Genomic DNA, 110,164 nt, shown 5'->3' with positions numbered 1-110,164 from the left:
ACCGAGCGCCCTTTCACAGGTCCCTACTGGAACTCGACCGAGAAAGGCCTCTACCGCTGCGCCGCCTGTGACGAGCCGCTGTTTCTCTCCGACACCAAGTTCGATGCCGGCTGTGGCTGGCCGAGCTATTTCGAGCCGATCAAACCGGATGCGGTGACGGAACTGCGCGATGTCAGCCACGGCATGGTGCGCACCGAAATCCGCTGCGCCAATTGCGGCGGCCATCTCGGCCACGTCTTCCCCGACGGCCCGCCACCCACCGGCCTGCGTTATTGCATCAACGGCCATTCGATGGTGTTCGAGCCGGTTTGATTGGGTCATGGGCAATGCAGATTCGGCAAGCGACGTCGGGTAGCCGACGTCCATCCCAAACGCTCACCGTCATCCTCGGGCTTGTCCCGAGGATCTGCAACCGATTGATTTAATTCGACGTGGTTAGATCCTTGGGACAAGCCCAAGGATGACGGAGGAGAGGTTGTCCGTCCTGCACCAGAGGCACATTCCCTCGTCAACCCGCCCGGGGCACTAGCCCAATTTCAGTTCCATACACGTCAAATCCAGCCAGCGGCCGAACTTGGTGCCGACTTCCGAAAACCGGCCGGCGACCGTAAAACCGAGGCTTTCATGCAGGCGGATGGAGGCGGTGTTTTCCGCTTCGATGGCGGCGATCAGCACATGCACGTCGTTGCCGGAGGCATGATCGATCAGCGCCTGCATCAGCTTTTTGCCGATGCCGTGGCCACGGGCATCCTTATGCACATAGACCGAATGTTCGCGGGTGTGGCGATAGCCGTCAAAGGCGCGCCAGTCGCCATAGGAGGCGTAGCCGGCGACCTTGCCCTCGAGAATGGCGACGATGACGGGAAAGCCGCGTGATTTGCGGACGGCGAACCATTCCTTGCGGTTCTCCAGATCGACCACAACCTCGTTCCAGATCGCCGTCGTGTTCACCACCGCATCGTTATAAATCTCCATGATGCCGGAGAGATCGTTCACGGTCGCGTCGCGCAGTTCCACGGTCATTATTGCTTCGCCCTCATATTTCCGAACGAGCAGCTGCGGAAAGGCGGCGGCTCCTGCCACGAGCCTTAAGCGATGATGCGGAGCAATGTCCAGTGCGCCGATGTTACGACGCCAGCGGAACGACGCTGAAGGCGGTGACCACGGCAAAATAATGGACGGCGGCGGCAGCAACCACAAAAGCGTGCCAGATGGCATTCTGGAAGCGCAGCTTTTCCCACACATGGAAGATAACGCCAAGCGAGTAGATCACGCCGCCGGCGACGATGAGCCACAGCGTGACGGGCGCAAGGTGCGTCGACAGGGGCTCGACCACCATGACGCCGCTCCATCCCATGGCAAGATAAAGGCCGATGGCGACCCGGTCGTAACGGCCGGGAAAAAGGCATTTGAGGAGAATGCCGCAAATGGCCGCAAGCCAGATCAGGCCCAACATGACAGCAATCAGCGGATCGTGAATGCCGCGCATCAGAAACGGCGTATAGGTGGCGGCGATGAGGATGAAGATGGCCGAATGATCGAGCCGGCGCAGGAACCATTTTACGTTGGAGTGCGGCCAGATATTATAGGTGAAAGACACGGAAAGACAGGCGACAAGGCCCAGACCGTAAATCCAGGCGGCGGCGATCGCGCTGAGGCTGCCCCACACCATCGCGTAAAAGATCAGCGCCGTCGCGCCGATAAGCGCAAACACGATGCCGACCCCATGGACGATGCCATCGGCGACGATCTCGTGAAAATCATACTGGCGTCCGAACCGCCACAAATCACTCATAGTCCAATCCTGTCTGCGTGCTTTCACCAAAGCATGAAGACAATATTAGACAGGAACAAGACAGCGGCCGGTTAACGGCGATCAAATTGCGTTCGATGCTGTTGCGAAAGGAGAGGTCCACTGTTTCCCTCATTCCTGTGCTTGTCACAGGAATCCAGCCGACGCGCGTCTGCGCGGCGAAAGAACTCTTCTCAGCCCAAGGACTTGGGCCTGCTGGATCCCTGTGACAAGCACAGGGATGAGGGCGGAAAAGGGCGAGCGCAACGCGTCACCACGAGATTATTTCACAACGCCGCAGCGCATTCCTGGCAAAACGGGGTATAGGGCACAGCCTTCAGCCGATCCTCCGAAATCTCGTTTCCGCATTTGACGCAGATGCCGAAAGTGCCCTTCGCGATGCGGTCGAGTGCGGCGTCGATGGCGCGCAGCTCGTCCTGACCCACCTGCCCCAGTTCGTCCAGCACCTCGTCATTGCTGCGTTCACTGGCGCGATCCTCACCATCGGGATTGCGCGGCTCCTCGAAATCGGCCTCGATTTTGTGCAGGCGGCGATAAAGCTCGCGCTGGCGGTCACGCAGGATTTTTTCGTAACTTCCGACATTCATGGTCTCTTCCTCCAGCCCATCTTCTTGTTTTGGCGCATTTCCCGACGGAAAATCGGATTTTACTTTTCCTGGAAATGCTTGTGGGCGGGAAGCCCGTCCGCAACGCTAAAACGTCAAACCCCTATCGATCCACCAGTACCGAGCATTTGGCGTGGCGCACCACGCGATCGGCAGTGGCGCCAATGAAATAATTGCTGAAGTCAGGCGTGTGCGAGGCGATGATGATGAGGTCCGCCTTGTGCTCTTCGGCGGCAGCGATGATTTCACGCGCGGGTGCGCCGCTTCTGATTTCGTGGCTGCCTTTGAAACCGGCCCTGGTCTTGAGGTCAGAAAGCTTGGCCTTGGCGTCCTTGATGGCGTTTTCGATAAGGTCGACAGGCAGGTCGATCACCATATATCCCGGCAGCTCCTCGACCACGTTGATGAGAACGATCTCGCCGTCGGGGTCCAGCAGCGCCTTGGCCTTTTCGAGGATCTTTTCCCCCTTGTCGGTGGCGCTGAGGTCTACCGGTACGATGATCTTCTTGTACATGGCTGTCTCCTTTGGCTTATTCGCGTGTCGGGTTAGGCATATTCCCCCGGTGGCGCCGCGTTTACCTTGATCGAAGTCAAAGCCGGAGGGGCGCCAGCGGACGGCATTGTCAACGAATAGTGGACAGTCAATCGCCGCAACGCGATCTTTGCTGAACGACGAAACCAGCCCATATTCGTCTTCGAGACACGCCGCAAAGCGGCGTCGCCGATATCATCGGCGACCGATCCGCCCCTTGGCGCTTCGGATTCAATATGGAGATGATGATGAGTGAAATCAAACAATTCGCCCTGACGCGGCCGGCCTATGTCGGCCAGGCGCATCTCGTCGTTCACGATCTGCCGCGCGTTTCGGATTTCTATCAGAAGATCATCGGTCTTTCAGTTCTGGAAAAGAACCCGAGCGGCGAAGTGCTTGGCGTAGGCGGCCCGCCGCTGCTGACGCTCTCCACCTCCGATACGGCGGAACGTGCGCCGAGCAACGCTGCGGGTTTGTTCCACACCGCCTTTCTGATGCCGAGCCGCAATGATCTCGCCCATTGGCTGGCACATGCCGCCCATAACAATATCCAGCTTCAGGGCGCATCCGACCATCTGGTCAGTGAGGCGATCTATCTCGCCGATCCGGAAGGCAATGGCATCGAGGTTTATCGCGACCGGACGCCTGACGAATGGAATTACCAGCCTGACGGAACGGTGGAGATGGCGACGATCCGCCTCGACCTGCAGGCGCTTTACGACAGCGCGCCGAAGACCGCCTTCACTGGTGCTGCGGATGGAACCGCCATCGGCCATATCCATCTGCAGGTCGGCAATATTCCGCAGGCGGATGAATTTTATCAGGATGTCCTGGGGCTGAAGATCATGGCGCGTTATCCGGGCGCAAGCTTCTTCGGCTCGGGGGCCTATCACCACCATGTGGCCGCCAATATCTGGAACAGCCGTGGAGCCATGGCCCGCAAGGACAACATGACTGGCCTTGCCGGATATTCGCTGAAGTTCAACGAACCGGCGGCGCTCGACAGGGCGGTTGCCGCGCTCGACCGGCTGGAAATCGGCACCGAAAGGCAAAGCGACGGCATCGTCCTCAGAGACCCCTGGGGAATCGGGCTTAAGCTTTCCGCATGATGCCAGGAAGGGGCAGCGGAAATTTGCGCAGCCCCGGAACCGCCGGATTTGTCGGACGTTAACCACCTTATTGGGGGATAGTCCGATGAATGAGAATGCCAAGCCGGATCTCGCCGGCACCTCGGCCTTGCCGGTAGACAAGGCCGATCCACTTGCAACACCGGCCTCGCTGTCCCAGCGGGATGACGCCCGCAGCCAGCAGCCACTCGGGCGGGAGGCACTTGATGTCTTCGTTGCCTGGTCGGTCATCGGCATTTTCCTGATCATGTCCATGGCGGTCATTCATGAACTGTCGATGATCCTGATGCCCGTCGTCATGGCGGTCGTTGTCGGCATGATCCTCGGCATCTCAGCCGAGAAGCTCGCCTCCTATGGCATTCCGGGTGCGGGCGTCGCCATTATCCTGTCAACGCTGGTTGCTGCCGTCATTTTCTTCGTGGTCAATTCTCTGGTCGATCCCGTCTCCCAGCTGGCAACGGAGGGCCCGGCCCTGATCGAGCGAAGCATCGACCGCTTCCTCCCCTACCTCGAAAATATGCGGTGGCTGAATATTTCCGCCGCAACGTTCAGCATGGGCTCCATGTCCATGGAATCGCTGCTGTCGCGAAGCGGCGAAATCATTTCCCTGCTTGGGGCGAATGTGACGCCTGCCATCGTTCAGGGGCTGATCTTCCTCGCGGCGCTGCTTATGTTTCTCTACAGCCGCCTGCGCCTGCGCAAGGCCATCATCATGGCCTTTCCCGCACGCCATCAACGGCTCAGAACCATTCGCATCATCGGCTCGGTGGAAAAGGTGCTGGGTACTTATTTCGCCACCGCAAGCCTTATCTACGCGGCGCTTGGCGTCACCATGATTGTGATCGCCTATCTCGGCGGGCTCGCCATGCCGCTGCTTTGGGGGCTCTTTGCCTTTCTTTCGAGCTTCATTCCCTTTCTCGGCATCACATTGATGACCATATCGCTCACCGTCGCGGGCATCATCACCCATGACAACATGATCCTTGCACTGCTGCCGGCCGGCGCCTTTTTCACCATTCACCTGTTGATGGAAAATCTCGCCTTCCCGGCTGTCGTCGGCCGCAACATGGAAATCAATCCCTTCCTCGTCTTCGTCATGATCATCTTCTGGACGTGGATGTGGGGAGCAGCCGGCGCCATGCTCGCCCTGCCGCTGTCTCTTATCGCCATGACGGTGACGCGGGAGCTTTTCCCGTCGCGCCGGGTGGTGCCGAACCTGCCGGATTAAGCAGTGGATACAGCGGCAGGCGAAGGGCGCGTGGGCTTACCCCCTCTGCCCTGCCGGGCATCTCCCCCTCAAGGGGGGAGATCAGCTAGACGCCGACTCTTCGCTTAATATTCTACGTCTAATGTGGCCGGACGAGCGCCGCGGTTCGATCTCCCCCCTTGAGGGGGAGATGCCCGGCAGGGCAGAGGGGGGTAAGCCCCAGGCGTCGGGCTATCAATCAGCAGCCCATGGCCCACAACCAGACCGCTCAGGAAGCAAGCGGCATTCCCAACGCGCTCGCCATGCGGCGCTCATGCTCGATCAGCCATTTCTTCCGCCACAGCCCGCCACCATATCCGGTCAGGCTGCCATCAGCCCCCAGTACCCGGTGGCAGGGAACGACGATCGCAATCTGGTTGGCGCCGTTGGCGCGGGCCACCGCGCGCACGGCGGAGGCTCTCTCCATGGTGGTTGCGAGAGATGAATAGCTGACGATCTCACCCACCGGGATGTCCCGCAGGTTCCGCCAGACATCGCGTTCGAAGGGTGTGCCGTGGCCGGCAAGCCGGGTTTGGAAACTGGCCGAACGGCCGGCGAAATAGGCTGCGAGTTCCGCGGCGATCTGACCGGTCACTGCGGTGCGACCCAGCACCATATCCGCGCCGGTGCGCGCCTTAAGCCGCTTCAGCTCCGCGGCAAGGGCCGGCCGGTCGGCGAATTCGAGAAGATGCAGGGCGTGGTCATCGGCGACGGCCAGCATCGGGCCGATCGGCGTATCGATCCAGTCGCCCCTCAGGAATCCCTTGCCCTTCATGGCGGCGGGCGAGGAGCCGAAGAACTGGTTGATGGCCGAGCGAAAACCGCTGCCGGAGTCGTAACCGGCATCGATCTGCGCGCCGATCACCGCCTCGCCGGAAGCAAGGCTTTCCGCGGCGTCTCCCACCCGTCGCAGCCGGGCGATTTCCAGAAAGCTCATGCCGAAACGGCGCTTGAAGCTGCGCCGCACGGTGGAGGCATCATGGCCGAGCGCCACCACATCCTCCTCACGCCATCGCCGCGCCGGCTCGTTTTCCAGCGCCGTCAGCAGCTGCGTTACCGTTTCATCGGCCGTGCCATAGGAGAGCATCGGTTTGCAGCGCTTGCAGGGACGGAAACCCGTTTCCAGACATTCGGCGATGGTTTCACGGAAACGGCAATTCTCGATCTTCGGCTTTCGCGCCGTGCAGGTGAAGCGGCAGAAAATCTTGGTGGAGGTCACGCAGACATAGGCCACGCCTTCATAGGCGGGATCCTTGTTCACAAGGGCGGAATATAGGGTTTCGGTGTCGGGGCGTTTGAACAGCATCATGGGAGGATGCTAGCGCAATTTCGAAGGGCACGCCGCCGAAAAACGGGCGTGGATGTGAGGGATGTTGTCAGCTCGTTTCGTCCGCGCCGTTTGAAGGCCAAGCCTGTGGCATATTTCTTCTCCCCGCCGGGGAGAAGGTGGCGCGCAGCGCCGGATGAGGGGGCAAGGGCAGAGATATTCGGAGAGCTGGCCCCCTCATCTGCCCTTCGGGCATCTTTTCCCCTGCGAGGAGAAGAAATAGGCGGCAAGCTTGTGGATCAGTTCCCCGGCGGCGCGAAGGATGGGTCGTCCAGCCGGGCGAAGATCACACCGCGGGCCTTAAGCGCCAGAAGGCCCTTCACCACGCCCTCGCCCGCCTCATGGGTGGGCTGGTTGATGTGGGAGATGATGACATCGCCATTCTTTGCCGCGGCGATGTGTTTTGCGGTCATGGCCGCGCCCAGCAGCGAGCCGCCATCGCCATTGATGGAATAACCGGCCACCCGCATGCCGAGGCGGTTGATGGTGGCCATGGAGGAATTCGTGTATTTGGCCGTCGCGCCACGGAACCATTGCGGCTGGAGGCCGGTGGCGGCGACGATCGCCTGACGACCGCCTTCCACTTCCTGCACGACCGCAGCTTCCGATCCCGCAGCAGCGATGCCGTAAATCGAAACGGGCTTATCCACCGCCGGCACATGGTTTTCGCCGTGGTTTTCGATCTCGAAAAGATCAGGATGCGCCATGAGCACGGCGAGCGCCTCGCCATTGTGCTTCAGCCAACGAGCGGTGACGAAGATCGTTGCGGGGATACGCTCGCGCACCAGCATATCGAGAATGCGGTGGTCGGTCTTGCCCATGCAGGCGTCCAGCGTCATCGCCACCCGCACCTTGCCGTCATGCTGCGGCGTCATTTTCAGCGACGGCTCGACAAGGCCGTTCGCCGCAAAGGCGGCGGAGGCGGCAGTGGCAAACAGGGCAGCAATAATGAGGCGACGCAGCATTTTCGTTTTCCGCAATGTGGCAGAGTGTATTTCCGTGGCAATCCGCCCGCAAAGCGCCCGAATTATGGCGCGGTTTCCAGCGCGGAGAGCGCCTCCAGCGCCTCTTCCACCCGCTGGCGTTCCGCGCTTGTAAGCGGCAGGATCGGCCGGGGCGGTTCGCTTACCGTCAGCGACAGGATATTGGCGGCGGCATAAACAACCCGGATGCTGCCAAATTCCTTGAACAGCGCCCAGAGCGGCTGGAAGGCCGCATCGAGCCTTTTTGCCTCCTCCGCATTGCCGGTCTGTGCCGCCCGCATCAATTGCAGCGCCGGAACCGGCAGCAGGCCGGCTATAACACTGTACCAGGTGTCACCGCCGGCGAGCGTGGCGTCAGTGCAGCCCCAGTCACCGCTATAGCCGATGGCGAAATCTTGCCCCAGCTTCGGGCGCAGCCGCGCAAGCTCGCCAGCATAATCGGAATCGGCGGGCAGCGGCATCTTGATGGCGCGGATATTCGGGATATAGGCGAGCCGCACCAGAAGCTCATCGCTGAAGGCAAAGCGGGTGGTCGTCGGGTTATTATAGATGGCGAGCGGCAGAGCCGTTGCACCGGCCATGGCGGCGAAATGGTGATAGGCCTCTTCCTGCGTCAGCGGCGTGTAGGAGACCGGCGCGAGCAGCAGCGCATCGGCGCCGGCGGCCTCCGCATCCTTTGCCAGCGCCACGGCTTCATCGGTGCGCAACGCCCCGACGCCGGCCATCAGTGTGCGCCTGCCCTTGAGGATGGCGGCGGCCGCTTCGATGGCACGGCGCCTCTCCTCACGCGTGAGATACATATAGATGCCGGTGCTGCCTAGAATGCCGACGGAATCGACCGCCGCCGCATCCAGCCGCGAAATGAGGGCGGAGAAAGCCTCAACATCGACCCGCCCGGCCTCGTCAGCCGGCGTGATCGGAAAAGCCGAAAGCCCCTTGAATCGTGTCGCCATGTCCGTCTCCCTCACTTTGATCGGCAAGCAGGGTTACAGAGCCGCTGGCGGAGCGGCAAGAAAAGCGGGGCTAAACTTCCTGCGGACTCGCAAGATTTCGGCGGTCAGTCATAAAGATACAACTTCTTCCACTGCTCTTCGGGGATTTTGTCGCCCACACGGTAGTCGAAAGACTGAATGGAGAGGCTGTCGCTCTTGAGCTGACACTTGTATTTGAGCCTGTACCATTCGCCCGCACTTCTGAAGGCCGCGCCCGGTGCCTTGATGGAGTTCTTGCCGACCTCGGGATCGCCATAGGTGTAGGCGATGACCTTGTCGGGTTTCATGCCCTTCTGCTCCGTCGCGATACGCTCCATCGCCTCGATATCGCAACGCTGTTCCAGACGCTCTTCGGGGGCGAGCGCGTTCAGCTGGCGCATGACGCTCGCGTCGATCGCAAAAGCGGGGGTGAAGGCCTGCAAGCCAAGGAAAAAGGCAGAAAGGGCAGCGGGAAGAAGCTTTCGCATGGGGTCCTGTCAGTTTTTTCGTTTGTTCTTGACGATCAATTGCGTGCCGGAGGGCGGCGCGTATCATCGCTGATTTGCCGGATATTGCCAAAATGTGATCGAAAGCCGACGAAATTGTGCCGAGGCCTCATTTCCTCTGTGGAGATTTTGAAACTTGATCGGCCGCAGGCCGCACTCTACATCTTGGTGCCGCCCAGGAATTTTTTAAGGAAAGCGAGTTTCCATTGCCGATTTTCAAGAATCTGCCCGCCGCTCCCACCGCCGAAAAACGGCCCGTTCAGGATACGCATCACGGCATTACCCGCACCGACGATTACGCCTGGTTCCGGGCCGATAACTGGCAGGCCATGTTCAAGGACACCTCCATTCTCGACCCCGCCATCCGCGCCCATCTGGAGGCGGAAAACGCCTATATGGAAGCCGCCATGGGCGACACCAAGGCGCTTCAGGAGAAGCTTTTCGAGGAGATGAAGGGCCGCATCAAGCAGGACGATTCCTCCGTGCCCGTCAATGACGGGCCTTATGCCTATGGAACCCTGTTCGTGACCGGCGGCGAGCAGCCGCATTATTTCCGCACGCCGCGCGGCGGCGGTGAGAAACATGTGCTGTTGAATGGCGATAAAGAGGCCGAGGGCAAGGATTATTTCCGTCTGTCCGGCCTCGACCAGTCTTCCGATCACAGCCACGGCATCTGGGGTTACGACGACAAGGGGTCTGAATATTTTACCCTGCGCATCCGCAATCTCGAAAGCGGCGAAGATCTTGCCGATATCGTCGAAAACACCGGCGGCGGCGGCGCATGGGCGCCCGATGGCAAGAGCTTCTTCTATACGCTGCAGGACGAGAACCACCGCCCCTCGAAAGTCTTTCACCATATTATCGGCGAGCCGCAATCGGCCGACCGGCTGGTCTATGAAGAAAAGGACCCCGGTTTCTTCATGGGCGTCGGCGCGTCGGTCCTCGACGATTTCATCTTCATCGACATTCACGACCATGAGACCAGCGAATATCGCATTCTCTCCACGAAAGACCTGACCGCCGAACCGGCTATCGTGGCGGAACGCGAAGAGGGCATCGAATATTCGATGTGCGAAGGCGGCGACGTCTTTTTCATCCTCACGAATGACGGCGATGCCAAGGATTTCCGCATCGTCGAAGCGCCGGTCACAGCACCGGGCAAGGAAAACTGGAAAGAGGTGGTGCCGCACGAGCCGGGCCGCCTGATCCTCTCCGTCGATGCCTATGCCCGCCATCTGATCTGGCTGGAGCGCCGTGACGGCCTGCCGCGCATCGTCATCCGTGACCGCCGCACGGGCGAGGAACATTCCATCGCCTTTGCCGAAGAGGCCTATTCGCTCGGCCTGCATGGCGCGGCGGAATATGACACCGACGTCATCCGTTTCTCCTATTCCTCGATGACGACGCCAAGCCAGCTGTTCGATTACGACATGGTGACACGCGAGCGCACGCTTCTGAAGACGCAGGAAGTGCCCTCCGGCCACAACCCCGATGATTACATCACTCGCCGCATCATGGCCCCTGCGCATGATGGTGAGCTGGTTCCGGTCTCCTTGCTCTACCGCAAGGACGTGGCACTGGATGGTTCCGCCCCCTGCCTGCTTTATGGCTATGGCGCTTACGGCATTACCATTCCCGCTTCCTTCTCCACTACGACGCTATCTCTGGCGGACCGCGGCTTCATCTATGCCATCGCCCATATTCGCGGCGGCAAGGACAAGGGTTTCGAATGGTACGAAACCGGCAAGATGGAGCATAAGCAGAACACCTTCAAAGACTTCATCGCCGCTGCCGATCATCTGGTGCAGGAAGGCTTTACCGCCTATGACCGCATCATCGCCGAAGGCGGCTCGGCCGGCGGCATGCTGATGGGGGCTGTCGCCAACATGGCGCCGGAGAAATTCGCCGGCATCATCGCCGCCGTTCCCTTTGTGGATGTGCTGACCACGATGCTGGACGACACGCTGCCGCTCACACCGCCGGAATGGCCGGAATGGGGCAACCCGCTGGAATCGGCAGAGGAATATGGCTGGATCGCTGCCTACAGCCCCTATGACAATGTCAGCGAAAAACCCTATCCCCCGCTGCTGGCGCTTTCCGGCCTCACCGATCCGCGCGTGACTTATTGGGAACCAACCAAATGGGTGGCGAAGCTGCGCGAAAAGACCACGGGGGAAGCGCCGATCCTGCTGAAAACCAACATGGCGGCGGGCCATGGCGGCAAATCCGGCCGTTTCCAGCGGTTGGAAGAGGTCGCCTTCGAATATGCCTTCGCGCTGAAGGTGGCGGGCAAGGACGTCGTCTAACAGGCTGATTTCAAAAATGGGCGGCGATCCAATCGCCGCCCAATCTTATTTGGACGAAAATACCTATAAAAATCTCGTATCTGAATATTTTTTCCACATTTTTCCACCCGCACATTTTATTTAAATGTAAACTTGGCATTCATTGAATTTGTGTTCTTTTTTTCTATATTTTCAAATATATTTTATATATTAACTTTAATTTTGATGTATTACGCAAAACCTGCAAATGTTCCGCAAATTTAATGCACGGCTGATCCGCGCCATTTCGCGTTGCAATATCACTTTTTAGCCGTATTATCCCAGTCGTTGACATATTCATGCGCCTTCCCGCCGCAGTTTCCGCGGCAACTTCGCGGCTTGTTCTGCGAATATTCTCTCGCCGGATTTTCGGCATTTCCACGCGCCATGTCAGTTCGCCCTTGGCAATCCGGGCTTTGCAGTGCCCCGCTTTGCCAATTGAAAACACTGCATCAGACTTGGAGGTCTCCTCATGAAGAAACTCCTGGCCTCGACCATTCTCGTAACGGGCTTTACCATCGCTGCCGGTGCAGCATCTTCCGCCAATGCCGCAGACAGCTGTGGTAGCATCACCATCGCCGAAATGAACTGGGCATCAGCCGGTGTCGCGGCTTACGTCGACAAGTTCATCATGGAAAACGGCTATGACTGCACGGCCAATGTCGTCAGCGGTGACACCACCCCCACTTTCACCTCCATGAACGAAAAGGGCCAGCCAGATATGGCGCCGGAAATGTGGGTGAACACACTCGGCACCCCCTATGAGGAAGCCGTCAAGAGCGGCAATCTCATTCAGGAAGTCAAAATCCTGAGCGAAGGCGGCGTTGAAGGCTGGTGGATCCCGAAATATCTTGCCGACGAACATCCAGACATCAAGACCGTCGAGGATGCGCTAAAACATCCCGAACTGTTTCCCGCACCTGAAGACGCCAGCAAGGGCGCCGTGTTCGGCTGCCCGCCGGGCTGGGGCTGCCAGCCAACCACCGCCAACCTGTTCAAGGCCCGCAAGGCTGACGAAAAGGGCTTTGCACTTGTTGATACCGGCTCCGCGGCCGGGCTGGATGGCTCTATTTCCAATGCCTACGAAAAGAAGCAGGGCTGGCTCGGCTATTATTGGGCTCCGACGGCCATTCTCGGCAAATACGATATGGTGAAGCTGGACGATGGCGTTCCGCTTGACCGCGCAGCTTACGACAATTGCATCGCCAAGCCCGATTGCGCTGACCCTAAGCCCAATGCCTATCCGGTGGCGGAGGTCTTCACCGTCGTGACCAAGGACTTCGCCGAAAAGGCCGGCCCTTCCATCGACTACATCCGCAAGCGGCAGTGGGACAACGACACCGTTGCCAAGGTTCTGGCCTGGATGGATGAGAACCAGGGCACCAACGAAGATGGGGCCGAGTATTTCCTCGAGAACCATGAGGAACTCTGGACGAAGTGGGTTTCGCCCGAGGTGGCGGAGAAGATCAAGGCGTCGATGTGATGGGATAATGGAGCGGGAAAGTTTCGGTTTGTAACCGTGGCTCACCCCCCTCTGCCCTGCCGGGCATCTCCCCCACAAGGAGGGAGATCGGCTGGGCGCGCTATCACCGCTTCATCCTCAACCATCGAGATGGGCGATGCCGTGCCGCAGGTCGATCTCCCCCCTTGTGGGGGAGATGTCCGGCAGGACAGAGGGGGGTGCCCGCACGCACCAACCTCCGCCCATCCCAATTTCATAAAAGGGAAAACAACAATAATGGCCCTCTGCACCTACCTGCCGGACCTGCTCTGCAAGTTCCCGGCAATCGACAATTCAACCATGCGCGTGGCACGCAAAACCATCGATGACGGCTTTCGCGATATCGTGCGCAATTACGGCGATGCGATCGACGTTGTCGTGCATCCGCTGCAACTCTTCCTCAATTCCTCGGAGCGTCTGTTCATTCAGACGCCGTGGATCATCACCATGCTGGTCATTCTCGCCATCGTGCATCTCGCCGGGCGCAGCTTCAAGATAACAGGCGGCACCGCCATCTCGCTGCTGATGATCGGCGCCGTCGGCCTCTGGCGTGACGCCATGACGACGCTCTCCATCGTCGCCATCGCTACCCTGATCGCCATCGTCATCGGCCTGCCGCTCGGCGTTCTGATGGGTCGTTCCGAACGCCTGCAACGCCTCATCAATCCCGTGCTCGACGTGATGCAGACCCTGCCAAGCTTCGTTTATCTCATCCCCGTGGTGGTGATTTTCGGCATCGGCAAGGTTCCGGGCCTGATCGCGGTGGTGATCTATGCCATTCCGCCCGTCATTCGCCTGACCAGCCTCGGCATCCGTTTGGTCGATCGCGAAGTGCTTGAGGCGGCAGACGCCTTCGGCTCCTCCAACGGTCAAAAGTTGTTCAATGTGCAGCTACCACTGGCGTTGCCGACCATCATGACCGGCATCAACCAGACCATCATGATGGCGCTCGCCATGGTCGTCGTCGCCTCCATGGTCGGTGTCGGCGGGCTTGGCAAGAATGTGCTGCAGGCCATCAACAACCAGTTCTTCACGGTGGGCTTCCTGAACGGTTTCGCTCTGGTCGCCATCGCCATCATGTTCGACAGGGCAAGCCAGGCTTTTGGCAAGCGCCTGCAGAAATACCGCGAGGTCTCCCATGGCTAAAAGCATCGAAATCAGGAATCTTTACAAGATCTTCGGCAGGCATCCCGAGAAATACCTCGAAGCGGTGCGTAAAGGCATGGACAAGGTCGAGCTTAACGACAGGCACAACCACGTTCTCGGCCTCAACAACATCAACATCACCATGCCGGGCGGCAAGATCACTGTCGTCATGGGGCTGTCAGGCTCCGGCAAATCGACGCTGATCCGCCACATCAACCGGCTGATAGACCCCACAGCCGGCGAGGTTCTCTATGACGGCCAGGACATTTGCGGCATGAGCGCTTCGGCGCTCAGGCAATTCCGCCGCCACAAGACCGCGATGGTGTTCCAGAAATTCGGCCTTCTGCCACATCGCACCGTGCTGGAAAACAGCGTCTACGGCCTCGATATCCAGGGCGTGCCGCGCAAGCAAAGCGAAGAGAAGGGCCGCTACTGGCTGGAGCGTGTCGGCCTTGCCGGTTACGAGGATTATTATCCGAACCAGCTTTCCGGCGGCATGCAGCAGCGTGTCGGCCTTGCGCGGGCGCTCGCCAATGACGCCGATATTCTCCTGATGGACGAGGCCTATTCGGCGCTCGATCCGCTGATCCGCGTCGACATGCAGACCATGCTGCTCGATCTGCAACAGGAGCTGAAGAAGACCGTTGTGTTCATCACCCATGATCTCGACGAGGCTTTGCGGCTGGGCGACCATATCGCCATTCTGAAAGACGGCGAAGTGGTGCAGCAGGGCGACGGCCAGAGCATCATCCTGTCTCCGGCCGATGGTTACGTCACCGACTTTGTGCGCGACGTCAATCGTGGCCGCGTGTTGCAGGCAAACACTGTCATGGAGCCGCTAGAAAGTCGCCCGGAAGGCATGCCCGTGCCGGAAACCGCAACGCTGGAAACGATTGCCCGCGACATGTCGGAAGCCAACGAGACGCAGGCCCATGTGGTGGACGAGGATGGCAAGCCTGTCGGCAGCATCGGGCTTGATACGCTGGTGGCTGCGATGGTGACGCCCGCGCCGCAGGAAGCGGCGGCGACGGTCGATGTTGAGGAAAGGGAGCCGGAGGCCGTGCGGCAAGCGGCGGCACCTGCGGAGAAGGAGACGGCGTGATCTGCCTGGTTACCCTCTAGCACCTCTGTCCGTCATCCTCGGGCTTGTCCCGAGGATCCAAACACGTCGAGACGACCAAGACGTCGCAGATCCTCGGGACAGGCCCGAGGATGACGTCGGCACATCTGGTGTGGTCCACCTTAAATCTGACCGCGCAGGGTTCACTCGTGTCCTGGGGCGCTCATTCGCCAATCCACGGCCCGCCTCCGCCCCAAATGCACAAACGAAGCACCACTTCGCCTGATGTCAACCCTTCCCCCTCGCTGCAGCGCAGCAAGCGCAAGTTTCGGACAAGTCAGCGCCGTTAACCATTTGTTAACTTTTGAACGCGGAATCACCGACATGCAGATCGAAAGCAATATTGGCGGATATAACTATCAGGGTCGCATCCGCGACATCGAAAAAGCTGGCAGTGCGCAAAGCGCGCCGGAAGAGCAGGCCGTGAAGCGCGGCCCCGGCAACCCCACCGTTTCCAGCACCATTCTTTCCCAGTCGCTGGCCAATGTGCTGTGGGCTGTCGGAAATGGCAGCGCACCCGCCCGTCAGGATACGCCTGCGGCTTCCGCCGAAGACACGGCGGAAGCGCAGGCTGAATGGGTGCGCAGCGCCTATTCGGAATATACCGAATAGGCGATTCCCATCAGGCACTTGCCGGGCTGACCTCCACCGTCACATGCGACAGTTCATGTATGGCGGCAAGTTTCTGCTTATAAAAGGCCGGCGCTTTCGGCGCCTGCGAATGGATCGCCACGATGGCCGCATGGTGGCCGGGACCTACCTGCCATACATGCAGGTCGGTGATGCGGTCTTCTTCCGTTTCCACGGTTTCACGGATTTCCTGCGGCAGGTCGTCCGCCAGCGGCACCGCATCGACAAGCGTCGTTGCCGTGGAGCGAATGAGCCCCCATGACCAGCGGGCGATGACGAGACCGCCGACGATTCCCATCAACGGGTCGAGAAAGTTCCAGCCGTTCCACTTTCCGAGCAGCAGCGCGACGATGGCAAGGACCGAGGTCAGCGCATCCGCCAGCACATGCAGATAGGCGGCGCGCAGATTATTGTCCCGCCCGCCCTTTGCACCATGCTCCGCATGCGAACCGTGATCGTGATGGGCATGTGAACCGTGGGCGTGGCCATGCCCGTGTCCGTGTCCATGATCGTGGTGATGGTCATCCTTCAACAGCAGGGCGCTGACGAGATTGACCGCCAGACCGATGACGGCGACGAGAATCGCCTGGTTGAAATCGATTTCGACAGGGCTGATGAGGCGCATGCCGCTTTCGACGGCAATCAGCAGCGCCACGACCGCAAGCACGACAGCGCTGGCAAAACCGGCGAGATCGCCGAACTTGCCGGTACCGAAGCTGAAGCGCGGATTGCGCGCCTCGCGCCTTGCATAGAGATAAGCGAGCGCCGAAATCAGCATCGCGCCCGCATGGGTGGACATATGCCATCCGTCCGCCGTCAGCGCCATGGAGCCGAACCAGTGTCCGGCGACGATCTCCGCCACCATCATGACGGTGGTCAATGCGATGACCATCCAGACGCGCCTTTCATTGCGCTCATGATTCTGGCCGAGATAAATATGGTGGTGCTCCGCCGTGGCGAAAGGTTCGGAAGTCGTCGTCATGTCGCTAATCCTCTCAACTCAACCGGTCCTTGAACTCTGCCGGCCTTTCTTCATTCCGCCGGCATGCGCTGATTCACCGGATGTACGTCTTCAGCACCTGGGCCAGCTCTTCCGCCGCCCGCGCCCGCTCATCTTCATTTTCAGCATGCACGACATGTTCGTGCAGATGCTCCTGCATCACCTCTCCCGTCAGGCCTGAAAGCGCGCCGCGCACCGAAGCGAGCAATTGCAGGACCTCGCCGCAGGGCTTGGCATCATCAAGCGCACGCTCCACCGCCTCCATCTGCCCTTTCAGGCGGCGGATGCGGGCAAGCAGCTTGTCCTTGTTGCGGATCGTATGGGACATGAGCACCTCATATACTATAGGGGGGTATAGTATATTGCTGTTATTTTTTGCGCAAGGCGTGCATGACGCAATCTTCGGGAATGTTTCGGACCTTAAAAATGCTCCATCAGAACTAGGGGACTCACGGTCATGACGACTATCGCAGCAACCAGCAGCATCAATTTCGCCTCTCCCGTCCGCGGCATCGCGCCTGCGCATAACCGGGAAAGCCAGTCTACCACCGAGGCTCTGCAGGAGCTCACGCGGGCGGCCCATCGCGCCATTTCGGTGGCAGGCAATGTCGCCACCACCGTCGCTCCGCTGGCCGGGGCCTCCGCGAGCCTGGCTGCTGCTCTCTGGAACATGGACAGCGGCGCTTCCGCCCCCACTGGCGCCAATGCTGAGGTGGCCGCTTCCGCCCCGCCGGATATGGCAAGCCTCGAATCGCAGATTCTGAAGGCATTAGCCCAGGCGCTTGGCGTCAACGACGCCGCTTAAGGCCATTGAACCGGGGACGGAAAAGCCATATCTCTAGAGACTGGAGATATGGAGAAAGCCATGCTGTCCATCGGTGAACTGTCGAAACGCACCGGCGTCAAGGTACCGACGATCCGCTATTACGAGCAGATGGGCCTCATCCGCGAGGCGGATCGTTCGGATGGCAACCAGCGCCGTTACGAAAAATCCGACCTCGAAAGGCTGGCCTTCATCCGCCATGCGCGCGATCTCGGCCTGAACATCGAGGCCATCCGTGAGCTGCTCGCGCTCAGCCAGCACCGGCAGATGCCCTGCGAGGGTGCTGATCGCATCGCCGCCGAGCATCTTGCCCATGTGCGCGAGAAGATTGCCAGCCTGAAAAAGCTGGAACACGAGCTGGAACGCATCGTCTCCCATTGCCACGGCCATTCGATCGAGGATTGTTATGTCATCCGCGCGCTTTCCAACCATGGCATGTGCGAAGGCGAGCATTGAGCCGAAAACCGAGCTTGACAGATGACGGATTCGGGCGCATTGCATCTCTCATGATCAACGAACGCGCACCCATCTCCTGCTCGTACTTTTGGGCCTTCCTTTAAGGGCGGCTCGACAGATCATATTGTCAACAAGCCGCCGTCAGGCGGCTTTGTTGTTTTCAAACGTCCTGACGGCACCGATAAGACCAAAGGACCGAAGAAATGACCGAAGATAGCTCCCTCACATTGGAAAGACCGCCCGTCGTCATCATTCGCGGCGCGCGCAAGACGGATTTGCCCGAGCTCAACGAGATGATCACGCTGCTTGCCTCCTACCATGGCGATGCGGCGGCGATCACGCCGGCGAAGCTTGAGCGCGACCTGTTCGGCGCCCTGCCCTGGGTGCATGGTCTCGTCGCCGAAGCCGATGGCGCGCTGATCGGTTACGCCCTGCTTCTGCCGCTCTACAGGGCGCAGGAAGGCCGGCGCGGGCTTGAGCTGCATCATCTCTTCGTGCGTGACGGTCATCGCGGCCATGGCACCGGCCAGCATCTGGTATCCCGCGCCCGCGATATCGCCAAGCGCCTCGGCTGCGACTATCTTTCCGTCAGCGCCACGACCGGTAATGTCGCGGCGCATCGTTTCTACGAAAACATGGATTTCGCGCCGCGTCCGGTTACCGGTATGCGCTACATGCAGTCCATCGCCTGATTAAAAACCACGGAGACGGCCATGACACGGATCGCCATTGCGCTCGCACAGGATTTTGCGGACTGGGAACCGGCGCTGCTCGCTGCGGCGGCACGCAGCTATCTCGGCGTCGAGATCGTTTATGCGACCCCGGACGGGCGGCCGGTAACGTCGATGGGCGGGCTGAAGGTGACGCCGGATACACCCTATGATGCGCTCGATCCCGTTGACTTCGATGCGCTCGTCATTCCCGGCGGTCTCAGCTGGGAAAAGGGAACGGCTGTCGAACTTGGCGGGCTGGTGCAGCGCTTTCGCGAAAAGGACCGGCTGGTGGCCGGTATCTGTGCAGCCGCTAGCGCGCTGGCGGGCACGGGTGCTCTGAACGATGTTGCCCATACCGGCAATTCGCTCGCCTCACACAAGGGCTATCCGGCCTATCGTGGCGATGGTCTTTATCGCGACCAGCCGAAAGCGGTCAGCGATGGCGGCATCATCACCGCACCCGGCAGCGCGCCGGTGAGTTTTGCTGTGGAAATTCTGAAAAGCCTTGGCCTCTTTGGTCCGGAAGCCGAGGCGGAACTTCAGGTTTTTGCGGCGGAGCATCGGTAAGGCGGACGCTGATATTACAGGTCGCCTAAGCCCCCACCTCATTCCTGTGCTTGTCACAGGAATGAGGTGGTGCAAAATACGAACGTCCTGGCACCCTCACCCATCACCCCGATCAAGCACCCGGCACACGCGCGCCACGGGCTCCTCGTCCTCCCCGGCAATCGCACGGCGAATATCGCGGCTGTTCAAATGCAGACTGCGGCCGGCGGGTAAATTTGCACGTTTTATCTTGGCAAATGCCGCCAGCAAAAAGGCTGCTTTATTGTCGTGGAAAAAGGCAAGAGCCGCCTGCCCCGCGGGACTCGGCCCCAGCACGGCCTTGAAGGCAAGCCGGTGTACGGCGCAAGGCGCGCCGTGGCCGGGAACGGCAAAACGCAGCGCATCGAGTTCGTCACTCCATTCCGCTGCGTCTTGCATGGTTTTCAGGCCTGCTGGAAGCGCTTCAGGAAAAACGCGCTCAGCGTGCCGAGAAGCGCCCAGAAAACGAAGCTGGTGACTGTGGCGGCAACGATGAACTGGCGTTCCAGCGGCAGCGGCGCCAGCGCATGTTCGCCTTCCGGCGGTAGGGGCGCGCCCACCACATGCGGCGCGACGATCAGCACCAGCGCCAGAACGATGGCCCATGGCTCGCGGCGGAATGCGATCAGCGCAATGCCGCCCGCGGTTGCGGCAACCGTCGAGAGCCACCAGATCTGCCGTGCCTCAAGCGCGGCGGCCGGGCTGCCCGGCAGTTCCGGCGGCAGGCCGATCATGGGGGCGAGCATCACGGCGGCAAAACCGGCAACACCCCACAGAAGACCCTCGCGCCAGCCAGCATTGGTGCCGCGCAGCGAAATGAGGCCGGTCAGCACCAGCGCGTACCCGATGGCGGTCAGCACATTGGCGGCGACGGTGTAGGCGGTACGCTCGAAACCATCGGCCGGCGCCCAGGCCTCTTCATTGTGCTCGTGGGCGGAAGCCGCAGCGCCCGGCGCAGGCGCATCATGGCTGTGGGGTGCTTCGCCGGCGCTTTCAAAAGTTTCCGCCTGAAGGATGAGCGGCGTGGTGCCGACAGCCTGCATGGCCGAGACAGCGAAACCGCCGACAATGCCGACGAGCACGGCGGTAAAAACGATATTTCGGAAAGACGACATGCTACTTCCCCTCAATGGCAGGGGAAGGCATTGGCATGGCGCGTGTCGTGCGCGGCATTGTGAACGGCTTCCACATGGGAAAAGCCGACAAAACCGACGACGAACAGGCCGAGCACGATCGCGGTGAGCGATTGCGCGAAGCTCGCTGTTTTTGCAGACGCGGCGGCATTGGCCGTATTCTGATTAATGGACATGGTGACCCCTCTCCGGCGCGACCCCGCGCCTTTGGACGCGGCCGGGCGGCAGAAGCCGCGAGACCGCATGCGATATACTTCACCACGGGGATACGAGACTGACACAGGGCGGCATTGATCCCGCCACCCTGAAATTCCGCTCTTCCGGACACCCCGCCGGCATGGATATTTCCGTGATGGCAGGTCTCCTGGCTTACGGGTCAAAACCTGAAACACCTTCCCGGCATCGCCCTCGCCTTGAATGGGGCGAGATGGCTTGCCAGTGGCATTTCGTTTCAGGCTCTCCGCTCACAGTTGCGGGGGCAGCCACGAATGAGGATGTTTCCCTATCGTGTTCCCTTTTCACCTTCCGGAACGCCCGGAAGGAACCATCACAAGGTTGTTATCCGCCGGGCGAGAGCGGGAGTCAATGGTGGCCGCGTTTGCTTTGAACGCACAGGGCTTTACGGCCCTCTTCCGTGATTCTCGGGCTTGTCGCGAGAATCCAGCCACGTAGCGTCAAATCCATCAGTTGTGGATGCTCGGGACAGGCCCGAGCACGACGTGAGGTGCATGGCGGGCGCCAGCAAGCCTTTTTACCGCGCCGGTATCGCCTTCAGATAGGCGGCAATCGCATCTCGGTCTTCGGCGGTCAGATGCGCCATGTTCTGCTGGACCTTGACCATGGAGCCGCCGGCGCTGTCGAAGTCAGGGGTGAAGCCGGTTTCGAGGTAGCCGGCAATATCGGCCTTCGTCCAGCTTCCAATGCTCTGCGAGCCGGGGGTGATATCAGGAATGCGGCCCTCGCCTTCCGGATTGGGACCACCGGCCAGCCACTGACTAGCAAGGAAGCCGCCCAGCGCATCGCGCGGCGTGTGGCATTCGCCGCAATGGCCCGGCCCTTCCACCAGATATTGGCCGCGCAGCAATTCAGCATTGGCGTTGGCAAGTTCGACGCGCGGCGGTGCGGAGGGATCGAAATAGAGGAACTTCCAGCCGCCCAGCGCCATGCGCAGGTTGAAGGGGAACGGCAGATCATGGTCCGGCGCGTCGTTCTGGCTGGCCGGCAGGGTTCTCAGATAACCGAAGAGGTCGTTGATGTCCTTCTGCGTCATGCGCGCATAGGAGGCATAGGGAAAGGACGGGTAGAGATGTTCGCCGTTCTTGCCCACACCCCGCGTCATCGCATCGCCGAATTCAGCCAGGGTCCAGCCGCCTATGCCATGTTGCGGATCGGAGGAAATATTGGGAACATGAAAGGTGCCGAAGGGGCTTTTCAGCGCCTGTCCGCCGGAAAGCGTCAGCATCCCCTCGCCCTTGGCATCGGGTGCGGCATGGCAGCTTGCGCAGCCGCCCGCCCAGAACAGCGTTTCGCCATTGGCCAGATCCGGTTCGCCGAGGCTTACCCAATGGCTTGGCGCCTGCCGCTGAGGGGCGGTAACCCAGGTGAATATGCCGTAGCCCGCAATGGCCGCGACAACGGCCCCGCCCACGAGTTTCGTCCAGATGGAGGACATGCCCTCTCCCCATTCTCACCTGACCCGGTCAGATGTCTTTCGGTCGGAAAAACGCCGCCGGGAAGCGGCGTTTCCAAAGTGCTTCGATTACTTCTTCAGACGATAGGTCTGATGACAGGTGCCGCAATCGGCGCCGAGGGTCTTCATGGCGGTGGCGACGCCAGCCTGATCGGTTGGGAGATTGGCGAGAACCGTGTCCGCATCCGCGCCGAGCTTCTCGGCCTTGGCCTTGAAGTCCGCGAAGTTTTCCCAGATGGCGGGCGCAGCGGCGCTACCGGTTTCCGAGCCGGCGGGGAACTGGTCCGGGAAAGCCTTGGCATTGGTGCTGATGGTCGTCACGGCTGCCTTGACGGCGGCAGCGTCAAAGGGTTTTTCGCCCTTGGAGATGGCGGCGAGCGCCCCCATGGAGCCGCCGATCTGCTTCATCATGCCTTCGCGTTTTTCGACTTCGCCGGCAGCGTAGACCGCTCCGGCGCAAAGACAGCCGAACAGCATGGCCGCCGTGATGGTTTTGAGTTTCATGCACACTCTCCTTGATTCCGGCGGGAACACCGGGCGCTAGATAGAACGGGGCGAGGATGCCCTTTCCGGATGGCGAAAAGAAGTCACATTGCGGTGAATTTCACCACAAAAACAGAAGTCTAGACGCGGCCTGGATGCAGGGTCACGGTTGGCTCTACGGTGCGGATCTGACGGCTGGCTGAAATTGAGGGGCATCCCTCAATCATTCGCCCACGCTCCAGGAAAATGCCTCCCAAAAGGTCATGAGCGCAGCGGCAATCAGCAGAAAGCCTGCGGCGCGGCCGATGAAAATGGTGGCAGCGGGCGACGAGATGAGCCAGGCCCGGCTTCTGTCGGCCGTCAGGGCCACGGTTCCATAAACGGCGAACTGCGTCACGGCCACCATGGCACCCATCACCAGCCCCTGCATCCAAATCGGCCCGAAGCCGGGTTTGATGAATTGCGGATAGACCGCCATCATGAAGAGATAGGCTTTGGGGTTGGAAAGGCAGGTTATCACCGCCCTCCAGAATGCCTTTCTGGAAGAGGCGGTAGCCTGCGCCTCATCGCCATTGACGGTGATGGCGCTGCGCATCAGGCCGATGCCGATCCAGACCATATAGGCAGCCCCACCGATGAGAAGCGGCAGGAACAGCGATGGCAGCCAGGTGGCAAGCAGGCCGACGCCGGCTGCGCCGTAAAGCGAATGCACGATGCCGCCGGCGCTCATGCCGCTTGCCGCGGAAAGCCCCGTTTTCCTGCCGCCAGTCAGCGCGCTTGCCAGTACAAACATCATGTCCATACCCGGTAAGATGATGATGCCAAACAGGAGCAGGAAGAAAAGCCAGAGATTTTCAGCATAATTCATGTCAGTATCCCTCAAAGCAGATGATGGTACATTCGGGAAAGCGTTTGTTTCTCAATGTGTTTTTCCGCTTATAAAAAGTGCCAACTGACAGCGTTGTGTCAGTTGTGTCGACCATCACATGGAAATGTGGATTATGCGCAAGGCGTCGAGACTGTTCGAGATCATCCAGATCATGAGGATTGCGCGCAGGCCGGTTACTGCGCAGTCCATTGCCGAGGCGCTGGAGGTGACCGTGCGCTCGGTCTATCGCGATATCGCCGCGCTCCAGACGATGCGGGTGCCGATCGAAGGCGAGCGCGGCGTCGGTTACATTATGCGCCCCGGCTTCAATCTGCCGCCGCTGATGTTCTCCATCGAGGAGACGGAGGCAATCGTGCTTGCGCTCGCCATGGTCGCCCGCACCGGCGATACCGAATTGCGGCAGGCAGCGAAAAAGGCAAGCGACAAGATCGCCGCATCCCTGCCCGAACCCCTGTCGAAGACCCTGTCGGCCAATGCCTTGCACGCCTGGGGCAGCGTCGCGCCCTCTCCCGCTGGCGTCGATCTTGCAATGGTGCGGCGGGCGGTACGCGACGAGGAGCGGCTGGGCATTACCTATCGCGACGAAAGCGGCGTGGAAACGCAGCGGCTAATCCGGCCGATTGCGGTGATCTACTATTCCGAGACGGTGAATATCGTCGCCTGGTGTGAATTGCGGCAGGCCATCCGCAATTTCCGTTCGGACCGGGTGCTGGACTGCGCGGCGACCGGCAGCTTCTTCAAGATGGAAGGTGAGCGGTTGCGGCAATTGTGGATAAGCGGCTGGCAGAACAGCCAGCCGACCATCCCCCACTCACAGCCGTAAAAGGCGATCCTCCTCGCGTCCGAAACCGCGGATGACGATGCGGTCGGCGAAGACATCTGATATGGCGAAGGTGTTCTGGTCGGGCGTATCGACCATGCCCTTGAAATTGACGAAGTGGGTGGTGCCCCGCACGCCATAATTCCCCTCATGATTGTGGCCGTTGAACCAGGCGACGACCGAGGGGTGCGAGCCGAGCAGTTCGAGAATGCGCGGCGCGTCCCACATGTTGTGAGCGTTTTCCGGATAGACGGGATAGTGGCACAGCACGATCACTTTTTCGCCCGCCGCATCCGCCTTTTGCAGAACGGACTGAAGCCATGCGAACTGTTCGTCGCCGAGCGAGGCGTTCCAGTCCTGCGCATTGAGCGCGTCGGCATCCGCAAGACGCTGCAGACGGTCTGCCGCAAGCGCGCGGCGCGGATCGCCGGGCGGCGGGGCGAAGAGGCTGACCTCGTTGCCGTCAAGAACCACGAAGCGAACGTCGCCGATGGCAAAATCATGCCAAGGAGCTTGCATGCCAAGGCGAGCGTGGATGGTCGAAAGATGCTCGGGGGAAACGGCGAAATCGTGATTGCCCGGCAGCAAGATCGAGCGGTGACGGAGCTTATCGTAGACGCTGAGGATCGCATCGAAATTTTCAAAGCCGCGGTCGATGATATCGCCCAGCGTCACCACAAAGGCCAAGTCCTCGCGGTTGAAGGCGTCGATCGCGTCCGCAAGCTTTTTCGGGCTCTCGCGATAATAACGGCCCATCTCGGGCCGCGGATCGGCATCGGCATATTGGGGATCGGCGACAATGCCGAAGGAGAAGAGAGGTGTGGTTTTTTCAGTCATGATGCGCCGCGATAAACCCGGCGGATGACAGGCTTGTGACAAGCTGAAAACCAAGGCCACAAAAGCAAAACACCCGGCATCACGGCCGGGTGTTAAATCAAGGGTAGCGTTAACCTGTGGTCGTCATGCTCGGGCTTGTCCCGGGCATTTGCTGACGTCGCGTTTCAGGAAACATCCGCGGATCCTCGGCACAAGGCCGAGGATGACGTTGCGAGAAAGGAGGCTGCTTTGATCAGCAAACACGCTTTCCCAAAACCTTACTTGGAAGCGGCTTCGTAACGCTCCAGGACGTAGTCCCAGTTGATGAGGTTATCAACGAAGGCTTCGAGGTACTTCGGACGCAGGTTGCGATAGTCGATGTAGTAGGAATGCTCCCACACGTCGACGCCTAGGATCGGCTCTGCGCCGTGAACCAGCGGGTTTTCACCGTTGGGGGTCTTGGAGATTTCGAGCTTACCGTCCTTGACGGAAACCCAGGCCCAGCCGGAGCCGAACTGCGTGGTGCCGGCAGCGATGAAATCAGCCTTGAACTTGTCGTAACCGCCGAGATCAGAGGCGAATGCCTGTTCCAGCTTGCCGGGCAGCTTGTTGCCGCCGCCGTCCTTCTTCAGCCACTTCCAGAAATGAACGTGGTTGTAGTGCTGGGCAGCGTTGTTGAAGAGACCGGCATTGGTGCCAAAGGACTTCTTCACGACTTCTTCGAGCGACAGGTCGGAAAGACCGGCTTCGGCAGCCAGCTTGTTGCCGTTGTCGACGTAAGCCTTGTGGTGCTTGTCGTGGTGGAACTCGAGCGTCTCGCGCGACATGTAAGGTGCAAGCGCGTCGTAGTCGTAGGGGAGTTCAGGAAGTTCGAAGGCCATGGTTTTTACTCCTTTTTGCAGCGGGTTACCGCTCCTCGAAACCGTGTGAGCGGACCATAGGAGCGAAGCTCTGTTTGGGCAACCTGTGAAATATCAAAATGTTCCGACAAAAGAGAAAATTCGTCTAGAGCCGGTCGCCACCACATTTGTTTCACAACCCTGGCGTACCGTTTTCCACCTTATCGGTTCGATTTCGATGATATTGCAGGAAGGAAATTCCATGACCCGCCCTCTGATCCGCTCCTCTATCCTTACCGCAGCTCTCTCCTTAATGGCCCTGCCGGCCGCCGCATCGTCGGACGATGCCTGGAAGGAATTCTTGGCGGATGTGCAGACGGCCTGCCTTGCCGGAGCGAAAGATATGATCGAGGATGCCAAGGCGGTGGTCGATCCTGTCGGCAGCGAAAATTACGGTCTCGCTATTCTGACGGGCAAGGCAAAGGGCGCGGACGCGACGGTTAGCCATATCTGCGTCTACGACAAGAAGACCAAGGCCGTGGAACTGGGCAGCGAGCTAGCAGGGGATACGCTGAAGGTGGAAATCCCCGGCTCCACCAAGCCCTGATTTTATAGGGAGAGCGGGACAAGTTGCATGTTTCGTCGTCCCGCTCTGACGTGTCAGAAACGCGGCGTGGTGTCGCCCTCGCCCAGCGCGCGCTGCATCAGTACCGTATCCAGCCATTGACCGTGTTTCCAGCCGATGGATTTGAAGGTGCCCACATGCTCGAACCCGGCTGCGCGATGCACGCCGACTGAAGCCGCATTGGCGCTGTCGCCGATGACGGCGATCATCTGCCGGAAGCCGCGCGCGGTTGCCTCCTTGAGGAGCGCGTCAAGCAGCTTGCGGCCAATACCCATGCCTTTCATCGAAGGATCGATGTAAACGGAATTCTCAACCGTCGCGCCATAGGCCGGGCGGGCGCGATAGGCGCCGGCATAGGCATATCCGGCTACCTTGCCGTGACGCTCAGCGACGAGATAGGGGAAATTGCCCTCCACCAGAAGACGGCGGCGCTCGGCCATCGTTTCCGCCGTTGGCGGATCGATCTCAAAGCTGGCGCGGCCATGTAAAACGGCGTCCCGGTAAATCTCGGTAATGGCTGGTATATCCGCCTCCTCGCAGGGGCGGATCAAAAGGCTGGAAATAGTGGAAAGGGTCATTCTCTTGTCCTGCGGATCATTCATGCCGTCATTGTGCATTGCGGCGTAGCCAAAATAAAGATTATCTATCTTATACAAACGATAAGGCTTTCTTTGATGATGGACCTCGATCTGCGGCAGATGCGCAGTTTCATGGATGTGGCCGATCTCGGCAGTTTTTCCGCCGCCGCCGATAAAGCAGGACTGACGCAACCGGCTGTGAGCCTGCATATAAGGCTTCTGGAAAAGCAGCTGGGTGTACGGCTGATCGAACGGGTCGGCAGGCGCGCGCAGCCAACGGCGGCGGGGCGGGATTTTCTCATCCATGCAAGGCGCATCTGCGAAGAGGTCGCGCATGCGATCGAGACGGTCGCGCCGCACCGCAGCGGGTCAACCGGAAGCCTGCGCATCGGAACGGGAGCCACCGCCTGCACCTATCTGCTGCCGCCGGTCCTCGGCCGCATCCGAAAGGCGATGCCGGGCATCGATATCGTCGTGCAGACCGGCAATACCCACGATATCCTCCGGCTTCTGGAGGCCAACACAATCGACGCGGCGGTGGTGGCCCTGCCCGCCACCGGCCGAAGCCTCGAAATCAGCGAAATCCATCTCGACGAGATGGTCGCGGTTTTCCCACAGGGCTTCGTCACTGACACACCGGTACTGAACGCTGAAACGCTTTCGATGCTGCCACTGCTGCTTTACGAGGGCGGCAATACGCGCCGGCTGGTGGATCAGTGGTTCTCAGTGAGCGGCCGCAGCGTGCAGCCCGCCATGGAACTGGGCAGCGTCGAGGCTATCAAGAAGCTCGCCGGCGCAGGCCTTGGCCTTGCCATCGTGCCGCGCATGGCCATGGAGCAGGAAAGCGCGGCGTCAGGGCTTGAATGGCGCTCGCTTGAACCGCCACTCGAACGCCGGATCGCGCTGGCGATGCGGCGCGACAAACATATGTCTGCACCGCTGCGGGCGCTTGCCGCAGCACTGCCGGATGTGAAGGAAAGATGAAGCCCGCGCCGGTTTCCGGCGCGGGCTTCAAGATACTTTTCTTCCGTCATGACGGAGCTGAGACAGCCCCGCTCTCAGAACTCAGTCCAGTCTTCACCCTTCACGGCCAGCGCCGCATTGCCACGGGCGGCAACCGGGCGGGCTTTGGGGGAGGAAGTAACCGGTGCGGCGGGCGCGTGGACCGGATTTGCAGCGCGCTGCATCTGCCGCGCCGTCTCCCGCAAGGCGGAGGCCTGCTGACCCAGCTGGAACTGCGCCAGCAGTGCCTGGAGATTGGCGCATTCCTGCGCGAGGCCGGCGCCGGCCGCATTCATTTCCTCGACCATGGCGGCATTCTGCTGCGTGGCCTGATCCATGTGGTTGACGGCGGTGTTGACCTCGGAAAGGCCCGCCGACTGCTCCTGTGCTGCGGTCGCGATGGCGTCCATATGGCTGTTAACGGAAAGCACCAGCTGCTCGATCTCGGAAAGCCCGACGCCGGTATCGGCCACCAGCTTCACACCCTCGCCCACTGCCACGGCTGACGTATTGATGAGCTGCTTGATTTCCTTGGCGGCATTGGCGGAGCGCTGCGCCAGTTCACGCACTTCCTGCGCGACGACGGCAAAGCCCTTGCCGGCATCGCCCGCACGGGCCGCCTCGACGCCTGCATTCAGCGCCAAGAGGTTGGTCTGGAAGGCGATTTCATCGATGACGCCGATGATCTGGCCGATCTGGCGCGAGGAGTGTTCGATGCGTTCCATGGCGGAGACGGCATCGCGCACCACCTTGCCGGAAAGATCGGCTTTTGTCCTTGCTTCCCGCACCGTGTCGCGTGCCTCGCTGGCCCGCTTGGAGGTGGCGGAGACGTTGGCGGTGATCTCTTCCAGCGCGGCGGCGGTCTCTTCCAGGGAAGCGGCCTGCTGCTCGGTGCGGCGGGAAAGATCGTCGGATGCGGACGACACCTCGTGAGCGCCGCCATTCACCGTCTGTACGGACTGGCCGACGCTGGTCAGCGCTTCGCGCAGCTGATGCACTGAGCTGTTGAAATCGTGCCGCAGCGCCTCGAATTGCGGCGCAAAGGGCGTGGCGATCTCACAGAGCATATCGCCTGAGGCAAGGCGGCGAAGACCGCCCGCCAGCGAACCCGTGGCCTGGTTGAGCCGTTCTTCGGCCTCGGCCTCGGCGCGCTGCTGCATTTCGATGCGGTCCCGCTCGGCCTGCTCCCGGTTTGCGACCGCGTCCGCCTCCAGCTGCCGGTTGCGGATGGCGGCCTCACGGAAGACTTCCACGGCGCGGGCCATTTCACCGATCTCGTCGCCGCGTTTTGCGCCGGCGACATCGATTGCGAGATTGCCACCCGAAAGCTCCATCATCGCGTTGGTCAGGCGGGTAATCGGTCGGGTGACGCGGCCGACGATGACGGCGAGCGAGACAATGCAGAGCGCGAGTGTGGCGACGAAGACGGCCAGATAGATCACCGCATCGATAAAGGCACCCTGCTTTGCCTTTGCGGCATTGGCATCGAGGACGTCCATGGCGGCGGAGGCGATCTTGGCGATCGTGCCGAGATTTTCGGTGACGGTGGTGCGCCAGCTGTCCATGGTGAAGGCCGGTGTGCGACCATTGTTCAGGTCATCGATGAGCTTGGCGCGCTGGGTGTTGAAATCGCCCTTGAAGTAGCTCTTGTCGGCAGCCGCATAAATGTCCCTGAGCGATTGCGGCGTCGATTCATGCGCAACGAGATCACCCGTTGCCTTCCACGCGAAAGCCGCGCCGGCATCAAATGCGCCGAGCTGCTGCATTTCCGGCGCGGTCAATGGCCGGTTCTGCGCCATGGCACCATTGAGAATGACGGTGGCGCTGCCACCAAGCGCGCGGGCGGACCAGCTGTAGGAACGCAGCTGGATGAGGCCCGTCTGGCCCTGATCGAGAGAACGGACCGCGCCTTCCAGCGCCGTAGAGCCGGCTTCCAGCGAGGCGAGGAAATCGCCGCCAAGCGTCATGACGGTCTTGTCGAGCCCGCTTTCGCGCCGGTCGAGCGGCTGCGAGACATTGGCGTCAACCTTCTTCCGAAGCTCGACGAACTGCGCGTAGACATCCGTCACCCGCTTGAGCGGCCCTTGCACCTTGGCATCTTCAAGCGACGAAGACTGCGCAAGGAATGCCGTCATGGCCGCATCCACTTTCTGGCGTGCGGCCGCAACACTGGCGATACTGCCTGCCGACTTCGATGGATCGAGCGTCAGAGCCGTGGCGCTGTCGCCGCGTTCGCTGCGGAAATTCAGGAGGGCGTTGAAAAGAAGCTTGTCCAGCGAGACGAGCTGCGCGACCTCCGAAAAGGCCGTGGCGCGATTGACCGAACGCCACGATTGCGTGCCGACCAAACCGGCAAGTGCAAGACTGATGGTGAGGAAAAAACCAATAAGAATATTACGAATGCTGAAGACATCAGGCAGCCCCCGCTAGCCGAAAATGAAGATGCCGCAGGCTACAGGTCAGTTGTATAAAATTACATTAAATTCCCCCATCTTTTGAAGGGAAATATTGCATCGCAAAAAACAGAGGGCCATGGCCTGCGGAACGCCGGCCATGGCCCTGAATAGCATGAATGCCGGTCTCAGACGTCCGCGCCGAGCCTCGCCCAATCCATATAGAGATCAAGTGCCTTGCGCGCGACCGGACCTGCCTGCAATTCGCGGTCATCCAGCTTCACGACAGGCGACACCTTGGAATAATTGCCCGAGCAGAAGATTTCATCGGCCTCGCGGAAATCTTCGACCGACAGGGTCGTTTCCTGGACGTCGAAACCGGCCTGACGCAGAAGGCCGATCACACGCGAACGGGTGATGCCGGCAAGGAAGGTGCGGTTGGCGACGGGCGTGAAGACGACACCATCCTTGACCATGAAGATGTTGGCCGAGGCGGATTCAGCGACATTGCCGTTCATGTCGCGCATCAGCGCATTGTCGAAACCGCGCGAACGGGCTTCCAGAATGGCGCGGCCGCTATTGGGATAAAGGCTACCGGCCTTGGCGTCGGTCATTGCGGTTTCCGGCGACGGGCGGCGCAGCGGCGAAACGGTGAGCGTTAGCGGCTTGCCGGCATCCATCGGCGCTTCAAACAGGCAGAGGGCAAAACGGGTGGAGCTGGCATCCGGCGCCACGACGCTGCCGGGCATGCCGTGTTCCGCCCAATACATCGGCTTGATATAGATCGCCATCTTGCCGTCGAATTTGCTGACACCCTCCAGCGCCAGGGCTTCGATCTCTTCCGCCGTCATGGTCGGCTTCATGCCCATGTTGACCGCAGAACGGTTGACGCGCTGGCAATGCAGATCGAGATCGGGCGCGACTCCATCAAACCAGCGTGCGCCATCGAATACGGTGGAAGCCAGCCACATGGCATGCGAGGTCGGCCCGATGAGCGGCGGATTGCCGGGCAGCCATTGACCGTCAACATAGGTCCAGGTGGTTGATCGGGGTGCGGTATCGACGCTCATGGCGGGCTCCTGTCTTCGGCATTTCCGTCTGGCGAAAACGCTCCGTCTTTTTGTCTTGATGCATTGCCGGGTGAGGAACGCTGCGCGCGCGCAACCGGGCATGTGCGGGAAATCGGCCGGAGTGAATGCCTCTCCCTCAATGAGGTCAAGTTTTAATTGCCGCGATTTCTGATTTTGATGGAAAATAACAAAGCAGCGGCCCCGCCAGGATGTTTTATGAGGCGAAACAAAAGGTTGATGAATAGATCCATCACAATAATTCATCGATTGAATGATGGCGGGGCGATTTCGCCCATGCGATGCTGGCGATCTGACGGCAGTCCGCAGGAGAAAAATCATGGCATGGTCCGCACAGCAATATCTGAAATTCGAAGACGAGCGGACGCGCCCGGCGCGCGATCTCCTGGCCCAGGTGCCGCTGGAGCGGGTGCTGAACGGCTATGACCTCGGTTGCGGTCCCGGCAATTCCACCGAGCTTCTGACCGACCGTTACGGCGTCAATGTCATCACCGGTATTGATAGTGATGATGATATGCTGGCGAAGGCCGCAGACCGGCTGCCGACCACCCGCTTCGGCAAGGCCGATCTTGCAAAATGGAAGCCGGCGCAGAAGGCCGACCTGCTTTACGCCAACGCTGTCTTCCAATGGGTGCCGGACCATCTCGCCGTTCTGTCGCAGCTGATGGACCAGTTGGAAAGCGGTGGTGTTCTGGCCGTGCAGATGCCTGACAATCTGCAGGAGCCAACGCATATCGCGATGCATGAGACAGGTGACGAAGGCCCATGGAAGCAGACTTTTTCCGGTGGCCGGTTGCGGCGCAAACCCCTGCCCGCACCTTCGGATTATTTCGATGCGCTTTTACCGAAATCCGCGCGGGTGGATGTGTGGCATACGATCTATAATCACCCGATGAAGGATGCGGAAAGCATTGTCGAATGGGTGAAGGGCACGGGGCTGCGCCCCTATCTGGCCGCCGCCGGAGAGGAAAACCGCGAAGCTTTCCTCTCCGATTATACGAGGCGCATCGCGGCGGCTTATCCGCCGATGGCCGATGGCCGGCTGCTCCTGCGGTTTCCCCGCCTTTTCGTGGTGGCGGTCAAGAAGTAGGGCATCAGACGCGACGTGGGATTGTCGCGCGCAGACGCCTCCCCACCGCCTGCATTCCCGTGCCTGTCACAGGAATGCAGGCAGCCCAAGTCCTTGAGCTGAAAGGACCATTTCCGCCGCGCAGACTAGATCCCTGTGACAAGCACAGGGATGAGGAGAATGCGGAGTGGGAGCGTGAGGAATACCGCGTGCGTGGACGAGAATGGCTTTATTTAGCCAACCCGGCCAGCCCGCTTGTCGTCAGCCCGCGAAGGCGTAGACCCGGAGGCGGTGGCTGTCCGGATCGGTGGCCGTGAAGGTATAGCCGAACTCCATTTTTGCTGGCTGCTGCAGCATGGCGACACCTCTTGCCTTCCACCCGGCAAAAGTCTCATCCACCTTCGCATCGTTTTCGACGCGGAAGGCAAGTTCTCCGCCGCCGCCTGTCTGGGATGCCTTCGGTTCCACGGTGTGCCGCGACCAGAGGCCGAGCTTCATGCCGTTGGCAAGGACGAAGAGGGAAAATGTCGGGGAGGATTCGACCGGGTCGACGCCCAGCAGCACCTTGTAGAATTCCGTGCTGGCCGGCGGATTGTCGACATAGAGGATGGTGAAATCGGGATGGGTCATGGTCGTTCTCCTTGTTGCGGATGAACGGTTTCTAGACCTGTCTGCTGTCAGTTTTTGTCAGCATGATGCCGTCGCCGCTGTTTTTCCCGCTCACGCCATTCTTTCAGCAGGACCTGGCGGCGGCGCGGGTAACGGCTCTCGAGAGGGCGGAAGCTCTCGATACGGTCGGCCCGGAAACTGCGGAAATCCTGCCGGGTCTCGCACCATGCCAGCACCACCCGCACCAGATCGAAAAAAGCAAGCGCGAATGGCCAGACAACTCTCTCCGTCGTCTCTCCCTTTTCATCACGATAGGTCATCGCCACCCTGCTCTCCTTCCTGATGGTCTCGCGAATGGCGGCGAGATCGACATGGATGGCGGAAAGGCCCTGCCCCGGGCCGACAAGCAGGGTGGAATGATCGAGTTCTTCGCGCAGGGCATCGGGAAGCACCGCGCCAATCTTGACGAGCGCGGCGCGGGCAGCCTCGGCCAGTCCGGCATCAGCACGGCCCGCGACCCAGCGCGAGCCCAGCACCAGCGCCTCGATTTCCTGCTGCGAAAACATCAGCGGCGGCAACAGGAAACCGGGACGCAGCACATAACCCACACCCGCCTCGCCCTCGATATCCGCGCCCTGCGCCTGCAGCGTCGCTATATCGCGGTAAAGCGTGCGCAGGCTGACGCCGGTCCCAGCGGCAAGGGCCGCGCCGCTGACCGGCATGCGGTGGGAGCGCAGGATTTGCAACAGATCGAGAAGCCGTTGTGAGCGTGACACGCCAGATTTCCTTCCATCCGTATATTTAAATCCATACCGCGATATGATCTTCTGCAGCCGACTGTTATCGCCGCGCCTGTCCGCCCGCAATGGCGTGGAAGGCGATCGCGTCGAAACTGTTGAAACCGATCGCGCCGACACCAGTTAAGAAAGACGGCTTCCCCATCCGGCCACTTTCGCCGGCCATGTTTTCAGTAAACAGGAGAGACATCCATGTACGACGTCAGCGCGAACGGCGCGAATATTCCCGCCCTCGGTTTCGGCACCTTCCGTATTCCCGAAGACGATGTCAGGCGCATTCTGCCGGAAGCGCTGAAACTCGGTTTCCGCCATGTCGACACGGCCCAGATCTACAAGAACGAGGGTGCCGTCGGCGACGTCATCGCGCAGTCGGGCATTTCCCGGCACGATATCTTTCTCACTACCAAGGTCTGGGTAGACCGATACCGTCACGACGATTTTCTCGCCTCCGTCGATGAAAGCCTTGCGAAACTGAAGACCGACTATGTCGACCTGCTGCTGCTGCACTGGCCGAAGAGCGACGTTCCGCTTGCCGAGCGCATGGGTGCGCTAAATGCGGTACGAAAAGCCGGCAAGGCGCGCAATATCGGCATTTCCAACTTCAACGTGGCGCTGACGCAAGAGGCCGTGGAACTGTCCGAGACGCCGCTTGCCACCAACCAGATCGAATATCACCCCTATCTCGACCAGACGAAGGTGATTTCCGCCGCGCGCCAGCACGGCATGTCGGTGACGGCCTATTATCTGATGGCCGACGGCAAGGTGCCCAACGATCCCGTTCTGAAGGATATCGGCGCGAAACACGGCAAGACCGCCGCGCAGGTGACCCTGCGCTGGGCGGTGCAACAGCCGGATATAGTGGCGCTTTCCAAGACGGCGACGGAAAGCCGCCTCAAGGAAAATTTCGATATTTTCGATTTCGCGCTCTCGGAAGAGGAAATGCAGGCCATCCATGCGCTGGCAAAGCCGGATGGCCGCATCGTCAGCCCCGGCCACCTCGCGCCCGATTGGGACAACTGAGGCGATCGGTCACTCGCTCCGGTCTTATCGCTCGGTCAGGGCCAGCTTCGCACCCAGCGCCACGAAAGCGGCGGCGAAGCTGCGCCTTAGCCAGGTGAGAACCGCCGGGCGCGACACCACCTGCTGCCGGACCGAAGCGGCAAAACAGCCGTAAAGCGCAAACACCAGAAAGGTCATGGCCATGAAGACCAGCCCGAGCTCGGTCATGCGGCCTGTCGGTGAAAGCTCGCCCGGGGCGATGAACTGCGGCAGGAAGGCGAAAAAGAAGATCGACAGTTTCGGGTTCAGCAGATTGATGAGGATCGCCTCACCGATGACGCGGGCGGCTTTTTGCGGCTGCATCGTCTCATCGATCTTCAGCGCGCCATTCTCCCGCAGCGTGTTCCACGCCATATAGAGGAGATAGGCGACCCCCAGATATTTGACCACGCTAAAGGCCAGCGCACTGGTATGCAGGATGGCGGCAAGACCGGTGATGGCGGCGAGCAGATGCGGCACGATGCCGAGCGTGCAGCCGAAGGCCGCAATGATGCTCGCCCGCGCCCCCTGCGAGAGGCCGGCGGCCAGCGTGTAGAGCACGCCGGTTCCGGGAGAGGCGGCGACAATGAAGGATGTGATGAGGAATTCGGGTGTCATGGTGGGGTTCTGTCCTGTGGGTGGAGGACAGGAGCATGATGATGCGGGGGGTGGGTGTCTTGGATGAAATTGCAGCACAGACTCTCGTCGGCGCGCCCCGAAGTGGCAGGTTACGGTATCGGCCAGCCCACTCCATCCTCATTCCTGTTCTTGTCACCGGAATGAGGGCGGAGAAAGCAGCTACGAAAGCGCCGCCCGGTAAACCGCCGGCGTAACCCCGAATTGCTGCACGAAGAACCGGTTCAGATGGCTCTGGTCGGCAAAACCGGCGGCAAAGGCCGCCTCGGCGGGCGGTGTGCCTCTGGCCAGTGCATGGCGTGCCAAATGGACACGCCGCTGGAGAAGATAGCTATGCGGCGTCAGGCCGGTTGCTTTGGCGAAAGTGCGCAGGAAGCGGAACTGGCTCATGCCGGCCTCGCTTGCCAGATCGGCAAGGCGGAACGGCCGGGAAGGCTCGTCGTCGATGCGGCTTTTCGCGCGCCTGATGGTGTCAGGCGAAGTCACCACAGGCGGTTTAGCCGCCGTCTCCATCGCGCCCGCCAGAAGCATCAGCACGGTCTCGTCGCCGTGCAGGGTCTCGCCCGGTCGTTCCTGCGCAGTGACAGCGGAAAAGACAGCGTCGAACCGCTCCGCCAGCGGCCTTGCATCAACGGGATAGGCGAATTCGAAAAAGCCGCGATCCTTTTCGCAGACATCGGCAATGACGTCGCGCACGATATCGATGTCGAGATAAAGCATCCGCCAAGCGCGGCCGCCCTCCCCGAGCGGAATACCGTCATGTATTTCGCCGGGATTGACGGTGATGACCTGACCGGCGGCCGCTTCTACCATGCCACGGCCGGAAAGCGATTTCTGCGCGCCGCGATGGATGAGACCGATGCCGTATTGATCATGCATATGGCGCGGAAAGGCACGGTCGCTATCGGCCATCACCGCGGCGATACCGGGCATGCTGATTTTCGGCATCAGGAACTGGCCTTGGGCCATGAAAGCGCGCGCTCCGCAGAGAAGAGCGCGACGCTATCACAGGATGCCCGCATGCGACAGACGCTAGCTTTTACGGATGCATATGGTTGATCATGGCGAAAACCTGATCGAAATTTCTGTTCTGCGCGGCAAAACGCAACGGCTTGCAGCGTTCCACCACGACCTCCTTCTCATCCGGGCGATTCTCGAGGATATCCATCACTTCGGAAATGAAGGCGTTGAGCGGCATGGCCCTTTCGTCACTCGCCTGCCCCTCACCCATCAGCGTCGTCTGCACATAGGGCGGCACGATTTCGATGACCTCCACGGACGTCTCCTTCAACTGCTCGCGCAGCGCGACGGAATAGGCATGAATGGCCGATTTGGTGGCGCTGTAGGTGGGCGTGACAACCATGGGCACGAAAGCGAGGCCTGAGGAGACCGTCAGCACCGTGGCGGCCGGTTGCTTCAGGAAATGCGGCAAAAGCGCCGCCGTCAGGCGAATGGGTGCGAGAAGATTGGTGGCGATGGTTTCTTCGGCGGTATCGAGATAATCCGGTGCCGCGGCGATGTCTTCCGGCCGCATGATGCCGGCATTGTTGATAACGGCGTTAAGCGTCGGATGGGCGTCCACCAGGGCCTCGGCAAACGCGCGGATGCCTGCGGCGTCCGTCGCGTCCATCACCATCGAGGCCATGCCGGGATTGGCGGCCGTCACCTCGTCGAGCAGAGCCTTGCGGCGGCCGGAAATAATGACCTTGTTGCCGGCCTGATGAAACGCTTCCGCCAGCGCCCGGCCGATGCCGGAACCGCCGCCGGTGATGAGAATGGTATTGCCAGAGATTTTCATGGGAACATCCTTTGCTTGTTGGCTGAAAGGAAGTTAGCTATTACACTCTCCAATCGAAAGTAGGCACCCAGAAGATTTATACTTACCCGATGGAGAGTGTAAAATGAAACGGCACGCGGCCGATCCGGCCATCGAAAACCGGCGCAAGGACCCGCCGCCCACGGATACCGATCCGGTGATAGAAGCGCTGGTGCAGGACATCATTGCGAAAGTTGCCGACAAGTGGACGATGCTCATTCTGGAAGTTCTGGAAGAGCATGGGACGCAGCGCTTCACGCAGATTGGCAAACATGTGGGCAATATCAGCCAGAAGATGCTGACGAAAACGCTGCGGCAGATGGAAAGCGACGGGCTGGTGCGCCGCAAGGTGCATCCCGTCATTCCACCACATGTGGATTATGGCCTGACAAACCTTGGCCGAACTTTGGGCAGCGCCTTTTGCGGCGTGTGGATATGGGCGGAAACGCACCATGCCGAAATAGAAGAGGCGCGGCGGCGGTTCAACGAACAGCCGCCGCGCCCCGCGATGGAATAAGTTTGGCTCAGGCGAACTGGCTGAGGCCCGGAACCGAGGCAATCACCTGGTCGACGGTTTCGTCGCCGGCGTGCTGGCGGGCAACGGCGATGGTTTCCTTGGCAAGCGTCGAAATCTCGCTCATGCCGAGGCCCTGGCTCATCAGCTGCTGGCCGAGCCCCATGATGCCGCCACCGCCAAGCGCGCTCATCAGACCGCCGAGCAGACCGCCGCCGCCACCGGAGCCCTCGCCATTATACTGGGCAACCAGATCGCTGGCACCGGGAATGGCTTCGATCATCCTTGCGATCGGGCCGTCTGCCGCCTCGCGCTGGAGAAAACCGAGAATCATGCCAACGGCCTTTTCAGCCAGTTCAGGGTCGATCCCTGCCTTTGCGGCGATCTGATCCACGACTTCGTTCATTCTTGCCTCCTGTTGAAAAACGACGCCAACCTCTGAGAACTGACGTTAACGTCAACGTAAAACAATCTCCGGCGGCATTCAAGCGGCCATGAGCAGTGCATCTACTTTCATCAAGCGCTTTTTCTTCATCGCCATCAAGCAGTTGTTGCGCCTTGAAACTGCCCTTATAAGATCATCACAACCAAACTATGAAAAGGCTGCCTCCTTCCGGGTGTCCCTATCATGCCGGAAGACTTTTAATTCGGACATGACTTTTGCAAAATCCGCCGCGATTTTACGGGTCATGCACCAGCCGCAGGAGAAAATGGTCGATGTTGCAGGACGGACAGCTCTATATCGGCACCAGCCGCAATCCGGATGACAGCCTCAACAAGGGCGAATATCTGGAACTGAAATTCGGCAACCGCCACGGCCTCATCACCGGCGCGACGGGAACGGGCAAGACCGTGACCCTGCAGGTACTGGCAGAAGGTTTTTCCAAGGCTGGCGTTCCAGTCTTCTGCGCCGATATCAAGGGTGACCTCTCCGGCATCGCGGCGGAAGGCGAAGCGAAAGACTGGGTGCAGAAGCGCGCCGAGCAGATCGGCTTCACCGACTTTTCCTACGGCAAGTCGCCGGTCATTTTCTGGGACCTCTATGGTGAAAAAGGCCATCGCGTGCGCGCCACCATCGCCGAAATGGGGCCGCTGCTGCTCGCCCGGCTGATGGATGCCTCGGAAGCGCAAGAAGGCGTGCTCAACATCGCCTTCAAGATTGCCGATCAGGGCGGGCTGCCGCTGCTCGATCTGAAAGACCTGCAATCGCTGCTGAACTATATGGGCGAGAATGCATCCGAACTTTCCAACCAGTTTGGCCTGATTTCCAAGTCCTCGGTCGGCTCCCTGCAGCGCGGGCTTCTCGTCCTCGAACAGCAGGGCGCGGCCAATTTCTTCGGCGAACCGGCGCTGAAGATCGCTGACATCATGCGTGTGGGTGCGGATGGGCGCGGCACGGTTTCGGTTCTCGCCGCTGACAAGCTGATGATGAACCCGCGCCTTTACGCCACTTTCCTGCTCTGGATGCTCTCGGAACTCTTCGAGGAACTGCCTGAAGTGGGCGATCCGGAAAAGCCGCGCCTGGTGTTCTTCTTCGATGAAGCGCATCTGCTGTTCAACGATGCGCCGCGCGTGCTGGTGGAACGTGTGGAACAGGTCGTTCGTCTTATTCGCTCCAAGGGCGTCGGCGTCTATTTCGTGACGCAGAACCCGCTCGACGTGCCGGAGACCGTGCTTGCCCAGCTCGGCAACCGCGTGCAGCATGCGCTGCGCGCCTATACGCCGCGCGAACAGAAGGCCGTGCGCACGGCGGCGGATACTTTCCGCCAGAACCCGGCCTTCAACACGGCCGACACCATCACCACGCTCGGCACGGGTGAGGCGCTGATCTCCACCCTGCATGACAAGGGCGCGCCCTCCATTGTCGAGCGCACGCTGGTGCGGCCCCCTTCCGGCCGCGTCGGGCCGCTCACGGATGCGGAACGCAAATCGCTGATCGATCTCAGCCCCGTTTCCGGTCAATATGACAAGGATATAGACCGGGAATCGGCTTTCGAAATTCTTGCCGCCCGTGCCCAGAAGGCGGCGGAGGCCGAAGCCGCGAAGCGTGCGGAAGAAGAAAATGCCCAAAACCAGTCCGACAACGCCTCCGGCCGCTGGCGCCTGCCCGGCTTTGGTGATGACGAACCCGCGCAAAATTCCAACGGCTCACGCAATGGCGGCACGCGCCGTTCCGGCTACCAGCGCGAAACGGTTATCGAGGCAGCGATGAAAAGCGCCGCCCGTTCGGTCGCGACTTCGGTCGGTCGCGCGATCGTGCGCGGGATTTTGGGAAGTTTGAAGCGCTAAACAGAGATGCCGCCCGCTCCTGAGGAGACGGGCGGCGCCAATTTCGGTACGGTCACTTCTCGCGATAAAAGATCATGCCGCCGTGATAGAGGACACCATCGACAAATTCGCCGTCGGCGGTAAAACCGGTATCGTCCCAATAGTCGATGTGGTTTCCCTTCACCTCATATCGCCCCTGATAAGCGCTCTTGCGTGTGCCGCGCGCCTCGTCGTAGCGGCCGTTGGGCAGAAGCTCCTGACGCACATGGCCGTCGCCGGTGACCCACATGCCGATATAAGGATGGTTCTGGATCTGCGCGATTTCGGTCATGTTCACTTCCGTGGCGTTGCTGGATTTGCGGTTCTCCACTTCGGCGGAACCCGCCGCAAGCAGAAGCGCAACCGATGTCGATACGATGTTCATTGTCTCTCAACTCCCGTTGCGGCATTGGCGCGGCGTTCCTCGAACAGTTCCGCAAGCGTGCGTGATGCGGCGATGGCCTTTGGGAAGCCCGCAGGAACGGTGATGAGATAGATCATCTCCTTCAGTTCCTCGTCGGTTGCGCCCACATTCAGCGCATAGCCGGCGTGGACCTTCATCAGATCACGCTCGCCAAGGGCCGCCATGACAGCGACGGCGGCCAGCTGGCGGGTGCGGTTATCCAGGCCCGGCCGCGACCAGACCTCTCCCAGGGCATACCCTTCTGTTGCCTGCGCCAGGAACGGAAACTCCTGCCGCATGCGCTCCAGATTGGCCTGCGGCTGGCCATTGTTGAGGCTGCGGACGACCTCATCGCCGCGTTTCAACCGGTCATCCATGTGCTGCGTATTTGCGAGTGCGGCGGCAGATCCCGCGAGCATGGCAATCGCAAGCGCGGTCGGAAAAATGGCTTTCATGTCAATCTCCTCAGGCAGCGGTGGGGCGGACGACGATCTCGTTGACGTCCACATCGTCAGGCTGTTCGATGGCGTAACGAACGGCGCGGCCAATGGCATCGGGCTTCAGGGCGATGGCTCTGTAGCTCTGCATCAGTTCGGCGGCGGCCGGATCGGTGATGGTATGGGCGAGTTCGCTTTCCACCACGCCGGGATGAATGCAGGTGACGCGCAGGTCGCGGTTTTCCTGCCGCAGCCCGTCCGAAATCGCCCGCACGGCAAATTTCGTCGCGCAGTAGACGGCCGCCGTTGGCGAAACGGCCAGCGCACCGATGGAGGCGATATTGATGATATGGCCGGAGGCACGCGCGGTCATGTCGGGCAGGACGGCCGCGACGCCATAGAGCACGCCCTTGATGTTGACGTCGATCATGCGGTCCCATTCATCGACCTTGAGCGATGACATCAGCGATAGCGGCATGATGCCGGCATTGTTGACGATGACGTCAATCTCACCGAAAGCCTTGCGGCCTGCCTCTGCAAAAGCTTCGACGCTGAGCCTATCGGTGACGTCAAGCGCATGGACGACGACGTCGGCCCCCGTGCGGCGCAGTTCTTCGGCCAGCGTCTCCAGGCGATCCAGCCGGCGCGCGCCGAGTACCAGTTTTGCGCCGGTGGCGGCCAGCTCTCTCGCAATGCCTTCACCGATCCCGCTCGATGCACCCGTGATGAGAACAACTTTGTTCAATTTCATGGCTTTCTCCTTGCTGTTACGGTCGGCTTTTTCGAAATCGACCGTTGCAGGGAAGGTAGCGCTCAGGCATTGTCGTGATAACCGCCTTAATAATTACCTCAATGGATAGAATTTCTAACCAATGAACATTGATCTGAATGCTGTTTCGACGTTCTGCCTTGTGGCCGAGGAGCGGAATTTTCGCGCCGTCGCGGACAGGCTGGGTGTCACCCGCTCCGCTGTCAGCCAGACCATTCGCAAGCTTGAGGAGACGATGGGAATTGCGCTCGTCCAACGAACCACCCGCAGCGTGAGTCTGACGGAAGCGGGACAGCAGCTTTACACTGATGTCTCCTCTTCCATAGGCGCGATCTCGCAGGCGGCGCAGGCGGCCTCGTCGCTTGGCGGCACGGTGCGCGGTCAGCTTCGGCTGGCGGTGTCGTCGATTGCAGAACGCTTCTTATCCGGGCCTCTGCTCGCCAGCTTTGCCGAGGCTCACCCGGAGGTGCAGCTCGACATCGTCGTGACGGATGAGGAGTTCGATATCGTCGCCGAGCATTATGATGCCGGCGTGCGTTTGGGAGAGCTTATCGAACAGGATATGATCGCCGTGCCAGTATCAGTTCCCCAGCGGCAGCTTGCCGTCTGTGCTCCTTCTTACCGGGACCGATTCGGCCTGCCCAGCCAGCCGCGCGAGTTGATCGAGCATAGATGTATTGGCTGGCGGCCTCGTCCGGGTATTGCGCCATACAGATGGGAATTTGCCGAAAATGGCCGGGAATTTGCGGTGGCGGTTGAGCCTGCCTTCACCACCAACGACATGCAGCTGATGATCAAGCTGGCCTGTGCCGGTGCAGGGATTACCTTTGGCATGGAAGAGACGTTTCGGCCCTATCTGGAGCGCGGAGAACTTGTTTCCATGCTGGAAGACTATTCGCCCAGCTTCGCAGGGTTTTACCTCTATTATCCCAGCCGTCGAAACCTTGCGCCGAAGCTGCGGGCCTTTATCGACCATGTTCGCCTGTCGAGAGAGCGGTGATCTGCCGGACGTTGCCCCGGCAGATCGTCAGCAACAGACCTATTTTTTCTGCGACACCAGCGAGAAATAGGCGCCCTGCGGATCGACGCAATTGACGATCCAGCTATCGCCGGGCACTTCCATCGGCCCGTTGACGACCTGTCCGCCGCCGGTGCTGACGCGGGTGATGGCGTCATCGATACCATCCACATTGAAGTAATAACCCCAATGGCAGACGGGAACCTGCGGCATGCGTTTCATGATGCCGCCGACAGCTTTACCCTTGTGGGCGAAGATGCGGTACGGGCCCATTTCGCCCATGTCGAAATCATGGTCCTTGGTCCAGCCGAATACATCGCCGTAGAAGGCCATCGCTTCATCGACATTGTCGGTGAAGAGTTCGTACCAGCCGACATGGCCCTGCTTTTGCTGCGTGTTCTCCGGAAACCCGCCGGTTTCCATCGGCAGCGGCGTCATGATGCAGAGTACCGCGCCGTAGGGATCGGCGACAACGGCAAAGCGGCCTATTTCCGGGATATCCTGCGGCGGGCGTCGGATTGCGCCGCCCTTTTCAGCGAAAAGCTTCGCCGTCGCGTCGACATCGTCTACATCGACATAGGCCGTCCAGTTCGGCGGAATACCCTGTCCCTTATGCTCGTCGGTCAGTTCCATGACGCCGCCCATGCCTTTGCCATCGGCCTCCAGCACCAGATAGGGCATTTCCGGCGAACCGAAATCCTTGGTCTGCCAGCCGACGACATGACCATAAAAGCGGGCGGCTTCCGCCATGTCGGGCGTCATCAGCTCGACCCAGATGAATTTTCCATGCGTATCGGACATTGTCGTCTCCTGTGGAGATTGGGTGCGTGTGGTTGGTGCGTGCCCGCCGCGGGGCGCGGCGGGTGCTTGTCGTGCAGGCAGAACCCGGCGCGGTTTATGTCTTGCGCCGGAACTCCGATGTCATGAAGGTCTTGAAGGTGCCGTCCGGCTGCTTGACGCTACCGGAAAAGCTGCGGTGATTATCGTCATGCAGCACCAGCACATCGCGATAGGTATCGATACGGTCGGACCCGTCGAAGGCCGGACCCTCGGCTTCCAGCGTCAGGGTCTTGCCGTCCTCCTCCAGCCAGCCCTTGTAGACCCAGAGATTGGTCATCATTGACCCTACCCAGGTGCCAACGAAATTGCCTTTGACCGGGTCGAAACCAACGGTGATGACAGCCGTCATGCTCGTACCGTCAGGCATTTTTCCCGTGCCTTCGCCGATGATCCAGAGGCCGCCAATCGAGCGTACTTTTTCGCTGAACAATTGCTCCGGGTCATTGGGATCATAGGCCTCATGGCCGGAACTGGCGGTCATGATCCAGTCACCGACGATCCTGTTCAGGAACGCGTGTTCCTTCTGCGGCTTGGCGCTTGGCATTTCCATTGTCGTCTCCTCCTCGTCTCTCTTTTCAGTGGCAGCAGGAAGCCGCATTCGGCGCATCCTCGTACTGGTCGTGGCGGCGCACCCAATCCATTACCTCATCGTCATGACGGCCTTTTGGCACCAGATCGAGAAGCATCAACGTGCCGAGCGTCTGCTCCGCGCCGCGGGCGTAAGTGGAATAGGTGTGGTAGATCTTGCCGTCTTCGCCCATGGCGAAAACGCTGATGCCGTGCAGGTCCTTCAGGTCGCCAAAGGGCGCCATGTCGCGGTAATTATAGTTGATTTCGCCTTTGGCCACATCCTCGTCGCGAAACGAGGCTTGATAGTCGTAGTTGAAATCGCTGCTTTCGGCCGAAACCCAGGGGAATTTCCAGCCCATGCGGTTTTTGTAAGCCTCGATCTTTTCAAGCGGGGCACGCGACACCGCGACGAAACCCGCATCGCCATGCTTGAGGTGGATGAGCGCGCCATCGACATGATCGGCGAAGAAGGAGCAGCCAACACAGCCCTCCTCCCAGTCGGGCGCCAGCATGAAGTGGTAGACGATCAGCTGGCTGCAATCGCCGAACAGCTCTTTGAGCGATCTAGGGCCGGAAGGCGCATCGAAGATATAGTCCTTCGTCACCTCCTCCCATGGCAGTGCGCGCCGGGCCTCGTTCAGCCTGTCCCGGGCGCGGGTCAGTTCCTTTTCCTTCACCAGCAGATCGCGGCGGGCCGCAAGCCACTCCTCTTTCGAAACGACGGGATGAGACATGATCTTTCCTCCTTGGATCCGTCTTTCACCACGGCACCACTCCGCTCCAGGGGAGGATACCGGCTATGTCTGTGCTGAAAGGCAATCAACAGCCCGCGGAGCAGCAAGTTCCGCTTGACTAATTAGGTTGATATCAACATATTTATCCCATGTCAAACGCCAGCGTGATTCCTTTTTCGACAACTCTTCTCGTGCGGGACTCCTGTCTTTGCCTGCATGCGCAGCGTGCGGCACGGGCGCTGGCGCGGTTGTTTGACAATGCGCTAAAACCCATCGGTATCAATAATGGTCAGTTTTCGCTGCTGATGTCGCTGAACAGGCCGGAGCCGCCGCCGATGGGGCCGGTTGCCCACCTTCTGGCGATGGACCGCACGACCTTGACGGCGGCGCTGAAGCCGCTGGAACGACGCGGGCTGGTCAGCATCGAGCAGGACCCGAAGGACAAGCGTGGAAAACGATTGCGGTTGACGCCTGACGGTATGGCCGTCCTCGCCGCCGCCTTCCCCATCTGGGAGCAGACCCATGCGGAAATAGAAGCGAAGATCGGCAGCGGTGACCCTGAGAGGCTACGCCGCGACCTTATCGATCTCGGCTAACAGGGGGCTTCGCGCCTCAGCAAGACTGTCATTCGGCTGTTGTGCCGGAGAGCGAAACTGAACGAAACGCAATCCAGGAGGAATGATCATGCGTGCAATCGTTTTTGTAAAAGCCACCAAAAGCAGCGAAGACGGCGTAATGCCGACGACGGAGCTGATCGAAGCCATGGGGAAATTCAACGAGGAACTGGTCAATGCCGGCATCATGCAATCCGGCGATGGCCTGCACCCCTCCTCCAAGGGCAAGCGCGTGATTTTCGACGGTGACAGCCGCACCGTTGTCGATGGCCCCTTCCCGCATACCAACGAGCTGGTCGCCGGCTTCTGGATATGGAACGTGAAGGACATGGACGAGGCTGTGGAATGGGTGAAGCGCTGCCCGAACCCGATGCTGGAGAAGAGCGAAATCGAAATCCGCCCGATGTTCGAAATGGAGGATTTCGGCGATGCGGTGACGCCCGAGATCGCCGCGCATGTGGAAGAATTGCGCGCGCGTGTCGGCAAGCAGTAGCGCCAGCGCAAAATGCGGTGTGGCGCGTGTCACCCTTATCAGGGATGTTCCGGCCGCACCGCCTCCCCTAATCTTCATCATTTTCTAATCGGGTTGCCACAAACAGCCGCCGCTGTTAATGGTCAGGCAGTTCAACACGTTTCAAGAAAGGAGGCTTCGCATGGATATTTCCTGCTTCTGGCGCAATCGTCAGCTCTGCCACCTTTTTGCCCTGCGGACACGTTTGCAGGGCTGACCGGAACACCAACACTCTGGTTTGCCTAAAAGGCCGCGCAGAATGCAGCTCGTCTGCGGTTTGCGCACGTTTTCACGACGGATCACCACGAACCGAAACCCGGTGCTGCGTGTTGCAGACCATGGTTCCTACGGGTCCGTCCTGCCAGAGACGACATCATGACCATCATTACGCTTCGAAACCTCGGAATCATTCTGGGTAAGCCGCTTTTTTCCAATCTCAGCCTTACCGTGAATGCGGGCGACCGCATCGGCATTGTTGCCGCCAATGGCTGCGGCAAATCCACCCTGCTTAACTGCCTTGCAGGTGACATGGAGCCCAGCAGCGGCGACATTACCCGGCTGCGCGGCCTGACGCAGTCTTTCGTCCACCAGAACCTGCCCTCTGCGCTGATGGACCACACGATGCGGGACGCGGTGCTTTCCGCCCTGCCGGCGGACACGATCGACAGCGAAAGCTGGCGCGCCGACATCATCTTAGACGCCATGCTGGTGCCGGAGCCGTTCCGCGAGCGCCGCCTGAAAGAACTGAGCGGTGGCTGGCAAAGGCTTGCCATGCTGGCCAAAGCATGGATCACCGAACCCGACGTGCTGTTGCTCGACGAGCCGACCAACCATCTCGACCTCGAAAAGATCAATGTGCTGGAAAGCTGGCTCGGTGAATTGCCGCGCGATACCGCCGTCATCATGGTCAGCCATGACCGCGCGTTTCTCGACAATGTCACCCGCACCACGCTGTTCCTGCGGCCGGAAAATTCGGCGCTGTTCCGCCTGCCCTACGGCCATGCGCGCATGGCGCTGGAGGAGGAGGATGCCGCCGATGAGCGGCGTTTCCAGCGCGACATGAAAACCGCGCAGCAATTGCGCCGGCAGGCAGCCAAGCTCAACAATATCGGCATCAATTCCGGCAGCGATCTCCTGGCGGTCAAGACCAAGCAATTGCGGCAACGCGCCGACAAGCTGGAGGAAAAGGCGCGCCCCGCCCATGCCGAGCGATCCGCCGGCAAGATCCAGCTCGCCAATCGCGGCACCCATGCCAAGGTTCTGGTCACTCTGGAAGATGTTCCCGTCTCGACGCCGGATGGAACAGTGCTGTTCCGCACCGGCCGGCAATTCATCCGCCAGGGCGACCGCATCGTCATTCTGGGTCGCAACGGTGTCGGCAAGACGCGGCTGATGTCACTGCTGCAGTCGGCGGTGACGGGTGCAGGCGAGATACAGGAGGGCATCAAGGCCACGCCGTCGCTGGTGGCCGGTTATGTCGACCAGTCGCTGGCCGAAATCGAGGATGACAGCACGCCGGCGGCGTTGCTGTCCCGCCGTTTCGATATTGGCGAACAGCGCATCCACGGCCTGCTCGCCGGCGCTGGCATCGACATTGAAATGCAGAAACGGTGCATAGCCTCGCTCTCCGGCGGGCAGAAGGCGCGGCTTGCCATGCTGCTGCTGCGACTGGCGGAGCCGAATTTCTACCTGCTGGACGAACCCACCAACCATCTTGACATAGACGGCCAGGAAACGCTGGAGGCGGAGATCATCAGCCGGGAGGCGAGTTGCGTGCTTGTCTCGCACGATAGAAGTTTCGTGCGGACGGTCGGAACCCGCTTCTGGCTGATCGAAAAGCGGAAACTGGTGGAAGTCGACGATCCCGAGGCGTTTTTCGCCTCGGCCTGATGGCCCTCAAAGAAGCCGCGGGGAAACAAGCAAAACGCCCGTCAGCCCAAAAGGCTGGCGAGGCGTGGATCACCGGCGAAATCCGAGACCGCAAAGCCCGTTCTGCGCATCGGAAATTCGCACAGCGCCTGCACGCCAGTCTTCGACAGGCGGATACGCCAGCTCATCCGTTCCACCGGCGCTTTTTCGGCAAAGGCCTTGGGGGAGAGGATGGCGATATTGAGACCGCCCTGGGGATCGCGCACCGAGCGGTAAAGAATCGCTTCAACTTTGGCCAGACGTGCCTGCTCGGCGAGCGCCTGGCATGGCTCGTAATTTTGCAGATCGGTCCACAAGGCTTCGTCGCGACTGAGTTTCGGTTGCGTCAGATCCAGCGCCGCATCGGTGGCGATGCGGGCGGCGAAGGCGGAATAATCGGCGGGGTTGGCGGGCAGCGGCGTTCCGGGCGATTCGGCATAAAACAGCAGCCGATAAAAGGCCATTTCGGCGAGCGCCGTTTCGACCTTTGCGGCGGCATAATAAACGCCTTCCGTATAGCCAGCGCGGCGGAACCGTGAGCCATGCGGATAGGCGGCGCCATATCTGAAAGGTGTCGCGAGAAGATAATCGAAACCGGCACATTCCGGCGGAAACGGTCGTTTGCTCGTTTCCAGAATATCCTCCAGAAGGGATTGCTCCTCAACCGTATCCACCAGCTTCATGGTGGAAACCTGATGCTGCGCTTCCACCAGCCGCCAATACTTGCCCGACGTGGCGCGTTTTTCAGACAGGAGCGCGTCGGGCGTCCAGATAGGAGAGGACATCGATCAATCCGGTGATGGTGGTGAGCCTTTCGGCAGGCACGGCATCAAGCGCCGTATTGTGATTGCGCAGCCAGTTTTTGGCCACCGCCTCATCGCCGCCGGTAATCGCATCCAGCGAACGGAAGACCCGGATCAGCAGCACCGCAAGCTCGAAGGACTTGGCGCCCGGCTCCAGCAGGAAATCCAGCCGCTTCATGCGCGAGACCGTTGGCGCGGACACGCCCAGAATATCGGCGGTGCGGGCAGCATTCAGGCCCAGCCGCTCGGCGGCGGCGATGACGGCCTTGGTGACGACCCTGCCCTGCGATGCAGGATCCATGGCGGTCTTGGCGTGAATATTCATGGCACATATCCTTTCCTTGGAAAGAATATAGCATATTTATTTCTGCAAACAAGAAGGCCGGGATGAACCCGGCCTCTGTGGAATGCCTCGGGGACTGGATCAGGCCACCGAGACCGGCACTTCCGTGGAGGTGCGCATGGCGTGGCTGTAGGGGCAGACGATGTGGGCTGCGGCAACCAGCTCTTCGGCTTTGTCACGCTCAAGACCGGGGATGTTGACCTTGAGAGAGACTTCGATGCCAAAACCGGTGCCGTCTTCGCGCGGGCCGATACCGACCGTTGCCGTCACAGTCGTGTCTTCCGGAATCTTTACCTTCTGCTTGCCGGCAACGTTCTTCAGCGCGCCGAGGAAGCAGGCGGAATAGCCGGCTGCGAAAAGCTGTTCCGGATTGGTGCCGCGAGCGCCGTCACCGCCGAGTTCCTTCGGAACGGTCAGCGTCACGTCGAGCACGCCGTCTTCCGACTTGGCGTTGCCGGCGCGGCCACCGGTGGCAGATGCTTTGGTCGTATAGAGAATTGGCATGACATTTACTCCTTCGGGTTGGCGTTGAAGCTTTTATAGCGAACAATTTAATTGTGCGCAATATAATTTTGCACATTGAATGCGAATTCGTTTTTTGCGATAATTTTCACGAAATTTCGCCGCGCATCCATGCGGCAGGAACCGAAAGCGGGGGCTGATTGTTCCCTCCCCGGTTGATTTTGGAGCTGGAAAATGGACGCACAGGGCGACGAGAAAACGATGGAAAGCCTTTTGAGGCTGGACCAGCAGATATGTTTTGCCCTTTACGGCGCGGCGCATGCCTTCACGCGCGCCTATAAGCCGCTGCTCGACCCGATCGGGCTGACCTATCCGCAATATCTCGTCATGATGGCGTTGTGGGAAAAGGAAACCTCCACCGTCAAGGCGCTCGGCGAAATGCTGGGCCTCGATTCGGGCACGCTGTCGCCACTGCTGAAAAGGCTCGAACATGCGGGGTTGATTACCCGCAAGCGCGGCACGGTGGATGAGCGGCAGGTGCTGGTGGCCCTGACGAAAAAGGGGGCCGAGCTTAAAAAGGAAGGCGTAAAAATCATGGTGGCGATCGGCAATGCGACCGGTTGCGGACTGGAGGAACTGGTACAGATTCGCGACAGGGTGAATGCGCTGAAGGACAGCCTCAGCCGCCCCTAACCCTCCGGCAAATCACGCGGGCAGATAATCTCTCTTCCGTCATGCTCGGGCCTGTCCCGAGCATCTGCAACGGATCGATTTAGTGTGACGTGATTAGATCCTCGTGACGAGCCCGAGGATGACGTCGAGTATGGGGACAGATTTTCCTCAAGTAAAAGGCGGCACAGAGGCCGCCTTTTTCGTGAATGTTTGCAGGCTTATTGCCAGACCACCACACGCGCCTTCTGCGGCACGCGGTCGTAGAGGTCGATGATGTCCTGGTTCATCAGGCGCACGCAGCCGGAGGAGACGGCCTTGCCGATGGAGTTCCATTCCGGCGAGCCGTGCAGGCGGTAGAGCGTGTCCTTGCCGTTCTGGAAGATATAGAGGGCGCGCGCACCCAGCGGGTTTTTGAGGCCCGGCGGCATACCGCCATTCTTGGAGGAATATTTGGTGAGTTCCGGCTGGCGGGCGACCATTTCGTCCGGCGGTGTCCACTTCGGCCATTTCTGACGCCACTGGATGACGCCTTCGCCCGACCAGGCGAAACCTTCGCGGCCGATGCCAACGCCGTAACGCATGGCGCTACCGCCCGGCTCCACCACGTAAAGGAAGCGCGAGCGCGTATCGACGACCACGGTGCCGGGGCGCTCGCCGGTCGGATCGACGACCCGCTGGCGATAATAACGGCGGTCGATCTTCTGATAGGGAACCGCGGGAATGACGTAACCGCCATCCTCGACCGAGCCGTACATGACGGCCAGTTCCGCATCGCTGACGCCGGATGAGAACATCTGGCGGAAATCGCTGCCGATGGCGCTCGCCTGCTGGCGAATCGCGTCTCCCGTGCCTGACGAGGCGCAGCCTGCGAGAAGCGAAGCGGAAGAGAGGCCGAGAAGGGAAAGGAAGGTGCGTCTGGAAAGATCTGTGTCGGTGCTTGTCATAAGGCCGGTTTGTCCCACATTTCGAACGGCTAGACCGCCGTTGTACGTCGTTTGTTCCGTGTCATGCGTATTGCGAAAATAGTTAACCGACCGCTAAAAGCCAGTCACAAGGCGCTGGCGGAATGGGTCCCATATCTCTTTCTTTTAGAACGTGTTCAGATAACCACAATCTGCGCACCCTGCGGCACGCGCTCATAAAGGTCGATCACATCCTGATTGAGCATGCGCACGCAGCCCGAGGACGTCGCCTTGCCGACGGACTGCCAGTCCGGTGTACCGTGGACGCGGTACAGCGTGTCCTTGCCATTCTTGAAGATATAAAGCGCGCGTGCGCCGAGCGGATTGTTCAGACCCGGCGTCATGCCGCCATTGGCGGCAGAGATGGAGGCGAGCTCCGGCTGGCGCTTGACCATTTCATCCGGTGGCGTCCAGCGCGGCCATTTGGCCTTCCACTGGATCTTGCCCCGGCCCGACCAGGCATAACCGTCACGACCGAGGCCGACGCCGTAGCGGATCGCCTTGCCGCCGGATTGCACGAGATAGAGAAAATGCTGTTTTGTATCGACCACGATGGTGCCGGGCGCTTCCGCCGTCTGATAGCTCACTTCCTGCCGGAGATAACGCGGATCGATGCGACCATAGGGAATGGCCGGCAGGGAGCGGTCCTCATCGCGGATCGGGCCATACATGACCCGGTGCAGCGGATTGGAAACCGGCAGGCCATAGGCCATCGTCTGGCCCTGCGGTTGCGGCGCGTTATAACCCTGCACCTGCGGGGCTTGCAGCCCCTGCCCGCGCACCGGCGGACCATATTCCTGATGGAAGCGGGTTCTGAACAGATCCGGCGGGCGCGTGGAAAGCTGGCCCGGTTGCGGCGGCAGCTCCGGCTGGCGATTGGAGCTGACGGAATTAAAATTGAACACCGGCGCCGTTTCCCTGACGAAGACATCCGGGTCCATCCGGGTCGTATCCGTCACGAAAAGGCAACCGCTCAGCAGCGGCAGAACCGCAAGGGCCACCAGAGAGGCCGCCCGGCGACCGTTTTTCAAAAGGAGTGATATCATCTGAACCGCTTCATGGAATCCAATCTGCCGGCATGATGGACCGCGCGGCTGGCGCGAAGCTGGCGTCGGGTTTTTTCAAAAAAAATCGGAAAACCGCATTTTTCCTCTTGAAGCTCTAGTTGCTAGAGGTGTCAGATTGGCTGTCGACTGGAATTCAGGAGCGAGAACCATGAATATTTCGACACGCGGCAGTTTGAACGGGGAATCAGAGGAGCTGACCTTCAAGGTCGGCGGCATGGACTGCGGCAGCTGTGCGGCGAAGATCGAAACCGCGCTCTCACGCCTGCCCGGCATTGCCGACGTCAAGGTCTCCGTTGCCCGCGAAAGGCTGAACCTCTCCGTGGCGGAGCAGAAAACTTCTGTTGATAAGATCGAGGATACGCTGCGCAAGCTTGGCTTCAAGCCCGCGTTCCTGCCGCGCGAAAAGGCTCCCCAGGCAAAGGTCGAGGCCGATCATCACGATCATTCCTCCTGCGGCGGCCATCATCATGACGAGCCCGAAACCGGCGGGGACAAGAGCAACGCCCTGATCTTTTCCGTCGGCGGCATGGATTGCGGCAGCTGCGCGGCCAAGATCGAAACCGCGCTTTCCCGCCTGCCCGGCGTTGACGACGTCAAGGTTTCGGTGGCCCGCGAAAGGCTGAACCTCTCGCTTGCCGAGAACAAGACGCCGGTCGACAAGATCGAGGATACGTTGCGCAAGCTCGGCTTCAAGCCCGCTCTGCTGCCGCAGGAAAAGACCGCGCGCGAAAAGACGCCGGATCAAAAGCACGAAGACGATCACGATCACGCGACATGCGGTGGCAATCACGATCATGATCATTCCGGCCACGATCATTCCGACCACGACCACGCGGCGCATGACCATTCGGAAGACGAACAACATTCCTGCAACGGGCATGACCACGATCACTCCGGCCATGATCATTCAGGTCACGATCACGGGCACGACCATGCGGGCCATTCCCACGCTGCAGCACCTGCCGCCGCAAGCCAGAGCGCCGAGATAGGGCATGCCCATGGCGCGGATGAAAAAGGCGCATGGTGGCGCGGCGCGAAGGCGCGCAACACCTTCACCGGCACCATTCTGGTCGCGATTGCCTATGCGGCGGAACTGACCTTCCCGGCCTGGGGCAGTTACGCCTTCATCGTCGCGACGCTCGCGACGCTTTTCCCGATCGCAAGAAATGCCTTCAATGCCGCCCGTTTCGGCGCGGTCTTCACCATCGAGATGCTGATGACGATTGCCGCCATCGGCGCGATCATCATCGGCGAGGCGGAAGAGGCGGCCATCGTCGTGCTGCTGTTCTCCGTCGGCGAATTGCTGGAAGGTTTTGCCGCCGCCCGCGCCCGCTCGGGCATCAAGGCGCTCGGTTCCCTGCTGCCAAAAACGGCGATGGTGGAGGAAAACGGCTCGCTTCGGCAGGTCTCCGCCGATCAGGTGCGCATCGGCCAGGTGGTCGTGGCGCGTCCCGGCGACCGTATCGCCGCCGATGGCGTTGTCATGGACGGCCAGTCCAGCGTCGACGAATCGCCGATGACCGGGGAAAGCATTCCCGTCGCCAAGGAAAAGGGTGCTCGCGTCTTTGCCGGCTCGATCAACCATGACGGCTCGCTGCGCATCCGTGTCGACCGCGCGCCGGAAGACAACACCATTGCCCGCATCATTACGCTTGTCGAGGAAGCACAGGATGCGCGGGCTCCGACCGAACGCTTCATCCAGAGCTTCTCGCGATATTACATGCCGCTGATCGTGGCGATCTCGGTGCTGACCATCATCGTGCCGCCGCTTGTCGGCCTCGGCGACTGGGACACCTGGATTTATCGCGGTCTGGCGCTGCTCTTGATCGGTTGCCCCTGCGCGCTGGTCATTTCCGTTCCGGCAGCGATTGCCTCCAGCCTTTCGGCCGCGGCACGCCACGGCATGCTGGTGAAGGGTGGCGCGGTCATCGAAATGCTGGCGCGCACAGAAACCGTCGCCTTCGACAAAACCGGAACGCTGACCCTCGGTGAACCTGTCGTGACCGACGTGGTGGCGCTTGACGGCAACGAGGCCGAGCTGATTGCGCAGGCCGCGACCATCGAGAACGAGTCGAGCCATCCACTCGCCCGCGCCATCGTCAATCACGCCGAAAAGGCTGGCGTGAAGCCCCTGCCCGGCTCCAACATCAAGGCGATTTCCGGTCGCGGCATGCAGGGCAATGTCGGTGGGAAGGAGCTGTTCATCGGCGCACCGCGTTTTGCGACGGAGGTCGGCACGCTCTCGAAGGATCTTGCTGACCGCATTTCCGCGATGGAAAGCGAAGGCAAGACGGTGGCTGTCGTGATGGCCGGCGGCGCAGCAAGCGGCCTCTTCGCCATGCGCGACGAACCGCGCAAGGACGCGGCCGAAGGCGTCAAGGCCCTGAAGGAAATGGGCATTTCCTCGCTGATGCTGTCGGGTGACAATGCCCGCACCGCGCGTGCCATCGGCAACAAGCTTGGCCTTGAAGCTCGCGGTGAACTTCTTCCGCAGAACAAGGTCGAGGAAATCCGCAAGCTCGCCGAAAAGAAGACTGTTGTCATGGTGGGTGACGGCATCAACGATGCGCCGGCCCTTGCGGCGGCCAGCGTCGGCGTCGCCATCGGCTCCGGCACGGACGTGGCGATGGAAGCGGCGGATGCGGCGCTGATGCGCAACAATGTCGGCGATGCCGCCCGCCTCATCGGCCTGTCGCGCGCCACGATGAGCAATATCCGTCAGAACGTGACGATTGCGCTCGGGCTTAAGGCGGTGTTCCTGGTCACGACCGTCACCGGCCTTTCCGGCCTGTGGCTCGCCGTCTTCGCCGACACGGGCGCCACGGTTCTGGTGACTGCCAACGCCATGCGGCTGCTCGGATATTTTAACCGCAACAAAGCGTGATCGCAGCCCCTCCCAAACCGGCCGAGCCTCGTTAATCCGGGGCTCGGCCGGTCTCATTTTCAGCGTATTGACAAACCAATTGTGTGCAATAAAACCCGCGCACCGCCGCTTACGCGCGTGATAATCGATTCCACACGCAGGAGCGCTGGACTTGGCAAAGCATGACTACAACCCCGTTGCGTACCGCGCGATCAAGATCGGCGGCAACATCGTCAAGGTCATCTTTTCCATCGATCTTTTCCTTCGGCCTGGCAGAAGAAAAACGCTTCCCGCGCATCAACCGGCCCGCCGCCATCCGAAATCGGAAAAGGCCATTCCCCGTATCATCTGGCAGACCAACTATTCCAACCGTGTGACAACGCCGATCTATGCGAATTTCCTGTTCAACCGCTGGCTGACGCCGGAATTCGAATATCGCTACCATGATGACGAGGCATGTCAGGCCTATATCGACCGGCATTTTCCCGGCCGTTACGCCGATGCTTTCCGGCGATTGCAGGTGGGCGCGGCTAAAGCGGATTTCTGGCGTATTCTGGTGCTCCTTCAGGAAGGCGGCATCTATCTGGATATCGATTCCAATTTTGCGGCCCGCCCGGAAGATGTGATCGGCAGTGACGAAGAAGCCGTTTTCATTGCCATGAAAGATGGTGAAATCACTAACTACTTCATGGCATCCAAACCCGGCCATCCGGCGCTGAAGCTGATAGCCGACCGTATTGCCCAGAATATCGAAGAGGGAACGCTCGTCAGCGTTTATGACATGACGGGCCCGACGGTGGTGCATGCCGTCGTCAAGGAGCTTGGTCTGCCGGTGCGCAATTATCGCGAGATGTGCACCCAGGGGCAATTCACCAACAAACGCGCCCAATATGCCGACAAGAAAGATGGCGCGTGGTGGGCCGAGCAGGCCAAGACGTCGATCATCAAAAACTAGGCATCATCAAAAACTAGGCGTCAAACTCGGATGCCCTGCGCCGCTCATCGGCCGCGCAATATTGCATGTCAGACGAACGCGTTGAAAAGGCGGATGCTCTCCTCCACCGCATGCGGCACCACGCCATTGTGGCTGCCGGGCAGCAGTTTCTTGTCGATCTTGAAGCCGGATGTCAGGGCACGATCCACGAAAAGCTGGTGATCGGCATCGAAAGGCCGCTCCTCCGTGCCGCGCAGAAGCAGCGTCGGGCATTTGAGGCTGGGGCCGAAACAGACGGACGAGCGCATGATGAATTCGCGCTCATCGGTCTCGTCGAAACAGATTTCGTCGCTATAGCGATTGAAATAACGCCAGGAATTGACACCGGCCGAGATCGGGGCCGCAGCCCGGAACCTGCGGCTCATGGCGGCCAGAAGCGTAAGCGTTCCGCCGTTGGAATGGCCGGCAATGAAGAAACGATTTCTGTCGATGCCGGGGAGATTTTCCAGATAGGTCGCCGCCGCCAGCGCATCCGTCGTTTCGTTGTAAAAACCGGAATAATTGCCGCTCTGGCCATTCTCCCCCCGGAAGGACGGCAAAAGCACGACATAACCCGCCTCCCAATAGGGCTTCATCAGCGCCCAGTGGCCATCACCGGTGGCATTGCCGCCATGAAGAAACAGGACAGCGGGTTTCAGCGTTTTTGAGGGCTGGTAATGGGAGAGCCACGCGACAAGCTCGATCGAACCATCCGGCCCGCCGGGATAGGTGATGCGTTCCGCGCCCGGCGGCGTGCCCAGCGCCGAGGATTTTTCCGGGGCGGCCATCTTTCGCAACAGATGGGTGTGAAACCGTTTGCGCGCCTCCGCATAATCCTGCCGTTCCAGCGGCAAAACCTCGGGGGCAACGATGCCCGCTTTCGCGCGCGGCGGTAAAAATGCGGCCACAGACAGGCCAATGGCACCGGCCAGCAAGCTACGCCGGGTTATGCTCGAAATGGGCGTGCTCTCTTCCTGTCCGAAGGCTGAGGAAAGAAAGCGCTTGTCTGCCATATGGTCACCTGAAGAGGATGGTTGTAACAGCAGTTCAGCACTGCGGCGGGGAGCTGTCCAATCACGGATTCGCGAATGACAACAATGTATTCGCAGCCATCATGGCAATTTCTGGACAGATACTCCGTGCTTTCACAGGAATGAGGCAGCTGGCCGCCACGTCCCTACCCTTCCACGCCATCGATCATTGCCACCAGCGTCGAAAGCCGGTCCGCCTCGGCCGGCAATTTATCGGCCCGCAACCTTGCAATGCGGGGGAAGCGCATCGCGACACCGGATTTGTGGCGGGTGGAGCGGTTGATGCCCTCAAAGGCCACCTCCAGCACGAAACCGAGATCCGGCGTGGCGCGCACCGCCCGCACAGGGCCAAAACGCTCGACGGTATTGTCGCGCACGAACTTGTCCAGCACCTCCAGTTCCGCATCGGTGAAGCCGAAATAGGCCTTGCCCACGGGAACAAGTTGTTCGCCGTCCTCGCCTTCCGCCCAGACACCGAAGGTGAAATCGGAATAATAGCTCGATCTTTTGCCGTGGCCGCGCTGGGCATACATCATGACGGCGTCGATATTGTAGGGATCGCGTTTCCACTTGAACCAGGGGCCCTTGGCGCGCCCGGCCTGATAGGTGCTGTCGCGGCGCTTGATCATCACCCCCTCGATCACAGGATCGGGCGGCGCGGCGCGTAGCGTATCGAGTTCCTGCCAGCTGGAAAAGCCGATCAGCGGCGAGAGGTCAAAGCGATCATGCGGCGCGCGCTCGATGATGTCAGAGAGGCGGCCGCGGCGCTCCAGATAGGTTCGCGCACGAACGTCGCTTTCACCGTCGAACAGCAGATCATAAGCACGGATGAAGGCCGGATAGTCGTCCTGCATCTTTGCCGTCACCGTCTTGCGGTTCAGCCGCTGCTGCAGGTCGGAGAAGGTGCGGGTGAGATTGTTGGAGCGTGCCGTGCCGCCAATCAACAATTCACCATCCATCACGCCTTCGAAATCGATCGCTTCCAGCACGTCGGGAAAGGCGCCGGAAATATCATCGCCCGATCGCGAATAGAGTTTGCGCGTCTCACCGGCGCGGGACAATTGCACACGGATGCCGTCCCATTTCCACTCCGCCGCGTAATCGGCGGGATCGAGCGCATCGAGATCGCCATCGGCCACCGGCGTCGCCAGCATGACCGAATGGAAGATGGCGGGCGTTGCCAGCACCGGCCGGTCGGACTTGCCCTCCAGCCAGGCGAAAAGCGGCGTATAGGGCGGCGTCAGGCCGTGCCAGAGGGTCTCGATTTCGGTGATGTCCTTGCCTGCAAAATCCGCCAGCGCCTGCCGTGCCAGCCGCGCCGAAACGCCGATGCGCAGGCTGCCGGTTGCGAGTTTGAGGAAAGCGAAACGCGAAGAGGTATCGAGCCGATCCAGGAGATCGCGCACCGCGCCGCGCACCTCCGTGCGACCAAGCGAATTCATCAGAGTGACGACATCCCCAAGGCGCGGATCCTGTGCCTCGGAGTCGTCCGCGCCGCCGATATTGCCCCAGACCAGTGAGATGGTTTCGGCGAGATCGCCGACATAATCATAGGAATAACGGAACAGCACCTCGTCCATGCGCTCCAGCACCAGCTCGCGCAGCATGGCGGGTTTGACACTTTTAAGGTCCAGCGTCCCGGCAATGGCTGCGAGACCATAACCCCGGTCGGGATCGGGCGTATCGCGGAAATAATCGGTCAACAGCTTCAGCTTGCCATTGCGCGACGGGGTGAGGACCAGGCGGTCAAGAAGAGTGGCGAAGGCTTTCATCTCAATCCCCCTCATCCTCGTAACCAACGAGATGCAGCGGCTTGGCGGCAATGCCCTGCAATTCGCACCAACGCACCAGCGCCTCCTCCCGGCCATGGGTGACCCAGACGGCCTGTGGGGAGATTTCCTTGATCGTCTCCAGCAGTTCCGGCCAGTCGCAATGGTCCGATATGACGAGCGGCAGTTCAACTCCGCCCTGCTTTGCCCTCTGCCGCACCATCATCCAGCCGGACGCGAAGGCGATCAGCGGTTCGTTGAAGCGCCGCGCCCAGCGCTCCTGAAACGCCGAGGGCGGGCCGACGACGATCGCGCCCTTGAAGGCAGCGGGGTTGCTTTTCTCCAGTGTCGCGGGCCTGAGCTCCCCGAGGTCAATGCCCTGCGAAACGTAATAGTCGCAGAGTCGTGCCAGCGCACCGTGAATATAAATGGGATCGGAATAGCCGTTGTCGCGGAGCAGACGGATGACGCGTTGCGCCTTGCCCAGCGAATAGGCGCCGACAAGGTGCGTCCGCTCGGGAAACTGTTTGATGGAGGTGAGCAGCTTGGCCGTTTCCACGCGCGGCAGCGGATGATGAAACACCGGCAGGCCGAAGGTGGCTTCGGTGATGAAGACATCGCAGGGCACCGTCTCGAAGGGGGCGCAGGTGGGGTCGATGCCGCGCTTGTAATCGCCGGACGCGACGATGCGCAGGCCGTTCATTTCCACGGAAATCTGCGCCGAGCCGAGGACATGGCCTGCCGGATGGAAACCGACGGTAACACCGTTCACCTCCACCCTCTCGCCGAAGCCAACCGCCTGCTCGCTGCCGCAGAAATCCTCGCCATAACGGATGCGCATGATATCCAGCGTCTGGCGCGTGGCCAGCACCGCGCCATGGCCGGCGCGGGCATGATCGGAATGACCATGGGTGATGAGCGCCCGCGCCACGGGCCGCACGGGATCGATATAAAAATCACCCGCCGGGCAATAAAGGCCCTTGGGCGTGGAATTCAGGAGCTGTTCCGGCTTCATGTTCATTGAGATAGGGCCGCCCGCGCGAATCTGAAGTGCTGCGAGCATAACGCGGAACGCGCGTTAAATTTCCAGTGGGGGTGTTTTTGTTTTACCGGATCATGGTGGTGAGACACATTGCACGGCCCCTCCTTTCCCTCATTCCTGTGCTCGTCACAGGAATCCAGCCAACGCGCGTCAGCGCGGTGGGAAGAGTCTTTTCAGCCCAAAGGACTCGGGCTGGCTGGATCCCTGTGACAAGCACAGGGATGAGGGTATCGTGAGCAACGTGGACAAGGTGCGCCAATTCCATCGCACCGTCTTAGGTGACAGCTCTTACTCCCCCGCCCCTTCGGCCGGCTTTGTCTGCGCCGCCGCCGGCAGCCGCACCGGTTTCAGCATCAGCGCCGCGGCAAGGCCGATGGCGGCGGTTGCGGCTGCGGCGAAGAACAGCGGCGTAAACGCATCCGAGTAGAGCGAGGCGACGGCGGCTTGCGAGGCGGCCGGGAGTTCGGAGAGCACTTTCGGCGTCAGTTCCTCGATCTTGCCGACGCCGGGAATGTCGACCGCCACGCCCTTGAGGCTCGATGACACGATGGCGCCATAGACCGAGATGGCAATTGCCGCGCCACCCATGCGGGTCAGGGTCACCGCACCGCTCGCCGCACCGATATCCGCCTTGGGCGCGGAATTCTGCACGCCGATGATCGGCGCCTGCTGGCCGAGGCCGACCGCAAAGCCTTGTGCCAACATGAGGACCGCAATCACCCAAAGCGGCGTGCCAGCATGCATTTGCGTGAACAGCAGCATGGCGATGAGATTGATGGAGAGACCCGCCACCGAGAAGGGCTTGTAGACGCCGGTAATCGAGATTAGCCGTCCGGCCGAAAGCGAACCCATGACGATGCCCCCGGTGACCGCGATGAAGAACAGGCCGGCATGGGAGGGGGAAAGGCCGGTGGTGGTTTGCAGGAACAGGGCATAATAATTGACCATGCCGATACCGATGCCGCCGCTGGTCAGCGAAACGATCATCAACAGCGGAAAAGTGCTGTCCTTGAAGAGACGCAGCGGCACGACCGGTTCCGGCGCGCGGCGTTCCACCTGCACCCAGAGGAACGCAGCGATGACAGCAAAAGCGATGATGCCGAGACTTGGGGCTGCGATGAGCGAGCCGAACAATTCGCTGCTGTCCGCCCAGAAGACCACGCTAGCAATGGTGGCCGCCAAAAGAATAGCACCGAGATAATCGATCTTCGGCTGGCGCGCCGGGCGCCGGTAGGGCAGCATCAGCGCCAGACCGGCGATAACGATGATGCCGAGTGGCAGATTGATCAGGAAGATCGACCGCCAGCCAAAGAGATCACTCATCGTGCCGCCGAGGATCGGGCCGACACTGCCTGACGCCATGATGGTGAGGCTGGAATAGCTCTGGTAACGGGCGCGTTCGCGCGGTTCGAACAGATCCGCATTGACGGAAAAGATCGAGACCATGATGCCGCCGCCACCAAGCCCCTGAAGAACGCGGGCGGCAATCAGCGAATCCATCGACCATGCCAGCCCGCAGGCGAGCGAGCCGAGCGTGAAGATGACGACCGCCGCGATCATCACATATTTCCGGCCGAACAGGTCGCCGAGCTTGCCATAGACAGGCATGACGGCGCTGGTCGCCAGCAGATAGGCAGAGCCGATCCATCCGAAGCGCTCCAGCGCGCCGAACTCACCGACGATGGTGGGAAGTGCCGTCGATACGATCTGGTTATCGAGTGTCGCCATGAACATGGCCAGCATCAGAAACAGAAAGACGATGAGCCTGCGGCGATGATCCGACACAAGCGGCGCCACGGAGGCGGTGGACATATCCATGAAAAATCTCGTTGGCTTCAGGCGGATTTGCTGTGACAATTTGTGTGCTATCAGCATATATATGTCAATGGCAAGTTTTTGACATCTGTGCTATTGCCGCTAAACGTGATCGGAAAACAGCATCGAAAGGGACGATGAAGCGTGTCGACTGAGGAAAACTGGAACGAGGATCTGCCCGAGGACATCAAGCGGATCGGCAATACGATGACGCGCATGCGCATCATGATCGGCCGCCGCATCATCGGCCGCATGGCGCTTGCCAGGCTCGCTCCGGGTCTCGAACTTTCCCATATCGACGTGCTCGACATTCTGCGCCGGACGGAGGGCGATGTGACCGTGGGCGCGATTGCCGAGGGCATGCGCATCGATCCCTCCCGCGGCAGCCGGGTGGTGGCGGATATGGTCGGGCGCGGCCTGCTGAAACGCGGCGTTTCCCAGGAGGACGGCCGCCGCAGCATCGTCGAAATCACGCCGCTCGGCACCAGTCTTTTGCAGGAAATGCGCCGGACCAAGATGAGCGTCATCGAGGATGTGATGGATGGTTGGCCGGCGGAGGATGTAGAGACATTCGCTCGCCTGTTCGAGCGGTTCATCGACCGTTTCGAATGCCGGCTCTCGCCGGATACGGACCTTCTCCCGGATCAGAAAAAATCATAGTTGGCGCTGCAATCCACAGCTTCACTTTAAGAGGGCTAGACCGTAACTTGCCGCCATCTGACAGGTTGAAGGGGTAATTTCGATGTTGACGATTTACGGTGTCTACCGTTCCCGCGCCACACGCACATTATGGCTGGCAGGCGAACTCGGCATAGAATTCAAGCATGTGCCGGTGATACAGGCCCGCCGCCTTGCCGATCCGCTGGCTGCGGATGCGCCGCTCAACACGCTGTCTCCGGACTTCCTGGCCGTCAACCCGATGGGCACCATTCCCTGCATCGAGGATGACGGCATGGTGCTTTACGAATCCATGGCCATCAATCTCTACCTCGCCCGCAAATATGGCGGACCGCTTGCGCCCATCGATCTGAAGGAAGATGCGGCGATGCTGCAATGGTCCTTCTTTGCCGCGACAGAAGTCGAAAGCAATTCGCTGAAGATTTCCTCCGCCATCGCCGAAGGCCTGTCGGAAAGCGATGCCGGCAGGGCAGTGATCGATGTTGCCAGCCGCCTGCTGAAACGCCCCTTCCGGGTGCTGGAGCAGCATCTTTCCAGCCACGACTATCTGGTGGGCGACCGTTTCACCGTCGCCGATCTCAACGCGGCGGAAATCGTTCGTTACGCACAGGGCCACAAGCCGCTTTTCGATGCCCATCCGGCGCTGAAAGCCTGGCTGGATCGTTGCCAGGCCCGCACGGCATTCAAGACCATGTGGGATACGCGTGCAGCCGAGGCGGCTTGAGCGGGAGAACATTCCGCGATCCTTCTTTCTCCACCCTCATTCCTGTGCTTGTCACAGGAATCCAGCCGACGCGCGTCCGCGCGGCGGGGAGAGTTCTTTCAGCCCAAGGACTTGGGCTGGCTGGATCCCTGTGACAAGCACAGGGATGAGGAGCAGCACAAAACCGAGTTGGGGCCTCTCAGCCCCTCTCCCCCGCTAGCGCCCGCTGCACCGCCGGGCGGTCGTTCATGCGTCGGAAGTGCTCGTGCACTTTCGGGAAACGGGCAATATCCACGCCGTCGCTTTCCAGCCATCCGGACATGACGAAAAGATAGGGATCGGCCACGGAATAGGCAGTGCCGAGAACCCATGGGCCACGCAGCATGCCGTGCTCGATCAGTTCGAAGCACTCGCCCATGGTCTGCGGCACCTTGGCCTTCATATCCTCAAGCGAGCTATCATTGCTCGCCCAGCGACTGCCGCGCCGGCCGTGGGCATGGGCGACATGCACCGTCGAAGAAATGAAGGCGTTGAAGGACTGCATCAACGCGAATTCGAAGGGATCGTCGAGCGGGCGAGTTTCTTCTCGGGCGCTATCTGGGCAATGAAGGCAAGGATGGCCGGCGTCTCCGTCAGCACGCCGCTTTCCGTCGCCAGTGCAGGCACGCGGCCCTTGGGATTGATCTTTAAAAATGCCTCGGAGCGTTGCTCGCCTTCCGCGAAATTGACGCGGTGGGCCTTGTAAGGCAGGCCCGATTCCTCAAGCACGATATGGCTGGCGCGGGAGCAGGAACCGGGGGAGAAAAACAATGTGAACATGGATATGCGACCTCCAAAGCAATGAAGCGCCCGCTTCTTCTTCATGCGGACGCCGCCCCGCGAGGGCGATGGGGTGGCCATCACGCGCAGGGCGCGTCATCATCGTGCCGGCAAACGGCCGCGTCAAAGGTTATTTAGAGACCGACAACCCTGACATCGCCGACATGGATGCCGTTCCAGTTGCGCATCTGCCGGTTCGCCATGCCGCTCAGCGCCTGTTGTTCGGCGCTGCCTTCATCGAAATAGCGGGCGAGCAATGCAGAAACCATGGCTTCCGCCGCGCGCGTCGTGCCGTCTTCGCATTTCACCGCCATGGCGAAGCCCTTTTCCGGCAGGGCGGCGACGAAGACGCCTTCCGCGCCGGTCTTTGCGAAAATCTTGCCCGGCGCGATCTGCATCAGCTTCGTGCAGGCGCGACCGGTGCCCGCCACGTAAAAAGGTTCTGCCATGCAGGCCTCGATGAGACGGCGCGAGGCGCTCGCCCGGCCGGCTTCCAGTCCCCTGCCCGTCGCCATCTTTGCGAAACCATGCGCCAGCCCTTTGAGCGGCACCGCATAGGTCGGGATGGAGCAGCCGTCTACGCCGCAATTGTCATGGCCGAGAGCAGCACCTGTCAGGCTTGCCATCGTCGCGCGGATTTCCCGCTGCAGCGGGTGGTCATAACCGACATAGCCCTTGGGGTCCGTGCCGGTATGGCAGCAGGCGCAGATGAAGCCTGAATGTTTACCGGAGCAATTATTGTGAAGCGCCGTCGGCTTTTCCAGCGTGCGGGCCTGATGGATGATGGTTTTCTGGTCGGAGGACCAGTGCGCGCCACATTCCAGCGTATCCACATCCCTGCCCGCTTTCGCCAGCATCGAAGCGGCGAGCTCAACATGCGCGTCCTCGCCGGAATGGGAGGAACAGGCAAACGCCAGTTCGCGGTTGCCGAAGCCGTAGGCATCCGCAGCACCACTTTCCACCAGCGGCAGGGCCTGCATGGCCTTGCAAGCCGAACGCGGGAAGATGCCGTGCTCGATATCGCCAGCCGAAAATAGCACCCCGCCATCGCCGTCCACCACCACGGCAAGGCCCTGATGGCGGCTTTCCACGAGATTGCCCCTGAAGACTTCGACGGTAACGGAATTGTTCATTCTCTCAGCCTCAAAAAATTCTGATTTCATGTGGTTGATAGCGCAATTGATTTTTCGATGCACGGGGCTGCCGGTGAAATTTGCAAAACGTCTGCTGCTGGCGATTTCCATTATCTACCTGCTGCCAGCATTGGCGTCAGCCGGACTATGGGCCATGAAGGACCATCCGCGCGGCTGGAACGCCGCCAGATGGTCATCGTCAGGTATGCTGCCGGCGGCTTCGAGCGACGGGCAGGCCGCCGTCTACGTATTCTCCGCCATGACCGGCGGCTTCAAGGGCTCGGTTGCGAGCCACGCCTGGGTCGTTCTGAAAAAGCCGGGCGCTGCGACCTATGACCGTTATGACAAGGTGGGATGGGGCACGCCGATCCGCCACAATGGCTATGCCGCCGACGCCTACTGGTATTCCAACATGCCGCGTGAGGTGGTGGCCATTCACGGCGCGGAAGCGGAAAAGCTGATCCCGAAGATCGAAAAGGCGATTGCCGACTATCCCTATGGCAAGCCGGGCGGCTATCGCATCTATCCCGGCCCCAACTCCAACACCTTCGTCGCCCATGTGCTGCGCAGCGTGCCCGAACTCGGCGTCGTGCTGCCGCCGGATGCGGTCGGCCGCGACTATCTGCCGGACGGTGCATTCTACCACATCGCCGACGACTGGAAGGATGCGAGTGTTTCGCTCGGCGGGTTGTTCGGCGTTTCGGCGGGTGTGCGCAGCGGTTTCGAGATCAATTTCCTCGGTCTTGTCGCGGGCGTCGATTTTGGCCGGCCGGGCGTGAAGATACCGGGACTCGGTTATTTCGGGGTGGCGGGCATCCGCGCATAAGCTGTCACGTTTCGTTAGCCTGAGCGGCGCGTCTGGCGCGGATGCTCTGGGCGATGAAGACCCGTGAAAGGCCGTGATAAAGCGGCTCGCGAGAAAACAGCCGCGACGTCAGATATCCCAGCATCGATGCGGCCATGATGGGCATGACGCCTTCATGATTGCCGGTCATTTCGAGAATAATGACAAAGGCCGTCATCGGCGCCTGCACGACGCCGGCAAAATAACCCGCCATGCCGACGATGGCGCCAAGGCCGATGCTGGTGCCGAGCAAGCTCGCCATGGTACTGCCGAAACCGGCGCCGACCGACAGAGACGGCGCAAAGATGCCGCCGGGTATGCCTGACATCATGGCAAGGAAAGTCGCCGCCAGTTTTTCGATGAAGAAGAAGGATGGCGCGGCTTGTCCCTCTATCGCCGCTCGGGCCTGCTCGTAACCGGTTCCGAACGTCGCGCCGCCTGTTGCGATGCCGAGGACGGCGGAAGCAAGGCCGCATGCGGCGGCAACCGCCAGCATTCGCTTCAGGGGCATGGTCTGGGCGAAACGGCGGATACGCGCGGAGAGCCGCAACGCCCCAGCACTGAACAGCGCGCCAAATGCACCACCGCCGACACCGCAGACAAGCACCAGCAGCCAGTCCATCGTCGTTTTCGCCATGACCGAACTGGTGCCGAAGTAGGTATAGCTGCCGACCAGAGCCAGCGAGGCAAGGCCCGACAGGATGACGGCGGTGAGCACAAGGCCGTTGGCGCGGGATTCGTAAGTCTTGCTCATCTCCTCGATGGCGAAGACGATGCCCGCAAGCGGCGTGTTGAAGGCTGCGGCAATGCCCGCCGCCGATCCGGCGAGGATGAGACCCTTCGCCTGGGCCATGCCGCCCCAGCGGGCGGCCTGCAGCATGATCGAGGCGCCCACCTGAACCGTTGGCCCCTCACGGCCAATCGACGCGCCGGAGAGCAGACCGGCGACCGTGAGCACCACCTTGCCGAAAGCAAGCTTCAGCGACAGAAGCCGCGAACGATCCGCATCGTCCCGCAGGTGCCGGGCGGCGATGGCCTGCGGAATGCCGCTACCGCCGGCATTGGGGAAAACCGTGATCGCGAGCCAGGCGCAAAGGGTGAAGCCGAGCGGGGTAACGATGAGCGGCAGCAAAAACGCCCATTCACCTGAGGACGTGGCCGCGAAGAAGAGGTGCTGGGCGCGATCCGCTGCCCACGCGAAACCGACGCTGATAAGGCCAACGGCAATCGCGCCGATCCAGAAAACCGCCCTTGGCTTCCAAATCCGCCATGAACCCCAGACGACACGGGAACGGCGGAGCATTTTCAGCTTTTTGTAGTCGACGGGCATGGGGATCCAGATTAGTGATTTCGGCAGAGGCAGGCGGAAAGACCTTTTATCTGCCTGCCGACTGAGCTTTGCAAGTTTTGGATTTGACTTTTACCGAGCGTCACGACATCATCTGCATCGCAAATGCAACGCACGGAGAGACAAGATGAAAACCGCAACTTTGCCTTCGCTGCGTGTGACCGCGGATTTCCGCGAGGCGGCAGAAAGCGTGCTGAAGGACGGCGAAACGCTATCGTCATTTGTCGAGGATTCGGTCCGCAGGCAGGTGCAAATCCGCAAATCGCAGGCGGAGTTCATTGCGCGCGGGCTGGCGTCGCTTGAGGAAGCGGAGCGCACTGGCGTCTATTATAGCACCGACGATGTTCTTTCGATGATGCAAAGAAAACTCGATGCTGCGAAAGCCGCTAAACGGAAATGACATATCAGCTTCGTTATACCGAAGAAGCACTGGCGGATTTCGATCGCATCTATGATTTTCTGATCGCATACGACATCAATGTGGCCGAGAAGGCCATTCACGCCATAAGAGCAGGATTAGACATTCTCAGCGATTTTCCCTTCAGTTGCCGTAAGGCGTCTTCTGAAAACGGGCTGATACGTGAACTCCTCGTGCCGTTCGGTTCGTCAGGCTATATCGTGCTGTTCCGCATCGACGGCCCGGAAACAGTAACCATCGCCGCCGTTCGCCACCAGCGCGAGGATGATTACCATTGACCTTTACCGGTCGCTGACAGCCGCGCGCGGGTTTACCCACGGTTCCTGATTGGAGCGCGGCAGCGGGGTTTTGCCGAGAATGTGGTCCGCCGCCTTTTCGCCAGTCATGATCGAGGGGCCGTTGAGGTTGCCATAGGTCACGTGCGGGAAGATCGAGCTGTCTGCAACGCGCAACCCTTCCACACCGATGACGCGGCATTCGGGATCGACTACCGCCATCGGGTCATTCCTGTCGCCCATGCGGCAGGTGCCGCAGGGGTGGTAGGCGCTTTCCAGATGCTCGCGCAAAAAGGCGTCAATCTGGTCGTCCGTCTCGATCTTTTCCCCCGGCTGGATTTCCGGTCCGCGAAAATCATCAAAGGCCTTCTGGCCAAAAATTTCGCGCGTGAGGCGCACGCAATGGCGGAATTTTTCCCAATCCTCTGGGTGGCTCATATAGTTGAAGCGAATGACCGGCTCGTCTGAGGGATCCGCGGAGCGCAGGGTGACGTTGCCGCGCGATTTCGACAGGTTGTAGCCGACATGCGCCTGAAAACCATGGCTTTTCGCCGCCGCCTTGCCGTCGTATGAAATGGCGACGGGCAAGAAATGATACTGGATGTCAGGCTGTTTCAGCCCCGGCGCAGAGCGCAGGAAGGCGCAGGCCTCGAATTGGTTGGAGGCGCCAAGCCCGCCTTTCGACAGCAGCCATTGCGCACCGGCCACGCCCTGCCAGAACCACGGAAGCCACGAATAAAGCGACACCGGCTTGGTGGACACCTGCTGGAAATAAAACTCCATGTGGTCCTGAAGATTGGCACCAACGCCCGGGCGATCCGCCTTCACCTCAATGCCCATGTCTTTCAGATGCGCGGCGGGGCCGATGCCCGAGAGCATCAGCAGCTTCGGCGAATTGAAGGAGGAGGCCGAGACGATGACCTCGCGACCGGCCTTGATGGTCTCGACCGCACCCCTGCGCTCGATTTCGACGCCCACGGCGCGGCCGTTCTCGATGACGATCTTGCGGGCGAAACCGTTGACCAGCGTGACATTGCCGCGCTTCAACGCCGGTTTCAGATAGGCATTCGCGGCGGACCAGCGACGGCCATTGTGGATGGTCTGCTCCATCAGGCCAAAGCCTTCCTGTTTGGAGCCGTTATAGTCATCCGTCAGTTCAAACCCCGCCTGCGCGCCGGCCTGAATGAAAGCGTGAAACAGCGGATTGTTGACCGGCCCGCGCTGCACATGCAGCGGCCCATCCGTGCCACGCCAGCCTTCCTCGCCGCCATGGCTGTGTTCCATACGCTTGAAATAAGGCAGCACATCCGCATAGGCCCAACCCTGCGCCCCGAGCTCTTCCCAACGGTTGAAATCTTCGGCATGGCCGCGCACGTAAACGAGGCCGTTGATGGAGGACGAACCGCCGATGACCTTGCCACGCGGGGCGGTGATGCGGCGATTATTGAGGTTCGGTTCGGGCTCGGAGAGGTAACCCCAATTGTAGCGCTTCATGCTCATCGGCCAGGCAAGAGCCGCCGGCATCTGGATGAAGGGGCCAAAATCGGAACCGCCGGCCTCTATGACGATGACGGAATAGCGACCATCTTCCGACAGGCGGTAGGCGATGGCGGAACCTGCGGAGCCGGAGCCGACGATGATGTAATCTGCTTGCATTGGTTGCTCCACTTGGGGCTTTGGTTCCGATGGCTATTTCCGGGTGGGGCTTACCCCCCTCTGCCCTGCCGGGCATCTCCCCCACAAGGAGGGAGATCGGCAAGACGATGGGACATCCCTTCATTTGCGACCTCGAAGTAGGGCGCGACGTGGCCGCAGGTCGATCTCCCCCCTTGTGGGGGAGATGTCCGGCAGGACAGAGGGGGGTGAACCCCCACTGAACCTCAATAAGGCGCGTCCACCTTCCCCGTGCTCACATAAACCGTCTTCAACTCGCTATAATGCTCCAGCGCCGCCGCCGAATTCTCACGGCCGAAGCCGGATTGTTTCGAGCCGCCGAAGGGAATTTCCACCGGGCAGAGATTATATGTATTGATCCACAGCGTGCCCGCCTCCAGCTGATCCACCACACGGTGTGCGCGGGCGAGATCGGCGGTGAAGACGCCGCCGGCCAGCCCGAATTCGGTGGCGTTGGCGCGGGCGAGAACCTCTTCCTCGTCGTCAAAATCCAGCACGCACATGACGGGCCCGAAGATTTCCTCGCGGGCGATGGTCATCTCGTCGGTCACGTCGGCGAACACGGTGGGCTGCACATAAGCGCCCTCGCCCGCAACATTGTTAGGAATGCCGCCGCCGGTGATGAGCGTCGCGCCTTCCGCCTTGCCCTTTTCGATATAGGAGAGAACCTTCTCCTGCTGGGCCTTGGAGACCAGCGGGCCGAGATGGGTGGCGTAATCGAGGGGATCGCCGAGGATCATCGCTTCCGTGCGGCTTTTCAGGTTGTCGAGGAAGCGCGCCTTCGCCTTCTTCTGCACAAAAACGCGGGTGCCGTTCGAGCAGACCTGACCGGAGGAATAGAAATTGCCAAGCATTGCGCCGCCGACAGCGCTTTCGATATCGGCGTCGTCGAAGACGATCAGCGGCGACTTGCCGCCGAGTTCCATGGTGACATGCTTCAAATGCCCGGCGGCGGCAGCGGCCACCTTGCGGCCGGTCGGCACAGAGCCGGTGAGAGAAACCTTGGCGACATCGGGATGGTTGACCAGAAGCGGACCGGTGTCACGATCGCCCTGAATGACGTTAAAGAGGCCCTTGGGAAGACCAGCCTCGATCAGAATTTCGGCAATCTTCAGTGCGCCGAGCGGGGTGTTTTCCGAAGGCTTGAAGACCATGGCATTGCCGGCGACGAGTGCCGGGGCTGCCTTCCAGCAGGCGATCTGCTGCGGATAGTTCCACGCGCCAATGCCAACGCAGACGCCGAGCGGCACACGTTTCGTATAGGCGAAATCGCCGCCGAGCGGGATGTAATCACCATTCAATGCGGAAGGGGCGATGCCGCCGAAAAATTCGAAGGCATCCGCACCCGAGGTCGGGTCGGCAACTATGGTTTCCTGAATGGGCTTGCCTGTATCCAGCGTCTCCAGCGTGGACAGCGCGTCGTTGCGTTCACGCATGATATCGGCGGCGCGTTTGAGGATGCGGCCACGCGCCATGGGGCTCATTGCCGCCCATTCCTTCTGGGCGCGCTTGGCCGAGGCGATGGCACGCTCGACAATCGCCGGCGTTGCGGCGTGAAGCCGGGCGATGATCTCGCCGGTTGCGGGGAAGATGCTCTCGAACGGCGTGCCGGTATTATCCTCGACATAATCGCCGTCGATGAAATGCGAGGCTTTCGGCTGCGCCCTGAGCGGCGTCGCGATGGTCATATCGAAGTCTCCTAGAGAATGCGGATGGACGGCTTTTGGCGCTGTCCGTCGGGAAAAGATTTGAGCTGCATGTCGAAATAATCCTCGACCAGCGCCGGCGCCGAAGCGAGGCCGAGCGGGGCGGAACGCAGGCTGTGCCTGATATAAAGCCCGTCGATCAGCGCCGCCGCTCCTTCTGCTATGCGTGCGGCATCAACGGGCGGGCAGAGCCGGTTGAGGCTTGCCATGAGGTTGGAGCGCAGGCGGCGGGAATAAATCACCAGCAGCCGCCGGGTTTCCTCCGAACGCTGCGCCTCGACGTAAAAGGCAAGCCATGCCGCCACCGTCTCCGGCGTGAACTGGTCGCTCTGGAAGGAGACATGCACGATGGCGCTCAGCTTTTCGCGAGGACCGGATGCGCGGATCAATGCCGCTACGGCATCGCGCCTGAGATCGCGCAGCAGGCTGCGGATGGTTTCCAGAAGCAGCTGCTGCTTGCTGCCGAAATAATGATGCGCAAGGGCCGCCGAGACGCCGGCTTCCCGGGCGATATCAGACATTGTCACATTCAGCGAACCATGGTGGCCTATGGTGCGCAATGCCGCATCCACAAGCGCCTTGCGGCGCAGAGGCTCCATTCCAATCTTGGGCATGAGTGTCTCCTTGATGGAGCGCAAAATATTCTTGATTGACTGATCAATCAATAAAAAACGCGCCATTTCATGTCGCGGATTTGCGATGGATCACATTTTTTGCCGTTGCATGGTGTTGATTTCACACGCACCGGCCACACCGGCGAACCCATACTGCGGCCCGGATCACGGGGGAAAAACTAAACCGTGATATACTGCGAATTGGGAATAGGATGCGTTTCGTGCTACTATCGTCTTTGATACAAATTTCGTTGGAAGCGGCGCCAGACGAAAAACGATAAAAACGCCCGCCATAGACCACGACGGCACCCGATCCGTAAACCGGACATCGAAAGACCGTTCGCAGCGTTTAAAGAAGGGAGTGATATCATGCCAATGGTAACAGTATCGATTTCCCCGGAACAGGCAGCAAGGATGCGCGAAGCCGTGAACTGCGGAGCTTATGCTTCTGGCAGTGAGGTGGTTCGTGAGGCACTGCGCCTGTGGGCGGCCTCCTCCGCGCAGGGCACCAGAGCGGCTTCAAAACCGGCAGCGGATTCGGACCGCGAGCGGCTCAATGTCGCGGACCTTTACGCCGCGCACACCGGCCACGCGCGAACGGCTTGACCCGCCGCGCAACAACCCTTGATATTCAAGGGGTTGTTATAAAAGGTTCACGAAAGCTTCACAGTGGTGAAAGCTTTTGTTGACCTGTGATCTGCAATTGTTTGCCCAAAAATAATGGGCGCCCAGGGATTAAAAACCGGGCGTAAGAACAGGAGCGGAGAGACATATGCAGGCCGTCACGCTGGAGAACGATGTCATCAGGCGTTTTGCCTCCGGGCAGATGTTTCCCATGGCGAAGCTGGTGCTGGAAACAGCGTTCCAGCCGATTGTCGAGGCGACGACAGGTACGATCTTCGGTTATGAATCGCTGATGCGCGGTCATGACCGGCTTGGTTTTTCCAATCCGCTGGCGCTTCTCGACCAGGCCGCCGCAGATGGCGAGCTGAAGGCCTTCGAGCAGATGCTGGCGAGCCGGGCGCTGGCGAAATTTTCCACCCTTCCCGACTTTTCCTCCGCCACGCTTTTCCTCAATCTCGATGTGCGGCTCATTCCTTATGGCGATGTCATTCTCGACAAGCTCGTCGGCCACTTGGCGCGGGCGGGCATTCCCGCCTCCTCCATCTGCTTTGAGCTTTCCGAACGTTTCGACAATACAAGCGTGCCGGAATTCACCTCGCTGATAGCCCGCATGCGCAAGGAGGGTTTCAAGCTGGCGATCGACGATTTCGGCGCCGGCCACGGCGAGATGAAGCTGCTTTGCGACTTCCCGCTGGATTACCTGAAGATCGACCGGCATTTCATCTCCGGCATCGACCATCTGCCGCGCAAGCAGCACCTCGTGCGCAACATCGTCAACATCGCCCATGTCCTCGGCGTCAGGGTGATTGCCGAAGGTATCGAGACTGAAGCGGAATTTCTGGCCTGCCGCGAATTCGGCGTCGATCTCGTGCAGGGCTGGCTGATCGCCAAGCCGACGGTCTTCACCAGCGAATTGCCCGAAAGTTTTCCGCACCTCAACCGCATGGGCGTGGCGCGGCGCAACAGCCAGACGCTGGACGAGATTCTGATCCGCCGGGAAATAGAACGGCTTCCCACCGTGTTCGAACATGACAGTGTCGACAGCGTCTTCGAACTGTTCCGCAGAAACCCGCAGCAGGCCTTCTTCCCGGTTCTCAACGCGAATGGCGAACCGCGCGGCGTCATCAACGAATACCACCTCAAGGAATATATCTACCGGCCCTTTGGCCGTGACCTGCTCAAGAACAAGATCTATGAGCGCACCATTTCTCATTTCGTCGACCCCGCACCGATCGTCGGGCTTGACGCCGATGCGGACCAGTTGATGAACATGTTCGCCAGCATGGGCGGCAGCGCCTGCATCATCCTCACCGAAAACATGCGTTATGCCGGCATCGTCTCTGCCGCCTCGCTGATCAAGGTCATCAATGAAAAGCAGCTGAAGATGGCGCAGGACCAGAACCCGCTGACGGCGTTGCCCGGCAACCGGGCGATTGGCGGCTTCATTGCCGACAGCTGCAGTGACGGCGACGAGACGCGTTTCTTCTGCTATTGCGACTTCGATAACTTCAAACCCTTCAACGACAAATATGGCTTCAACGCCGGCGACCACGCCATCACCCTGTTTTCGGCCCTGATGCGCCGTTACTTTTTTGCCGGCGACTGCTTCCTTGGGCATATTGGCGGCGACGATTTCTTCATCGGCGTGCGTGACTGGTCGGTGGAGGAACTGATGGAAATCCTCGAGCGACTGCTCAGCGATTTTCACGTTGATGTCGCAGGACTGTATTCGGAAGAAGACCGTGCCGCCGGATGTATGAAGGGCCAGGACCGCAACGGCAATGAACGGGACTTTGCGCTGCTTCGCTGCTCCATTGGCGTGCTGACTTTGCCGAAAGGATCGATCATCGCCAATCCCGAGCGGATCGGCAGCGAAATTGCCGGCGTCAAGGCGGCCGCGAAAGAAAACGAAGGTGGTCTCGTTGTCAGGGTATTCGGCGAGGCAAACTGACATCAGCGACAAACGGCCTCCTTCCATCGGGCGTCCATCTGACCTACATCTTCAGATAACGCTGATAAGTAAGGAGTTGCTCCCGGCCATGCCCAACACGACGACCCTGCCCGAAACAATGCGCTTCATCGATCTACCGTCCCATGGCGGACCGGAGGTCATGAAGATCTCAAAGGCGCCTCTGCCGAAACCCGCAAAAGGCGAGATTCTCGTGACGGTCGAGGCGGCAGGGGTCAACCGTCCGGATGTGGCGCAGCGACAGGGCACCTATCCGCCACCCAAAGGTGCAAGTCCCATCCTCGGGCTGGAAATCGCCGGCGAGGTTGTTGCGCTTGGCGAAGGCGTGGATGAATTCAAGCTTGGCGACAAGGTCTGCGCGCTCGCCAATGGAGGCGGTTATGCGCAATATTGCGCCGTTCCCGCCGGGCAGGCCCTGCCCTTCCCCAAAGGTTACGACGCCGTCAAAGCCGCCGCATTGCCAGAAACCTTCTTCACCGTCTGGGCCAATCTCTTCCAGATGGCGGGCCTGACGGAAGGTGAAACCGTGCTCATCCACGGCGGGACAAGCGGTATCGGCACGACGGCCATCCAGCTTGCCAAAGCCTTTGGTGCGGAGGTTTATGCCACGGCCGGCTCTGCGGAAAAATGCGAGGCATGCGTGAGGCTCGGCGCTAAACGGGCGATCAATTACCGCGACGAGGATTTCGCCGAAGTCGTGAAATCCGAAACCGGCGGCAAGGGCGTCGATGTCGTTCTCGACATGATTGGTGCTGCCTATTTCGAAAAGAACCTTGCCGCGCTGGCCAAGGATGGTTGCCTGTCCATCATCGCCTTCCTGGGGGGCGCCGTCGCCGACAAGGTCAACCTCACCCCGATCATGGTTAAGCGCCTGACCGTCACCGGCTCCACCATGCGGCCGCGCACGGCGGACGAGAAACGCGCCATCCGTGACGAACTCGTGGATCAGGTGTGGCCGCTCATCGAAAGCGGCAAGGTCGCACCGGTCATCAATCAGGTCTTCACGCTGGAGGATGCTGTGGAAGCGCATCGGCTTATGGAAAGCAGCAGCCACATCGGCAAGATCGTGATGCGGGTCTCATGATCGTTGTTTTCATTGACAACAAACCGAAATGTTGTCAAGAATAACAACATGAAGGCCATGCTGCTCGAGAAGACACGTAAGGTGATTAACGAGACGGCCTTCTTCGAGGTCGTCCTGTGGCATTTGCCTGAGCCTGTTCCCGGAAGTCTTCATCCGTTCAAATATCGGCTGGCGCTGGTGATCAAAGGGGAATGTGTTCTGCGGTATGACAATGAACGCGGCAAAGGCGATCATCGTCATATGGACGGGCGTGAAGAACCGATTGCATTCACCACGCTCGAAGCACTGTTCGATGCTTTTCAGGCAGATATGGAAAGGATTTTGTCATGACCGTACTCACTGTACGTCTCAGCACGATGAAGGATATAAAGACGCGCTTTGTTGCCGCCGGTACCCAGGCAATGTCCGGGAAGCCGGTGGAGGCGAAACCCTCCGTCGAGTTTTCCAGCTACGAAGACCTGCACCGCGTGCTCGCGCCGCTTCGCCTTGCTATTATCAAGGCTCTGGCCGGACAGGGACCGCTTTCGATCCGTGAGGTTGCCCGCCGTGTCGGGCGGGACGTACAGGCCGTTCATCGCGATGTGACGTCGCTCCTTCATGCAGGCGTTATCGACCGGAACGAGACCGGCATCGCGTTTCCCTATGACAGCATCCATTTCGAATTCGACGTGAAGGCCGCGGATGCTGCGTAAGGCGTCGCGTCCCTTGGGAGTAATGCCTCTTGCATTACTCACGAATCGTACTACCTTCTAGTTATGTTCAACGTATCGGAAGGAGGTGATCCAATGTCTAGTGAGATTTCGGTCTCTGGTGCAGGCAATGGAAAGGGTGTGTTTTCGACGGGGCAGCCCTCGTTGTAAACCTCTTCTGCCTTCGGAACGTTGAGAAACAGTCCCGGGTCTGTAAATAGGACCAAACTCATGGAAGGGTCGCTTAGGCGGCCCTTTTCCGTTTCTGCATATTGCTTCGACGAGTGGGGAAATCTGCGCTTCAGCGCAAGAACTCGGGCTGGCTGGATACCGGCTCGAGGCCGATATGACGAAGAACTGAAGCGCGTCGTATGATGCAGATCACAATACACCACAGTTGAAATCATATGCGGTGCTGGGTGTCGTTACCCCCCTCTGTCCTGCCGGACATCTCCCCCTCAAGGGGGGAGATCGCTCCGTGGCGAGGTCTCGCGCATCTCGACGGTCGAAAATGAAGTGGCAAGAAAGCCTCTTGCCGATCTCCCCCCTTGAGGGAGATGTCCGGCAGGACAGAGGGGGGTAACGACACCCAGCACCGTCGATGATTTCAACTGTGGTGTACTGTGGGATCAGATTAAATGCGACGCGCGTTAGAGAGCGCCGTATCATTGACCATCGTTTGCGGTCACTTATCCCTTATTTCTTCCCGAAAACCTTCCACCGCGTCGGGCGGAACCGCAGTTCGGCGCCCACCGCCACGGCAGCGTTAAGCGGCACTTCGATTTCGAGGTGATAGGGGTCATGACCGTTATTGGCGATGTCGATTTCGGCGATGCGCGTGCCGGCCAGGCGGCGACAGGTGGTGACCTTGCCGTAAAGCGCGTCCTTTTCGTCCGTCAGCACCACATCTTCGGGGCGGAAGAACAATTCGCCCTCGCCTGCGCCGCTTTCGTTTACGCCGATGCTTTCGCCCTGGAACAGCACATGGCCATCACGGATCGTGACCGGAAGGCTGGAGGATTCGCCGATGAAGGAGAAAACAAAGGGGGAATTGGGCGTGTCATAGACATCGTCAGCCGTGCCGACCTGCTCGATCTTGCCCTGGCTCATGACAACGACGCGGTCCGCCAGTTCCAGCGCTTCTTCCTGATCGTGGGTAACGAAGACCGTGGTGTGGCCGGTGCGGTCGTGGAATTCGCGCAGCCAGCGGCGCAACTCCTTGCGCACCTTGGCGTCCAGCGCGCCGAAAGGTTCATCGAGAAGCAGAACCTTCGGCTCGATGGCAACGGCGCGGGCGAGCGCGACGCGCTGGCGCTGGCCACCGGAGAGTTGGGTCGGATAACGCTTTTCGAGGCCTGAGAGATGCACCATGTCGAGAAGCTCGGACACGCGCTTGCGGATTTCCGCTTTCGGCGGGCGGCTGGCGGAGGGGCGGACCTTGAGACCAAAAGCGATATTGTCGGCCACCGTCATATGGCGGAACAGCGCGTAATGCTGGAACACGAAGCCGACATTGCGCTCCTGCACTGTGCGGTGCGAGGCGTCTTCGTCGCCGAAGAAAATCTGGCCCTGCGTTGGCTGTTCGAGGCCGGCGATGAGACGCAGCAGCGTCGTCTTGCCGGAACCGGAAGGACCAAGCAGTGCGATCAGCTCGCCGGAGCGAATGTTGAGCGATACGTCGTTCAGCGCCGGAAAGCGATCAAACTGCTTGGTGATACCGGAAACTTTCACTTCCATGAAAATGCCTTTCAATGCTTGCCGGCTGCGTTGCCCGCGCCAAAGCGTATTTCGAGAATGGTTTTGAGAACGAGGGTCACCAGCGCCAGGCCAGCGAGCAGTGTCGCGACGGCGAAAGACGCGCCGATATTGTACTCATTATAGAGTATCTCGACATGCAGCGGCATGGTGTTGGTCTCGCCGCGAATATGGCCCGAGACGACGGAGACGGCGCCGAACTCGCCCATGGCGCGGGCGTTGCAGAGTAGCACGCCATAAAGCAGGCCCCATTTGATGTTCGGCAGCGTCACGTACCAGAAGGTCTGCCAGCCGGATGCTCCCAGCGAAATCGCCGCCTCCTCGTCGCCATTGCCCTGATCCTGCATCAGCGGGATCAACTCGCGTGCGACGAAGGGAAAGGTGACGAAGATGGTGGCGAGCACGATGCCGGGCACCGCAAAGAGGATCTCGATGCCGTAACTCTTCAGCCATGGGCCGAGCACGCTGTGCGAGGAAAACAGGATGACATAAACCAGACCGGAGATGACCGGAGAGATCGAGAATGGCAGGTCGATCAGCGTGATCAGAAACGCCTTGCCCTTGAACTCGAACTTCGCAATCGCCCAGGCGGCCATCACCCCGAAGATCAGATTGAGCGGCACCGAAATGGCGGCGACGAGCAGCGTCAGGCGAATGGCCGACAGTGCATCAGGCTCGACAATGGCTTCCCAGAAGCTTTCCGTGCCCTTGCGGAAGGCTTCGAAGAAGACCGAAACGAGGGGCAGGACGAGAAAGGCGGCGAGGAAGAAAAACGCGATAGCCATCAACGCCAGCCGCGCAGACAAGCTTTCGCTGGCGGGATCGCGAAACGGCCGGGATGTGGTGCGGGAAACAGTCTCAGACATAACCGTACCTCTTGCGGCTCCAGGCCTGAATGAGATTGATGAGGAACAGCATGGCAAACGAGATGATCAGCATGATGGTGGCGATGCCGGTCGCAGCCGCATAATTGAACTCCTCCAACCGGATGACGATGAGGAGCGGCGCGATTTCCGAGACGTAGGGAATATTGCCGGCAATGAAGATGACGGAGCCGTATTCGCCGACCCCGCGCGCAAAAGCGAGCGCAAAACCGGTGAGAATGGCAGGGGTGAGGCTCGGCAACAGAATGCGCGTGATGGTCTGGAAACGATTGGCGCCGAGCGTTGCCGCCACCTCTTCCACCTGCCGGTCGATTTCCTCCATCACCGGCTGCACCGTGCGCACCACGAAGGGCAGGCCGATGAAGATCAGCGCGATGACGATACCGGTCGGCGTGAACGCAATCTTGATGCCGAAAGGTTCAAACAGCGAACCGACCCAGCCGCGATTGGCGTAAAGCGCCGTCAACGCGATACCCGCGACCGCCGTTGGAAGCGCAAAGGGAAGGTCCACGATAGCATCCACGAAGCGCCGGCCGGGAAAGCGGTAACGCGTGAGAACCCAGGCGACAATGACGCCGAAGACCACATTGACCAGTGCGGCGAGGAAAGCCGTGCCGAAACTCACGCGCAACGCATTCAGCGTACGGCTATCCGTGGCAATCGCAATGAAATCTGCAAAACCGAGTTTCGCTGTCGACCAGATGAGGCCGCCGAGCGGAATAAGAATGATGAGAAACAGATAGGTGACGGTGTAACCAAACGTCAGGCCGAAGCCCGGTATGACGCTCGACTGCCGCCACTTCCACCTGCTTCCGGAAATATTATTGCTCATCAAGGCTCCGGATAATCTTAGTTTTTGAACATTTCCGGGACAGTCAACCGAGGTCTGCCCGTCCTGGAAGTGCTCTCTGGGAGCCGGTATTCCCCCGGCGCTTATTATAAAGTATCGACCGGCATGGCGTCCGGTCGATCAGCTTCTGATTTGTCTTGTCCCTTGGGACGGGGTGACTAGGTTTCACCCCATCATCCGCTTACTTCGCGGGCTTGTAAATCTGGTCGAAGATGCCGCCGTCACCAAAATGTTCCGGCTGCGCCTTGGCCCAACCGCCGAAGATCGGATCGTCAATGGTGACGAGCTTGATATCGGGCAGCTGCTTCAGCAGATCCTTGGAGACAACAGCCGGGTTCGACGGACGGTAGAAGTGCTTGGCCGCAATATTCTGGCCCTCGTCGGAATAGAGATATTGCAGATAGGCTTCGGCTGCCTTGCGGGTGCCCTTGGCGTCGACATTGGCGTCAACCACGGCAACCGGCGGCTCGGCAAGGATCGAGATCGGCGGCACGACGATATCGAAAGCGTCAGCACCGAATTCCTGGCCGGCGAGATAGGCTTCGTTTTCCCAGGCGAGCAGCACGTCGCCAATCTGGCGCTGTGCGAAGGTTACCGTGGAACCACGGGCGCCGGTGTCGAGAACCGGAGCGCGCTTGTAAAGCTCGCCGACATAGGCCTTGATCTTGTCCTTGTCGCCCTTAAACTCTTCATTCGCCCAGGCCCAGGCCGCCAGATAGTTCCAGCGCGCACCACCCGAGGTCTTCGGGTTCGGCGTCACGATCTGCACGTCGCCCTTCACCAGATCGCCCCAGTTATGGATGCCCTTGGGGTTACCCTTGCGAACGAGGAAAACGATGGTGGAGGTGTAGGGCGATGAATTATGCGGCAGGCGGCCGCGCCAGTCCTTGTTGATCTTGCCGGAATTCTGGACGATGGCGTCGATGTCGCTCTGCAGCGCCAACGTCACGACGTCGGCTTCCAGACCGTCGATGACCGAACGGGCCTGCTTGCCGGAGCCGCCATGCGACTGCTGGATGGTGACGTCTTCGCCGGTATCAGCCTTCCACTTTTTGGCGAAGGCTTCGTTGAAATCCTTGTAGAGTTCACGGGTCGGATCATAGGACACGTTCAGCAGCTTGGTCTGCGCCGCGGCCGAGCCAGCGCCGCCAAGTGCCAGTGAGAGGCTGAGCGCGACAACGCTCAAACCGGACAGAAGCTTGGACATCGGTATTCCCTCCTGATTACGATGGCTTAACTCTACCGGTTGAGTAGAGTTGGTCAATGAGGCCGAATACGATCGAAAAACTGTTTCCCGAGAGCGTTTCCACGGGCAACAAATACAGCGCAGCATAGGTCAAAGGCGCAACAAGCGTCGTGTAAAACTTTGCTGAATGCAAAAGCGTTTCACATTTTTGCCGGTTTTTTGCCGCTATCGCAAAAAATATTGAGGTGTTTTAGACGATTTTTTCGTCAGGCTGTCAAAAGCTCGGGCACTTCGACACCGGCCACTGCATCCGCAACGGTCGTGTTGAACAGGATGTTACGCGTCGCATCGGCCACACGGGCAAAGACGTGACGGATCTCGCACTGCTTTTCGCCATCGCAATCCTCGCAGCGGCGATAGGCGGTCTGGGAGAGGCAAGGTAGAGGAGCAAGCGGGCCGTCAATGAGCCGCAGCACCTCGCCGAAAGTGATATCATCCGCCGGACGGGCTAGAAGATAACCGCCCTGCTTGCCTCGCCGGCTTTCGACAAGGCGCTCCTTCTTCATTTCGAGAAGGATCTGCTCCAGAAACTTTTTCGGAATGGCCTGTTCGCGGGCAATGTCGGAAATCTGCACGGGGTAGCCGCCGTCGGCCTTGGCCAGCGAAAGAAGCGCTCTCAGCGCATATTTTGCCTTCTGCGAAATCATCGTAAAACCAGTAGATCACAAGCCCGGATACCCGGCAATCACGGCTTAGCGCAGAAGTTGTCACAATTCAAATCCAGGCTGCGAACAAGGTGAACGGGCATCTTTTGCTCATACTACGCGCGCGAGAGGCATTTTTGCTCTGAAGTGCAGCGCACAAAGACTGTCATTTCTGTTCGAAAGGCCGGATTTCAACAATAATCGGCCATGGAAATCCCGGACGTGACAATGACCATCAATTCAGTAAATGCCTCTGCCGATGCTGCTTCCCTAGATGCCACGCTTGCTGCGCTCGATCTGGCGGGTCGGCTTTCCTTTATCGCCGGCCTTGGCGGGCGCGCGGTTTTCACGACCAGCCTTGGCATCGAGGATCAGGTCATCACCGCCGCCATCGGCACCCATCGCCTGCCGATCGACGTTGTCACGCTGGAAACCGGTCGTCTTTTCAAGGAAACCGTCGATCTTATCGATGAAACCGAGGAGCGTTTCGGCATCGAAATCCATCGTTTCCGTCCCGAACAGGACGATATCGACGCCTATGCGGCAAAATACGGTCTCAACGGCTTTTACGAAAGCGTCGAGGCGCGTCACGCCTGCTGTCATGTCAGAAAGCTGATCCCGCTCGGCAAGGCGCTTGATGGTGCCGCTTTCTGGATCACCGGCCTCCGTCGCGGCCAGTCGGGCAATCGCGCCACGACGCCGTTTGCCGAATTCGACGCGGATCGTAATCTCATCAAGATCAACCCTTTGGCTGACTGGGATATCGATCTCATCAAGGCGCATGTCGCCAAGGAAAACATTCCCGTCAATCCGTTGCATCAGCGCGGTTACCCGTCCATCGGCTGTGAGCCGTGTACGCGCGCCATCAAGCCCGGTGAGCCTGAGCGCGCCGGACGATGGTGGTGGGAAAACGACGAGAAGCGCGAATGCGGTCTTCACGTCGCCGGTGCGGAGCAGGCCTCCGCTACCTCCGCCATCCCGCAACGATAATCATTCAGTACATTCCCGGAGTTCACAATGTCCAACGCAGTCCACGAGACGGACAGCAAGAATACTGTCGCATCCAAGCCGCCGCTCGATCCCCATCTGAAGGCGCTTGAAAACGAAGCTATTCATATCTTTCGCGAAGTCGCAGCCGAATTCGACAAGCCCGTGATGCTCTATTCCATCGGCAAGGACTCGTCCGTGCTGCTGCATCTGGCGCGCAAGGCCTTCTTCCCCGGTCGCATTCCCTTCCCCCTGCTGCACGTCAATACCGGCTGGAAGTTCAAGGAGATGATCGAATTCCGCGACAATATCGTCAAGGAATATGATCTCGAACTGATCTCCCACACCAATCCGCGCGGCGCGGCGGAAAACATCACGCCCTTCACCCACGGATCGGCGCTTTACACCGACATCATGAAGACGGAAGCGCTGCGTCAGGCCCTGGATGCCGGCCAGTTCGACGCCGCCTTCGGCGGTGCGCGCCGTGACGAAGAGGCGAGCCGCGCCAAGGAACGCATCTACTCCTTCCGCACTCCCGACCACAAATGGGACCCGCGCAACCAGCGCCCTGAGCTGTGGAACATCTATAACGGCATGGTCCGCAAGGGTGAGAGCGTTCGCGCTTTCCCGCTCTCCAACTGGACCGAAGTGGATATCTGGCGTTATATCGAGGCGGAAAACATCCCGCTGGTGCCGCTCTATTATGCCGCCGAGCGCCCCTATATCGAGCGCGACGGCATGATGATCCTCGCCGAAGACGAGCGTCTGGAGCTTTTGCCCGGCGAAGAGGTCAAGCGTGGCTCGATCCGCTTCCGCACGCTCGGTTGCTTCCCGCTCACCGGTGCAATCCGCTCCGAAGCGACGACCTTGCAGGAGGTTATTGCCGAGCTGGAAATCGCCACCGTTTCCGAACGGCAGGGCCGCGCGATTGACCGCGACCAGTCCGGCTCCATGGAGAAGAAGAAGCGCGAGGGCTATTTCTGATGACCGCTTCTACCACCACCAACATTTCCACGGCCACCATTTTGCCCTTTGCTGAACATTCGAAAGCAGCACGCGACACCCGCCCGCTTCGTCTCATCACCTGCGGCAGCGTGGATGACGGCAAGTCGACCCTGATCGGCCGTCTCCTCTGGGACACCAAGGCCGTCAAGGAAGATCAGGCAGCGACCCTGCACCGCGACAGCGGCAAGCAGAACGATCTCGGCCTGCCCGATTTCGCACTGCTGCTGGATGGTCTGCAGGCGGAGCGCGAACAGGGCATCACCATCGATGTCGCCTATCGCTATTTCGCCACCGACCGGCGCGCCTTCATCGTGGCCGACACGCCCGGCCATGAGCAATATACCCGCAATATGGCCACCGGCGCTTCCACCGCCGATCTGGCCGTGCTGCTCGTCGATGCCCGTACCGGCATTCTGGAACAGACGCGCCGTCATGCCACCATCGCGGCGCTGATGGGCATCCGCCAATTCGTGCTGGCCGTAAACAAGATTGACCTGACCAACTATGACAAGGCCGGTTTCGAACTGATTGCCCACGAGTTCCGCGATTTCGCATCCGATCTCGGCATCAAGCAGATCACCGCCATTCCGATGTCGGCGCTGAAGGGTGAAAACGTCGTTCTGTCAGGCAAGGCTTCCATGCCCTGGTATGAAGGCCCGACGCTGGTGGAAACGCTGGAACTGGCGACCGTCCGCTCCGCGCAATCGGGCGGCTTCCGCTTTCCCGTGCAACGTGTTTCTCGCCCCGGCGAGAGCTTCCGCGGTTATCAGGGCACGGTTGCCGGCGGTTCGGTGAAGCCGGGCGACAGCGTCGTCATCCTGCCTTCCGGCATGGTCGCCAACGTCAAGCAGATCGTCACTTTCGATCTGGTGCGCAATGCCGCCGTGGCGGGTGATGCCGTCACCCTCGTTCTCGATCGTCAGGTGGACGTGTCGCGCGGCGACATGATCGTTTCAATCGAGGCACAACCTCAGACTGGCCTTGCCTTCGACGCGCAGATCGTGGCTTTGCAGCCCGGCGGCATCGAGGCTGGAAAGCGCTACTGGCTTAAAAGCGCCAGCCGCCGACAGCGCGTCACGGTCCAGCCCGTCAGCCAGTTGAACCTGAAAGAGGGCGAATGGCAGGCGCATGAAACGTCGCTGCCGATGAACGCCATTGGCAAGGTGCGGCTTTCCTTCGATGAGACGGCGATCTTCGATCCCTACGAGCAGAACCGCTCGACCGGCTCGTTCATCCTTATCGACCCCGACACCAACAACACGGTGGCGGGCGGCATGATATCGGCCAAGCGCAGCGTCGGCGCGACGGAAGAAAAGGGCGATAGGGTCATCCTTTCGTTGCCCGCTGATCTCGCGGAAAAGCTGCTGGCCGGCGAACTGCTCGCCAAGCATCGCGACGAGATTGACATCCGCCGCACGGATGCGGCGACAGCTTCAAGGCTCATCGGCGATCTCGACTGAAAATGCCCGCATGAACGGCAAAAGGCGACCACGGTGTGGTCGCCTTTTTGTTTGGGCCAGTCGTCAGATGCGACTTAAAACACGAACATATAAAGCAGAACGATCACGAAGATCGGAACGCCCATAGCCCACAGTGCAATACCCTTCAGCATGTTATCCTCCATCGTTGTTATGGGTAGATAACGGCTGAGAGAGCTTTCCGATCCATAGGCTCCCGATTTTTACGGGTAGTTTCTCGGCCTCGGGTAAAGCAGTTTGTTCATTTGACGTTCATGCGCAAAAGGCGAATTTGCACGCGGTCGCTCCGCCAAGCGACCCGAAAGAGGCTCGTTGTTCGATAGAACCGCGGGCCTCTTTTCTGATCGCGATAAGTTGATCAATACGACCTCCTGGAAATTGGGGGCCAAAGGGCGGTGACGGGTAACTTCTTAGGTTGTGGATCGGTGTTAGCGCTTTTAAGACGTCGGATGTCGCGCGTCCCCTGAAACAAGGCCGCGACATTGAGGCCTGGCGCTTGGCGGAGCGACGGGCCTCTTTTGTTCGGGTGACGGGGTGCGGCGTCTGGAGGCCACCAAAACGGGCCTATTCGCATCTATGGCCGAATTTCCAACCGCCAAAGCGCGTACAAGCCCGTCGGACAAGATTTCAAACCGTCCGGTTTCGCTACGAAAATTTAATGTCTGGGGGGGGGTGGGAGAATTTGCAAGCCACTGTTTTTGTTGGCTTTAAGCTGGTCGGAGTGAGAGGATTCGAACCTCCGACCCCGTCGTCCCGAACGACGTGCGCTACCAGACTGCGCTACACTCCGTGACCAGCGGCGCTTCTATAGACCAGCCTCCGGCATTCGACAAGCGGCTTATCGCATTTTTTATGACAAGTTTTTGCCATCAGGTGAAACAGCCCCGCCAGGCCCCCGCAGAGCGGGGCCGAAGGGCGGAAAACGTTACAAAAAAGCAATTGTGGCAGGAAATTTTCGTCAAGCCGCACACCTCCCCTGCCGCCCGCCGCCAAATCTGCTAGGGGAACGGAATGACCGGCGGGAAGCCGGACACGGCACAAAGGACATTTCACCATGCTATTTCGCAGCGTAACGCTCGCAGCGTTTGCCATTGCGCTCTCCGCCTGCACCACATCCAACGGCGGCTCCGCCCCCACTTTTGCCCAGAAGAGCCCGGTTGAAACCCGCTGGGTCGGCCAGTCCGCAGGCATTTTCTTCGCAAAATTCGGCCCGCCGCTGAGCGACACGGAAACGGGCAGCTCCACCGTCTATAATTGGCGCGGCGGCTACAAGAAGGCCACGATTCCGGCCAAGTTCGAAGAAGGCAAGGATGGCAAGAAGGGTCGCCAGATTTCGCCGGCCCGCACCGCCTCGCTCTCCTGCACCGTGCAGCTCGTCGTTTCCAGCGATTACAAGATCACCGCTGTCCGCACGGTCTCCGACCGCCCCGGCGTCAATGGCCCAAGCTATTGCGCGGAATTCCTCGCCGCAAACTGAGCTTTCGATCCTCAGACGGAACACGACAAGGCCCGCCCCGAAACGGCGGGCCTTTCACTTTTTCAGGATATCGTCATTTTTCTGAAAAAATCAGCCCGCTCCGATGCTGGGCCAACCATCAAGGCCCGACAGATTGCGGCCGGGCGCGCTTTTCGCCGTATCCAGCCAACAGACCACTTTCAACCGTTTGAAAGCGTCGGCTAATCTTCGCTACGCTAAAATGACAATCCGCAAATGCCCAAAATTCGCCATCGCGACCATATGTCCGAGCCAAATCCTCGCAAAAACGCGTGAAGTGGAGTGAATTTCTCCGGGTTGTGCCGCTCTGCGCTTTGCTATAACGGGGCGGTCGGGAGGAATGTTTTTAACACAAAACAAGAATCAGGTATGGCCGTGACTCCCATCGATCAAGACAAATCCCAGCTCACTGATCTCTCTGAGGAAACCACCCTTTCCCATGCATTTCCGCTGAACCGCAGACAGGTTCTGGGCGGTGCTCTCGCCGGGCTTGCCGCGGCAGCGCTGCCCTCTTCCCCGCTTCTCGCCAATACGACCGCCAAGAAGGTCGACGTGCTTCTCATCGGTGGTGGCATCATGAGCGCGACGCTCGGTGTGTGGCTGCGCGAACTGGAGCCCACCTGGTCGATGCAGATGCTGGAGCGGCTGGATGGCGTGGCGCTTGAAAGCTCCAACGGCTGGAACAATGCCGGCACCGGCCATTCCGCGCTTGCCGAGCTGAACTATACGCCCGAAGACGACAAGGGCAACATCAAGATTTCCCAGGCGATCAACATCAACGAATCCTTCCAGATTTCCCGGCAGTTCTGGGCATGGCAGGTGCGGAACGGCGTTCTGAAGAACCCGCGCTCCTTCATCAACCACACGCCGCATATGAGCTTCGTCTGGGGTGACGAGAACGTCGCCTATCTGGAAAAGCGTTATCAGGCGCTGAAGGCGAGCCCGCTTTTCGCCGGCATGGAGTTCTCCACCGATCCCGAGCAGATCAAGAAGTGGGTGCCGCTGATGATGGAAGGCCGCGATCCTTCCCAGAAGATCGGCGCGACCTGGTCGCCGCTCGGCACCGACATGGAATTTGGCGAAATCACCCGCCAGTTCGTCTCGCATCTGCAGAGCGACCAGAATTTCGACCTGCAGGTCAATAGCGAGGTTTCCGACATCCAGCGCAATGCCGATGGCAGCTGGCGCGTGACCTATACCAACACCAAAACCGATGCCGAACAGGTGGTGGATGCGAAATTCGTGTTCATCGGCGCTGGCGGCGGCGCGCTGCATCTGTTGCAGATGTCCGGCATTCCCGAAGCGGATGATTATGCCGGTTTCCCGGTGGGCGGTTCGTTCCTCATCAACGAGAACCCTGATGTGACGATGCAGCATCTGGCCAAGGCGTATGGCAAGGCCTCGGTCGGTTCGCCGCCCATGTCGGTTCCGCATCTGGATACCCGTGTGCTGGGCGGCAAGCGCGTCATTCTGTTCGGGCCTTTCGCCACCTTCTCCACCAAGTTCCTGAAGGAAGGCTCCTATTTCGATCTCGTCTCCTCCGTCACGACCAGCAATGCCTGGCCGATGGTGCGAGTCGGTATCGATGAATATCCGCTGGTCGAATATCTCGCCGGTCAGTTGATGATGTCGGATGACGACCGTTTTGCTGCGCTGAAGGAATATTTCCCGAATGCCAAGCAGGGTGAATGGCGTCTCTGGCAGGCAGGCCAGCGCGTGCAGATCATCAAGCGCGACGAAGAAAAGGGCGGCGTGCTGCGGCTCGGCACCGAAGTGGTTTCCGCTGGGGACGGCAGCATCGCCGGCCTGCTTGGCGCGTCTCCGGGCGCTTCTACCGCAGCGCCGATCATGCTCAGCGTTCTGGAAAAAGTCTTCAAGGACAAGGTGGCAACGCCAGAATGGCAGACGAAGCTGCGCCAGATCGTGCCGAGCTACGGCACCAAGCTCAATGACGACCCGGAAAAGGTACAGCAGGAATGGGCCTATACGGCCGAACACCTGCAGCTGCCGACCCCGCCGCAGATCGATCTTGAGGCGCTGAAGGGTGCAGCTGCGGCGCCTGCGGGTGCGCCGGTGAAGAAGGTGCCGGATATCGCGCTTTAAGGGTTAGGTGCGAGATTTGAGGTTGGACGCCGCCTGTCTTTGGATGGGCGGTGTTTTTTCTTGAAGGCGAGCGCCACCCGGAAATTTTTCCATCCGCCCGCATGCTGGTTGAAGCGCCCTACATCATTCTCTACGAAGCCGTGCCGGATGCCGACGGCGACAAAATACGCTCCGTGGAAGTAGTTCGCGTTATTGACGGTCGCCGGGACCTGCAAACACTGTTTTGACTTGGGGATAGATGGCTGGGGCGCCAGGATTCGAACCTGGGAATGCCGGTACCAAAAACCGGTGCCTTACCGCTTGGCGACGCCCCAACAGGGCAGCGAAAGCGAAACGCCGCTGCCTGAACCGCGCCTGATTAGCAAAGCCTGCCCGGCGCGGCAATGACCCGGCGACCAATTTTTTCACAAAATACAAGCTTTTTGGGTGCCCGGCCGCGGGCAGCATGATAGGGCTTGGCGATTGTGTGGCGGGTGTCGTCGGCACTGGCGGCATGGCATTCATTCAGGAGGTCTCGATGGCGGACCCGGCATTCGATCTCGATTTCAAGCCGGCCTATGGCGAGGCGGTTCCTGTTGCCCCGCTGATCCAGCGCCTCACCGTCAACAACCCTTCCGCCTTCACGTTCCATGGCACCAATTCCTACATCGTTGGAGATCGTTCCGTCGCCGTCATCGATCCCGGCCCGGAGGATGAGGCGCATTTTCAGGCGCTGATGGCGGCGCTCGAAGGCCGCCAAGTCACGCACATCTTCGTCAGCCACACCCATCGCGATCATTCGCCGCTTGCCCGCAGGCTGGCGCAGGCGACCGGGGCGCTGACGGTGGCGGAAGGCCCGCACCGCGCCGCCCGGCCACTGCATGTGGGCGAGACCAATCCATTTGCCGAAAGTTCCGATACGGCTTTCGCGCCTGACATTGCGCTGGGCGACGGGCAGAGTCTTTCCGGTGATGGCTGGACATTGACGGCGCTGCATACGCCGGGCCACACGGCCAACCACGCCGCCTTTGCGCTTGAGGGCAGCGGCATCGTCTTCTCGGCCGATCACGTCATGGCCTGGGCCACCACCATCGTCGCGCCGCCGGATGGGGCGATGAGCGACTACATGGCTTCACTGGAGCGGTTGCTGACCCGCGACGACCGGTTGTTCATGCCTGGCCATGGCGGCCCGGTCACCGATCCCGCCGCCTTCATGCGGGGTTTGCGCGCCCACCGCCGCATGCGGGAAAAGGCAGTTCTGAAGCGTATCAGGGATGGCGACCGGCTGATCGCCGATATGGTGAAGGTGATTTATGCCAGCACCGACAAGCGCCTGCATGGGGCGGCCGCACTTTCCGTGCTGGCGCATATCGAGGATCTGATCGAAAAAGGCGAAGTACGGACGGATGGTGCGCCTTCGCTCACGGGTGAATACTTTCCGGCGTGATAGCGTTTTAACTGGCGGGTTCTCAAGATGCTTTCGTGCTCGCCGCCCGTTCAATGGGGCGAGCGGGTGCCACCTGTTTCTTCTCCCAGCCGGGGAGAAGTCCTCAGCAGCAGGATGAGAGGGCAAGCTCTCCGAAAATCTCCGCTGTTCCCCCCTCATCCGGCCCTTCGGGCCACGTTCTCCCCGGCGGGGAGAAGAAATGCGCGGCGACGTCGCGATGCGTCGGCCGACTTGCAGCTTTGCCTTCCGGCCTCAATTATCGTTCAGACCCTGCATCTCCGCATCCAGCGCATCGAGATAGGCCTCGGCAATCGCCGCGCCCATGCCAAGATCATGCGGGCCGTAGCGGGAGGCGACGCGTATGTCGACGATCGTGGTTTCGGCCTCTTCCTTCAGGCGGATGAGGATATCGAAACGCAGGCCCCAGATGCGGGTGCGGGTTTCACCCTGCATCAGCACCACGCCGCTGCCGTTGAAGAAGGTGGGTAGCGGCGCATCAGTCGGGCGGGCCATGGGCACGGGCACGATCGAGGGCAGGTCTTCCACCGGCGCATCTTCCGTGGGCTGCTGCTGCCTGTCCTGTGGCGGCACCCCGACGGAGGGGGCATCTTCCACGCCGATCACACCCTTCGTATGGGTGATGCGAATGGACTGGGCAGCCGCCATTTTTTTGGCGGCGGCGTAGATGCGGTCTATCGCGCCTTCATAACGGCGTCCGGCAAGGCTGGCATAGGCCTCCATCTGCGCATCGCGGTCAGCCTTGGTAATGGTCGCGGGCCGCACAAGCCATTGCTGATTGGCCGCTGGTGTCGCCAGCCACTCCGGCACGTCGCTCAGGTCAGTGGAAATGTCGTAAATCTTCGGCTGCTGCCAATAAAGAAAGGCGCCGTAACCGACCACGCCGAGCGGCAGGGCCGAAAGAAGCAGCGCCGCCAGCGCCGAAAGCCCGCCGCGTGCGCCTTTGGTCCAAAGCCGCTCGAGGCCGATCAGCGCCAGAAGCACGGCGAGAAAAGCGATACCGGCAGCAATGAGGAGCAGCCCGACAAGATCAGGGGTCGTCAGCGGTCCGAAACGGTGGATACCGGCGGCGATGAGAAAAAGCGCCAGCGCCGCAAGGCCCAGATACCGGGAGAGATAGGCTGCAACCGAAAAAGGCCGGACGAAACGCACAGTCATGGAAGCGGATATCCGTTAGATCGCATTGGCTAAAAAGCGTTGCACCCGAATTCTGGCAGGGAATCACCTGCATATCATGTCATAGACCGGATTTGCGGCGAGGAAAACAAAGGAGGAGGCGATCTGCGGGTAAAGCGTGCTCACAACCTCCGAACACCTCCCTTCCGCCATGACGGACATGATCACATCTGTCCGGGTTAAATTTCCGGACAGGTCGCAGTCTTCTAGAAGAGGTGATGAAGGGTGAACATTCACTCAACATCATCCTCGGCCTTTTGCCGAGGATCTAACCACCTCGAATAAAATCAGTATGTTGGCAGATTCTCGGGGACAGGCCCGAGGATTACGTTGGCGCAAATGGCATGACTTCCCCCCGGACGGACTGAAAGGCCACGTCAACAACAGCGGAAATATTCTTCCGCATTGTCGCCGCTCAAGAGAATAATTCCCCGACAACGCAACAAATACGCACGTTCATCCCTTAATCGCTGAGGAAATCGGCGTATTGTCGGCGACCTCCCTCGAGAATGCGTGTAAAAAGTGCAACATTCTCGTTTCCTTGCACAATAAAGAGACATGTCATGTCACAGACAACGACGTCCGCCGGCCGCTCCGGGCCGAAACCCTTTCACCGCAATTTCGGCTTTCAGGTTCTGATCGCCATGGTCATTGGCCTGCTGCTCGGCCTTGTTGCGCGCAACATTGGCCCCGATGCCGCTGGCAGCGCGAACTGGCTTTCGGTAACGCTGCAGACCATCGGCAGCATTTTCGTGCAGCTTTTGCGCGCGCTGGTACCGCCGCTGATCTTCACGGCCATCGTCGCATCCATCGCCAATCTCAAGAACCTTTCCAATGCGGCGAAGCTCGTCTGGCAGACGCTTTTGTGGTTTGCCATCACCGCGCTGATTGCCGTGGTCATCGGCATCGTACTCGGCCTCGTCATTCAGCCGGGCGTCAACACGGCAATTGCCAATAGGGCAGCGGCGGCCCCCTCCTCCACCGGCTCGTGGCTGGATTTCCTCAAAGGTCTCGTTCCGGCAAACGTCTTCGGTCTCGAAGCCTCTACCAAAATCAAAAATGGTTCCGGCAGCACCTCGCTGAATTTCAACGTCCTGCAACTGCTGGTGATATCGATTGCCTTTGGCGTCGCGGCCCTGAAAGCCGGCAAGGCGGCGGAGCCGTTCCTCGCCTTCAACCAGTCGCTGCTCGCCATCGTGCGGAAAATCCTGTGGTGGGTCATCCGCCTCACCCCAATCGGCACCATCGGTCTGCTTGGCCGTGCGGTTGACCAATATGGCTGGACGACGCTGTCGCAGCTCGGCTGGTATGCGGCGGCGGTGTATATCGGTCTGGCGCTGGTGCTCTTCGTGGTCTATCCGGCGCTGCTGCTCGCCCATGGCCTGAAACCCTCGCGGTTCTTTGCGGGCGCATGGCCGGCCATCCAGCTCGCCTTCGTGTCGCGTTCCTCCATCGGCACCCTGCCCGTCACCGAAACCGTGACGGAAAAGAGCCTTGGTGTGCCGCGCGAATATGCCGCCTTCTCCGTGCCGCTCGGCGCCACCACCAAGATGGACGGCTGCGCCGCAATCTACCCGGCGATTTCGGCGATCTTCATCGCGCAGTTCTTCCAAGTGCCGCTCGGCATTCAGGAATATGTGCTGATCGTTTTCGTCTCGGTGCTGGGCTCTGCCGCAACAGCGGGTCTCACGGGTGCTGTGGTGATGCTGACGCTGACGCTCTCCACACTCGGCCTACCGCTGGAAGGCGTGGGCCTGCTGCTCGCGATCGACCCGATCCTCGACATGGGCCGCACGGCGGTCAACGTCGCCGGACAGGCGCTGGTGCCGACCATCGTCGCCAAGCGTGAGGGCATTCTCGATGAGGCTGTTTATAACAACGCCAAGGATATCGACGCGCTCGATGACCGGGACGTTGTGACGGCCTGACGCAGAGGTTTCCGGGGCGTTCCGCCCACGAGTTGCGCCCCGGACCGTAGGCCCACAATTTTTTGGAATTGACCCAAAGATATTCAACGTTAGCGCTAGTGGCGTCAAATCATCACAGCTGGTCACGGGAACCATGTATGACGAAACGCAACTGGATTTATGTTGGTCTGCTCCTATTTCTTTCTTTCGGTCTGCTCATCGACGCCGCATTGTGGCCAGCCGGGGCGCCAAGCTCACTCACCGCCAACGATCTGGTACAGATGTTCGGCATCATCACACTCTTTGCCTGGTGGCAGATAGAAGATGCCGCAAAACATGATTTCCGGCGCAGTTCTTCCGCCAAAATAGCGACCATTCTAATCGCACCTCTCGGGCTCGCGATTTACCTCTATCAAACAAGGCGTTGGACACGCGCGACACTTGGCCTCATCGCCTTTATCGGAGGCATGATTGGCGCCGGCGTCCTGACGATGCTGTTGAGCGACTGGCTGATTTTGCAGGGTATATTCCCGCCCTCGTTTCTTTCAAGATCCTGACATTGAAAAAACTTTCGCTGACGACGCGGCTTTTCCCCGTATCAAAACAGGCGTATCACTCGCGGCAATAAAACCGCCGTACGGCTGTCATATCAGGGAGAAACAAGATGCGTGTTTCCATCGTCCTCGGTTCGCTTGCAGCCCTTGTGGCGCTCACCGCCTGTCAGACGCTGACACCGGAAGAGCGCAGGGCGCGTGATGAGGCGACATGCCGGGGGTATGGTTTCCGCCCCGGCACGGACCCGATGGCCGGTTGCCTTCTCGATCTGGAAATGGACCGCCGCGCCGATAACCGTGCCTGGCAGGCGCAGATGAACCGCGACATGTTCTACCGGCCGGTCGTTGTCGAGCGTCAGATCATCGTCCGACAGAACCCCTGACCGGAATGAAAGCGACGTTGCTTGCCACCTGCCCCTCCTTCGCCTGCGCCGCAAGCGTTGCCTGCGCGGCGGCCAGACGGGCAATCGGCACGCGGAAGGGCGAGCAGGACACGTAGTCGAGATCCGCATCCTCGCAGAAATGGATGGAGGCCGGATCGCCGCCATGTTCGCCGCAGATGCCGAGCTTCAGTTCCGGCCGTGTCTGGCGGCCGCGTTCGGCGGCAATGCGGATCAGTTCCCCCACCCCGTCGAAGTCCAGCGAGATGAACGGGTCGCGTTCGATGATGCCCTTGCGCTGATAGGTATTGATAAACCGCGCCGCATCGTCACGGGAAATGCCGAAGGTCGTCTGCGTCAGGTCGTTGGTGCCGAAGGAGAAGAATTCCGCGGCTTCCGCAATCACATGGGCACGCAATGCAGCGCGTGGCAGTTCAATCATGGTGCCGGTCAGATATTCGATCTCCATGCCGGTTTCTTTCGCCACGGCTGCGGCAACGCCATCGATGACCGCGGTTACGTAATCCAGCTCGGAACGCAGGCCGACCAGCGGCACCATGATCTCAGGCACAACGGGTGCGCCGGTGATGCGCGCCGCCTCAACGGCGGCTTCAAAAATGGCACGGGCCTGCATTTCCGCTATCTCGGGATAGGAGATCGCCAAGCGGCAGCCGCGATGCCCGAGCATGGGGTTGAATTCGTGCAGCGCATCCAGCCGCTGGCGAAACACCGTTTGCGGCATGCCCATGGCGGCGGCCACCTCGACGATCTCGCCATCGGTCTTCGGCAGGAATTCGTGCAGCGGCGGGTCAAGCAGGCGGATCGTTACCGGCAGGCCATGCATGATCTGGAACAGTTCGGTGAAATCCGAGCGCTGCATTGGCAGAAGCTCATCGAGCGCTGCCCGCCTGCCCTTTTCGCTTTCGGCGAGGATCATCTCGCGCATCACATGAATGCGGTCACCTTCGAAGAACATATGTTCGGTGCGGCAGAGGCCAATGCCCTCCGCACCGAAGGCGCGGGCGGCGCGGGCGTCGGCCGGCGTATCGGCATTGGTGCGCACCGTCATGCGTCGCAGGCCATCAGCCCATTCCATCAGCTTGCCGAAATCGCCCGAGAGTTCCGGCTGCGTCATCGGCACCTCGCCCTTCAGCACCCTGCCCGAAGAGCCGTCGATGGTGATGACATCGCCGCGCTTCAGCATGCAGCCGACGCCGATTAGCACCTTGTTGCGCATATCGACGCGCATGGAGCCGGCACCGGTGACGCAGGGAATGCCCATGCCGCGCGCGACAACGGCGGCGTGGCTGGTCATGCCGCCGCGCGTCGTCAGAATGCCTTCGGCGACATGCATGCCGTGAATATCTTCCGGGCTCGTTTCGATGCGCACCAGAATGACGCGACGCCCCTCGGCTTCGGCAGCGACCGCCTCTTCCGCGGTAAAGACAATCTCGCCCGTCGCTGCCCCCGGAGAGGCCGGCAGGCCGGAGCCGATGATGGGACGCGAAATGCCGGGATCGATGGTCGGGTGCAGCAGCTGGTCAAGCGAGGAAGGCTCGATGCGGCAGACGGCCTCTTCCTGCGAGATCAGTTTTTCCGCGACCATATCGACGGCGATCTTCATGGCGGCGCGGGTGGTGCGTTTGCCGGAGCGGGTCTGTAGCATCCAGAGCTTGCCGCGCTCGATGGTGAATTCCAGATCCTGCATGTCGCGATAATGGGTTTCCAGCCGCTTGCAGATCGCCAGGAATTCCGAAAATGCCTCTGGCATCAGCTTTTCCATGGAAGGCTTGTCGGAGCCCGAGGCGAGGCGTGCGGCTTCTGCGATGGATTGCGGCGTGCGGATGCCCGCAACAACGTCTTCCCCCTGCGCATTGACGAGGAATTCGCCGTAAAGCTCCGCCTCGCCCGTCGAGGGATTGCGGGTGAAGGCGACGCCGGTTGCCGAGGAAGAGCCGAGGTTGCCGAAGACCATGGCCTGCACGTTGACGGCCGTGCCCCAATCTCCCGGAATATTATGCAGGTGCCGATAGGTCACGGCGCGAGGGTTCGTCCAGCTGGCGAAAACCGCGCCGATCGCGCCCCACAGCTGGACATGACAATCCTGCGGGAAGGCTTCACCGAGTTCGTCCTCGATCAGCTTCTTGTAAAGCGAAACGACGTGCTGCCATTCGACCGCCGACATGTCGGTATCATATTCATGGCCGAGGCGGCCTTTTTCGTCCTCCAGGATTTCCTCGAACATTTCATGATCGAGACCCATGACGACGTCGCCATACATCTGGATGAAACGGCGGTAGCTGTCCCAGGCAAATCGTGCATCACCCGCGTCATGGCCCAGTGCCTCCACCGTGCGGTCGTTGAGACCGAGGTTGAGGACGGTATCCATCATGCCGGGCATGGAGGCACGCGCACCGGAGCGAACGGAGAGAAGCAGCGGCGACTGGCTGCCGCCGAAGGTCTTGCCAGTGACGATCTCCATGCCGTGCAGGCCGGCCATGACCTGTAACTTCAGTTCTTCGGGAAGATCACGGCCGTTCTTGTGATAAAGCGCGCAGGCATCGGTAATGATGGTGAGGCCGGGGGGAACGGGAAGGCCGAGACTTGCCATTTCGGCAAGGTTCGCGCCCTTGCCGCCCAATATCGCAACGTCACCTGCCCTGCCTTCGGCAGCACCGTTGCCGAAGGTATAAACCCATTTTTTCATTCCACGCTCTCCACCCAGAAGCGTTGTCATTTTTCTATCATCTACAGCATTGGCAGCACGTTGGAAACGCCGCAACGCGTAGTTTACATCGCAGTGCAGCATAATTGCGGCGAATTGCGCGCCAGAATTGCCTTAAACAGGACATAACAGCAGCATTGACGCATTCGTGTAGTGCGCTGAAACGGAGTGTTACCTAAGCCATTCAAATCGCCGACAAAGAGATTATTCATGCAATTTACCCGCCGCCATACGCTTAAATTTGCAGGAATTTCCTGTGCCGCCACCGCCCTTGCCGGTGCGCTCAAAGCAGAAGGGGCAGCCCCCGTTGCTGGCGCCGCCTCCGCCCTTCCCTTCGCGCTGACGACGCCGATGCATATCGGCCAGGCCGCATTGCGGGTGCGCGAACTCGATCCGATGATCGATTATTACCGTTCTGTTCTCGGTATGAACGAAGTGGAACGCACGGCAAGAGGCGTGGCGCTCGGTGTCGGCACCGTGCCGTTGCTCGATCTTGTGCACAAGCCGGTCGCGGATTTCGAAAGCCCGACCTCCGCCGGCCTTTTTCATATCGCCTATCTGATGCCCTCCCGCAAAGATTTGGCACGATGGCTGGTGCATGCAGCGCTGAAGCAGGTGCCGCTCTCAGGTTTTGCCGACCACAATGTCAGCGAGGCGATCTACCTCAACGATCCCGAGGGCAACGGCATCGAGGTTTACAGCGACAGGCCTAAGGACACCTGGGAGTGGGGCGGCAATGTTGTGAAAATGGGCACCGAACAACTCGATATCGATGATCTGGTCAAGCTGACCGACACCAAAAGAAGCGATTATGAGGCTGCCCCGGCGGGAATGCGCATCGGGCATATTCACCTACGGGTCGGCGAAATCGCCACCGCTCGCGCCTTTTACGAAGAGGCCGTCGGCCTGCGACCGACGCAGGATGCGCGCTCGGACGCGTCCTTTCTCTCTTCCGGCGGCTATCACCATCATCTGGCGGTGAATACATGGAACAGTAGGGGTGCGAAAGAACGCAACGCCTCCGAAACCGGCCTCGACTGGTTTTCAATTACCGTCCGCAATGCCGCCGATCTAGACGCGCAGAAAACGCGGCTGAGGGCCGCCGGTTGCGTGCTGGTGGAGATGGAAAACAATGTGGTAGAGGCAATCGACCCCTGGGGCACGCGGCTGCGGCTGGTGCCGGGGTGAGTGGTCCACACGCTCGATTCGAAGCGGGTGCCACAAAGATGCTCACACACCTTCGTCCGGAACACTACAGACCCTCACCGCCCCCTTCCTCATTCCTTTGCTTTTCACAGGAATCCACTCGACGCGCCTCGGCGCGGCGGGAGACCCTCGTTTCAAACCAAGGACTTGGGCTGGCTGAATTCCTGTGACAAGCACAGTAATGAGGAACCCGCCCTTATTCTTCAGCCGAAAAAGAAAGCCTTGCGAGGCCACGGCAGCGGCCTCGCAAGGCATTCCATCCGGTACAGGAAACCGGATGGTGGGGTCTCAGGAGAACCTTTGGCTCTTGCAAAAGACATAGCAAATTGCCGCGTAATGTCGCTCACCCGAATGGGTGATATGACGAGATAAATTGACATTGAGCAAAACTGGAAATTGAATTCCGGAAAAGTCGCCTCACACGGCTTCGCGCAACTGTTCGGCAGTCTGCAAATCAACAGACACCAGTTGCGATACGCCCTGTTCCGCCATGGTGACACCGAAGAGGCGGTTCATGCGCGCCATGGTGATGGGATTGTGGGTGATGATGACGAAGCGGGTTTCGGTGGAGGCCACCATTTCATCCATCAGGTTGCAATAGCGCTCGACATTGTGGTCGTCGAGCGGCGCATCCACCTCATCCAGCACGCAGATCGGCGCGGGATTGGTAAGGAAGACCGCAAAAATCAGCGCCATAGCCGTCAGCGCCTGCTCACCGCCTGACAGAAGCGTCATCGTCTGCGGCTTCTTGCCCGGCGGGCGGGCGAGGATTTCGAGGCCGGCTTCCAGCGGATCATCGGATTCGATCAGCTGCAATTCCGCCGTGCCGCCGCCGAAGAGATGCGTGAACAGCCGCTGGAACTGCGAATTGACCACATCGAAGGCGGCGATCAAGCGTTCGCGGCCCTCGCGGTTGAGGCTCTGGATGCCGGCGCGCAGCTTGCGCACGGCGTCGATGATATCGTCCCGCTCCTTGATCAGCGCCTCAAGCTTCGCGGAAAGCTCGGCCTGCTCCTCCTCGGCACGTAGATTGACGGCGCCAAGCCTTTCGCGCTCGATCTTCAGCCGGTCCAGATCGCGCTCGACATCACGAATATCGGGCTTTGGCTGGTCCGGGCCAAGGCCGGTCAGGCGAAACGCCATATGCGGCTCGGTATTCAGCGTTTCGCGGATGCGATGTTCCGCCTCCTGCCGTTTCTCGCGGGCGGAAACCAGACGTTCTTCGGCGCGGCCGCGTTTTTCGCGGGCTTCGGCCAGTTCGGAAAGCGCCGTAGCCGCCAGCCGGTCGGCGGCACGTTGCAGGTTTTCCGCCTCGGCCAACCGGTCGGCTGCCGCGCGGCGGGCGTCTTCGGTCGTTTGCAATTCATTGAGGAGGTTGCGGCGCTTCTCGTCGAACTCCTCCGGCGCAATGTCCAGCTCGGCGATTTCCTCGCGCGCCTCTTCCTCGCGTTCGCGCAGCGTGGCGATGTGATCGGCCGCACTTGCCGCCCGCGATTGCCAGGTGGAACGCTCCTGCTTTATCGCCTGAATTCTGCGCTGGCGGCTTTCCGCCTCGCGACTCACGCCTTCATGGCGGGCGCGGGCCTCTGCCAGAAGGCCGCGATCGGTCGCGACTTCCAGCTGGCTTTCGCGCAACCGCAGATCCAGCACGGAAAGATCGGGCGCGTCTTCCATTTCGACACGGGCGTTTTCTTCCTGAACGGCGATCTCATCGATCTGCGCGCCGATCTGGTTCAGGGCTTCGGACACGATATCGCGACGTCGGAGAAGATCGCCCGAGGCCCGTTCGGCTGATGTCAGCGCCTCACGCGCCTCGGCAAGATGGCGGGTCGCAAGACGGCTTCTGTCGCGAACTTCCGAAAGCCGCAATTCGCTGCTGCGGATATCTTCGGTTTTCGCGGCAAGCTGATCTTCGGCCTCTTCCAGAATGGAGCGGGCCTCGTCCATTTCGGTTTCGATTTCAGCAAGGCGGTTCTTCTGCGACAGGCGAAGCGCTGCGGCACCCGGCGCATCGGCGCTGGCGATATGGCCATCCCAGCGGAACAGCGCGCCTTCACGCGTCACCAGCCGCTGGCCGGCTTTCAACGACGGCAGCAGGCGCCGGGCTTCCGATACGTCTGCAACGACGCCGATCTGTGCGAGGGCACGCCTAAGCGCATCCGGTGCCTGCGCATAATCCAGAAGCGGTTTGGCACCCTGCGGCAGGACGGGATCGCCAGTGCCGTCGCCATTGCCGCCCCAGTAGGCAGGGGCTGCGGCATCGAGCGGGCTTTCAAGATCATCGCCAAGCGCCGCGCCAAGTGCGGCCTCGTAACCGCGTTCCACCGTCATTTCTTCCGCCACCGGTGTGAAGCTGCCATTGGCAGCGGCACTGGAGGCGAGGATTTTGGTGATGGTGCGCGCTTCCGTGTCCAGCGCGTTCAGTCGGTTTCGCGCCGTTTCCAGCGGCGCGCGCGCCAGCGCTTCGGCGGAACGCGCCTCGGCGACGGCAGCTTCGGCTTCCTCCACCACGATCATCGCGTCCTCGACCGCGATCTCAGCCGCCTCGACGGCTTCGCGTCGTTCTGCCGGGTCCGGAAGGCTGGAGAGTTTTTCGTCGATGGCCTCGATCTCGGCCGTTGCTTCCTGCGATTGCCGTTCGAGCCTTAGCTTGCGGTCGGAAAGATCGCGGATCGCCCGCTCCAGCTGCTGACGGCCCGCGGCCGCCTCGGCGCGCTCGGCGGTGATGGCGGTGAAGATGGCTTCGCTTTCCGCCAGCTTGACGGACGCAGCTTCGAATGCTTCGCGCATTTCGTCGGCATGGCGGCCGGAATTGGAGAGGATTTCGAGAAGCTCGGCTTCTTCCTCATCGAGCCGCGCGAGTATCTGGGCATTGTCGGAGACAAGCCGTTCCTCACGGACGATATCCTCGCCAAGCTGTGAGAGACGGCGCGCCAGCTCGTCACGACGGCGTAGCAGGCGGTTTGCCTCGTCGTCCAGCTGGGTGCGGGCGATTTGCAGGCGTTGCAGGGCGGCGGCGACTTTCGCCTCATCCTCGCGCAGTTCCGGCAGCTTCAGGCTGGCGATGCCCTGCTGCTTGGCCGCTTCCATCTGGGCTTGAGCCTTTTCGGCGACGATATTCGTCGCCTGATTGAGCGCGGTTTCCGCCTCGCCTTCGGCTTCCTTCGCCTCCACCCAGCGAATGTGCAGAAGCGTTGCCTCGCGGGCGCGGATATCGGCGGACAGCATCTTGAAGCGGTTCGCCTGCCGCGCCTGGCGTTTCAGGCTTTCGATCTGGCTTTCCAACTGGGCGGTCACGTCTTCCAGCCGCTCCAGATTGGTCTCGGCGGCGCGCAGGCGAAGCTCGGCCTCGTGGCGGCGGGAATGCAGGCCGGAAATGCCAGCCGCCTCTTCCAGCAGCTGACGGCGGGCCTGCGGCTTGGCGTTGATGAGCTCGCCGATGCGCCCCTGCCCCACCATGGAGGGCGAGCGCGCGCCCGTGGAGGCATCGGCGAAGAGAAGCTGCACATCCTTGGCACGCGCTTCCTTGCCGTTGATGCGGTAGACGGAGCCATTTTCGCGCTCGATTCGGCGCGTCACCTGAATTTCATCGGCATCGTTGAAGGCGGCGGGCGCGGTGCGGTCGGAATTGTCCAGATAAAGGCCGACCTCGGCGGTGTTACGGGCGGGACGGTTGCCGGAACCGGAGAAGATGACGTCATCCATGCCGGATGCGCGCATGTTCTTGTAGGAGTTCTCGCCCATCACCCAGCGCAGCGCTTCGACAAGGTTGGACTTGCCGCAGCCATTGGGGCCGACGACGCCGGTCAGACCGGGCTCGATGATGAATTCCGAAGGCTCGACGAAGGACTTGAAACCGACGACGCGGAGCTTGTTGAACTTCATGCCGTCATGCTCCGGATAGACAAACGGCAATAAAAAACGGGCGTGCGGAAATTTCCGCCGCCCGTCTCTTTCAGGGTTCGGCGATCAGAGCAGCTTGTCGATGACAGCCGACATGGTTTCAACCGACATGTCTCCTGCGTATTTCTTGCCGTTGATGATGAAAGTCGGCGTGGAGTTGACGCCAAATTCCGTCGCACCGCGTTGCATGGTTGCGTTCACATCATCCAGAAGTTTCTGGTTCGTCAAGCAGGCCTCGAAAGACTCCTGTGAGAAACCGGCCATTTTCGACATTTGCAGCAGGGCGGCGCGCGCATCCTGCGCAACGGCCCAGCTCTGCTGCTGCTTGAACAGCATGGAAACGAAGGGGAAATACTGACCTTCCGGTGCGCAGCGCGCCAGCATGAAGGCGGCAGCGGCGCGCGGATCGAACGGGAATTCGCGCAGCACGAAATAGACCTTGCCCGTGTCGATATACTTCTTCTTGATTTCTTCGAAGGTCTTGTTGTGGAAATTGGCGCAGTGCGGGCAGGTCATCGACATATATTCGACGATCTTGACGGGTGCGTTTGCATCGCCGAGCGCTGCTTCCGGCAGCGGGCCGGGCTTCATCACCGCAGCCATATCCACATCACCGGTGGACTCAGGCAAATCCTGCGCCTGGGCAATACCGGGTGTGAAGGCGAACGGCAGGGCCGTGGCGATGGCGGCAAAGGCAACACCGCCAAGAAGGCTGCGACGGGAAATGGTCAGTTCGGGAAAATGCATGAAAGCACCTGTTGGTAATAGACTCGATTGTCTGTTGATTCCGATATAGCGACGGCCTGTTCATCACAAGCGGGGTTTTGAACTCTTCTTGTCAAAGAATTGTGACCAGTCAAGGACGGCACCGTTCATCAAATCGTCTTGCGCCCCGACTTCTTCTGCATAACCGCCGTGCCAAGCCTCTCCACCGCCTTGCGCAGCGCCTCGCTCTCGATGCCTTCCATCATATCGCCGAGACGTTTTGCCGCGTCGCCGCGCAGCGGCTGGGGTTTACGCCGACGGGTCACGGCCTGCGAGACCGGCTTTTGCACGATCCTGATCTGGCGCACGGCCGGAAAGCCGAAGAAGCCGTTGATGCGGGCAATGAGTTCGCCCTGCGCGTGGGTGAGAAATAGCGCGCGCGCGCCTTCGCAGGCGATCGTCAGCACGCCGGGCTGATAACCGCCGCGATCCGGCCCCTCGTCGCGGCGCGGCCAGGTGATCTTTTCCGGCCGGGTGCAATCGGCGAAGTCGTCACCGGCAATTTCGTCCCAGGAACCGAGCAGCGCGGTGTTGATGCCGGCGCGTTTCGAGAGCACGGGGTCCATGATGCCATTGGCGACTTCGGCGATCTGGACGACGCCCTTCTTCTTGCCGGCGCCGCTCTGGGGATAACGCATGTTTCACTCGCGATTTTGGAGAGGGCGATCCACATTTTCTTGATCGCCCGCTACGGATGTCCCAACTATAGGCCAAATCGAACAGAAACGGCAAACCATGCTTCAAAAAACCGCTCCGTCGTCTTATGCGCAGATGCTGCTTGCATGGTACGACCGGCACCATCGCGAATTGCCATGGCGCACTTCCCCGGCCATGGCAGCGAAGGGAAACCGCGCCGATCCATATCATGTCTGGCTTTCCGAAGTGATGCTGCAGCAGACAACGGTGCAGGCGGTAAAGCCCTATTTCCTCAAGTTTCTCGCGGCGTGGCCAAGCGTCAAAGATCTGGCGGCGGCACCGGTCGATGATGTCATGGCCGCCTGGGCGGGGCTCGGTTATTACGCCCGCGCCCGCAACCTGAAGAAATGCGCGGAAGCCGTGGCGAATGAGCATGGCGGCGTCTTTCCAGATACGGAAGAGGGTCTGAAGCAGTTGCCCGGCATCGGCGACTATACGTCCGCCGCCGTCGCTGCCATTGCATTCAATCGTCAGGCAGCGGTGATGGATGGCAATGTCGAACGTGTGATTTCGCGTCTCTTTGCCATCGATGCGCCCCTGCCCGGATCAAAGCCTGCGATGAAAGCTAAAGTAGCAGAGTTGACGCCTGCCGACAGGCCCGGGGATTTCGCCCAGGCGATGATGGACCTTGGCGCAACCATCTGCACGCCGAAACGGCCGGCCTGCGCGCTCTGTCCGTTCAATGGCATCTGTCTGGCGCTTGCGGAAGACGAGCCGGAGCGGTTTCCGGTGAAAGCCGCAAAGAAGGCAAAGCCGGTGCGGCTCGGTGCTGCATTTGTAGCAGTGAATGCCGTGGGTGAAATCCTGCTGCGGCGGCGCATCGAAAGCGGGCTTCTGGGCGGCATGACCGAGGTGCCGACAACGGCATGGACCGCCCGCGTGGATGGCGGCACGGAGGTCAGCCACGCGCCGTTTCCCGCCGACTGGCAGGCGGCGGGCGTTATCGTGCATGTCTTCACCCATTTCGAACTGCGGCTGACAGTCTATCGCGCGCAGGTGCCGGACAGGCTTCAGACCGGCCCGGATGACGGATGGTGGGAGCCGGTTACAAATCTTGACGCGCAGGCGCTGCCAACGGTGATGAAAAAAGTCATCGCGCAGGCTATTCCATCCGCATTCTATGAACGCAGGAAATTTCGATGACCAAGATTGAGCATATCGTATTCGACATCGGCAAGGTACTGATCCACTACGATCCGCATATTCCCTATAGCCGCCTCATCCCCGATGCCGACGAGCGCAAATGGTTCTTCGAGAATGTCTGCACCCATGACTGGAACCTCGAACAGGATCGCGGTCGCCGCTGGGAAGACGCCGAGGCCTTGTTGGTTGAGAAGTTCCCGGACCGGGAAGAGCACATCCGCTCCTTCCGCAAGTTCTGGCACGAGATGGTCTCGCATTCCTATGACGATAGCGTCGCAATCATGGTCGGGCTGATCGACAGCGGCCATGACGTTACGATGCTGACCAACTTTGCCTCAGACACCTTCCGCGAGGCACAGAAGATGTTTCCCTTCCTCACCTTGCCGCGCGGCGTCACCGTTTCCGGCGATGTGAAGCTGTTGAAACCTGATGTGGCGATCTACGATCTGCACGCGAAGGAATTCGGTCTTGATCCCGCCGCCAGCATCTTCATCGACGATACGCTCGTGAATGTCGAAGGCGCAAAAGAAGCCGGCTGGCAGGCGGTGCATTTTACCGGCGCCGAGAAGCTGAAACAGGATTTGCGGGACTTTGGGGTGGAAGTTTAATCGTCCATATACCAAAAAAGAAATTGGCGCAGGCGGAAATGGCGGTCTCCGGCCTGCGCCAGTCCTGCCGCAAGCGGCATCGGACGCAATGTTTTTGTGAGCTTTCCGGACCGGATTTTCACAACCACTGCTCTGATTTGAGACAGTATTGCTCGTCTCTTGCGCGAAACTTGTCTACCTAAAATTTTATATTCGAAAATACCAACGCCCGACACTGATGTGCCGGGCGTTGGTCGTTCTCCATCCGGGACTGAAGGTACTAAACCGGGCGGAGACGTATGCTGACAAGGGCGGGCGGTGGATCGTCCGTCTTCGGCCTCTTGGGCTTTCGACTATTCGGCCTTTGCCATTTCACTGCGGATGATGGCTCGGAGTTCATCGATCGGCTTCAGCGCGTCGCCGTCTTCGAAATGCCAGAACGTCCATCCGTTGCATGCGTCGAGACCCTGCACCTTCGCGCCGAGGCGGTGAATGGAGCCGGCGGTTCCGGCGGATGCGAGCGTACCATCGGCACGAATAATGGCGCTATAGCGGCGCTTTGCATCCGTCAGCACCTGGCCGGGACGGACGAGCCCGCTTTCCACAAGGGTATTGAAGGCAACGCGCGGTTCGGCCTTCTTACCGGTCATGACCGTCAGTTCGGCCTTGCCGAGCGGCTCGACGGCGGCAATGCGGGCAGATGCTGCGTCGATGTAATCCTGCTCGCGCTCAATGCCGACGAAGTGACGGCCGAGACGTTTTGCCACCGCGCCCGTGGTGCCGGAGCCGAAGAACGGGTCGAGCACGATGTCACCAGGCTTGGTAGAGGCCATGATGATGCGCGCCAGCAAGGCTTCCGGCTTCTGGGTGGGATGCACCTTCTTGCCATCCTCGCCCTTCAGCCGCTCATTGCCGCTGCAGATCGGGAACAGCCAGTCGGAGCGCATCTGCACATCGTCGTTGGAGGCCTTCAGCGCATCGTAATTGAAGGTATAGCTCTTCGCCTTCGGATCGCGGCTGGCCCAGATCATCGTCTCATGTGCGTTCTGGAACCGGCGACCCTTGAAATTGGGCATGGGGTTGGTCTTGCGCCAGACGATATCGTTGAGGATCCAGAAATCGAGGTTCTGGAGCATGGCACCGACGCGGAAGATATTGTGATAGGAGCCGATGACCCAGATGGTGCCGTTCGGCTTCAGCACGCGGCGGCAGGCAAGCAGCCAGGCGCGGGTGAAGGCGTCATAGGCCTCGAAGGAGGCGAACTGGTCCCATTCGTCATCCACTGCGTCGACCAGCGACTGATCGGGACGGTGCAGCGTGCCGCCAAGCTGGAGATTATAGGGCGGGTCGGCGAAAATCGCATCCACCGACTGGCTCGGGAGGGCATCCAAGGCAGCGACACAATCACCTTTGATGATGCTGTCTTTCCAGGCGTCACTCTCGCCCGCACGATCAAAACCGGCACGCCGAAAATCGGCCAGCGGAAAAACTGCTGCCATTGGTACTCGCTCCATACGCTTACTCTTTTACTAATGCCTATGGTTACCGAAGATGGTTATCAAAGCCTGAACAAGTCACGGAAAATGCAAAATAAATGGCTGTTGCCGCCACTATGCGGCATTTACGGCGAAGGCTGCGGAACCCGAGGCGGCGCAAAAACGTTGTGCACAACGGGTTGTCCTGTTGCGCCAACTGGTGCGCTAGGACGACGGTAAATAAGGGGGGTGATCCGCAATGGGATCCATGATGAAAATGACTTGTTTTTCCGCGCATGTCGCCCGCGCTGCGCTTGTCGTTGCAGCGTTGCCATCACTGTTGTGGGCGCAGGCACCGGCGGCGCAGTTTAACGTCGTGACCGATGCGGTGCTCGTTGATGGTGGTCCCTCCCTCGGCAATAGCGACAAGGTACGGTGGGATTTCTACAAGGCTGACCGGGCCGGAGCGCGCACCGACGAGAATGCCGGCGGTTCTTATGACGCCACCTTTGAAGCGAAGCTGCCGGCCGGCAAATATGTCGGCGTGGCGGCGCTGGGCAATGTGACCCGCGAAACAACCTTTGAGGTGAAGGACGGCAGTGTCGCAAGGCCAAAAGTGAATTTTGATGCCGCGGAACTGACGGTCGTGCCGAAACGCAGCCCCGGCGGCGATGTGGAAACACAGGCGAAAACCGAAATCACCAAGGGCGACTTCAAGGACAGCGTTTACGGTGAGAATACGGTCTTCGTACCGGCGGGCGAGATTGTTCTCACCGGCAGCATCGGTCCGGCGCGGGCGCAGGAAACCCTTGCCGTCAAGGCAGGTGAGACGATCAGCCATGAGCTTGTCATTCCAAGCGGCGTGATTGTCACAAAAGCGGTCTATGCGGATGGCGGCAAAGCCGTTGAGACGGACGATATCCGTTTCGAGGCGCTCTCCGCCAAGGCAACACTCGATGGTACGCGTCAGACCATCAACGGAACCTACGGCACCGGCAAGATGATGGAAATGCCCGCCGGCGATTTCGTGATGCGTGCGCGTCTTGGCAAGGTGACAGTGGAACAGCCGTTCACGGTAACGGCTGGAAAACGCACCGAGATCACCCTCAACCTCGATGCGGGCGTTCTGGCGATCACGGCGCCGGGTGCGGAACGGATTGATATCGTCGAAACGACCAAAGACCTTCAGGGCACGCAGAAGGAGATTTCCGGCCGTTACGGCACGAAACATCAGGAAACCCTGCATCCCGGCGATTATTCGGTAAAGGTAAGCTACGACAAGAAGTCGGGCCGCGACCCGAAGGAAATCAAAGCGACCGTCAAGGCGGCGGAGCGGACCGAGACGCAGGTGCCGGAGTAATAGCGGCGGCGCGGCCCTCCCCCTCCCTCATTCGTGGGCCAAGCACATGAATAGAAAAGGCGTCACGTGTTGCGACCATCCAACCCATATTTGGGCCTGAGCATCGGGTGCTTCGAAAAAGCGGGCGCATCCTTCGGCATCGCCTGTGGCGGCGCGCCGATTTTCACGCCGGCAAATCCCGAAGCTGCGATGCGGTCGCAAAGCCTGATCCACTGACAGCCGCGACACGCCTGCCGGATGTCTCCGGCGGCGAAAGCCCCGCGCATCTTCGCGAGAAAATCCGGCGTTGCCTTCAGCCCGCTGCCGGCGGTGAGTGTTTCGCCCAGAAGTGCCGAAACCGACAGCCGGGCCGTCTCGTCCCGCTGCACGATGCCTTGGTTAAAACAGTGCGCATGGCTTTCGCAAAGCAGACCTTCGCAGATATCGTCCGCCCCTTCCACCAGCTCGATATCCTCGCCCGCATTCAACCGCGCGGCGACGCGGTCGTAGTTCTCGACGAAACCTGATGTGTAGCCCTTGCCGACATAGGTCAGCATACAGAGAATGTGGTGGGGCCGCAGGCGGACGGTCACGGGCCGCCGCCTATCCAACGATGGCGAAGGCGTCGCGCACCGAGCCGGACGAGGTGCGGATGGCCTTGCGACCGATCCATTGCACATGTCCGTCGAGAATGCGCACCGCCTCCTCGGCGCGGCCGCCGCGCAGCGCATCGATTATGGCCCGGTGATCGGTATCGGTGCGGCGCTCCCAGCCGGCCCGCCAGGCGGAAAACAGGAAACGGGCGCTTGCCGCATGCAGGCCGTCGATCGCCTCCATCAAACGTGGCATGTTGCAGGGCGCGGTGATGAGGCGATGGAAACGGCGATTGGCCTCCTCCCAGTGCTGCACATCGACGGCGCTGTCGCCTTCCAGCGTCGCGGCCTCGGCCTGATCAAGAATCGCCGACGTCATGTTGGGAATGGCGTGGCGCAGCGCCAGAACCTCGAGGGCTGCGCGCATTTCCGCCACTTCACGTACGTCGTCAAGGCCGAAATCCGCAACCCGCACACCCCGGCGCGGGATGCTGGCGGCGAGCCCCTGCGCTTCCAGCCTGCGAAACGCCTCGCGCACCGGCACATGCGACGCACCGAATTCGGCGGCGATATGATCCTGCCGCAACCGCTCGCCCGGAGACAGTTCACCGCGAACGATGCGCTCGGCAAGCGTGCGGCTGATGCGTGCGGCGATGGTGTCTTCAGGTGTGGTCTTCACTGGCTTGGGCATAATATCCCATAACGCATATGCCGCGCGACTGTGTAGTTGTTTTTGCAGGTTCCAGATGGGCAAAACCGAATATTCGAAATCCACCAGCCGCTTATCCGGTCCCATCTCCGGCACGGGGCAAGCCATGAGCCTGACGGGACCGACCCTTGCTGATGAGCCGGTTGAGCTTGGCGCGGACATGGTCTAAAAGCCCGGCATCATTTTCTTCCGAGCAAATCCGATACAGGGAGCGCCCCATGAGCGGCTTCGACCTCATTATTTTCGACTGCGACGGCGTTCTGGTCGATTCCGAAATCATCGCGGCGCAGGTGGAATCCCGCCTTTTGACCGAGGCCGGTTATCCGATCTCCGTTGAGGAAATGGGCGAGCGTTTCGCCGGCATGACGTGGAAGAACATTC

Annotated in this window: 112 protein-coding genes, 2 tRNA genes, 2 pseudogenes and 1 riboswitch (2 of these 117 only partly in view); of the genes and pseudogenes, 53 read left to right on the top strand and 63 right to left on the bottom strand. The window is 60.2% G+C overall.

Going from position 1 to position 110,164, the window contains the following annotated elements; all coding sequences use genetic code 11:
• Nucleotides 1-312: the 3' portion of a peptide-methionine (R)-S-oxide reductase MsrB gene (gene msrB / locus ACFVTJ_RS07500; protein ID WP_174007895.1), read on the top strand. It extends 96 nt beyond the left edge of the window; only the last 312 of its 408 coding nucleotides appear in the window; its start codon lies beyond the left edge, outside the window; it ends in the stop codon at nt 310-312.
• A gap of 213 nt (nt 313-525) precedes the next feature.
• Here msrB and ACFVTJ_RS07495 read toward each other — a convergent pair whose 3' ends face one another.
• From ACFVTJ_RS07495 to ACFVTJ_RS07480, 4 genes are all read right to left on the bottom strand, one after another.
• Nucleotides 526-1,023, bottom strand: a complete 498-nt coding sequence (locus ACFVTJ_RS07495; protein ID WP_386906018.1) for a GNAT family N-acetyltransferase — start codon at nt 1,021-1,023, stop codon at nt 526-528.
• A 103-nt stretch (nt 1,024-1,126) separates the two neighbouring features.
• Entirely contained in the window at nt 1,127-1,795 is a 669-nt protein-coding gene (locus tag ACFVTJ_RS07490; RefSeq protein ID WP_386906016.1) for a hemolysin III family protein, read from the bottom strand.
• 284 nt (nt 1,796-2,079) lie between these two features.
• Nucleotides 2,080-2,400, bottom strand: a complete 321-nt coding sequence (locus tag ACFVTJ_RS07485) for a TraR/DksA family transcriptional regulator (protein ID WP_386906014.1) — start codon at nt 2,398-2,400, stop codon at nt 2,080-2,082.
• Nucleotides 2,401-2,521: 121 nt separating this feature from the next.
• Nucleotides 2,522-2,932 (bottom strand): universal stress protein, encoded by a 411-nt coding sequence (locus ACFVTJ_RS07480; protein ID WP_386906012.1) that lies wholly within the window; start codon nt 2,930-2,932, stop codon nt 2,522-2,524.
• A 266-nt stretch (nt 2,933-3,198) separates the two neighbouring features.
• Between ACFVTJ_RS07480 and ACFVTJ_RS07475 the strand changes: the two genes are divergently transcribed.
• Nucleotides 3,199-4,059 carry a VOC family protein gene (locus tag ACFVTJ_RS07475; protein ID WP_386906011.1) on the top strand — a complete coding sequence of 287 codons (861 nt, stop codon included), beginning with the start codon at nt 3,199-3,201 and terminating at the stop codon, nt 4,057-4,059.
• A gap of 85 nt (nt 4,060-4,144) precedes the next feature.
• Entirely contained in the window at nt 4,145-5,305 is a 1,161-nt protein-coding gene (locus ACFVTJ_RS07470) for an AI-2E family transporter (protein WP_386906009.1), read from the top strand.
• 247 nt (nt 5,306-5,552) lie between these two features.
• Here the strand turns inward: ACFVTJ_RS07470 and ACFVTJ_RS07465 are convergent, their stop codons facing one another.
• The 4 genes from ACFVTJ_RS07465 to ACFVTJ_RS07450 form a co-directional block, all read right to left on the bottom strand.
• Nucleotides 5,553-6,632, bottom strand: a complete 1,080-nt coding sequence (locus ACFVTJ_RS07465; RefSeq protein WP_386906007.1) for a bifunctional transcriptional activator/DNA repair enzyme AdaA — start codon at nt 6,630-6,632, stop codon at nt 5,553-5,555.
• 257 nt (nt 6,633-6,889) lie between these two features.
• Nucleotides 6,890-7,615 carry a polysaccharide deacetylase family protein gene (locus ACFVTJ_RS07460; protein WP_386906005.1) on the bottom strand — a complete coding sequence of 242 codons (726 nt, stop codon included), beginning with the start codon at nt 7,613-7,615 and terminating at the stop codon, nt 6,890-6,892.
• 62 nt (nt 7,616-7,677) lie between these two features.
• Nucleotides 7,678-8,586 carry a dihydrodipicolinate synthase family protein gene (locus ACFVTJ_RS07455; RefSeq protein ID WP_386906003.1) on the bottom strand — a complete coding sequence of 303 codons (909 nt, stop codon included), beginning with the start codon at nt 8,584-8,586 and terminating at the stop codon, nt 7,678-7,680.
• A 104-nt stretch (nt 8,587-8,690) separates the two neighbouring features.
• A complete protein-coding gene (locus tag ACFVTJ_RS07450; protein WP_386906001.1) occupies nt 8,691-9,092 on the bottom strand; it encodes a DUF930 domain-containing protein in 402 nt (133 codons plus the stop codon).
• Nucleotides 9,093-9,316: 224 nt separating this feature from the next.
• Here ACFVTJ_RS07450 and ACFVTJ_RS07445 point away from each other — a divergent pair, with 224 nt between their 5' ends.
• From ACFVTJ_RS07445 to ACFVTJ_RS07425, 5 genes are all read left to right on the top strand, one after another.
• Complete coding sequence (locus tag ACFVTJ_RS07445) at nt 9,317-11,416, top strand: S9 family peptidase (RefSeq protein ID WP_386905999.1); 2,100 nt, start codon at nt 9,317-9,319, stop codon at nt 11,414-11,416.
• 490 nt (nt 11,417-11,906) lie between these two features.
• Complete coding sequence (locus ACFVTJ_RS07440) at nt 11,907-12,917, top strand: ABC transporter substrate-binding protein (RefSeq protein ID WP_386905997.1); 1,011 nt, start codon at nt 11,907-11,909, stop codon at nt 12,915-12,917.
• A 255-nt stretch (nt 12,918-13,172) separates the two neighbouring features.
• Nucleotides 13,173-14,081 carry an ABC transporter permease gene (locus ACFVTJ_RS07435; RefSeq protein WP_386905995.1) on the top strand — a complete coding sequence of 303 codons (909 nt, stop codon included), beginning with the start codon at nt 13,173-13,175 and terminating at the stop codon, nt 14,079-14,081.
• Nucleotides 14,074-15,183: a glycine betaine/L-proline ABC transporter ATP-binding protein gene (locus tag ACFVTJ_RS07430; protein ID WP_386905993.1), complete on the top strand. Its 1,110-nt coding sequence runs from the start codon at nt 14,074-14,076 to the stop codon at nt 15,181-15,183. Before ACFVTJ_RS07435 ends, ACFVTJ_RS07430 begins: the two co-directional genes overlap by 8 nt.
• A gap of 342 nt (nt 15,184-15,525) precedes the next feature.
• Complete coding sequence (locus ACFVTJ_RS07425; RefSeq protein WP_386905991.1) at nt 15,526-15,813, top strand: hypothetical protein; 288 nt, start codon at nt 15,526-15,528, stop codon at nt 15,811-15,813.
• Nucleotides 15,814-15,823: 10 nt separating this feature from the next.
• Here the strand turns inward: ACFVTJ_RS07425 and dmeF are convergent, their stop codons facing one another.
• Entirely contained in the window at nt 15,824-16,813 is a 990-nt protein-coding gene (gene dmeF, locus ACFVTJ_RS07420; protein WP_386905989.1) for a CDF family Co(II)/Ni(II) efflux transporter DmeF, read from the bottom strand.
• 73 nt (nt 16,814-16,886) lie between these two features.
• Nucleotides 16,887-17,159, bottom strand: coding sequence for a Ni(II)/Co(II)-sensing transcriptional repressor DmeR (dmeR, locus tag ACFVTJ_RS07415; RefSeq protein ID WP_006312183.1), 273 nt, complete (start codon nt 17,157-17,159; stop codon nt 16,887-16,889).
• Nucleotides 17,160-17,288: 129 nt separating this feature from the next.
• Between dmeR and ACFVTJ_RS07410 the strand changes: the two genes are divergently transcribed.
• From ACFVTJ_RS07410 to ACFVTJ_RS07395, 4 genes are all read left to right on the top strand, one after another.
• A complete protein-coding gene (locus ACFVTJ_RS07410) occupies nt 17,289-17,636 on the top strand; it encodes a hypothetical protein (RefSeq protein ID WP_386905987.1) in 348 nt (115 codons plus the stop codon).
• A gap of 60 nt (nt 17,637-17,696) precedes the next feature.
• On the top strand, nt 17,697-18,110 hold the full coding sequence (locus tag ACFVTJ_RS07405) for a helix-turn-helix domain-containing protein (protein ID WP_010971227.1): 414 nt from the start codon (nt 17,697-17,699) through the stop codon (nt 18,108-18,110).
• 203 nt (nt 18,111-18,313) lie between these two features.
• Entirely contained in the window at nt 18,314-18,802 is a 489-nt protein-coding gene (locus ACFVTJ_RS07400; RefSeq protein WP_077982725.1) for a GNAT family N-acetyltransferase, read from the top strand.
• Between the two features lie 21 nt (nt 18,803-18,823).
• Nucleotides 18,824-19,390, top strand: a complete 567-nt coding sequence (locus ACFVTJ_RS07395; RefSeq protein ID WP_386905984.1) for a type 1 glutamine amidotransferase family protein — start codon at nt 18,824-18,826, stop codon at nt 19,388-19,390.
• 96 nt (nt 19,391-19,486) lie between these two features.
• On the opposite strand, the gene ACFVTJ_RS07390 is transcribed toward ACFVTJ_RS07395, so the two are convergent.
• The 6 genes from ACFVTJ_RS07390 to ACFVTJ_RS07365 all read right to left on the bottom strand — a co-directional run bounded on the left by ACFVTJ_RS07390 (nt 19,487) and on the right by ACFVTJ_RS07365 (nt 23,582).
• The gene (locus ACFVTJ_RS07390) at nt 19,487-19,807 is read right to left on the bottom strand and encodes a hypothetical protein (RefSeq protein WP_386905982.1); all 321 of its coding nucleotides are present in this window, start codon (nt 19,805-19,807) and stop codon (nt 19,487-19,489) included.
• Nucleotides 19,808-19,812: 5 nt separating this feature from the next.
• Nucleotides 19,813-20,523, bottom strand: coding sequence for a CbtA family protein (locus ACFVTJ_RS07385; protein ID WP_386905980.1), 711 nt, complete (start codon nt 20,521-20,523; stop codon nt 19,813-19,815).
• Nucleotides 20,524-20,534: 11 nt separating this feature from the next.
• The gene (locus tag ACFVTJ_RS07380) at nt 20,535-20,717 is read right to left on the bottom strand and encodes a CbtB-domain containing protein (RefSeq protein WP_386905978.1); all 183 of its coding nucleotides are present in this window, start codon (nt 20,715-20,717) and stop codon (nt 20,535-20,537) included.
• A 160-nt stretch (nt 20,718-20,877) separates the two neighbouring features.
• A riboswitch (cobalamin riboswitch) is annotated at nt 20,878-21,105 on the bottom strand.
• 187 nt (nt 21,106-21,292) lie between these two features.
• Nucleotides 21,293-22,213: a c-type cytochrome gene (locus ACFVTJ_RS07375; RefSeq protein WP_386905976.1), complete on the bottom strand. Its 921-nt coding sequence runs from the start codon at nt 22,211-22,213 to the stop codon at nt 21,293-21,295.
• Nucleotides 22,214-22,300: 87 nt separating this feature from the next.
• Entirely contained in the window at nt 22,301-22,735 is a 435-nt protein-coding gene (locus tag ACFVTJ_RS07370; RefSeq protein WP_386905975.1) for a c-type cytochrome, read from the bottom strand.
• 202 nt (nt 22,736-22,937) lie between these two features.
• Complete coding sequence (locus tag ACFVTJ_RS07365; protein ID WP_386905973.1) at nt 22,938-23,582, bottom strand: LysE family translocator; 645 nt, start codon at nt 23,580-23,582, stop codon at nt 22,938-22,940.
• Between the two features lie 133 nt (nt 23,583-23,715).
• Between ACFVTJ_RS07365 and ACFVTJ_RS07360 the strand changes: the two genes are divergently transcribed.
• Nucleotides 23,716-24,426: a helix-turn-helix transcriptional regulator gene (locus ACFVTJ_RS07360; RefSeq protein ID WP_386905971.1), complete on the top strand. Its 711-nt coding sequence runs from the start codon at nt 23,716-23,718 to the stop codon at nt 24,424-24,426.
• On the opposite strand, the gene ACFVTJ_RS07355 is transcribed toward ACFVTJ_RS07360, so the two are convergent.
• Nucleotides 24,415-25,260: a metallophosphoesterase gene (locus tag ACFVTJ_RS07355; protein WP_386905969.1), complete on the bottom strand. Its 846-nt coding sequence runs from the start codon at nt 25,258-25,260 to the stop codon at nt 24,415-24,417. The two genes, ACFVTJ_RS07360 and ACFVTJ_RS07355, sit on opposite strands and share 12 nt — an antisense overlap.
• Before the next feature lie 257 nt (nt 25,261-25,517).
• A complete protein-coding gene (locus ACFVTJ_RS07350; RefSeq protein ID WP_386905967.1) occupies nt 25,518-26,120 on the bottom strand; it encodes a superoxide dismutase in 603 nt (200 codons plus the stop codon).
• A gap of 220 nt (nt 26,121-26,340) precedes the next feature.
• Here ACFVTJ_RS07350 and ACFVTJ_RS07345 point away from each other — a divergent pair, with 220 nt between their 5' ends.
• Nucleotides 26,341-26,685 carry a hypothetical protein gene (locus ACFVTJ_RS07345; RefSeq protein WP_386905965.1) on the top strand — a complete coding sequence of 115 codons (345 nt, stop codon included), beginning with the start codon at nt 26,341-26,343 and terminating at the stop codon, nt 26,683-26,685.
• Between the two features lie 53 nt (nt 26,686-26,738).
• Here ACFVTJ_RS07345 and ACFVTJ_RS07340 read toward each other — a convergent pair whose 3' ends face one another.
• On the bottom strand, nt 26,739-27,320 hold the full coding sequence (locus ACFVTJ_RS07340) for a GNAT family N-acetyltransferase (RefSeq protein WP_386906893.1): 582 nt from the start codon (nt 27,318-27,320) through the stop codon (nt 26,739-26,741).
• Between the two features lie 57 nt (nt 27,321-27,377).
• Between ACFVTJ_RS07340 and ACFVTJ_RS07335 the strand changes: the two genes are divergently transcribed.
• The gene (locus tag ACFVTJ_RS07335) at nt 27,378-28,265 is read left to right on the top strand and encodes a LysR family transcriptional regulator (protein ID WP_386905963.1); all 888 of its coding nucleotides are present in this window, start codon (nt 27,378-27,380) and stop codon (nt 28,263-28,265) included.
• A 74-nt stretch (nt 28,266-28,339) separates the two neighbouring features.
• Here ACFVTJ_RS07335 and ACFVTJ_RS07330 read toward each other — a convergent pair whose 3' ends face one another.
• A complete protein-coding gene (locus ACFVTJ_RS07330) occupies nt 28,340-30,703 on the bottom strand; it encodes a methyl-accepting chemotaxis protein (RefSeq protein ID WP_386906891.1) in 2,364 nt (787 codons plus the stop codon).
• Between the two features lie 161 nt (nt 30,704-30,864).
• Nucleotides 30,865-31,746 (bottom strand): branched-chain amino acid aminotransferase, encoded by an 882-nt coding sequence (locus tag ACFVTJ_RS07325; protein WP_386905961.1) that lies wholly within the window; start codon nt 31,744-31,746, stop codon nt 30,865-30,867.
• 337 nt (nt 31,747-32,083) lie between these two features.
• Here ACFVTJ_RS07325 and tam point away from each other — a divergent pair, with 337 nt between their 5' ends.
• Complete coding sequence (gene tam / locus ACFVTJ_RS07320; protein ID WP_386905959.1) at nt 32,084-32,854, top strand: trans-aconitate 2-methyltransferase; 771 nt, start codon at nt 32,084-32,086, stop codon at nt 32,852-32,854.
• 240 nt (nt 32,855-33,094) lie between these two features.
• Here tam and ACFVTJ_RS07315 read toward each other — a convergent pair whose 3' ends face one another.
• Complete coding sequence (locus ACFVTJ_RS07315) at nt 33,095-33,463, bottom strand: VOC family protein (RefSeq protein WP_386905957.1); 369 nt, start codon at nt 33,461-33,463, stop codon at nt 33,095-33,097.
• A 47-nt stretch (nt 33,464-33,510) separates the two neighbouring features.
• Nucleotides 33,511-34,218 carry a helix-turn-helix transcriptional regulator gene (locus ACFVTJ_RS07310; RefSeq protein WP_386905955.1) on the bottom strand — a complete coding sequence of 236 codons (708 nt, stop codon included), beginning with the start codon at nt 34,216-34,218 and terminating at the stop codon, nt 33,511-33,513.
• Nucleotides 34,219-34,431: 213 nt separating this feature from the next.
• Between ACFVTJ_RS07310 and ACFVTJ_RS07305 the strand changes: the two genes are divergently transcribed.
• Complete coding sequence (locus ACFVTJ_RS07305) at nt 34,432-35,259, top strand: aldo/keto reductase (RefSeq protein WP_386905953.1); 828 nt, start codon at nt 34,432-34,434, stop codon at nt 35,257-35,259.
• Nucleotides 35,260-35,283: 24 nt separating this feature from the next.
• Here ACFVTJ_RS07305 and ACFVTJ_RS07300 read toward each other — a convergent pair whose 3' ends face one another.
• The 3 genes from ACFVTJ_RS07300 to ACFVTJ_RS07290 all read right to left on the bottom strand — a co-directional run bounded on the left by ACFVTJ_RS07300 (nt 35,284) and on the right by ACFVTJ_RS07290 (nt 37,711).
• Entirely contained in the window at nt 35,284-35,895 is a 612-nt protein-coding gene (locus ACFVTJ_RS07300; protein ID WP_386905951.1) for a LysE family translocator, read from the bottom strand.
• 180 nt (nt 35,896-36,075) lie between these two features.
• Nucleotides 36,076-36,882 carry an AraC family transcriptional regulator gene (locus ACFVTJ_RS07295; protein WP_386905949.1) on the bottom strand — a complete coding sequence of 269 codons (807 nt, stop codon included), beginning with the start codon at nt 36,880-36,882 and terminating at the stop codon, nt 36,076-36,078.
• A gap of 70 nt (nt 36,883-36,952) precedes the next feature.
• A complete protein-coding gene (locus ACFVTJ_RS07290; RefSeq protein WP_386905947.1) occupies nt 36,953-37,711 on the bottom strand; it encodes an SDR family oxidoreductase in 759 nt (252 codons plus the stop codon).
• Nucleotides 37,712-37,814: 103 nt separating this feature from the next.
• Here ACFVTJ_RS07290 and ACFVTJ_RS07285 point away from each other — a divergent pair, with 103 nt between their 5' ends.
• Nucleotides 37,815-38,246 carry a winged helix-turn-helix transcriptional regulator gene (locus ACFVTJ_RS07285; protein ID WP_386905945.1) on the top strand — a complete coding sequence of 144 codons (432 nt, stop codon included), beginning with the start codon at nt 37,815-37,817 and terminating at the stop codon, nt 38,244-38,246.
• Nucleotides 38,247-38,253: 7 nt separating this feature from the next.
• Here the strand turns inward: ACFVTJ_RS07285 and ACFVTJ_RS07280 are convergent, their stop codons facing one another.
• On the bottom strand, nt 38,254-38,649 hold the full coding sequence (locus ACFVTJ_RS07280) for a hypothetical protein (protein WP_386905943.1): 396 nt from the start codon (nt 38,647-38,649) through the stop codon (nt 38,254-38,256).
• Nucleotides 38,650-38,737: 88 nt separating this feature from the next.
• Between ACFVTJ_RS07280 and ACFVTJ_RS07275 the strand changes: the two genes are divergently transcribed.
• Both ACFVTJ_RS07275 and ACFVTJ_RS07270 read left to right on the top strand, forming a co-directional pair.
• Nucleotides 38,738-39,010 (top strand): hypothetical protein, encoded by a 273-nt coding sequence (locus ACFVTJ_RS07275; RefSeq protein ID WP_386905941.1) that lies wholly within the window; start codon nt 38,738-38,740, stop codon nt 39,008-39,010.
• On the top strand, nt 38,961-40,532 hold the full coding sequence (locus ACFVTJ_RS07270) for a helicase HerA-like C-terminal domain-containing protein (protein ID WP_386905939.1): 1,572 nt from the start codon (nt 38,961-38,963) through the stop codon (nt 40,530-40,532). Before ACFVTJ_RS07275 ends, ACFVTJ_RS07270 begins: the two co-directional genes overlap by 50 nt.
• 52 nt (nt 40,533-40,584) lie before the next feature.
• Here ACFVTJ_RS07270 and ACFVTJ_RS07265 read toward each other — a convergent pair whose 3' ends face one another.
• Genes ACFVTJ_RS07265 through ACFVTJ_RS07255 form a run of 3 tightly spaced genes read right to left on the bottom strand, consistent with a single transcriptional unit; the run spans nt 40,585 to nt 42,141 of the window.
• Complete coding sequence (locus ACFVTJ_RS07265) at nt 40,585-40,935, bottom strand: Atu4866 domain-containing protein (RefSeq protein WP_386905937.1); 351 nt, start codon at nt 40,933-40,935, stop codon at nt 40,585-40,587.
• Nucleotides 40,932-41,408, bottom strand: a complete 477-nt coding sequence (locus ACFVTJ_RS07260) for a carboxymuconolactone decarboxylase family protein (RefSeq protein ID WP_386905935.1) — start codon at nt 41,406-41,408, stop codon at nt 40,932-40,934. The genes ACFVTJ_RS07265 and ACFVTJ_RS07260 overlap by 4 nt, the downstream gene beginning before the upstream one ends.
• A gap of 10 nt (nt 41,409-41,418) precedes the next feature.
• Complete coding sequence (locus ACFVTJ_RS07255) at nt 41,419-42,141, bottom strand: SDR family oxidoreductase (protein WP_386905933.1); 723 nt, start codon at nt 42,139-42,141, stop codon at nt 41,419-41,421.
• Nucleotides 42,142-42,262: 121 nt separating this feature from the next.
• On the opposite strand from ACFVTJ_RS07255, the gene ACFVTJ_RS07250 reads away from it, so the two are divergent.
• Entirely contained in the window at nt 42,263-43,159 is an 897-nt protein-coding gene (locus tag ACFVTJ_RS07250; RefSeq protein WP_386905931.1) for a LysR family transcriptional regulator, read from the top strand.
• A 39-nt stretch (nt 43,160-43,198) separates the two neighbouring features.
• Here the strand turns inward: ACFVTJ_RS07250 and ACFVTJ_RS07245 are convergent, their stop codons facing one another.
• From ACFVTJ_RS07245 to ACFVTJ_RS07235, 3 genes are all read right to left on the bottom strand, one after another.
• The gene (locus ACFVTJ_RS07245; RefSeq protein ID WP_386905929.1) at nt 43,199-43,978 is read right to left on the bottom strand and encodes a VOC family protein; all 780 of its coding nucleotides are present in this window, start codon (nt 43,976-43,978) and stop codon (nt 43,199-43,201) included.
• A 94-nt stretch (nt 43,979-44,072) separates the two neighbouring features.
• Nucleotides 44,073-44,567, bottom strand: coding sequence for a DUF1579 domain-containing protein (locus tag ACFVTJ_RS07240; protein WP_386905927.1), 495 nt, complete (start codon nt 44,565-44,567; stop codon nt 44,073-44,075).
• Nucleotides 44,568-44,592: 25 nt separating this feature from the next.
• Complete coding sequence (locus ACFVTJ_RS07235) at nt 44,593-45,321, bottom strand: DUF899 domain-containing protein (RefSeq protein ID WP_386905925.1); 729 nt, start codon at nt 45,319-45,321, stop codon at nt 44,593-44,595.
• A 149-nt stretch (nt 45,322-45,470) separates the two neighbouring features.
• On the opposite strand from ACFVTJ_RS07235, the gene ACFVTJ_RS07230 reads away from it, so the two are divergent.
• From ACFVTJ_RS07230 to ACFVTJ_RS07220, 3 genes are all read left to right on the top strand, one after another.
• Nucleotides 45,471-45,917 (top strand): MarR family winged helix-turn-helix transcriptional regulator, encoded by a 447-nt coding sequence (locus ACFVTJ_RS07230; protein ID WP_386905923.1) that lies wholly within the window; start codon nt 45,471-45,473, stop codon nt 45,915-45,917.
• 88 nt (nt 45,918-46,005) lie between these two features.
• Nucleotides 46,006-46,428 carry a YciI family protein gene (locus ACFVTJ_RS07225; protein WP_386905921.1) on the top strand — a complete coding sequence of 141 codons (423 nt, stop codon included), beginning with the start codon at nt 46,006-46,008 and terminating at the stop codon, nt 46,426-46,428.
• Between the two features lie 393 nt (nt 46,429-46,821).
• A complete protein-coding gene (locus ACFVTJ_RS07220) occupies nt 46,822-48,336 on the top strand; it encodes an ABC-F family ATP-binding cassette domain-containing protein (RefSeq protein ID WP_386905919.1) in 1,515 nt (504 codons plus the stop codon).
• 41 nt (nt 48,337-48,377) lie between these two features.
• Here the strand turns inward: ACFVTJ_RS07220 and ACFVTJ_RS07215 are convergent, their stop codons facing one another.
• The 3 genes from ACFVTJ_RS07215 to ACFVTJ_RS07205 all read right to left on the bottom strand — a co-directional run bounded on the left by ACFVTJ_RS07215 (nt 48,378) and on the right by ACFVTJ_RS07205 (nt 50,004).
• Nucleotides 48,378-49,139: an RES family NAD+ phosphorylase gene (locus ACFVTJ_RS07215; protein ID WP_386905917.1), complete on the bottom strand. Its 762-nt coding sequence runs from the start codon at nt 49,137-49,139 to the stop codon at nt 48,378-48,380.
• Nucleotides 49,099-49,482: an MbcA/ParS/Xre antitoxin family protein gene (locus ACFVTJ_RS07210; RefSeq protein WP_269344386.1), complete on the bottom strand. Its 384-nt coding sequence runs from the start codon at nt 49,480-49,482 to the stop codon at nt 49,099-49,101. Before ACFVTJ_RS07210 ends, ACFVTJ_RS07215 begins: the two co-directional genes overlap by 41 nt.
• Nucleotides 49,483-49,581: 99 nt before the next feature.
• Nucleotides 49,582-50,004 (bottom strand): organic hydroperoxide resistance protein, encoded by a 423-nt coding sequence (locus tag ACFVTJ_RS07205; RefSeq protein ID WP_386905914.1) that lies wholly within the window; start codon nt 50,002-50,004, stop codon nt 49,582-49,584.
• Nucleotides 50,005-50,196: 192 nt separating this feature from the next.
• Between ACFVTJ_RS07205 and ACFVTJ_RS07200 the strand changes: the two genes are divergently transcribed.
• The gene (locus ACFVTJ_RS07200) at nt 50,197-50,655 is read left to right on the top strand and encodes a MarR family winged helix-turn-helix transcriptional regulator (protein WP_386905912.1); all 459 of its coding nucleotides are present in this window, start codon (nt 50,197-50,199) and stop codon (nt 50,653-50,655) included.
• A 197-nt stretch (nt 50,656-50,852) separates the two neighbouring features.
• On the opposite strand, the gene ACFVTJ_RS07195 is transcribed toward ACFVTJ_RS07200, so the two are convergent.
• Nucleotides 50,853-51,578 (bottom strand): L,D-transpeptidase, encoded by a 726-nt coding sequence (locus ACFVTJ_RS07195; RefSeq protein ID WP_220330052.1) that lies wholly within the window; start codon nt 51,576-51,578, stop codon nt 50,853-50,855.
• A 155-nt stretch (nt 51,579-51,733) separates the two neighbouring features.
• Nucleotides 51,734-52,642 carry a L,D-transpeptidase gene (locus ACFVTJ_RS07190; protein WP_386905910.1) on the bottom strand — a complete coding sequence of 303 codons (909 nt, stop codon included), beginning with the start codon at nt 52,640-52,642 and terminating at the stop codon, nt 51,734-51,736.
• A 169-nt stretch (nt 52,643-52,811) separates the two neighbouring features.
• On the opposite strand from ACFVTJ_RS07190, the gene ACFVTJ_RS07185 reads away from it, so the two are divergent.
• Both ACFVTJ_RS07185 and ACFVTJ_RS07180 read left to right on the top strand, forming a co-directional pair.
• Nucleotides 52,812-55,547, top strand: a complete 2,736-nt coding sequence (locus tag ACFVTJ_RS07185; RefSeq protein WP_386905908.1) for a heavy metal translocating P-type ATPase — start codon at nt 52,812-52,814, stop codon at nt 55,545-55,547.
• Between the two features lie 151 nt (nt 55,548-55,698).
• Nucleotides 55,699-56,481, top strand: a complete 783-nt coding sequence (locus ACFVTJ_RS07180) for a glycosyltransferase family 32 protein (RefSeq protein ID WP_386905906.1) — start codon at nt 55,699-55,701, stop codon at nt 56,479-56,481.
• Nucleotides 56,482-56,549: 68 nt separating this feature from the next.
• Here the strand turns inward: ACFVTJ_RS07180 and ACFVTJ_RS07175 are convergent, their stop codons facing one another.
• From ACFVTJ_RS07175 to ACFVTJ_RS07160, 4 genes are all read right to left on the bottom strand, one after another.
• Nucleotides 56,550-57,512, bottom strand: coding sequence for an alpha/beta hydrolase family protein (locus tag ACFVTJ_RS07175; protein ID WP_386905904.1), 963 nt, complete (start codon nt 57,510-57,512; stop codon nt 56,550-56,552).
• 164 nt (nt 57,513-57,676) lie between these two features.
• On the bottom strand, nt 57,677-59,302 hold the full coding sequence (locus ACFVTJ_RS07170; RefSeq protein WP_386905902.1) for a cisplatin damage response ATP-dependent DNA ligase: 1,626 nt from the start codon (nt 59,300-59,302) through the stop codon (nt 57,677-57,679).
• Nucleotide 59,303: 1 nt separating this feature from the next.
• A complete protein-coding gene (locus ACFVTJ_RS07165; RefSeq protein WP_386906889.1) occupies nt 59,304-60,314 on the bottom strand; it encodes a ligase-associated DNA damage response exonuclease in 1,011 nt (336 codons plus the stop codon).
• A gap of 315 nt (nt 60,315-60,629) precedes the next feature.
• Nucleotides 60,630-62,159, bottom strand: coding sequence for an MDR family MFS transporter (locus ACFVTJ_RS07160; RefSeq protein WP_386905900.1), 1,530 nt, complete (start codon nt 62,157-62,159; stop codon nt 60,630-60,632).
• A 141-nt stretch (nt 62,160-62,300) separates the two neighbouring features.
• On the opposite strand from ACFVTJ_RS07160, the gene ACFVTJ_RS07155 reads away from it, so the two are divergent.
• Both ACFVTJ_RS07155 and ACFVTJ_RS07150 read left to right on the top strand, forming a co-directional pair.
• Nucleotides 62,301-62,816, top strand: coding sequence for a MarR family winged helix-turn-helix transcriptional regulator (locus ACFVTJ_RS07155; protein WP_386905898.1), 516 nt, complete (start codon nt 62,301-62,303; stop codon nt 62,814-62,816).
• 82 nt (nt 62,817-62,898) lie between these two features.
• Nucleotides 62,899-63,558, top strand: coding sequence for a glutathione S-transferase family protein (locus tag ACFVTJ_RS07150; RefSeq protein WP_386905896.1), 660 nt, complete (start codon nt 62,899-62,901; stop codon nt 63,556-63,558).
• A gap of 178 nt (nt 63,559-63,736) precedes the next feature.
• On the opposite strand, the pseudogene ACFVTJ_RS07145 reads toward ACFVTJ_RS07150, so the two are convergent.
• Nucleotides 63,737-64,356: pseudogene (locus ACFVTJ_RS07145) on the bottom strand (glutathione S-transferase family protein).
• Nucleotides 64,357-64,490: 134 nt separating this feature from the next.
• Complete coding sequence (locus ACFVTJ_RS07140) at nt 64,491-65,489, bottom strand: asparaginase (RefSeq protein WP_386905894.1); 999 nt, start codon at nt 65,487-65,489, stop codon at nt 64,491-64,493.
• Nucleotides 65,490-65,562: 73 nt separating this feature from the next.
• Between ACFVTJ_RS07140 and ACFVTJ_RS07135 the strand changes: the two genes are divergently transcribed.
• Nucleotides 65,563-66,315, top strand: coding sequence for a DUF3750 domain-containing protein (locus tag ACFVTJ_RS07135; protein WP_386905892.1), 753 nt, complete (start codon nt 65,563-65,565; stop codon nt 66,313-66,315).
• Nucleotides 66,316-66,319: 4 nt separating this feature from the next.
• On the opposite strand, the gene ACFVTJ_RS07130 is transcribed toward ACFVTJ_RS07135, so the two are convergent.
• Complete coding sequence (locus tag ACFVTJ_RS07130; RefSeq protein WP_386905890.1) at nt 66,320-67,663, bottom strand: chloride channel protein; 1,344 nt, start codon at nt 67,661-67,663, stop codon at nt 66,320-66,322.
• A 145-nt stretch (nt 67,664-67,808) separates the two neighbouring features.
• Between ACFVTJ_RS07130 and ACFVTJ_RS07125 the strand changes: the two genes are divergently transcribed.
• Nucleotides 67,809-68,081, top strand: a complete 273-nt coding sequence (locus ACFVTJ_RS07125) for a YlcI/YnfO family protein (protein WP_022555781.1) — start codon at nt 67,809-67,811, stop codon at nt 68,079-68,081.
• The gene (locus tag ACFVTJ_RS07120; RefSeq protein WP_003511881.1) at nt 68,078-68,377 is read left to right on the top strand and encodes a type II toxin-antitoxin system RelE/ParE family toxin; all 300 of its coding nucleotides are present in this window, start codon (nt 68,078-68,080) and stop codon (nt 68,375-68,377) included. Before ACFVTJ_RS07125 ends, ACFVTJ_RS07120 begins: the two co-directional genes overlap by 4 nt.
• 3 nt (nt 68,378-68,380) lie before the next feature.
• On the opposite strand, the gene betA is transcribed toward ACFVTJ_RS07120, so the two are convergent.
• The 3 genes from betA to betI form a co-directional block, all read right to left on the bottom strand.
• On the bottom strand, nt 68,381-70,030 hold the full coding sequence (gene betA, locus ACFVTJ_RS07115) for a choline dehydrogenase (RefSeq protein WP_386905887.1): 1,650 nt from the start codon (nt 70,028-70,030) through the stop codon (nt 68,381-68,383).
• 224 nt (nt 70,031-70,254) lie between these two features.
• Nucleotides 70,255-71,736, bottom strand: a complete 1,482-nt coding sequence (betB, locus tag ACFVTJ_RS07110; RefSeq protein ID WP_386905885.1) for a betaine-aldehyde dehydrogenase — start codon at nt 71,734-71,736, stop codon at nt 70,255-70,257.
• A gap of 11 nt (nt 71,737-71,747) precedes the next feature.
• On the bottom strand, nt 71,748-72,368 hold the full coding sequence (gene betI, locus ACFVTJ_RS07105) for a transcriptional regulator BetI (RefSeq protein ID WP_386905883.1): 621 nt from the start codon (nt 72,366-72,368) through the stop codon (nt 71,748-71,750).
• Nucleotides 72,369-72,737: 369 nt separating this feature from the next.
• Between betI and ACFVTJ_RS07100 the strand changes: the two genes are divergently transcribed.
• From ACFVTJ_RS07100 to ACFVTJ_RS07080, 5 genes are all read left to right on the top strand, one after another.
• Nucleotides 72,738-72,974 (top strand): type II toxin-antitoxin system ParD family antitoxin, encoded by a 237-nt coding sequence (locus ACFVTJ_RS07100; protein ID WP_386905881.1) that lies wholly within the window; start codon nt 72,738-72,740, stop codon nt 72,972-72,974.
• A gap of 166 nt (nt 72,975-73,140) precedes the next feature.
• Nucleotides 73,141-74,943, top strand: a complete 1,803-nt coding sequence (locus tag ACFVTJ_RS07095; RefSeq protein ID WP_386905879.1) for a GGDEF domain-containing protein — start codon at nt 73,141-73,143, stop codon at nt 74,941-74,943.
• An 88-nt stretch (nt 74,944-75,031) separates the two neighbouring features.
• Nucleotides 75,032-76,045, top strand: a complete 1,014-nt coding sequence (locus ACFVTJ_RS07090; RefSeq protein ID WP_386905877.1) for an NAD(P)H-quinone oxidoreductase — start codon at nt 75,032-75,034, stop codon at nt 76,043-76,045.
• A 48-nt stretch (nt 76,046-76,093) separates the two neighbouring features.
• Entirely contained in the window at nt 76,094-76,375 is a 282-nt protein-coding gene (locus ACFVTJ_RS07085) for a DUF6516 family protein (RefSeq protein WP_386905875.1), read from the top strand.
• Nucleotides 76,372-76,737, top strand: coding sequence for a helix-turn-helix domain-containing protein (locus tag ACFVTJ_RS07080; RefSeq protein WP_386905873.1), 366 nt, complete (start codon nt 76,372-76,374; stop codon nt 76,735-76,737). The genes ACFVTJ_RS07085 and ACFVTJ_RS07080 overlap by 4 nt, the downstream gene beginning before the upstream one ends.
• Before the next feature lie 693 nt (nt 76,738-77,430).
• Here ACFVTJ_RS07080 and ACFVTJ_RS07075 read toward each other — a convergent pair.
• The 5 genes from ACFVTJ_RS07075 to ACFVTJ_RS07055 form a co-directional block, all read right to left on the bottom strand.
• The gene (locus ACFVTJ_RS07075; protein WP_386905871.1) at nt 77,431-78,471 is read right to left on the bottom strand and encodes a sulfate/molybdate ABC transporter ATP-binding protein; all 1,041 of its coding nucleotides are present in this window, start codon (nt 78,469-78,471) and stop codon (nt 77,431-77,433) included.
• Between the two features lie 11 nt (nt 78,472-78,482).
• Nucleotides 78,483-79,355 carry a sulfate ABC transporter permease subunit CysW gene (gene cysW, locus ACFVTJ_RS07070; protein WP_386905870.1) on the bottom strand — a complete coding sequence of 291 codons (873 nt, stop codon included), beginning with the start codon at nt 79,353-79,355 and terminating at the stop codon, nt 78,483-78,485.
• Complete coding sequence (cysT, locus tag ACFVTJ_RS07065) at nt 79,348-80,205, bottom strand: sulfate ABC transporter permease subunit CysT (protein ID WP_386905868.1); 858 nt, start codon at nt 80,203-80,205, stop codon at nt 79,348-79,350. The genes cysW and cysT overlap by 8 nt, the downstream gene beginning before the upstream one ends.
• A 199-nt stretch (nt 80,206-80,404) precedes the next feature.
• On the bottom strand, nt 80,405-81,430 hold the full coding sequence (locus ACFVTJ_RS07060) for a sulfate ABC transporter substrate-binding protein (protein WP_386905866.1): 1,026 nt from the start codon (nt 81,428-81,430) through the stop codon (nt 80,405-80,407).
• A 245-nt stretch (nt 81,431-81,675) separates the two neighbouring features.
• On the bottom strand, nt 81,676-82,116 hold the full coding sequence (locus tag ACFVTJ_RS07055; RefSeq protein ID WP_063950826.1) for an Rrf2 family transcriptional regulator: 441 nt from the start codon (nt 82,114-82,116) through the stop codon (nt 81,676-81,678).
• Between the two features lie 204 nt (nt 82,117-82,320).
• On the opposite strand from ACFVTJ_RS07055, the gene ACFVTJ_RS07050 reads away from it, so the two are divergent.
• Genes ACFVTJ_RS07050 through cysN form a run of 3 tightly spaced genes read left to right on the top strand, consistent with a single transcriptional unit; the run spans nt 82,321 to nt 85,565 of the window.
• Complete coding sequence (locus tag ACFVTJ_RS07050; protein ID WP_386905864.1) at nt 82,321-83,103, top strand: phosphoadenylyl-sulfate reductase; 783 nt, start codon at nt 82,321-82,323, stop codon at nt 83,101-83,103.
• Between the two features lie 27 nt (nt 83,104-83,130).
• Nucleotides 83,131-84,084, top strand: coding sequence for a sulfate adenylyltransferase subunit CysD (cysD, locus tag ACFVTJ_RS07045; protein ID WP_137068427.1), 954 nt, complete (start codon nt 83,131-83,133; stop codon nt 84,082-84,084).
• Complete coding sequence (gene cysN / locus ACFVTJ_RS07040; RefSeq protein WP_386905862.1) at nt 84,084-85,565, top strand: sulfate adenylyltransferase subunit CysN; 1,482 nt, start codon at nt 84,084-84,086, stop codon at nt 85,563-85,565. The genes cysD and cysN overlap by 1 nt, the downstream gene beginning before the upstream one ends.
• Before the next feature lie 731 nt (nt 85,566-86,296).
• Here cysN and ACFVTJ_RS07035 read toward each other — a convergent pair.
• Nucleotides 86,297-86,373, bottom strand: a tRNA-Pro gene (locus tag ACFVTJ_RS07035).
• Between the two features lie 264 nt (nt 86,374-86,637).
• On the opposite strand from ACFVTJ_RS07035, the gene ACFVTJ_RS07030 reads away from it, so the two are divergent.
• From ACFVTJ_RS07030 to ACFVTJ_RS07020, 3 genes and pseudogenes are all read left to right on the top strand, one after another.
• Entirely contained in the window at nt 86,638-87,060 is a 423-nt protein-coding gene (locus ACFVTJ_RS07030) for a hypothetical protein (RefSeq protein ID WP_386905860.1), read from the top strand.
• 387 nt (nt 87,061-87,447) lie between these two features.
• Nucleotides 87,448-89,181, top strand: a complete 1,734-nt coding sequence (gene mqo, locus ACFVTJ_RS07025; protein WP_386905858.1) for a malate dehydrogenase (quinone) — start codon at nt 87,448-87,450, stop codon at nt 89,179-89,181.
• A 65-nt stretch (nt 89,182-89,246) separates the two neighbouring features.
• Nucleotides 89,247-89,408, top strand: a pseudogene (locus tag ACFVTJ_RS07020) (type II toxin-antitoxin system RelE/ParE family toxin); the annotation flags it as partial.
• A 12-nt stretch (nt 89,409-89,420) separates the two neighbouring features.
• On the opposite strand, the gene ACFVTJ_RS07015 reads toward ACFVTJ_RS07020, so the two are convergent.
• Nucleotides 89,421-89,495 (bottom strand) — tRNA-Gln (locus tag ACFVTJ_RS07015).
• 203 nt (nt 89,496-89,698) lie between these two features.
• On the opposite strand from ACFVTJ_RS07015, the gene ACFVTJ_RS07010 reads away from it, so the two are divergent.
• Entirely contained in the window at nt 89,699-90,607 is a 909-nt protein-coding gene (locus ACFVTJ_RS07010) for an MBL fold metallo-hydrolase (RefSeq protein WP_386906888.1), read from the top strand.
• A gap of 252 nt (nt 90,608-90,859) precedes the next feature.
• Here ACFVTJ_RS07010 and ACFVTJ_RS07005 read toward each other — a convergent pair whose 3' ends face one another.
• On the bottom strand, nt 90,860-91,783 hold the full coding sequence (locus ACFVTJ_RS07005) for a DUF1499 domain-containing protein (RefSeq protein WP_386905856.1): 924 nt from the start codon (nt 91,781-91,783) through the stop codon (nt 90,860-90,862).
• Nucleotides 91,784-92,364: 581 nt separating this feature from the next.
• Here ACFVTJ_RS07005 and ACFVTJ_RS07000 point away from each other — a divergent pair.
• From ACFVTJ_RS07000 to ACFVTJ_RS06990, 3 genes are all read left to right on the top strand, one after another.
• Nucleotides 92,365-93,729 carry a dicarboxylate/amino acid:cation symporter gene (locus ACFVTJ_RS07000; RefSeq protein WP_386905854.1) on the top strand — a complete coding sequence of 455 codons (1,365 nt, stop codon included), beginning with the start codon at nt 92,365-92,367 and terminating at the stop codon, nt 93,727-93,729.
• A 137-nt stretch (nt 93,730-93,866) separates the two neighbouring features.
• Nucleotides 93,867-94,265: a hypothetical protein gene (locus ACFVTJ_RS06995; protein ID WP_386905852.1), complete on the top strand. Its 399-nt coding sequence runs from the start codon at nt 93,867-93,869 to the stop codon at nt 94,263-94,265.
• A gap of 107 nt (nt 94,266-94,372) precedes the next feature.
• The gene (locus ACFVTJ_RS06990) at nt 94,373-94,645 is read left to right on the top strand and encodes a hypothetical protein (protein WP_006310254.1); all 273 of its coding nucleotides are present in this window, start codon (nt 94,373-94,375) and stop codon (nt 94,643-94,645) included.
• Here the strand turns inward: ACFVTJ_RS06990 and ppdK are convergent.
• A complete protein-coding gene (gene ppdK, locus ACFVTJ_RS06985) occupies nt 94,623-97,349 on the bottom strand; it encodes a pyruvate, phosphate dikinase (RefSeq protein ID WP_386905850.1) in 2,727 nt (908 codons plus the stop codon). The two genes, ACFVTJ_RS06990 and ppdK, sit on opposite strands and share 23 nt — an antisense overlap.
• Nucleotides 97,350-97,577: 228 nt before the next feature.
• Between ppdK and ACFVTJ_RS06980 the strand changes: the two genes are divergently transcribed.
• Nucleotides 97,578-98,555 (top strand): VOC family protein, encoded by a 978-nt coding sequence (locus ACFVTJ_RS06980; RefSeq protein ID WP_386905848.1) that lies wholly within the window; start codon nt 97,578-97,580, stop codon nt 98,553-98,555.
• 435 nt (nt 98,556-98,990) lie between these two features.
• On the opposite strand, the gene ACFVTJ_RS06975 is transcribed toward ACFVTJ_RS06980, so the two are convergent.
• The 3 genes from ACFVTJ_RS06975 to ACFVTJ_RS06965 form a co-directional block, all read right to left on the bottom strand.
• Nucleotides 98,991-102,458, bottom strand: a complete 3,468-nt coding sequence (locus tag ACFVTJ_RS06975; protein WP_386905846.1) for a chromosome segregation SMC family protein — start codon at nt 102,456-102,458, stop codon at nt 98,991-98,993.
• Between the two features lie 84 nt (nt 102,459-102,542).
• A complete protein-coding gene (locus tag ACFVTJ_RS06970; protein ID WP_386905844.1) occupies nt 102,543-103,223 on the bottom strand; it encodes a DsbA family protein in 681 nt (226 codons plus the stop codon).
• A gap of 128 nt (nt 103,224-103,351) precedes the next feature.
• The gene (locus ACFVTJ_RS06965) at nt 103,352-103,879 is read right to left on the bottom strand and encodes a DUF721 domain-containing protein (RefSeq protein ID WP_386905842.1); all 528 of its coding nucleotides are present in this window, start codon (nt 103,877-103,879) and stop codon (nt 103,352-103,354) included.
• Between the two features lie 97 nt (nt 103,880-103,976).
• Between ACFVTJ_RS06965 and mutY the strand changes: the two genes are divergently transcribed.
• Nucleotides 103,977-105,080 carry an A/G-specific adenine glycosylase gene (gene mutY / locus ACFVTJ_RS06960; RefSeq protein WP_386905840.1) on the top strand — a complete coding sequence of 368 codons (1,104 nt, stop codon included), beginning with the start codon at nt 103,977-103,979 and terminating at the stop codon, nt 105,078-105,080.
• On the top strand, nt 105,077-105,688 hold the full coding sequence (locus ACFVTJ_RS06955) for an HAD family hydrolase (RefSeq protein ID WP_386905838.1): 612 nt from the start codon (nt 105,077-105,079) through the stop codon (nt 105,686-105,688). The genes mutY and ACFVTJ_RS06955 overlap by 4 nt, the downstream gene beginning before the upstream one ends.
• 332 nt (nt 105,689-106,020) lie before the next feature.
• Here ACFVTJ_RS06955 and ACFVTJ_RS06950 read toward each other — a convergent pair whose 3' ends face one another.
• Nucleotides 106,021-107,166, bottom strand: coding sequence for a site-specific DNA-methyltransferase (locus ACFVTJ_RS06950; RefSeq protein WP_386905836.1), 1,146 nt, complete (start codon nt 107,164-107,166; stop codon nt 106,021-106,023).
• A gap of 235 nt (nt 107,167-107,401) precedes the next feature.
• On the opposite strand from ACFVTJ_RS06950, the gene ACFVTJ_RS06945 reads away from it, so the two are divergent.
• Nucleotides 107,402-108,502: a hypothetical protein gene (locus ACFVTJ_RS06945; protein ID WP_386905834.1), complete on the top strand. Its 1,101-nt coding sequence runs from the start codon at nt 107,402-107,404 to the stop codon at nt 108,500-108,502.
• Between the two features lie 62 nt (nt 108,503-108,564).
• Here the strand turns inward: ACFVTJ_RS06945 and ACFVTJ_RS06940 are convergent, their stop codons facing one another.
• Nucleotides 108,565-109,038, bottom strand: a complete 474-nt coding sequence (locus ACFVTJ_RS06940) for a DUF1284 domain-containing protein (RefSeq protein WP_386906886.1) — start codon at nt 109,036-109,038, stop codon at nt 108,565-108,567.
• 46 nt (nt 109,039-109,084) lie between these two features.
• On the bottom strand, nt 109,085-109,765 hold the full coding sequence (locus ACFVTJ_RS06935) for a GntR family transcriptional regulator (RefSeq protein WP_207135551.1): 681 nt from the start codon (nt 109,763-109,765) through the stop codon (nt 109,085-109,087).
• Between the two features lie 55 nt (nt 109,766-109,820).
• Here ACFVTJ_RS06935 and ACFVTJ_RS06930 point away from each other — a divergent pair, with 55 nt between their 5' ends.
• Nucleotides 109,821-109,952, top strand: a complete 132-nt coding sequence (locus ACFVTJ_RS06930) for a hypothetical protein (protein WP_386905832.1) — start codon at nt 109,821-109,823, stop codon at nt 109,950-109,952.
• A 49-nt stretch (nt 109,953-110,001) separates the two neighbouring features.
• On the top strand, nt 110,002-110,164 hold the 5' end (the start) of the coding sequence (locus ACFVTJ_RS06925) for an HAD family hydrolase (RefSeq protein WP_003520496.1). 527 nt of this gene lie beyond the right edge of the window; only the first 163 of its 690 coding nucleotides appear in the window; its start codon is at nt 110,002-110,004; its stop codon lies beyond the right edge, outside the window.

It is taken from the genome of Agrobacterium sp. NPDC058088, assembly GCF_042885035.1.
Lineage (GTDB): Bacteria > Pseudomonadota > Alphaproteobacteria > Rhizobiales > Rhizobiaceae > Agrobacterium.
Note: the sequence above shows the minus strand (reverse complement) of the source record. Positions and strands in the feature narration are given on the sequence as shown.

Coding starts and splice junctions, on each gene's coding strand:
- ACFVTJ_RS07495 (WP_386906018.1), bottom strand. CDS start 1,023: ATGACCGTGGAACTGCGCGACGCGACCGTGAACGATCTCTCCGGCATC.
- ACFVTJ_RS07490 (WP_386906016.1), bottom strand. CDS start 1,795: ATGAGTGATTTGTGGCGGTTCGGACGCCAGTATGATTTTCACGAGATC.
- ACFVTJ_RS07485 (WP_386906014.1), bottom strand. CDS start 2,400: ATGAATGTCGGAAGTTACGAAAAAATCCTGCGTGACCGCCAGCGCGAG.
- ACFVTJ_RS07480 (WP_386906012.1), bottom strand. CDS start 2,932: ATGTACAAGAAGATCATCGTACCGGTAGACCTCAGCGCCACCGACAAG.
- ACFVTJ_RS07475 (WP_386906011.1), top strand. CDS start 3,199: ATGAGTGAAATCAAACAATTCGCCCTGACGCGGCCGGCCTATGTCGGC.
- ACFVTJ_RS07470 (WP_386906009.1), top strand. CDS start 4,145: ATGAATGAGAATGCCAAGCCGGATCTCGCCGGCACCTCGGCCTTGCCG.
- ACFVTJ_RS07465 (WP_386906007.1), bottom strand. CDS start 6,632: ATGATGCTGTTCAAACGCCCCGACACCGAAACCCTATATTCCGCCCTT.
- ACFVTJ_RS07460 (WP_386906005.1), bottom strand. CDS start 7,615: ATGCTGCGTCGCCTCATTATTGCTGCCCTGTTTGCCACTGCCGCCTCC.
- ACFVTJ_RS07455 (WP_386906003.1), bottom strand. CDS start 8,586: ATGGCGACACGATTCAAGGGGCTTTCGGCTTTTCCGATCACGCCGGCT.
- ACFVTJ_RS07450 (WP_386906001.1), bottom strand. CDS start 9,092: ATGCGAAAGCTTCTTCCCGCTGCCCTTTCTGCCTTTTTCCTTGGCTTG.
- ACFVTJ_RS07440 (WP_386905997.1), top strand. CDS start 11,907: ATGAAGAAACTCCTGGCCTCGACCATTCTCGTAACGGGCTTTACCATC.
- ACFVTJ_RS07435 (WP_386905995.1), top strand. CDS start 13,173: ATGGCCCTCTGCACCTACCTGCCGGACCTGCTCTGCAAGTTCCCGGCA.
- ACFVTJ_RS07430 (WP_386905993.1), top strand. CDS start 14,074: ATGGCTAAAAGCATCGAAATCAGGAATCTTTACAAGATCTTCGGCAGG.
- ACFVTJ_RS07425 (WP_386905991.1), top strand. CDS start 15,526: ATGCAGATCGAAAGCAATATTGGCGGATATAACTATCAGGGTCGCATC.
- dmeF (WP_386905989.1), bottom strand. CDS start 16,813: ATGACGACGACTTCCGAACCTTTCGCCACGGCGGAGCACCACCATATT.
- dmeR (WP_006312183.1), bottom strand. CDS start 17,159: ATGTCCCATACGATCCGCAACAAGGACAAGCTGCTTGCCCGCATCCGC.
- ACFVTJ_RS07410 (WP_386905987.1), top strand. CDS start 17,289: ATGACGACTATCGCAGCAACCAGCAGCATCAATTTCGCCTCTCCCGTC.
- ACFVTJ_RS07405 (WP_010971227.1), top strand. CDS start 17,697: ATGCTGTCCATCGGTGAACTGTCGAAACGCACCGGCGTCAAGGTACCG.
- ACFVTJ_RS07400 (WP_077982725.1), top strand. CDS start 18,314: ATGACCGAAGATAGCTCCCTCACATTGGAAAGACCGCCCGTCGTCATC.
- ACFVTJ_RS07395 (WP_386905984.1), top strand. CDS start 18,824: ATGACACGGATCGCCATTGCGCTCGCACAGGATTTTGCGGACTGGGAA.
- ACFVTJ_RS07390 (WP_386905982.1), bottom strand. CDS start 19,807: ATGCAAGACGCAGCGGAATGGAGTGACGAACTCGATGCGCTGCGTTTT.
- ACFVTJ_RS07385 (WP_386905980.1), bottom strand. CDS start 20,523: ATGTCGTCTTTCCGAAATATCGTTTTTACCGCCGTGCTCGTCGGCATT.
- ACFVTJ_RS07380 (WP_386905978.1), bottom strand. CDS start 20,717: ATGTCCATTAATCAGAATACGGCCAATGCCGCCGCGTCTGCAAAAACA.
- ACFVTJ_RS07375 (WP_386905976.1), bottom strand. CDS start 22,213: ATGTCCTCCATCTGGACGAAACTCGTGGGCGGGGCCGTTGTCGCGGCC.
- ACFVTJ_RS07370 (WP_386905975.1), bottom strand. CDS start 22,735: ATGAAACTCAAAACCATCACGGCGGCCATGCTGTTCGGCTGTCTTTGC.
- ACFVTJ_RS07365 (WP_386905973.1), bottom strand. CDS start 23,582: ATGAATTATGCTGAAAATCTCTGGCTTTTCTTCCTGCTCCTGTTTGGC.
- ACFVTJ_RS07360 (WP_386905971.1), top strand. CDS start 23,716: ATGCGCAAGGCGTCGAGACTGTTCGAGATCATCCAGATCATGAGGATT.
- ACFVTJ_RS07355 (WP_386905969.1), bottom strand. CDS start 25,260: ATGACTGAAAAAACCACACCTCTCTTCTCCTTCGGCATTGTCGCCGAT.
- ACFVTJ_RS07350 (WP_386905967.1), bottom strand. CDS start 26,120: ATGGCCTTCGAACTTCCTGAACTCCCCTACGACTACGACGCGCTTGCA.
- ACFVTJ_RS07345 (WP_386905965.1), top strand. CDS start 26,341: ATGACCCGCCCTCTGATCCGCTCCTCTATCCTTACCGCAGCTCTCTCC.
- ACFVTJ_RS07340 (WP_386906893.1), bottom strand. CDS start 27,320: ATGCACAATGACGGCATGAATGATCCGCAGGACAAGAGAATGACCCTT.
- ACFVTJ_RS07335 (WP_386905963.1), top strand. CDS start 27,378: ATGATGGACCTCGATCTGCGGCAGATGCGCAGTTTCATGGATGTGGCC.
- ACFVTJ_RS07325 (WP_386905961.1), bottom strand. CDS start 31,746: ATGAGCGTCGATACCGCACCCCGATCAACCACCTGGACCTATGTTGAC.
- tam (WP_386905959.1), top strand. CDS start 32,084: ATGGCATGGTCCGCACAGCAATATCTGAAATTCGAAGACGAGCGGACG.
- ACFVTJ_RS07315 (WP_386905957.1), bottom strand. CDS start 33,463: ATGACCCATCCCGATTTCACCATCCTCTATGTCGACAATCCGCCGGCC.
- ACFVTJ_RS07305 (WP_386905953.1), top strand. CDS start 34,432: ATGTACGACGTCAGCGCGAACGGCGCGAATATTCCCGCCCTCGGTTTC.
- ACFVTJ_RS07300 (WP_386905951.1), bottom strand. CDS start 35,895: ATGACACCCGAATTCCTCATCACATCCTTCATTGTCGCCGCCTCTCCC.
- ACFVTJ_RS07295 (WP_386905949.1), bottom strand. CDS start 36,882: ATGGCCCAAGGCCAGTTCCTGATGCCGAAAATCAGCATGCCCGGTATC.
- ACFVTJ_RS07290 (WP_386905947.1), bottom strand. CDS start 37,711: ATGAAAATCTCTGGCAATACCATTCTCATCACCGGCGGCGGTTCCGGC.
- ACFVTJ_RS07285 (WP_386905945.1), top strand. CDS start 37,815: ATGAAACGGCACGCGGCCGATCCGGCCATCGAAAACCGGCGCAAGGAC.
- ACFVTJ_RS07280 (WP_386905943.1), bottom strand. CDS start 38,649: ATGAACGAAGTCGTGGATCAGATCGCCGCAAAGGCAGGGATCGACCCT.
- ACFVTJ_RS07275 (WP_386905941.1), top strand. CDS start 38,738: ATGAGCAGTGCATCTACTTTCATCAAGCGCTTTTTCTTCATCGCCATC.
- ACFVTJ_RS07270 (WP_386905939.1), top strand. CDS start 38,961: ATGTTGCAGGACGGACAGCTCTATATCGGCACCAGCCGCAATCCGGAT.
- ACFVTJ_RS07265 (WP_386905937.1), bottom strand. CDS start 40,935: ATGAACATCGTATCGACATCGGTTGCGCTTCTGCTTGCGGCGGGTTCC.
- ACFVTJ_RS07260 (WP_386905935.1), bottom strand. CDS start 41,408: ATGAAAGCCATTTTTCCGACCGCGCTTGCGATTGCCATGCTCGCGGGA.
- ACFVTJ_RS07255 (WP_386905933.1), bottom strand. CDS start 42,141: ATGAAATTGAACAAAGTTGTTCTCATCACGGGTGCATCGAGCGGGATC.
- ACFVTJ_RS07250 (WP_386905931.1), top strand. CDS start 42,263: ATGAACATTGATCTGAATGCTGTTTCGACGTTCTGCCTTGTGGCCGAG.
- ACFVTJ_RS07245 (WP_386905929.1), bottom strand. CDS start 43,978: ATGTCCGATACGCATGGAAAATTCATCTGGGTCGAGCTGATGACGCCC.
- ACFVTJ_RS07240 (WP_386905927.1), bottom strand. CDS start 44,567: ATGGAAATGCCAAGCGCCAAGCCGCAGAAGGAACACGCGTTCCTGAAC.
- ACFVTJ_RS07235 (WP_386905925.1), bottom strand. CDS start 45,321: ATGTCTCATCCCGTCGTTTCGAAAGAGGAGTGGCTTGCGGCCCGCCGC.
- ACFVTJ_RS07230 (WP_386905923.1), top strand. CDS start 45,471: ATGTCAAACGCCAGCGTGATTCCTTTTTCGACAACTCTTCTCGTGCGG.
- ACFVTJ_RS07225 (WP_386905921.1), top strand. CDS start 46,006: ATGCGTGCAATCGTTTTTGTAAAAGCCACCAAAAGCAGCGAAGACGGC.
- ACFVTJ_RS07220 (WP_386905919.1), top strand. CDS start 46,822: ATGACCATCATTACGCTTCGAAACCTCGGAATCATTCTGGGTAAGCCG.
- ACFVTJ_RS07215 (WP_386905917.1), bottom strand. CDS start 49,139: ATGTCCTCTCCTATCTGGACGCCCGACGCGCTCCTGTCTGAAAAACGC.
- ACFVTJ_RS07210 (WP_269344386.1), bottom strand. CDS start 49,482: ATGAATATTCACGCCAAGACCGCCATGGATCCTGCATCGCAGGGCAGG.
- ACFVTJ_RS07205 (WP_386905914.1), bottom strand. CDS start 50,004: ATGCCAATTCTCTATACGACCAAAGCATCTGCCACCGGTGGCCGCGCC.
- ACFVTJ_RS07200 (WP_386905912.1), top strand. CDS start 50,197: ATGGACGCACAGGGCGACGAGAAAACGATGGAAAGCCTTTTGAGGCTG.
- ACFVTJ_RS07195 (WP_220330052.1), bottom strand. CDS start 51,578: ATGACAAGCACCGACACAGATCTTTCCAGACGCACCTTCCTTTCCCTT.
- ACFVTJ_RS07190 (WP_386905910.1), bottom strand. CDS start 52,642: ATGATATCACTCCTTTTGAAAAACGGTCGCCGGGCGGCCTCTCTGGTG.
- ACFVTJ_RS07185 (WP_386905908.1), top strand. CDS start 52,812: ATGAATATTTCGACACGCGGCAGTTTGAACGGGGAATCAGAGGAGCTG.
- ACFVTJ_RS07175 (WP_386905904.1), bottom strand. CDS start 57,512: ATGGCAGACAAGCGCTTTCTTTCCTCAGCCTTCGGACAGGAAGAGAGC.
- ACFVTJ_RS07170 (WP_386905902.1), bottom strand. CDS start 59,302: ATGAAAGCCTTCGCCACTCTTCTTGACCGCCTGGTCCTCACCCCGTCG.
- ACFVTJ_RS07165 (WP_386906889.1), bottom strand. CDS start 60,314: ATGAAGCCGGAACAGCTCCTGAATTCCACGCCCAAGGGCCTTTATTGC.
- ACFVTJ_RS07160 (WP_386905900.1), bottom strand. CDS start 62,159: ATGGATATGTCCACCGCCTCCGTGGCGCCGCTTGTGTCGGATCATCGC.
- ACFVTJ_RS07150 (WP_386905896.1), top strand. CDS start 62,899: ATGTTGACGATTTACGGTGTCTACCGTTCCCGCGCCACACGCACATTA.
- ACFVTJ_RS07140 (WP_386905894.1), bottom strand. CDS start 65,489: ATGAACAATTCCGTTACCGTCGAAGTCTTCAGGGGCAATCTCGTGGAA.
- ACFVTJ_RS07130 (WP_386905890.1), bottom strand. CDS start 67,663: ATGCCCGTCGACTACAAAAAGCTGAAAATGCTCCGCCGTTCCCGTGTC.
- ACFVTJ_RS07125 (WP_022555781.1), top strand. CDS start 67,809: ATGAAAACCGCAACTTTGCCTTCGCTGCGTGTGACCGCGGATTTCCGC.
- ACFVTJ_RS07120 (WP_003511881.1), top strand. CDS start 68,078: ATGACATATCAGCTTCGTTATACCGAAGAAGCACTGGCGGATTTCGAT.
- betA (WP_386905887.1), bottom strand. CDS start 70,030: ATGCAAGCAGATTACATCATCGTCGGCTCCGGCTCCGCAGGTTCCGCC.
- betB (WP_386905885.1), bottom strand. CDS start 71,736: ATGACCATCGCGACGCCGCTCAGGGCGCAGCCGAAAGCCTCGCATTTC.
- betI (WP_386905883.1), bottom strand. CDS start 72,368: ATGCCCAAGATTGGAATGGAGCCTCTGCGCCGCAAGGCGCTTGTGGAT.
- ACFVTJ_RS07100 (WP_386905881.1), top strand. CDS start 72,738: ATGCCAATGGTAACAGTATCGATTTCCCCGGAACAGGCAGCAAGGATG.
- ACFVTJ_RS07095 (WP_386905879.1), top strand. CDS start 73,141: ATGCAGGCCGTCACGCTGGAGAACGATGTCATCAGGCGTTTTGCCTCC.
- ACFVTJ_RS07090 (WP_386905877.1), top strand. CDS start 75,032: ATGCCCAACACGACGACCCTGCCCGAAACAATGCGCTTCATCGATCTA.
- ACFVTJ_RS07085 (WP_386905875.1), top strand. CDS start 76,094: ATGAAGGCCATGCTGCTCGAGAAGACACGTAAGGTGATTAACGAGACG.
- ACFVTJ_RS07080 (WP_386905873.1), top strand. CDS start 76,372: ATGACCGTACTCACTGTACGTCTCAGCACGATGAAGGATATAAAGACG.
- ACFVTJ_RS07075 (WP_386905871.1), bottom strand. CDS start 78,471: ATGGAAGTGAAAGTTTCCGGTATCACCAAGCAGTTTGATCGCTTTCCG.
- cysW (WP_386905870.1), bottom strand. CDS start 79,355: ATGTCTGAGACTGTTTCCCGCACCACATCCCGGCCGTTTCGCGATCCC.
- cysT (WP_386905868.1), bottom strand. CDS start 80,205: ATGAGCAATAATATTTCCGGAAGCAGGTGGAAGTGGCGGCAGTCGAGC.
- ACFVTJ_RS07060 (WP_386905866.1), bottom strand. CDS start 81,430: ATGTCCAAGCTTCTGTCCGGTTTGAGCGTTGTCGCGCTCAGCCTCTCA.
- ACFVTJ_RS07055 (WP_063950826.1), bottom strand. CDS start 82,116: ATGATTTCGCAGAAGGCAAAATATGCGCTGAGAGCGCTTCTTTCGCTG.
- ACFVTJ_RS07050 (WP_386905864.1), top strand. CDS start 82,321: ATGGAAATCCCGGACGTGACAATGACCATCAATTCAGTAAATGCCTCT.
- cysD (WP_137068427.1), top strand. CDS start 83,131: ATGTCCAACGCAGTCCACGAGACGGACAGCAAGAATACTGTCGCATCC.
- cysN (WP_386905862.1), top strand. CDS start 84,084: ATGACCGCTTCTACCACCACCAACATTTCCACGGCCACCATTTTGCCC.
- ACFVTJ_RS07030 (WP_386905860.1), top strand. CDS start 86,638: ATGCTATTTCGCAGCGTAACGCTCGCAGCGTTTGCCATTGCGCTCTCC.
- mqo (WP_386905858.1), top strand. CDS start 87,448: ATGGCCGTGACTCCCATCGATCAAGACAAATCCCAGCTCACTGATCTC.
- ACFVTJ_RS07010 (WP_386906888.1), top strand. CDS start 89,699: ATGGCGGACCCGGCATTCGATCTCGATTTCAAGCCGGCCTATGGCGAG.
- ACFVTJ_RS07005 (WP_386905856.1), bottom strand. CDS start 91,783: ATGACTGTGCGTTTCGTCCGGCCTTTTTCGGTTGCAGCCTATCTCTCC.
- ACFVTJ_RS07000 (WP_386905854.1), top strand. CDS start 92,365: ATGTCACAGACAACGACGTCCGCCGGCCGCTCCGGGCCGAAACCCTTT.
- ACFVTJ_RS06995 (WP_386905852.1), top strand. CDS start 93,867: ATGACGAAACGCAACTGGATTTATGTTGGTCTGCTCCTATTTCTTTCT.
- ACFVTJ_RS06990 (WP_006310254.1), top strand. CDS start 94,373: ATGCGTGTTTCCATCGTCCTCGGTTCGCTTGCAGCCCTTGTGGCGCTC.
- ppdK (WP_386905850.1), bottom strand. CDS start 97,349: ATGAAAAAATGGGTTTATACCTTCGGCAACGGTGCTGCCGAAGGCAGG.
- ACFVTJ_RS06980 (WP_386905848.1), top strand. CDS start 97,578: ATGCAATTTACCCGCCGCCATACGCTTAAATTTGCAGGAATTTCCTGT.
- ACFVTJ_RS06975 (WP_386905846.1), bottom strand. CDS start 102,458: ATGAAGTTCAACAAGCTCCGCGTCGTCGGTTTCAAGTCCTTCGTCGAG.
- ACFVTJ_RS06970 (WP_386905844.1), bottom strand. CDS start 103,223: ATGCATTTTCCCGAACTGACCATTTCCCGTCGCAGCCTTCTTGGCGGT.
- ACFVTJ_RS06965 (WP_386905842.1), bottom strand. CDS start 103,879: ATGCGTTATCCCCAGAGCGGCGCCGGCAAGAAGAAGGGCGTCGTCCAG.
- mutY (WP_386905840.1), top strand. CDS start 103,977: ATGCTTCAAAAAACCGCTCCGTCGTCTTATGCGCAGATGCTGCTTGCA.
- ACFVTJ_RS06955 (WP_386905838.1), top strand. CDS start 105,077: ATGACCAAGATTGAGCATATCGTATTCGACATCGGCAAGGTACTGATC.
- ACFVTJ_RS06950 (WP_386905836.1), bottom strand. CDS start 107,166: ATGGCAGCAGTTTTTCCGCTGGCCGATTTTCGGCGTGCCGGTTTTGAT.
- ACFVTJ_RS06945 (WP_386905834.1), top strand. CDS start 107,402: ATGGGATCCATGATGAAAATGACTTGTTTTTCCGCGCATGTCGCCCGC.
- ACFVTJ_RS06940 (WP_386906886.1), bottom strand. CDS start 109,038: ATGCTGACCTATGTCGGCAAGGGCTACACATCAGGTTTCGTCGAGAAC.
- ACFVTJ_RS06935 (WP_207135551.1), bottom strand. CDS start 109,765: ATGCCCAAGCCAGTGAAGACCACACCTGAAGACACCATCGCCGCACGC.
- ACFVTJ_RS06930 (WP_386905832.1), top strand. CDS start 109,821: ATGGGCAAAACCGAATATTCGAAATCCACCAGCCGCTTATCCGGTCCC.